This is a genomic window from Pseudomonas machongensis, from assembly GCF_034961125.1.
Taxonomy (GTDB): Bacteria; Pseudomonadota; Gammaproteobacteria; order Pseudomonadales; family Pseudomonadaceae; genus Aquipseudomonas; species Aquipseudomonas machongensis.
In genome coordinates, this window is sequence record NZ_JAYFUI010000190.1 from 115343 (window position 1) to 228105 (window position 112763).

106 protein-coding genes, 4 tRNA genes and 3 pseudogenes (2 of these 113 running past the window's edge) are annotated in these 112763 nt (G+C 63.7%); 55 read left to right on the forward strand and 58 right to left on the reverse strand.

All coding sequences use genetic code 11. The features are described 5' to 3' along the window. The 4 genes from rloB to VA602_RS22805 all read left to right on the forward strand — a co-directional run. Positions 1 to 1021, forward strand: partial view of an osmotic stress tolerance membrane protein RloB gene (rloB, locus tag VA602_RS22790; protein ID WP_054895450.1) — the 3' portion only. 515 nt of this gene lie to the left of the window's left edge; 1021 of the gene's 1536 nt are visible here — the last part of the coding sequence; the start codon falls outside the window, past its left edge; its stop codon occupies positions 1019 to 1021. Beyond that, complete coding sequence (locus tag VA602_RS22795; protein ID WP_063544141.1) at positions 1021 to 2001, forward strand: alpha-L-glutamate ligase-like protein; 981 nt, start codon at positions 1021 to 1023, stop codon at positions 1999 to 2001. The genes rloB and VA602_RS22795 overlap by 1 nt, the downstream gene beginning before the upstream one ends. Before the next feature lie 109 nt (positions 2002 to 2110). Continuing rightward, positions 2111 to 3454 carry an aminodeoxychorismate synthase component I gene (gene pabB / locus VA602_RS22800; RefSeq protein ID WP_323454429.1) on the forward strand — a complete coding sequence of 448 codons (1344 nt, stop codon included), beginning with the start codon at positions 2111 to 2113 and terminating at the stop codon, positions 3452 to 3454. Between the two features lie 117 nt (positions 3455 to 3571). Beyond that, positions 3572 to 4306 carry a phosphoadenylyl-sulfate reductase gene (locus VA602_RS22805; protein ID WP_054895447.1) on the forward strand — a complete coding sequence of 245 codons (735 nt, stop codon included), beginning with the start codon at positions 3572 to 3574 and terminating at the stop codon, positions 4304 to 4306. 93 nt (positions 4307 to 4399) lie between these two features. On the opposite strand, the gene cysB is transcribed toward VA602_RS22805, so the two are convergent. The 3 genes from cysB to VA602_RS22820 form a co-directional block, all read right to left on the reverse strand. Then, a complete protein-coding gene (cysB, locus tag VA602_RS22810; protein WP_054895446.1) occupies positions 4400 to 5374 on the reverse strand; it encodes an HTH-type transcriptional regulator CysB in 975 nt (324 codons plus the stop codon). 127 nt (positions 5375 to 5501) lie between these two features. Continuing rightward, on the reverse strand, positions 5502 to 5999 hold the full coding sequence (locus tag VA602_RS22815) for a universal stress protein (protein ID WP_054895445.1): 498 nt from the start codon (positions 5997 to 5999) through the stop codon (positions 5502 to 5504). Positions 6000 to 6096: 97 nt separating this feature from the next. Continuing rightward, positions 6097 to 7044 (reverse strand): putative 2-dehydropantoate 2-reductase, encoded by a 948-nt coding sequence (locus VA602_RS22820; protein WP_323454430.1) that lies wholly within the window; start codon positions 7042 to 7044, stop codon positions 6097 to 6099. 117 nt (positions 7045 to 7161) lie between these two features. Here VA602_RS22820 and VA602_RS22825 point away from each other — a divergent pair. After that, positions 7162 to 7572, forward strand: a pseudogene (locus tag VA602_RS22825) (PilZ domain-containing protein); the annotation flags it as partial. 243 nt (positions 7573 to 7815) lie between these two features. Further along, positions 7816 to 8892 carry a 3-deoxy-7-phosphoheptulonate synthase gene (locus VA602_RS22830; RefSeq protein ID WP_054895443.1) on the forward strand — a complete coding sequence of 359 codons (1077 nt, stop codon included), beginning with the start codon at positions 7816 to 7818 and terminating at the stop codon, positions 8890 to 8892. Between the two features lie 58 nt (positions 8893 to 8950). Here the strand turns inward: VA602_RS22830 and VA602_RS22835 are convergent, their stop codons facing one another. Continuing rightward, entirely contained in the window at positions 8951 to 9232 is a 282-nt protein-coding gene (locus tag VA602_RS22835; RefSeq protein WP_054895442.1) for a GNAT family N-acetyltransferase, read from the reverse strand. A gap of 502 nt (positions 9233 to 9734) precedes the next feature. Here VA602_RS22835 and oprI point away from each other — a divergent pair. Further along, a complete protein-coding gene (gene oprI, locus VA602_RS22840) occupies positions 9735 to 9986 on the forward strand; it encodes an outer membrane lipoprotei OprI (protein ID WP_003259780.1) in 252 nt (83 codons plus the stop codon). Positions 9987 to 10136: 150 nt separating this feature from the next. Here the strand turns inward: oprI and VA602_RS22845 are convergent, their stop codons facing one another. From VA602_RS22845 to VA602_RS22855, 3 genes are all read right to left on the reverse strand, one after another. Beyond that, positions 10137 to 11114: a L,D-transpeptidase family protein gene (locus tag VA602_RS22845; RefSeq protein ID WP_054895441.1), complete on the reverse strand. Its 978-nt coding sequence runs from the start codon at positions 11112 to 11114 to the stop codon at positions 10137 to 10139. Positions 11115 to 11224: 110 nt separating this feature from the next. Then, positions 11225 to 11506: a hypothetical protein gene (locus VA602_RS22850; protein WP_054895440.1), complete on the reverse strand. Its 282-nt coding sequence runs from the start codon at positions 11504 to 11506 to the stop codon at positions 11225 to 11227. Positions 11507 to 11564: 58 nt separating this feature from the next. Further along, on the reverse strand, positions 11565 to 12170 hold the full coding sequence (locus tag VA602_RS22855; protein WP_054895439.1) for an arylesterase: 606 nt from the start codon (positions 12168 to 12170) through the stop codon (positions 11565 to 11567). Between the two features lie 10 nt (positions 12171 to 12180). Between VA602_RS22855 and VA602_RS22860 the strand changes: the two genes are divergently transcribed. Continuing rightward, entirely contained in the window at positions 12181 to 12864 is a 684-nt protein-coding gene (locus VA602_RS22860) for an ABC transporter ATP-binding protein (RefSeq protein WP_063544135.1), read from the forward strand. Then, positions 12864 to 15371 (forward strand): ABC transporter permease, encoded by a 2508-nt coding sequence (locus VA602_RS22865; RefSeq protein ID WP_323454523.1) that lies wholly within the window; start codon positions 12864 to 12866, stop codon positions 15369 to 15371. Before VA602_RS22860 ends, VA602_RS22865 begins: the two co-directional genes overlap by 1 nt. Here the strand turns inward: VA602_RS22865 and VA602_RS22870 are convergent. Further along, positions 15334 to 16539, reverse strand: a complete 1206-nt coding sequence (locus tag VA602_RS22870) for an MFS transporter (RefSeq protein WP_323454431.1) — start codon at positions 16537 to 16539, stop codon at positions 15334 to 15336. The genes VA602_RS22865 and VA602_RS22870 overlap by 38 nt on opposite strands. A gap of 195 nt (positions 16540 to 16734) precedes the next feature. Between VA602_RS22870 and pdxR the strand changes: the two genes are divergently transcribed. Beyond that, on the forward strand, positions 16735 to 18195 hold the full coding sequence (gene pdxR / locus VA602_RS22875) for a MocR-like pyridoxine biosynthesis transcription factor PdxR (RefSeq protein WP_323454432.1): 1461 nt from the start codon (positions 16735 to 16737) through the stop codon (positions 18193 to 18195). Here the strand turns inward: pdxR and greB are convergent. The 4 genes from greB to VA602_RS22895 form a co-directional block, all read right to left on the reverse strand. Next, positions 18167 to 18643, reverse strand: coding sequence for a transcription elongation factor GreB (greB, locus tag VA602_RS22880; RefSeq protein WP_063544128.1), 477 nt, complete (start codon positions 18641 to 18643; stop codon positions 18167 to 18169). The genes pdxR and greB overlap by 29 nt on opposite strands. Positions 18644 to 18734: 91 nt before the next feature. Continuing rightward, positions 18735 to 19043 carry a hypothetical protein gene (locus tag VA602_RS22885; RefSeq protein ID WP_054892376.1) on the reverse strand — a complete coding sequence of 103 codons (309 nt, stop codon included), beginning with the start codon at positions 19041 to 19043 and terminating at the stop codon, positions 18735 to 18737. Between the two features lie 213 nt (positions 19044 to 19256). Beyond that, the gene (locus tag VA602_RS22890; protein ID WP_054892377.1) at positions 19257 to 19691 is read right to left on the reverse strand and encodes a DoxX family protein; all 435 of its coding nucleotides are present in this window, start codon (positions 19689 to 19691) and stop codon (positions 19257 to 19259) included. Positions 19692 to 19799: 108 nt separating this feature from the next. Continuing rightward, on the reverse strand, positions 19800 to 21206 hold the full coding sequence (locus tag VA602_RS22895; protein WP_323454433.1) for an MltF family protein: 1407 nt from the start codon (positions 21204 to 21206) through the stop codon (positions 19800 to 19802). A 155-nt stretch (positions 21207 to 21361) separates the two neighbouring features. Between VA602_RS22895 and VA602_RS22900 the strand changes: the two genes are divergently transcribed. The 3 genes from VA602_RS22900 (at position 21362) to VA602_RS22910 (ending at position 24169) form a co-directional block, all read left to right on the forward strand. Then, complete coding sequence (locus tag VA602_RS22900; protein ID WP_323454434.1) at positions 21362 to 22159, forward strand: TatD family hydrolase; 798 nt, start codon at positions 21362 to 21364, stop codon at positions 22157 to 22159. An 87-nt stretch (positions 22160 to 22246) separates the two neighbouring features. Next, on the forward strand, positions 22247 to 23725 hold the full coding sequence (locus VA602_RS22905) for a methyl-accepting chemotaxis protein (protein WP_125930338.1): 1479 nt from the start codon (positions 22247 to 22249) through the stop codon (positions 23723 to 23725). Positions 23726 to 23800: 75 nt separating this feature from the next. Further along, the gene (locus VA602_RS22910) at positions 23801 to 24169 is read left to right on the forward strand and encodes an Mpo1-like protein (protein ID WP_125930339.1); all 369 of its coding nucleotides are present in this window, start codon (positions 23801 to 23803) and stop codon (positions 24167 to 24169) included. 14 nt (positions 24170 to 24183) lie between these two features. On the opposite strand, the gene VA602_RS22915 is transcribed toward VA602_RS22910, so the two are convergent. From VA602_RS22915 to VA602_RS22925, 3 genes are all read right to left on the reverse strand, one after another. Next, on the reverse strand, positions 24184 to 24981 hold the full coding sequence (locus tag VA602_RS22915; protein WP_323454435.1) for an acyl-CoA thioesterase: 798 nt from the start codon (positions 24979 to 24981) through the stop codon (positions 24184 to 24186). Between the two features lie 93 nt (positions 24982 to 25074). Beyond that, positions 25075 to 25842 carry a CHAD domain-containing protein gene (locus VA602_RS22920; protein WP_054892383.1) on the reverse strand — a complete coding sequence of 256 codons (768 nt, stop codon included), beginning with the start codon at positions 25840 to 25842 and terminating at the stop codon, positions 25075 to 25077. 14 nt (positions 25843 to 25856) lie between these two features. Further along, complete coding sequence (locus VA602_RS22925; protein WP_323454436.1) at positions 25857 to 26135, reverse strand: hypothetical protein; 279 nt, start codon at positions 26133 to 26135, stop codon at positions 25857 to 25859. A 157-nt stretch (positions 26136 to 26292) separates the two neighbouring features. Between VA602_RS22925 and VA602_RS22930 the strand changes: the two genes are divergently transcribed. After that, positions 26293 to 27333, forward strand: coding sequence for a patatin-like phospholipase family protein (locus VA602_RS22930; RefSeq protein WP_112897885.1), 1041 nt, complete (start codon positions 26293 to 26295; stop codon positions 27331 to 27333). A 109-nt stretch (positions 27334 to 27442) separates the two neighbouring features. On the opposite strand, the gene VA602_RS22935 is transcribed toward VA602_RS22930, so the two are convergent. The 12 genes from VA602_RS22935 to VA602_RS22990 all read right to left on the reverse strand — a co-directional run bounded on the left by VA602_RS22935 (position 27443) and on the right by VA602_RS22990 (position 38769). Further along, entirely contained in the window at positions 27443 to 29314 is a 1872-nt protein-coding gene (locus VA602_RS22935) for a SurA N-terminal domain-containing protein (protein ID WP_112897884.1), read from the reverse strand. 184 nt (positions 29315 to 29498) lie between these two features. Further along, positions 29499 to 29771 (reverse strand): nucleoid-associated protein HU-beta, encoded by a 273-nt coding sequence (gene hupB / locus VA602_RS22940; protein WP_054892387.1) that lies wholly within the window; start codon positions 29769 to 29771, stop codon positions 29499 to 29501. Between the two features lie 153 nt (positions 29772 to 29924). Further along, positions 29925 to 32321 (reverse strand): endopeptidase La, encoded by a 2397-nt coding sequence (gene lon, locus VA602_RS22945; RefSeq protein ID WP_054892388.1) that lies wholly within the window; start codon positions 32319 to 32321, stop codon positions 29925 to 29927. Positions 32322 to 32476: 155 nt separating this feature from the next. Further along, entirely contained in the window at positions 32477 to 33760 is a 1284-nt protein-coding gene (gene clpX / locus VA602_RS22950) for an ATP-dependent Clp protease ATP-binding subunit ClpX (protein ID WP_054892389.1), read from the reverse strand. A 108-nt stretch (positions 33761 to 33868) separates the two neighbouring features. Then, on the reverse strand, positions 33869 to 34510 hold the full coding sequence (gene clpP / locus VA602_RS22955) for an ATP-dependent Clp endopeptidase proteolytic subunit ClpP (RefSeq protein ID WP_029613529.1): 642 nt from the start codon (positions 34508 to 34510) through the stop codon (positions 33869 to 33871). 91 nt (positions 34511 to 34601) lie between these two features. After that, positions 34602 to 35915 carry a trigger factor gene (gene tig / locus VA602_RS22960; RefSeq protein WP_054892390.1) on the reverse strand — a complete coding sequence of 438 codons (1314 nt, stop codon included), beginning with the start codon at positions 35913 to 35915 and terminating at the stop codon, positions 34602 to 34604. A gap of 243 nt (positions 35916 to 36158) precedes the next feature. Continuing rightward, positions 36159 to 36458 carry a DUF6388 family protein gene (locus VA602_RS22965; RefSeq protein WP_112897882.1) on the reverse strand — a complete coding sequence of 100 codons (300 nt, stop codon included), beginning with the start codon at positions 36456 to 36458 and terminating at the stop codon, positions 36159 to 36161. 88 nt (positions 36459 to 36546) lie between these two features. After that, on the reverse strand, positions 36547 to 37377 hold the full coding sequence (locus VA602_RS22970) for an alpha/beta hydrolase (RefSeq protein WP_323454437.1): 831 nt from the start codon (positions 37375 to 37377) through the stop codon (positions 36547 to 36549). A 5-nt stretch (positions 37378 to 37382) separates the two neighbouring features. Continuing rightward, positions 37383 to 38162 (reverse strand): class I SAM-dependent methyltransferase, encoded by a 780-nt coding sequence (locus VA602_RS22975; protein ID WP_323454438.1) that lies wholly within the window; start codon positions 38160 to 38162, stop codon positions 37383 to 37385. A gap of 266 nt (positions 38163 to 38428) precedes the next feature. Beyond that, positions 38429 to 38513: transfer RNA gene (locus tag VA602_RS22980), tRNA-Leu, on the reverse strand. 57 nt (positions 38514 to 38570) lie between these two features. Beyond that, positions 38571 to 38646 (reverse strand) — tRNA-His (locus tag VA602_RS22985). 46 nt (positions 38647 to 38692) lie between these two features. Then, positions 38693 to 38769: transfer RNA gene (locus tag VA602_RS22990), tRNA-Arg, on the reverse strand. Between the two features lie 288 nt (positions 38770 to 39057). Here VA602_RS22990 and folD point away from each other — a divergent pair. Further along, complete coding sequence (folD, locus tag VA602_RS22995; RefSeq protein ID WP_054892394.1) at positions 39058 to 39912, forward strand: bifunctional methylenetetrahydrofolate dehydrogenase/methenyltetrahydrofolate cyclohydrolase FolD; 855 nt, start codon at positions 39058 to 39060, stop codon at positions 39910 to 39912. A 129-nt stretch (positions 39913 to 40041) separates the two neighbouring features. On the opposite strand, the gene VA602_RS23000 is transcribed toward folD, so the two are convergent. From VA602_RS23000 to VA602_RS23025, 6 genes are read right to left on the reverse strand one after another with little or no spacing between them, the layout of a single operon-like run. Continuing rightward, positions 40042 to 41781 (reverse strand): ABC transporter substrate-binding protein, encoded by a 1740-nt coding sequence (locus VA602_RS23000; RefSeq protein WP_323454439.1) that lies wholly within the window; start codon positions 41779 to 41781, stop codon positions 40042 to 40044. A 36-nt stretch (positions 41782 to 41817) separates the two neighbouring features. Beyond that, a complete protein-coding gene (locus tag VA602_RS23005; RefSeq protein WP_054892396.1) occupies positions 41818 to 42090 on the reverse strand; it encodes a DUF2160 domain-containing protein in 273 nt (90 codons plus the stop codon). A gap of 12 nt (positions 42091 to 42102) precedes the next feature. Beyond that, complete coding sequence (locus VA602_RS23010) at positions 42103 to 42903, reverse strand: carbohydrate ABC transporter permease (protein WP_054892397.1); 801 nt, start codon at positions 42901 to 42903, stop codon at positions 42103 to 42105. Positions 42904 to 42906: 3 nt separating this feature from the next. Then, positions 42907 to 43770, reverse strand: coding sequence for a carbohydrate ABC transporter permease (locus VA602_RS23015; protein ID WP_054892398.1), 864 nt, complete (start codon positions 43768 to 43770; stop codon positions 42907 to 42909). Further along, complete coding sequence (locus VA602_RS23020; RefSeq protein ID WP_323454440.1) at positions 43767 to 44864, reverse strand: ABC transporter ATP-binding protein; 1098 nt, start codon at positions 44862 to 44864, stop codon at positions 43767 to 43769. The genes VA602_RS23015 and VA602_RS23020 overlap by 4 nt, the downstream gene beginning before the upstream one ends. After that, positions 44864 to 45958, reverse strand: a complete 1095-nt coding sequence (locus VA602_RS23025) for an ABC transporter ATP-binding protein (RefSeq protein WP_054892400.1) — start codon at positions 45956 to 45958, stop codon at positions 44864 to 44866. Before VA602_RS23025 ends, VA602_RS23020 begins: the two co-directional genes overlap by 1 nt. Before the next feature lie 223 nt (positions 45959 to 46181). On the opposite strand from VA602_RS23025, the gene VA602_RS23030 reads away from it, so the two are divergent. The 3 genes and pseudogenes from VA602_RS23030 to VA602_RS23040 all read left to right on the forward strand — a co-directional run bounded on the left by VA602_RS23030 (position 46182) and on the right by VA602_RS23040 (position 50065). Next, entirely contained in the window at positions 46182 to 47945 is a 1764-nt protein-coding gene (locus VA602_RS23030; RefSeq protein WP_323454441.1) for a sigma-54-dependent Fis family transcriptional regulator, read from the forward strand. A 137-nt stretch (positions 47946 to 48082) separates the two neighbouring features. After that, positions 48083 to 48994 (forward strand): annotated as a pseudogene (ctlX, locus tag VA602_RS23035) (citrulline utilization hydrolase CtlX); the annotation flags it as partial. Between the two features lie 24 nt (positions 48995 to 49018). Beyond that, a complete protein-coding gene (locus VA602_RS23040) occupies positions 49019 to 50065 on the forward strand; it encodes an ornithine cyclodeaminase (RefSeq protein WP_323454524.1) in 1047 nt (348 codons plus the stop codon). A gap of 40 nt (positions 50066 to 50105) precedes the next feature. Here VA602_RS23040 and VA602_RS23045 read toward each other — a convergent pair whose 3' ends face one another. The 5 genes from VA602_RS23045 to VA602_RS23065 form a co-directional block, all read right to left on the reverse strand. Beyond that, on the reverse strand, positions 50106 to 51506 hold the full coding sequence (locus VA602_RS23045) for an aspartate aminotransferase family protein (protein ID WP_323454442.1): 1401 nt from the start codon (positions 51504 to 51506) through the stop codon (positions 50106 to 50108). Between the two features lie 168 nt (positions 51507 to 51674). Next, positions 51675 to 53000: an ATP-binding protein gene (locus tag VA602_RS23050; RefSeq protein ID WP_323454443.1), complete on the reverse strand. Its 1326-nt coding sequence runs from the start codon at positions 52998 to 53000 to the stop codon at positions 51675 to 51677. Further along, the gene (locus VA602_RS23055) at positions 52997 to 53680 is read right to left on the reverse strand and encodes a response regulator (RefSeq protein ID WP_054892406.1); all 684 of its coding nucleotides are present in this window, start codon (positions 53678 to 53680) and stop codon (positions 52997 to 52999) included. Before VA602_RS23055 ends, VA602_RS23050 begins: the two co-directional genes overlap by 4 nt. A gap of 99 nt (positions 53681 to 53779) precedes the next feature. Then, a complete protein-coding gene (locus tag VA602_RS23060) occupies positions 53780 to 54583 on the reverse strand; it encodes an MOSC domain-containing protein (protein WP_323454444.1) in 804 nt (267 codons plus the stop codon). A gap of 63 nt (positions 54584 to 54646) precedes the next feature. Further along, positions 54647 to 55582 (reverse strand): chemotaxis protein CheV, encoded by a 936-nt coding sequence (locus VA602_RS23065; RefSeq protein ID WP_054892408.1) that lies wholly within the window; start codon positions 55580 to 55582, stop codon positions 54647 to 54649. 354 nt (positions 55583 to 55936) lie between these two features. On the opposite strand from VA602_RS23065, the gene VA602_RS23070 reads away from it, so the two are divergent. The 3 genes from VA602_RS23070 (at position 55937) to VA602_RS23080 (ending at position 58426) form a co-directional block, all read left to right on the forward strand. Beyond that, entirely contained in the window at positions 55937 to 56455 is a 519-nt protein-coding gene (locus VA602_RS23070; RefSeq protein WP_323454525.1) for a histidine kinase, read from the forward strand. A gap of 428 nt (positions 56456 to 56883) precedes the next feature. Continuing rightward, positions 56884 to 57777, forward strand: coding sequence for a sensor histidine kinase (locus VA602_RS23075; RefSeq protein WP_153772939.1), 894 nt, complete (start codon positions 56884 to 56886; stop codon positions 57775 to 57777). Next, positions 57770 to 58426: a response regulator gene (locus VA602_RS23080; protein ID WP_054892411.1), complete on the forward strand. Its 657-nt coding sequence runs from the start codon at positions 57770 to 57772 to the stop codon at positions 58424 to 58426. Before VA602_RS23075 ends, VA602_RS23080 begins: the two co-directional genes overlap by 8 nt. Here VA602_RS23080 and yegS read toward each other — a convergent pair. Then, the gene (gene yegS, locus VA602_RS23085) at positions 58410 to 59297 is read right to left on the reverse strand and encodes a lipid kinase YegS (RefSeq protein WP_323454445.1); all 888 of its coding nucleotides are present in this window, start codon (positions 59295 to 59297) and stop codon (positions 58410 to 58412) included. The genes VA602_RS23080 and yegS overlap by 17 nt on opposite strands. A 181-nt stretch (positions 59298 to 59478) precedes the next feature. Between yegS and VA602_RS23090 the strand changes: the two genes are divergently transcribed. Then, complete coding sequence (locus tag VA602_RS23090; RefSeq protein ID WP_153772937.1) at positions 59479 to 60714, forward strand: glycosyltransferase family 4 protein; 1236 nt, start codon at positions 59479 to 59481, stop codon at positions 60712 to 60714. Here VA602_RS23090 and VA602_RS23095 read toward each other — a convergent pair. Further along, on the reverse strand, positions 60703 to 61890 hold the full coding sequence (locus VA602_RS23095; RefSeq protein WP_323454526.1) for a molybdopterin molybdotransferase MoeA: 1188 nt from the start codon (positions 61888 to 61890) through the stop codon (positions 60703 to 60705). The two genes, VA602_RS23090 and VA602_RS23095, sit on opposite strands and share 12 nt — an antisense overlap. A gap of 22 nt (positions 61891 to 61912) precedes the next feature. Further along, positions 61913 to 62452 carry a molybdenum cofactor biosynthesis protein B gene (moaB, locus tag VA602_RS23100; protein ID WP_054892415.1) on the reverse strand — a complete coding sequence of 180 codons (540 nt, stop codon included), beginning with the start codon at positions 62450 to 62452 and terminating at the stop codon, positions 61913 to 61915. Between the two features lie 162 nt (positions 62453 to 62614). Between moaB and VA602_RS23105 the strand changes: the two genes are divergently transcribed. Continuing rightward, positions 62615 to 62836 carry a YgdI/YgdR family lipoprotein gene (locus VA602_RS23105; RefSeq protein WP_054892416.1) on the forward strand — a complete coding sequence of 74 codons (222 nt, stop codon included), beginning with the start codon at positions 62615 to 62617 and terminating at the stop codon, positions 62834 to 62836. A gap of 81 nt (positions 62837 to 62917) precedes the next feature. Then, positions 62918 to 62994 (forward strand) — tRNA-Pro (locus tag VA602_RS23110). Between the two features lie 56 nt (positions 62995 to 63050). On the opposite strand, the gene VA602_RS23115 is transcribed toward VA602_RS23110, so the two are convergent. Beyond that, positions 63051 to 64820 carry an ABC transporter transmembrane domain-containing protein gene (locus tag VA602_RS23115; RefSeq protein WP_323454446.1) on the reverse strand — a complete coding sequence of 590 codons (1770 nt, stop codon included), beginning with the start codon at positions 64818 to 64820 and terminating at the stop codon, positions 63051 to 63053. A 242-nt stretch (positions 64821 to 65062) separates the two neighbouring features. Here VA602_RS23115 and VA602_RS23120 point away from each other — a divergent pair, with 242 nt between their 5' ends. After that, positions 65063 to 65236 carry a PA1571 family protein gene (locus VA602_RS23120; RefSeq protein ID WP_176717846.1) on the forward strand — a complete coding sequence of 58 codons (174 nt, stop codon included), beginning with the start codon at positions 65063 to 65065 and terminating at the stop codon, positions 65234 to 65236. A gap of 216 nt (positions 65237 to 65452) precedes the next feature. Continuing rightward, entirely contained in the window at positions 65453 to 67393 is a 1941-nt protein-coding gene (locus VA602_RS23125; protein ID WP_323454447.1) for a methyl-accepting chemotaxis protein, read from the forward strand. Between the two features lie 55 nt (positions 67394 to 67448). Here the strand turns inward: VA602_RS23125 and VA602_RS23130 are convergent, their stop codons facing one another. The 3 genes from VA602_RS23130 to VA602_RS23140 all read right to left on the reverse strand — a co-directional run bounded on the left by VA602_RS23130 (position 67449) and on the right by VA602_RS23140 (position 69929). Further along, positions 67449 to 68759 (reverse strand): MFS transporter, encoded by a 1311-nt coding sequence (locus VA602_RS23130; RefSeq protein WP_151924087.1) that lies wholly within the window; start codon positions 68757 to 68759, stop codon positions 67449 to 67451. Positions 68760 to 68813: 54 nt separating this feature from the next. Next, positions 68814 to 69299: an ANTAR domain-containing protein gene (locus VA602_RS23135; protein ID WP_153772935.1), complete on the reverse strand. Its 486-nt coding sequence runs from the start codon at positions 69297 to 69299 to the stop codon at positions 68814 to 68816. A gap of 153 nt (positions 69300 to 69452) precedes the next feature. After that, on the reverse strand, positions 69453 to 69929 hold the full coding sequence (locus tag VA602_RS23140) for a sigma-70 family RNA polymerase sigma factor (protein ID WP_323454527.1): 477 nt from the start codon (positions 69927 to 69929) through the stop codon (positions 69453 to 69455). A gap of 211 nt (positions 69930 to 70140) precedes the next feature. Here VA602_RS23140 and VA602_RS23145 point away from each other — a divergent pair, with 211 nt between their 5' ends. The 3 genes from VA602_RS23145 to VA602_RS23155 are packed head-to-tail and all read left to right on the forward strand — an operon-like array spanning position 70141 to position 74682. After that, positions 70141 to 71319 (forward strand): efflux RND transporter periplasmic adaptor subunit, encoded by a 1179-nt coding sequence (locus tag VA602_RS23145; RefSeq protein WP_197890011.1) that lies wholly within the window; start codon positions 70141 to 70143, stop codon positions 71317 to 71319. After that, on the forward strand, positions 71320 to 73284 hold the full coding sequence (locus VA602_RS23150; protein ID WP_323454448.1) for a MacB family efflux pump subunit: 1965 nt from the start codon (positions 71320 to 71322) through the stop codon (positions 73282 to 73284). It abuts the gene before it with no gap. A 3-nt stretch (positions 73285 to 73287) separates the two neighbouring features. Next, entirely contained in the window at positions 73288 to 74682 is a 1395-nt protein-coding gene (locus VA602_RS23155; RefSeq protein WP_323454449.1) for an efflux transporter outer membrane subunit, read from the forward strand. 87 nt (positions 74683 to 74769) lie between these two features. Here VA602_RS23155 and pvdP read toward each other — a convergent pair whose 3' ends face one another. Further along, a complete protein-coding gene (pvdP, locus tag VA602_RS23160; RefSeq protein WP_323454450.1) occupies positions 74770 to 76392 on the reverse strand; it encodes a pyoverdine maturation tyrosinase PvdP in 1623 nt (540 codons plus the stop codon). Positions 76393 to 76530: 138 nt separating this feature from the next. Between pvdP and VA602_RS23165 the strand changes: the two genes are divergently transcribed. The 9 genes from VA602_RS23165 to VA602_RS23205 all read left to right on the forward strand — a co-directional run bounded on the left by VA602_RS23165 (position 76531) and on the right by VA602_RS23205 (position 84428). After that, a complete protein-coding gene (locus tag VA602_RS23165) occupies positions 76531 to 77460 on the forward strand; it encodes a siderophore-interacting protein (protein WP_323454451.1) in 930 nt (309 codons plus the stop codon). A gap of 256 nt (positions 77461 to 77716) precedes the next feature. Continuing rightward, positions 77717 to 78496, forward strand: a complete 780-nt coding sequence (locus VA602_RS23170; RefSeq protein ID WP_065861294.1) for an ABC transporter substrate-binding protein — start codon at positions 77717 to 77719, stop codon at positions 78494 to 78496. A gap of 94 nt (positions 78497 to 78590) precedes the next feature. Then, on the forward strand, positions 78591 to 79292 hold the full coding sequence (locus tag VA602_RS23175; RefSeq protein WP_151924094.1) for an ABC transporter permease: 702 nt from the start codon (positions 78591 to 78593) through the stop codon (positions 79290 to 79292). Further along, positions 79289 to 80002 (forward strand): ABC transporter permease, encoded by a 714-nt coding sequence (locus tag VA602_RS23180; RefSeq protein WP_054892428.1) that lies wholly within the window; start codon positions 79289 to 79291, stop codon positions 80000 to 80002. The genes VA602_RS23175 and VA602_RS23180 overlap by 4 nt, the downstream gene beginning before the upstream one ends. Positions 80003 to 80006: 4 nt before the next feature. Then, complete coding sequence (locus VA602_RS23185; RefSeq protein ID WP_232233559.1) at positions 80007 to 80822, forward strand: ABC transporter ATP-binding protein; 816 nt, start codon at positions 80007 to 80009, stop codon at positions 80820 to 80822. Positions 80823 to 80833: 11 nt separating this feature from the next. After that, on the forward strand, positions 80834 to 81328 hold the full coding sequence (locus VA602_RS23190; protein ID WP_054892429.1) for an Lrp/AsnC family transcriptional regulator: 495 nt from the start codon (positions 80834 to 80836) through the stop codon (positions 81326 to 81328). 299 nt (positions 81329 to 81627) lie between these two features. Then, entirely contained in the window at positions 81628 to 82938 is a 1311-nt protein-coding gene (locus VA602_RS23195) for a C4-dicarboxylate transporter DctA (protein ID WP_054892430.1), read from the forward strand. 70 nt (positions 82939 to 83008) lie between these two features. Then, complete coding sequence (locus tag VA602_RS23200; protein ID WP_323454452.1) at positions 83009 to 83716, forward strand: FadR/GntR family transcriptional regulator; 708 nt, start codon at positions 83009 to 83011, stop codon at positions 83714 to 83716. Positions 83717 to 83732: 16 nt separating this feature from the next. Continuing rightward, positions 83733 to 84428, forward strand: a complete 696-nt coding sequence (locus tag VA602_RS23205) for a GntR family transcriptional regulator (RefSeq protein WP_054892432.1) — start codon at positions 83733 to 83735, stop codon at positions 84426 to 84428. Here the strand turns inward: VA602_RS23205 and VA602_RS23210 are convergent. Next, positions 84410 to 85375 (reverse strand): GlxA family transcriptional regulator, encoded by a 966-nt coding sequence (locus VA602_RS23210; protein ID WP_054892433.1) that lies wholly within the window; start codon positions 85373 to 85375, stop codon positions 84410 to 84412. The two genes, VA602_RS23205 and VA602_RS23210, sit on opposite strands and share 19 nt — an antisense overlap. 177 nt (positions 85376 to 85552) lie before the next feature. Between VA602_RS23210 and VA602_RS23215 the strand changes: the two genes are divergently transcribed. The 3 genes from VA602_RS23215 to VA602_RS23225 all read left to right on the forward strand — a co-directional run bounded on the left by VA602_RS23215 (position 85553) and on the right by VA602_RS23225 (position 87802). Beyond that, on the forward strand, positions 85553 to 86194 hold the full coding sequence (locus tag VA602_RS23215) for an HD domain-containing protein (RefSeq protein ID WP_323454453.1): 642 nt from the start codon (positions 85553 to 85555) through the stop codon (positions 86192 to 86194). A 67-nt stretch (positions 86195 to 86261) separates the two neighbouring features. Continuing rightward, the gene (locus VA602_RS23220; protein ID WP_112897857.1) at positions 86262 to 86705 is read left to right on the forward strand and encodes a GNAT family N-acetyltransferase; all 444 of its coding nucleotides are present in this window, start codon (positions 86262 to 86264) and stop codon (positions 86703 to 86705) included. 98 nt (positions 86706 to 86803) lie between these two features. Beyond that, positions 86804 to 87802: a hypothetical protein gene (locus VA602_RS23225; RefSeq protein WP_323454454.1), complete on the forward strand. Its 999-nt coding sequence runs from the start codon at positions 86804 to 86806 to the stop codon at positions 87800 to 87802. Positions 87803 to 87806: 4 nt separating this feature from the next. Here the strand turns inward: VA602_RS23225 and VA602_RS23230 are convergent, their stop codons facing one another. Continuing rightward, on the reverse strand, positions 87807 to 88235 hold the full coding sequence (locus VA602_RS23230; RefSeq protein WP_323454455.1) for a PACE efflux transporter: 429 nt from the start codon (positions 88233 to 88235) through the stop codon (positions 87807 to 87809). Between the two features lie 101 nt (positions 88236 to 88336). Here VA602_RS23230 and VA602_RS23235 point away from each other — a divergent pair, with 101 nt between their 5' ends. The 4 genes and pseudogenes from VA602_RS23235 to VA602_RS23245 all read left to right on the forward strand — a co-directional run bounded on the left by VA602_RS23235 (position 88337) and on the right by VA602_RS23245 (position 92343). Beyond that, positions 88337 to 89215, forward strand: a complete 879-nt coding sequence (locus VA602_RS23235) for a LysR family transcriptional regulator (RefSeq protein ID WP_200603212.1) — start codon at positions 88337 to 88339, stop codon at positions 89213 to 89215. Positions 89216 to 89354: 139 nt separating this feature from the next. Further along, positions 89355 to 90386: pseudogene (locus VA602_RS26885) on the forward strand (HAMP domain-containing protein); the annotation flags it as partial. A 69-nt stretch (positions 90387 to 90455) separates the two neighbouring features. After that, positions 90456 to 91241: a methyl-accepting chemotaxis protein gene (locus VA602_RS26890; protein ID WP_371105616.1), complete on the forward strand. Its 786-nt coding sequence runs from the start codon at positions 90456 to 90458 to the stop codon at positions 91239 to 91241. A gap of 316 nt (positions 91242 to 91557) precedes the next feature. Next, the gene (locus VA602_RS23245; protein WP_054892440.1) at positions 91558 to 92343 is read left to right on the forward strand and encodes a sulfite exporter TauE/SafE family protein; all 786 of its coding nucleotides are present in this window, start codon (positions 91558 to 91560) and stop codon (positions 92341 to 92343) included. 9 nt (positions 92344 to 92352) lie between these two features. Here the strand turns inward: VA602_RS23245 and VA602_RS23250 are convergent, their stop codons facing one another. Next, positions 92353 to 92898 carry a histidine phosphatase family protein gene (locus VA602_RS23250; RefSeq protein ID WP_323454457.1) on the reverse strand — a complete coding sequence of 182 codons (546 nt, stop codon included), beginning with the start codon at positions 92896 to 92898 and terminating at the stop codon, positions 92353 to 92355. 97 nt (positions 92899 to 92995) lie between these two features. Between VA602_RS23250 and VA602_RS23255 the strand changes: the two genes are divergently transcribed. Continuing rightward, positions 92996 to 93601, forward strand: a complete 606-nt coding sequence (locus tag VA602_RS23255; RefSeq protein WP_323454458.1) for a biliverdin-producing heme oxygenase — start codon at positions 92996 to 92998, stop codon at positions 93599 to 93601. Positions 93602 to 93794: 193 nt separating this feature from the next. Here VA602_RS23255 and VA602_RS23260 read toward each other — a convergent pair whose 3' ends face one another. The 4 genes from VA602_RS23260 to rlmM form a co-directional block, all read right to left on the reverse strand. Next, positions 93795 to 95990 carry a TonB-dependent siderophore receptor gene (locus tag VA602_RS23260; protein WP_323454459.1) on the reverse strand — a complete coding sequence of 732 codons (2196 nt, stop codon included), beginning with the start codon at positions 95988 to 95990 and terminating at the stop codon, positions 93795 to 93797. Between the two features lie 195 nt (positions 95991 to 96185). Continuing rightward, entirely contained in the window at positions 96186 to 97328 is a 1143-nt protein-coding gene (gene pdxB, locus VA602_RS23265; RefSeq protein ID WP_323454460.1) for a 4-phosphoerythronate dehydrogenase PdxB, read from the reverse strand. A 56-nt stretch (positions 97329 to 97384) separates the two neighbouring features. Next, a complete protein-coding gene (gene tusA / locus VA602_RS23270) occupies positions 97385 to 97627 on the reverse strand; it encodes a sulfurtransferase TusA (RefSeq protein ID WP_054892445.1) in 243 nt (80 codons plus the stop codon). Between the two features lie 81 nt (positions 97628 to 97708). Beyond that, positions 97709 to 98773: a 23S rRNA (cytidine(2498)-2'-O)-methyltransferase RlmM gene (gene rlmM, locus VA602_RS23275; RefSeq protein ID WP_054892446.1), complete on the reverse strand. Its 1065-nt coding sequence runs from the start codon at positions 98771 to 98773 to the stop codon at positions 97709 to 97711. A 214-nt stretch (positions 98774 to 98987) separates the two neighbouring features. Here rlmM and acnA point away from each other — a divergent pair, with 214 nt between their 5' ends. The 3 genes from acnA to VA602_RS23290 all read left to right on the forward strand — a co-directional run bounded on the left by acnA (position 98988) and on the right by VA602_RS23290 (position 104374). Further along, entirely contained in the window at positions 98988 to 101729 is a 2742-nt protein-coding gene (acnA, locus tag VA602_RS23280) for an aconitate hydratase AcnA (protein WP_323454461.1), read from the forward strand. A gap of 103 nt (positions 101730 to 101832) precedes the next feature. Continuing rightward, positions 101833 to 102609: a CPBP family intramembrane glutamic endopeptidase gene (locus VA602_RS23285; RefSeq protein ID WP_323454462.1), complete on the forward strand. Its 777-nt coding sequence runs from the start codon at positions 101833 to 101835 to the stop codon at positions 102607 to 102609. Positions 102610 to 102808: 199 nt separating this feature from the next. Continuing rightward, on the forward strand, positions 102809 to 104374 hold the full coding sequence (locus VA602_RS23290; protein WP_323454463.1) for a methyl-accepting chemotaxis protein: 1566 nt from the start codon (positions 102809 to 102811) through the stop codon (positions 104372 to 104374). A gap of 37 nt (positions 104375 to 104411) precedes the next feature. Here the strand turns inward: VA602_RS23290 and VA602_RS23295 are convergent, their stop codons facing one another. The 5 genes from VA602_RS23295 to VA602_RS23315 all read right to left on the reverse strand — a co-directional run bounded on the left by VA602_RS23295 (position 104412) and on the right by VA602_RS23315 (position 107761). Continuing rightward, positions 104412 to 105296, reverse strand: coding sequence for a pseudouridine synthase (locus tag VA602_RS23295; RefSeq protein WP_323454464.1), 885 nt, complete (start codon positions 105294 to 105296; stop codon positions 104412 to 104414). 49 nt (positions 105297 to 105345) lie between these two features. After that, positions 105346 to 105654: a hypothetical protein gene (locus tag VA602_RS23300; protein ID WP_054892451.1), complete on the reverse strand. Its 309-nt coding sequence runs from the start codon at positions 105652 to 105654 to the stop codon at positions 105346 to 105348. Between the two features lie 71 nt (positions 105655 to 105725). Continuing rightward, complete coding sequence (locus VA602_RS23305; protein WP_153772916.1) at positions 105726 to 106157, reverse strand: D-Ala-D-Ala carboxypeptidase family metallohydrolase; 432 nt, start codon at positions 106155 to 106157, stop codon at positions 105726 to 105728. A 90-nt stretch (positions 106158 to 106247) separates the two neighbouring features. Further along, complete coding sequence (locus VA602_RS23310; protein ID WP_063544014.1) at positions 106248 to 106484, reverse strand: glutaredoxin family protein; 237 nt, start codon at positions 106482 to 106484, stop codon at positions 106248 to 106250. Between the two features lie 68 nt (positions 106485 to 106552). Next, positions 106553 to 107761, reverse strand: coding sequence for an ammonium transporter (locus VA602_RS23315; RefSeq protein WP_153772915.1), 1209 nt, complete (start codon positions 107759 to 107761; stop codon positions 106553 to 106555). Between the two features lie 312 nt (positions 107762 to 108073). Here VA602_RS23315 and VA602_RS23320 point away from each other — a divergent pair, with 312 nt between their 5' ends. The 6 genes from VA602_RS23320 to VA602_RS23345 form a co-directional block, all read left to right on the forward strand. After that, positions 108074 to 108388, forward strand: a complete 315-nt coding sequence (locus tag VA602_RS23320) for a DUF883 family protein (protein WP_054892453.1) — start codon at positions 108074 to 108076, stop codon at positions 108386 to 108388. Positions 108389 to 108397: 9 nt separating this feature from the next. Then, the gene (locus VA602_RS23325) at positions 108398 to 108772 is read left to right on the forward strand and encodes a phage holin family protein (RefSeq protein ID WP_063544010.1); all 375 of its coding nucleotides are present in this window, start codon (positions 108398 to 108400) and stop codon (positions 108770 to 108772) included. Further along, the gene (locus tag VA602_RS23330) at positions 108769 to 109098 is read left to right on the forward strand and encodes a hypothetical protein (protein ID WP_054892455.1); all 330 of its coding nucleotides are present in this window, start codon (positions 108769 to 108771) and stop codon (positions 109096 to 109098) included. The genes VA602_RS23325 and VA602_RS23330 overlap by 4 nt, the downstream gene beginning before the upstream one ends. Before the next feature lie 75 nt (positions 109099 to 109173). After that, positions 109174 to 110505: a deoxyguanosinetriphosphate triphosphohydrolase gene (locus VA602_RS23335; RefSeq protein ID WP_125930368.1), complete on the forward strand. Its 1332-nt coding sequence runs from the start codon at positions 109174 to 109176 to the stop codon at positions 110503 to 110505. Positions 110506 to 110782: 277 nt separating this feature from the next. Beyond that, positions 110783 to 111403 (forward strand): response regulator transcription factor, encoded by a 621-nt coding sequence (locus VA602_RS23340; protein ID WP_323454528.1) that lies wholly within the window; start codon positions 110783 to 110785, stop codon positions 111401 to 111403. Positions 111404 to 111411: 8 nt separating this feature from the next. Next, positions 111412 to 112763 carry the 5' portion of an ATP-binding protein gene (locus VA602_RS23345; RefSeq protein ID WP_323454465.1) on the forward strand. Its footprint extends 2248 nt past the window's final position, so the window shows 1352 of its 3600 coding nt (coding positions 1-1352); the start codon lies at positions 111412 to 111414; its stop codon lies beyond the right edge, outside the window.

Below are 112763 nucleotides of genomic sequence, written 5' to 3' on the forward strand. Positions count from 1 at the left end.
CAACCCCAACGATGACAACGCCAAGCTGCTGCTGGCCGGCGACAACTCCCCCATGAAGAAAGCCCAGGTCATCGACCTGCTGCTGTCGATCGCCCACGTGCCGATGGAAAAGGTCCACACCATCCGCCTGGTTGCCGACACCCCGCAAAGCCCTGAACTGTGGCTGCGCAGTTTCAACGGCAACGCCTGGCTGTACTTCAACCCGGAAACCGGCGAGCAGGGCCTGCCCAATGACCGCCTGCTGTGGTGGACCGGCGATGAAAACCTGATCACCGTCGATGGCGGCAAGAAGGCCACCGTCACCTTCAGCATGAACAACAGCGAGATGAACGCCATCCGCCTGGCCAAGCTGACCGACGAGAACACCGACGCCGACTTCCTCGAGTACTCCCTGTACGGCCTGCCGCTGCAAACCCAGCAGACCTTCATGATCATGGTGATGATCCCGATCGGCGTGTTGGTCATCCTCGTGCTGCGCAACCTGATCGGCATTCAGACCCTCGGCACCTTCACCCCGGTGCTGATTGCCCTGGCCTTCCGCGAAACGCAGCTAGGCTTCGGCATCGTGCTGTTCACGGTGATCACCGCCCTGGGCCTTTCGCTGCGCTCCTATCTTGAACACCTGAAGCTGCAGATGCTGCCGCGCCTGTCGGTGGTGCTGACCTTCGTCGTGGTGCTGATCGCCGCAATCAGCCTGTTCAGCCACAAGCTGGGCCTGGAGCGCGGGCTGTCGGTGGCACTGTTCCCGATGGTGATCCTGACCATGACCATCGAGCGCCTGTCGATCACCTGGGAAGAACGTGGCGGCGGCCATGCAATGAAAGTCGCCGTCGGCACCCTGTTCGCAGCCTCCTTGGCGCACCTGCTGATGACCGTGCCGGAAGCCGTGTACTTCGTCTTCACCTTCCCGGCCGTGCTGCTGATCCTGGTGGGCTTCATGCTGGCGATGGGTCGCTACCGCGGCTACCGCCTGACCGAGCTCGTTCGCTTCAAGGCATTCCTGAAGAAGGCTGACGCCTGATGTTCGGACTGATCAAGACGTGGAAAGCCCTGGAGGCCCGGGGCATCATGGGTATCAACCGGCGCAACGCGGACTATGTCCTGAAGTACAACAAGCGCCACCTGTACCCGATCGTCGACGACAAGATCATCACCAAGGAGCGCGCACTGGCGGCCGGCATCCATGTGCCGGAGATGTACGGCATCATCGAAACCGAAAAAGAGATCGAGAAGCTCGACGAGATCATCGGCGGGCGCAGCGACTTCGTCATCAAGCCGGCGCAAGGCGCTGGCGGCGATGGCATCCTGGTGGTCGCCGACCGCTTCGAGGACCGTTACCGCACGGTCTCGGGCAAGATCATCAGCCATGAGGAAATCGAGCACCAGATCTCGAGCATCCTCACCGGGCTGTATTCGCTGGGTGGGCACCGCGACCGCGCCCTGATCGAGTACCGCGTCACCCCGGACCAGATCTTCAAGAGCATCAGCTACGAAGGTGTACCCGACATCCGCATCATCGTACTGATGGGCTACCCGGTGATGGCCATGCTGCGCCTGCCGACCCGCCAGTCCGGCGGCAAGGCCAACCTGCACCAGGGCGCGATCGGGGTCGGCGTGGACCTCGCCACCGGCGTCACCCTGCGCGGCACCTGGCTGAACCGGATCATCAGCAAACACCCGGACACCACCAACGCGGTGGATGGCGTGCAGTTGCCGAACTGGGACGGTTTCATGAAGCTGGCTGCCAGCTGCTACGAGCTGTGCGGGCTGGGCTACATCGGCGTGGACATGGTGCTGGACCAGGACAAAGGCCCGCTGATCCTTGAGCTCAACGCCCGCCCCGGCCTTAACATCCAGATCGCCAATGACTGCGGCCTGACCCAGCGTACCCACGCCATCGAGGCGCATATCGAGGCGCTGGCCAAGGACGGCATCAGCGAAGATGCCGAGACCCGGGTGCGAGTGGCTCAGGGGCTGTTCGGGCACGTCGTCCAGCAGTGATGCCAGCACAGGCCGCCCCTGTTGGGGCGGCCTGCTCCAACTGGTGCTAGGCACTTTTCCTACAGCGGCCTACAATCCCCGTCCTTGATTTTCATCGCCGTCCATTCCGATGCCGACCTGTACGCTGCACCCCCTGCCCTACCAGCCCGACCCTGCGCACTACTTCAGCCGCTTGCGCCTGGCCCCCGGCGCCATCCTGCTCGACAGCGCCCGCCCGGTCGCCGAGCGCGGGCGCTTCGACCTGTTCAGTGCCTGGCCACTGCAACAACTGCAAGCGCAGGACGGCGAAAGCGGTGAACACTATCTGCAGCGGCTGCGCCAGGCCCTGGCAGGACTCGGCGAGGCTACACTGCCCGACGATAGCGAACTGCCGTTCGCCGGCGGACTGATCGGCTACCTGAGCTATGACTTCGGCAGGCGCCTGGAGCATCTACCGCAGCAGGCGACAGACGACCTCGGCCTGCCCGATGCGCAACTGGGCCTGTACGCCTGGGCCGCCATCACCGACCACCAACTGCGCACCAGCCAATTGGTGTTCCATCCCGCCTTGGCCGACAGCGAACGCCAGCGCCTGATCCGCCTGTTCGAGGAGGATGACGCGCCACTCAGCGGAACCTTCAAGCTGCTGTCTCCAATGCAGGGCGACCTTCGTGCCGAGCAGTACCACGCAGCCTTCGATCAGGTACAACGCTATATCCACGCCGGCGACTGCTACCAGATCAACCTCACGCAGCGCTTTCGCGCCCCCTGCCAGGGCGATCCGTGGCACGCCTACCAGGCGCTGCGCAGCGCCTGCCCGACGCCGTTCTCGGGCTTCCAGCAACTGAGCCCCGACAGCGCGCTGCTGAGCTTTTCGCCGGAGCGCTTCATCCGCGTCAGCCAGGGCGACGTCGAGACCCGCCCGATCAAGGGCACCCGACCACGCTCGACAGACCCGGAGCAAGACCTGCGCAACGCCCGCGAGCTGCAAGCCAGCACCAAGGACCGCTCGGAGAACCTGATGATCGTTGACCTGTTGCGCAACGACATCGGCCGTACCTGCGAGATCGGCTCGGTGAAGGTGCCGGAGCTGTTCAGCCTCGAGAGCTACCCCAACGTCCACCACCTGGTCAGCAGCGTCACCGGGCGCCTGGCCGCCGACAAGGATGCACTGGACCTGATCGCCGGCAGTTTTCCCGGCGGCTCGATCACCGGGGCTCCGAAGATCCGTGCCATGCAGATCATCGATGAACTTGAGCCGACACGCCGGGCCCTGTACTGCGGCTCGCTGCTATACCTCGACGTGCGCGGCGAGATGGACAGCTCGATCGCCATCCGCAGCCTGCTGGTCAAGGAGGGTCAGGTCAGTTGCTGGGGCGGTGGCGCGGTGGTGGCTGATTCGGCGTGGGAGGCCGAGTACGAGGAGTCGATCGCCAAGGTGCGGGTGTTGATGGAGAGCTTGCAGGAGCTATAGCCGATGATTCGCCCGCGAAGCGGGCGTCACCTATTCGAGCCCGTCTACCCCGCCATTTTTTGTTACCATCGACCCATTACGAGCGCACAGCGCCATACACACGATGGAAACCGCCTGATGAGCCAACCCTTCGACGTCGCCGCCCTGGCCGCGACCTATGCCAGCAAGTCCCCGCAGGACATTCTCAAGCTCGCCTTCGAACACTTCGGCGACGACCTGTGGATCTCCTTCAGCGGTGCCGAGGACGTGGTGCTGGTCGACATGGCCTGGAAGCTGAACAAGCAAGTCAAGGTGTTCAGTCTCGACACCGGTCGCCTGCACCCGGAAACCTACCGCTTCATCGACCAGGTTCGCGAGCAGTACAACCTGCCGATCGAGATCCTCAGTCCGGATCGCGCCAAGCTCGACCCATTCGTCAAGGAAAAGGGCCTGTTCAGCTTCTACAAGGATGGCCATGGCGAATGCTGTGGCATCCGCAAGATCGAGCCGCTGCGTCGCAAGCTGGCCACCGTCAGCGCCTGGGCAACCGGCCAGCGCCGCGATCAGAGCCCTGGCACCCGCAGCCAGGTTGCAGCACTGGAGATCGATTCGGCGTTCTCGACGCCCGAACGCACCCTGTACAAGTTCAACCCTCTGGCACAGATGAGCAGCGCGGAAGTCTGGGGTTATATCCGCATGCTCGAGCTGCCTTACAACAGCCTGCATGAGCGCGGCTTCATCAGCATCGGCTGCGAACCTTGCACGCGCCCGGTGCTGCCGAACCAGCACGAGCGCGAGGGGCGCTGGTGGTGGGAGGAGTCGACGCAGAAGGAATGCGGCTTGCACGCGGGCAACCTGATCAGCAAGGCCTGAAAACAAACGGGGCAAGCTCGCGCCTACACAAGACCTGTAGACGCGAGCTCGACCCGCGACGGGGCCGCAACGCGGCCCCTGCTTCATGCCAATTCAGTGCACGGGTAACTCAACCCCTTCAAACAGCTCTTCGAGCTCCTGCTTGTTGTGGCACTGGATGGCCTTGGCCATCACTTCGCGGGTCAGGTGCGGTGCGAACTTTTCAATGAAATCGCACATGAAGCCACGCAGGAAGGTGCCACGGCGGAAGCCGATCTTGGTGATGCTGGCTTCGAACAGCTCGCTCGCATCCAGGCACACCAGGTCGCTGTCGAGCTTCGGATCGACCGCCATCTTCGCGACGATACCCACGCCCAGACCGAGGCGCACGTACGTCTTGATCACGTCGGCGTCTGCGGCGGTGAACACCACCTTCGGCGTCAGGCCGCGATGGTTGAACGCTTCGTCGAGCTTGGAGCGGCCCGTGAAACCGAACACATAGGTGACGATCGGGTACTCGGCCACCGCTTCGAGGGTCAGCTTCGGCAGCTTGGTCAGCGGATGCCCCTGGGGCACCACCACGCAACGATTCCATTTGTAGCACGGCATCATGATCAGATCGCCGAACAGCTCCAGCGCCTCGGTAGCGATGGCGAAATCGACAGTGCCGTCAGCGGCCATCTCGGCGATCTGCATCGGCGAGCCCTGGTGCATGTGCAGGGATACTTCGGGGTACTGCTTGATGAAGTTGCTGATCACCGGAGGCAGGGCATAGCGGGCCTGGGTGTGAGTGGTCGCGATGGACAGCGTGCCCTTCTTCTCGTTGGAGAACTCCTGGGCGATCTGCTTGATGCTTTCGACCTTGCGCAGGATCTCGCCAGCGGTGGTGATGATGCGCTCGCCCGCCGGGGTGACGCGGGTCAGGTGCTTGCCGCTGCGGGCGAAGACTTCTACGCCCAGTTCGTCCTCGAGGAGACGGATCTGCTTGCTGATCCCGGGCTGAGACGTGTACAGGCTCTGCGCAGTCGCGGAGACGTTGAGGTCGTGGTGCGCTACTTCCCAGATATAGCGCAGTTGTTGAAGCTTCATAGATTCCCCTCGAATCAGCGGTAGGTCACCGGCTGCTGGCAGCAACGATTTATAACTATATTAGTGGTAAGAGAAATAAATCTAGAACTATTTTGTTACACCCCAAGGAAAAGACCTACCGCCAGCATCAGACTTTCCTACGCCCCAAATGCTGTGCCAACGGCACCATGTACACCGGCACCGGGGACAGCTGCAGCAGCCGCACCGCTGTGCGACCAATCGGTACATCGACACCCGCGCCCTCGGCATGACTGCCGAAGATCAACAGGTCGACCGCCAGGCGCTGGGCCTGCTCCAGAATCACTTGCGCCGGATCGCCCTGGCGCACTCGCACGGCCTTGATCACCGCCAGATCGGCCGCCTCGCCCAATTCCTCACGAAAATTTTCCAGCACCTGCTGCTCGATGTTGGCCATCACCGTATTGACCCCCTGCGAGTGCAGGCGGTCGAGGGTCTGCTCATCGAGATAGCTTTGCAGCAACGACTCGGCGAACTGGCCCATGGGTTCGACGGCGTGGATCACGTACAACTCTGCGTTGAAGGTCCGCGCCAAGGCCAGGGCGTGTTGCATGACGAAGGGCGCATACACGCCGAGATCGGTGGCGTACAGCATGGAACGGATCATTCGGCCTCCTCCACTGCCGCGGGGGCAGAGCAAGCTACAGCTTAGCAGTGCCGTGGAGAGCCGCTTCGCCGTCCGGCGCAGCGGCCAGCCATAGGCTTCAGCTCGCGCAGTTGCGCCGATCGATGAACGCCAGCGCCTGGTACAGCGCCTCCATCTTCGGCAAGTGGCAACCGGCCTCGCGAGCACGGGCCAGGGGCTCGCCGTAGATCACCTGCAACTCCAGCGGCCGCTGCTGAGCGTGATCGTGGTACATGCTCGGCCAGTAGTCAGGCATCTGCTCGGTGACCCGGAACAGGTGCTCGGCATAGCCCTCCGGCAGGATATGCCCGCAGGCCCGTGCGCCCTCGACCACTTCGGCCATCAGCCCGCGAACCAGCGCGCGGCTGTCGGGATCAGTCATCAGAGGCGTCGTGCTGGCCTGCAGCAACACTGACAGGCCGTTGTACGGCACATTCCACACCAGCTTCTGCCAGCGCGCTTGAGCGAGGTTGTCCATTGGCTGCGAGTCGACGCCCGCCGCGCGGAACAATTCGGCGCCCTCGGCGACGATGGCTGCGCCGCGGTCATCGCTGGGACCGCTGTGGTAACCCAGGTTGACCGCGCCAAGCGCCTGGTGGCGGATCACCCCAGGCGCTTCGCGGTTCACACAGATAAAGCACAGCCCCCCGAGCAGGTGCATGTCATCGCGCAACGCGCCACGCAACTGCTCCTCGACGCCCAGGCCATTCTGCAGCAACACCACCCTGGCACCGGGCGCAGCCGCCTGGACGATCAGCGGCGCCAATTCGGCGTTGCTGGTGGCCTTGGTGCCGATCAGCAACCAGTCGCACGGCGGCATGTCGCTGGCCGAGGCATAAGCCTGGACGTCCATCTGCAACTCCCCGTGCACAGCGCTGCGCAGCGTGAGCCCGTGCTCATGCACCACGCCATATTCGCTGCGCAGCAGAAAGTGCACGTCAAAACCGGCACGCGCCAGCATCAGCCCATAGAAGCCACCGATGGCACCGCTACCGATGATGCCGATGCGTTTGTTACGAGGATCCATACCGCTCTCCTGTCGAAGCGATGACTATCTGTCCGATTTTTTTCAGCGAATCAGCCGGTTTGCGATCCTTCACTATACTCAGGCGATGAAGGTCAAATAATCGACACGGAGTCGACGATGTGTGGATTTCTGCCTCACCCTGACGGGATTCCGCTCGAGCTGAATCTTCGCCCGTCTCCCAGCCTGTTCCGTCGGCACCTGCATACCCTGGGGCTTGGCGGCATCGCTTGCAACCACCCGCGTGCCTACCGTCGCGGCACTGCGGTGGAAGTGGTCATTCCGTCATTGGGCGCACAAGCGCGCTATGCCGGTTATGTTGCCTGGTGCCAGCAGCTGGATGCAGGCTACCGCGTGGGCATCGCCTTCACCGACGACCAGGCCCTGTTCGGCGCGCGCATGGGTGAGCAGGTTTGCCATATTCATCATTATTGCCAAGTGCACCAGCAACATGACCTGCACGGCGAACAGGCGCAGGTGCTGGCGCAGCAGTGGATCGCCCAGCATGGCGCAGAATTTTCCGAAGCAGCGCTGCTGGGCGAACACTCCCTGATGTCGCCCCCCTCGGCGAGCCCCCTGCGCGATCCTTGTATCGCGATCGGCCTGCAAGGCAGCTCGCGCACGGCCAGGGCACCTTTTCAGCGCTGACGGCCCCCTGCCCATTGTCGCGCCCGATGTAACGCGCTAAGGTTCGGCTCCCCGCTGCGAACAATCTGCTGCTGGGCCGCACGGGGTTTGCTGGCGGCCGGCACCCGTGACCTGACGAGTAACACGATGGCTGATTTACCGATCGATGACCTCAACGTTGCCTCCAACGAGACCCTGATCACCCCCGATCAGCTGAAGAAAGAGATTCCCCTCAGCGCCAAGGCCCTGCAGACCGTGACTGCCGGCCGTGAAGTGGTGCGCAACATCCTCGACGGCAAGGACCATCGCCTGTTCGTCGTGATCGGCCCCTGCTCGATCCACGACATCAAGGCCGCCCACGAGTACGCCGATCGCCTCAAGGTACTGGCCGAAGAAGTCTCCGATACCCTCTACCTGGTCATGCGTGTGTATTTCGAGAAGCCTCGTACCACCGTCGGCTGGAAAGGCTTGATCAACGATCCGTACCTGGATGACTCGTTCAAGATCCAGGACGGCCTGCACATTGGTCGCCAATTGCTGCTGGACCTGGCCGAGAAGGGTCTGCCGACCGCGACCGAAGCCCTCGACCCGATCTCCCCGCAATACCTGCAGGACCTGATCAGCTGGTCGGCCATCGGTGCCCGTACCACCGAATCGCAAACCCACCGTGAAATGGCCTCGGGCCTGTCTTCGGCGGTCGGCTTCAAGAACGGCACCGACGGCGGCCTGACCGTGGCGATCAATGCCCTGCAGTCGGTGTCCAAGCCCCACCGCTTCCTGGGCATCAACCAGGAAGGCGGCGTGTCGATCGTCACCACCAAAGGCAACGCCTACGGCCACGTGGTGCTGCGTGGCGGCAACGGCAAACCCAACTACGATTCGGTCAGCGTTGCCCTGTGCGAACAGGATCTGGCCAAGGCCAAGATCAAGGCCAACATCATGGTCGACTGCAGCCACGCCAACTCCAACAAGGATCCGGCCCTGCAACCGCTGGTGATGGAGAACGTCGCCAACCAGATTCTGGAAGGCAACCAGTCGATCATCGGCCTGATGGTCGAAAGCCACCTGAACTGGGGCTGCCAGGCCATCCCGAAAAACCTGGAAGACCTGCAATACGGTGTTTCGGTGACCGACGCCTGCATCGACTGGGCCGCCACCGAGAAGAGCCTGCGCAGCATGCACGCCAAGCTCAAGGACGTGCTGCCCAAGCGCCAGCGCGGCTGATACGCACCAACGAAAACGCCGGGCAGATGCCCGGCGTTTTTGTTGGGGCGGTGTCGATTCAGGCCTTGGTCGAATGGCGCTGCTGGCGCTCCATGTAACGCTCGACATAAGAGCATGATGGAATGACGGTGTAGCCCATCTGCTCTGCGTACTCCAGAGCCTTTTCGGTCAGGGCCGCGGCGATACCGCGACCGCGCAGGGCGTTGGGAACGAAGGTGCGATAGATATCCAGCGTCTGCTTGCCCAGGTCCATGTACGTCAGGTAGGCACGATGACCGTCCACATTGGTCTCGAACTGATGACCAGCCTGGTCATGGTGGATGGTCAGCGCTTCACTCATCACTACTCCTCGCAGGTCTTTTGGCAGACCTTTGCCTTGACCGATGGTTTATCCGGCGGAGGAACCTCAACGCCACTCATGCCCCTTGGACCGTGGTCCATCAGCAATCGTTCGACGCCCGGGACACCCAAATAGTAGGCGTGCAACGCGGGATTGCTCAAGGTGCACATGGCTAAAAATTCCATGAAAGCGGGTTGGGCCGCCGGCGCCGGTCGACACCAAACAGCCTGCCGGATGTTCTACGGGTTAAGACGTTTGAGGACCGTGAAAGTCACCCTTAGTTCAACAAAAAGTTTCCTTGGTACAACCGCTTGCGTCCGATTTGCATGGCCTTCACACTTTCTTTACAAACCCCGTCACACGCGGCCCCTGGCAACATTTTTTTTGCAGTTCTTGCGCTCTGTCAGTTTACTTACTACAAGTAATGGGTACTATGTACGCCGGCCAGTTTCTCTTTTCCGAGAGATGGCTATTTAATAGAAAGTCCTTGAAGGGGAACACGATGAACAACGTTCTGAAATTCTCTGCTCTGGCTCTGGCCGCAGTTCTGGCTACCGGTTGCAGCAGCGTATCCAAAGAAACCGAAGCTCGTCTGACTGCGACTGAAGACGCAGCAGCTCGCGCTCAAGCCCGTGCTGACGAAGCCTACCGTAAGGCTGACGACGCTCTGGCAGCCGCTCAGAAGGCTCAGCAGACCGCTGACGAAGCCAACGAGCGCGCTCTGCGTATGCTGGACAAAGCCAGCCGCAAGTAATAATCCTCACGGATTGTTATGGAGCCGGCCCACTTGTGGGTCGGCTTTTTTATTGCCCGAAGAACGCCCCTTCTCCACGCCGACTGCCGTCACCCGAAAAACAAAAAGGCCTGCACGATGGCAGGCCTTTCGGTTCACGCAGGCAAGGGCTTACTGTAGCTCTGGCGGGATGCTCGACACCATCGGTGCGGCACCCTGGCCATTCACCGGGACGGCGATTTCGACCGGCATGCCATCCTCGGCGGCCACCACGTCACGAACCATGTCCCAGTTCATGCGCAGGTTGTTGGCCAGGTCTTCACGCTTGAGCAGCGCATTGATGACGGCCGTATGTTTGTCGACCACCGACGGATTGCCGTGGTCGTCCAACGGCGTGTGAGCTTCGAGATAGACTTTGCCACCACTCACACCGAACTTGTAAGGCTCGTTGATGATCCGCACCGGGGTGCCCACCGGCACCATCTTGGAGAGTGCCACAACATTGTTGTTGAGCATGCGGAAGCAGCCATGGCTGGTGCGCATGCCGATGCCGAACTTCTTGTTCGAGCCGTGGATCAGGTAGCCCGGCAGGCCCAGGGTGAACTTGAACGGACCCAGCGGGTTATCCGGGCCAGCCGGCACGACGGCAGGCAGGATATCGCCGTCAGCGGCATGTTCGGCGCGAATCGAGGCCGGCGGCGTCCAGGTCGGGTTTGGTGTCTTGGCGGTGATCTTGGTGATCGCGATCGGCGAACCCCAGCCTTCACGACCGATCCCCAACGGGAAGGTGTGCACCACGTTCTCGCCTTTCGGATAGTAGTACAGGCGGTACTCGGCCAGGTTGATGACGATGCCCTCGCGTGGCCCAGGTGGCAGGACGTAACGGGTCGGCAGGATGATTTCGGTACCGGCGCCAGGCAACCAGGGATCGACGCCCGGGTTCGCGGCGATCATCTCCAGGTAACCCAGGTCGTTGGCGGTGCCGATGTCGGCGAAGGTGTCTTCGTACTTGGCCTTGATCGTCCGGACCTGGCCGACGACGTCTTCGCCGGGCGGTGGCAATGGCAGCTCCAGCGCGACGGCAGGGCCGGTCAGCAGCAAGGCGGCCAGGGACAGGCAACGGGTGACGGCGGGAAAGCGCGGCAACATCCGGTAAATCCTTCGAAAGAGGGTTCAAGACATTCGATTGTACACCCGCCCGGATTCAAGCGGGAGGCATCGGCAGGCGTTGCAAGGGTTACAAATGATGAAAGGTGAGCTCAGAGCTCCGGCCACACCGGACGCGTACCCCGCCGCTGGGCATCGAGAATGGCCCGGCATAGCGGGCACAGGCGTTCGTCGCGATAGACCGCGCGCTCGACCGACGACCAGCGCGGCTGCGCCGGCAGCAGCCCGCCACACAAAGTGCGGTCGACCGGAGCGCCCAGTTCGAGCTGGCGGGCGGCGAGATGGACACGGACTTCCTGGCAAGCGAACAGGTCGAGCTGCTCGTCGGGCTCGATCAATTGGTAGGCATACAGGGACCAGGCGGGGCGTGGCATCGGGGGCACTCGAAACGGGGGGCGCAACATTAGCCGAAAGCGGCCCCCGATAAAAGCGTCAGAGCAAGGGTTTTATCGTCGGCCAGGCATTATCGAGCAAGCGCTGCTGGGCGCCCTGGGCCGGATGGATGCCGTCGGCCTGCATCATCTCCGCCACCCCACCTATGCCCTCCAGAAAGAACGGCACCAAGGCCACTTTCTTTTCCTTCGCCAACTGCTCATAGACCTGGGCGAACGCGGTGGTGTAGCGCACGCCATAATTCGGTGGCAAGCGCATGCCGAGCAACACCACTTTGGCGCCGGCCTCACGGGAGCGATCGATCATCGAGGCAAGATTTTGTTGCAATTGTTGTGGCGGTTGCCCACGCAGCCCATCGTTCCCGCCCAACTCCAGCACCACCAGATCAGGCTTGTGCGCTGCAAGCAGCGCCGGCAGCCGCGCCTGGCCACCTGCGCTGGTGTCGCCACTGATCGAGGCATTGACCACACGGTCGGTGAAACCCTCGTCCTTCAGGCGTTGCTCCAGGAGCGCGACCCATCCCTGGCGGGTATCCAGGCCAAAACCGGCACTGATACTATCGCCGACAACCAGCAACGTTCCCGCCGCCGCGCCCTGGGCCAGGCAACACAGGGCCAGACCGGCACTCAACCACCACATTCGCATCGGATTCTCCATGGGCCCCAGCATTCTCGTTGCGCAGAACCTTAGCAAAGTGGTCCCCAGCGCGGAAGGCGACCTCACCATCCTCCACCCGCTTTCTCTCGACCTCGACCAGGGCGACAGCCTGGCCATCGTCGGTGCATCCGGCTCGGGCAAGTCGACCCTGCTCGGCCTGCTCGCAGGCCTTGACCGCCCCAGTGATGGCAGTGTCGTGCTCGCCGGCCACGACCTTGGCCCCCTGGACGAAGACCAGCGCGCACGGGTGCGTGCCGAACACGTCGGTTTCGTGTTCCAGTCGTTTCAGTTGCTCGACAGCCTCAATGCCCTGGAAAACGTCATGCTGCCCCTGGAGCTGGACGGTCGCCGCGACGCCCGCGAGCAGGCCCGCACCCTGCTCGAACGGGTCGGCCTGGGCCAGCGTCTGAGCCACACCCCACGCCAGTTGTCCGGCGGCGAGCAGCAACGGGTGGCGATTGCCCGTGCGTTCGCGGCGCACCCGGCAGTACTGTTCGCCGACGAGCCCACCGGCAATCTCGACAGCCATACCGGCGAGCGCATCAGCGACCTGCTGTTCGAGCTCAACAAGGAACGCGGCACCACCTTGGTGCTGGTGACCCATGACGAGCGGCTGGCCAAGCGCTGCCGTCGCCTGATCCGCCTGGACGCCGGACGCCTGGTGGCGCCCCTGGAGCCATGATGACCCGCCTGCCGTTCATGCGCCTGTGCGCCCTGGCCCTGCGCCAACTGCTGCGTGACGCCCGCGCCAGTGAAGTGCGAGTACTGTTCTTCGCGCTCCTGGTGGCCGTCGCCGCCAGCACCGCCATTGGTTACTTCGGCGCCCGCCTCAACGGTGCCATGCAATTGCGTGCCAGCGAATTCCTCGCTGCTGACCTTGTGCTGCAAGGGTCGTCCGCCGCCCAGCCGGCGCAGATCGATGCCGGTACTTCGCGTGGCCTGACCCACGCCCGCGTGGTGGAGTTCACCAGCGTGGTGGCCGCCGATGCCGGTATCCAGTTGTCGAGCATCAAGGCCATCGACCCGGCCTATCCACTGCGTGGCCAACTGCGCAGCGCCGCAACGCCCTATGGCAGCGAGACGCCCGGCGGCGGGCCGGCGGCCGGCGAAGCCTGGGTCGAGGCGCGCCTGTTGGCGGCACTGGGGCTGACGCTGGGCGACAGCATCGACGTCGGCATGAAGACCCTGCGCATGACCCGCGTGCTGACCTACGAACCGGATCGCGCCGGCAACTTCTACAGCCTCACACCACGCGTGCTGATGAACATCGCTGACCTGGACGCCACCGGTGTGATCCAGCCAGGAAGCCGTGTCACCTATCGCGACCTGTGGCGCGGCGAGCCGGACACCCTGGTGCAATATCGCCAGGCGGTGGAGAAGGATCTTGCCGCCAACCAGCGGCTGCTCGACACCCGTGACGGCAACCGCCAGATCGGCGGCGCCCTGGGTCGCGCCGAACGCTACCTGAACATGGCCAGCCTGGTCGCGGTGCTGCTGGCCGGTGTGGCCGTGGCGCTGTCGGCCAGTCGCTATGCCGCCCGCCGCCTGGACGCCAGCGCCCTGCTGCGCTGCCTGGGGCTGTCACGACACCAGGCGCTGGGCCTGTACTCGCTGCAACTGGCGATGCTGGGGCTGGTGGCGGCGCTCGCCGGCGCCCTGCTTGGCTGGCTCGCGCAACTGGGGCTGTTCGCCCTCCTGCAGGGACTGCTGCCCAGTACCGTTCCGCCGGGCGGCATCGCCCCGGCACTGGCGGGCATCGGCACCGGCCTGGTGGCGCTGGCCGGCTTCGCCCTGCCTCCGCTCGCCGCACTGGGCCGGGTACCGCCCTTGCGCGTACTGCGCCGTGACCTGCTGCCGGTGCCGCCCAGCAGTTGGCTGGTCTATGGCGCCGCATTGTTCGCCCTTGGCCTGATCATGTGGCGCCTGAGCCTGGACCTGCTGCTGACCTTCGCCCTGCTCGGCGGCGGCCTGATCGCCGCGCTGCTGCTTGGTGGCCTGCTACTGCTGGGCCTGCGCAGCCTACGCCGGTTGCTGGTCGGCTCGCCGCTGCCCTGGCGCCTGGGGCTGGGTCAGTTGTTGCGCCATCCGCTGGCTGCCGCCGGCCAGGCGTTGGCCTTCGGCTTGATCCTGCTGGCCATGGCCCTGGTCGCGCTACTGCGCGCCGAGCTGCTGGACAACTGGCAGGCGCAACTACCCAAGGATGCCCCCAACCACTTCGCGCTGAACATCCTGCCAGACGAGCGCGAACCCTTTGCCCAGCGCCTGCGCGAGGTCAATGCCACCTCGGCGCCGCTGTACCCGGTGATCCCCGGCCGCCTCACCCATATCAACGATCAGCCGGTACAGCAGCTGGTGAGCAAGGAATCTACCGGCGATCGTGCCGTGCAGCGCGACCTGAGCCTGACCTGGGCCGCCGAACTGCCCCAGGGCAATGCCTTGAGCGAAGGCGATTGGTGGCAGACGCCCCCGGCGACCGACGGGCCACCCGCGGTATCGGTAGAAGCCGAGCTGGCCGCAAGCCTCAAGCTCAAACTGGGTGACCTGCTGACCTTCGACATCGGCGGCGAGCACCGCCAGGCACGGGTCAGCAGCCTGCGTACGGTGCACTGGGACAGCTTCCAGCCGAACTTCTACATGATTTTCCAGCCCGGCACCTTGCAAGGCCTGCCCGCCACCTACCTGACCAGCTTCTACCTCGCATCCGGGCACGATACCGACGTGGTCGCCCTGTCGCGGGCGTTTCCGGCGGTGACCATCCTCCAGGTCGATGCGCTGCTTGGGCAACTGCGCAGCATCCTCGCCCAGGTCACCTTGGCGGTGGAGTACGTACTGCTGTTCGTGCTCGCGGCGGGCCTTGCGGTGTTGTTCGCCGGCCTGCAGGCAACCCTGGACGAGCGTATCCGCCAAGGCGCGCTACTGCGCGCCCTGGGCGCCGGCCGCGCGCTACTGGTCAAGGCCCGGCGCATCGAGTTCGGCCTGCTTGGCGCCGCCAGCGGCCTGCTCGCTGCCCTGGGCTGCGAACTGATCACCTGGGCCCTGTACCGCTTCGCCTTCGACCTGCACTGGGCGCCGCATCCGTGGCTGCTGGTACTGCCCGTGCTGGGCGCGGTCCTGGTCGGCGGGGCCGGTGTGTTCGGCACCCGGCGGGCACTCAATGCAACGCCACTGAGCGTTCTGCGCGAGACCTGAGCCGACGGCGCATGCTCGCCGTGCCTGTGAGCACGGTGAGCAGCACCATCGGCGCGCCCACCAGCCATGCCAACTGGCTCACATCCAAATGCGGCCAGTGGCTGGCAAGAAAGCCATACGCCGCACCGCTGACCATCTGCAGGAAGAAGAACTGACCGGTGGACAGCCCGATATCCCGCTGCACACAACGCAGCAGCCCTGCCTGGGTCGCCGGAATCACCATGCCAGTGCTCAACAGGATTGCCATCATCGGAGCCACGAACGCTCCCGCCACCGGCCCTGCCAGGTGAACGGCCAACCACAGGCCAACCCAGCCGACAGTACCGACAGCGGCCCCGACCGCCAGGATCAGCGCCAGGTCATGCTGGCGACTCAGGCGCCGGGCCAGAAAGCTGCCGGTGACATAACCCAGTGCACAGATGGCGATCAGCGCGCCGTATTCGAATGCGCTGAACCCCAGGACAACCTGGAAGGCGTAGGACGATGAAGACAGGAAGCCGAAGTAGCTCATCCAAACCAGGCTAATGCAGGCTGCATGAAAAACGAACGCAGCGTTGCCCAGGTTGCGTCCGTACACCCGCAGCACCAGGCCCGGAGTAACGCCCTGGCCTGTCCCCGGCAGGCTCGGCACCAGGCGCCAGAACACCAGCAGTACCAGCAGGTTGAATACTCCCACCAGCCCCAGAATTCCGCGCCAGCCAAACGGCGGTAGCAACGCGCCACCCAGCAACGGCGCCAGGCACGGGGTGATGGCGATGGCCGAAGCCAGCGTGGTGAGAATGCCCATGCGCTCGCGCTCGGTGAACACCTCGCGCACCACCATGCGGGTGGTCACCGTGCCGACGCAGCCGCCCAGTGCTTGCAGCAGGCGGCCGATCATGAAGGGCAGGAAGGACGTGGCGCTGGCCGCAAGCCCGGTACCGCACGCTGCCAGCAGCAGCCCGCCCAGTTGTACTGCCCGCGGGCCGTAACGATCACACAGCAGCCCGGCCAGCACCATCGACAGCGCATAGCCGACCATGTACATCACCAGTGTGCTCTGCACCTGGCCAAGGCCGACCTGCAACTGCTCGGCCAGTTGCGCCGAGGCCGGCACCATGATGCCCAGCCCGACCTGCGGCACTACCACTGCGGCCAGCAAGGCCACTGACAATCCGGGCCGGTTCATGGCTGCACCCGCAAGGCAAAAGACAATCGGACGGGCGAACGCAGCCCCACCGCAATACGCATGATTCGATGTTCCTTGAATGAAGGTCAGGAGGTCCTGCAGGTACGACGCAAAGGCTCTGCGTCACGCGATTGAGGTTAGGGGCGGCGCTGCATAAGATGAAGGCCCATTAGGCCTTCCCGAATATGGACCACTATGGCCAGAGGCAAACAAGCCATTGCCCTCGATCTCGCCCTGCCGTTCGAACTGTCTGCCGGCAGCGCCACCGGCAAGCACCAACTGCTGCATGGTTTTCTCCAGGAGCTGGTGGTCAGCGGCCATCTGCCACCCGGCACCCTGCTGCCCTCCACACGCACGTTGGCCCAGCGCTGGGGCGTAGCGCGTGGCACGCTGGAGGCGGTGTTCGAGCAGCTCAAGCTGGAAGGCTTCATCGAGCGGCGCCAGGGCGCAGGGTCGCAGGTCACCCTGCAACTGCCCGATACCCTGATCGCATCCGGCAATCCGGTCGGCCAGGCGTCGCTATCGCGGCCGATGCCCGACCCGCAGTCGGTGCAGGCGCAGGTGCAAGCGCGGGTCCCCTTCGTCGCCCGCCTGCCCGACCCGAACTTGCTGGAGCAGCCTCTTTTCCCGGCACACCTGGACGGCGCCGGTCTGCTTGAAAGCCTCCCTGCGCAGGGTGACCCACGCCTGCGCCAGGCCATCGCAGCGCACTTGAAGCTCTATCGGGGTATCGACTGCGAGGCGGATGACATCCTGGTCACCCACGGCATTCGTCACACCCTCGACCTGTTCAGCCGCGTACTGCCCAAGCACCGAGCGCTCGCCGTTGAGGACCCAGGCTATGCCTGGGCCAGGCGGATTTTCGAGCGTTCGGGGCACAGGCTGTTCAGCACGCCGCTCGACGAACAGGGCCTGCGCGTCGATGCCCTTGCCGACCATGAAACACTCGGGGCGGTACAGGTTACGCCCGCCCATCAAGCGCCACTGGGCATCTGCATGAGCGTCGAACGCCGCCAGGCCCTGCTCGACTGGGCGCAGGCGCAGGACGCGATAATCATCGAGGACGATTACGACAGCGAGTACAACTATGCGAGTGCACCGCTGCCGGCGATCAAGGCGATCGACCACCACGACCGGGTGCTGTTCTGCGGCAGTTTCAACAAGACCTTGTTCAGCAACCTGCGCCTGGGCTTCGCCGTGGTTCCCCGGCGCCTGCACGCTGAACTGCTGGACACGCTGACGATCTCCGGGCAGGCGCCTGGCGCCCTCGGCCAACGGGCGCTGGAGCAGATGCTCGGCAACGGCCAGTATGCACGCCACCTGCGCATTGCCCGGCAGACCTACCAGCAGCGCCGCGACCTGCTCATCGACAGGTTGCGCCGACACACCGACGTGCGGATTGCAGGCGAGCAGTCAGGACTGCATTTCATCCTCTGGCTACCCGAAGGCTGCAACGAACAGCAATTTTGCCAGCAAGCCCACGAGCAGGGCCTGATGCTTCAGCCGCTCGGACTGTTCACCCGTGAACATGCCTGGCCACCAGGCGTACTGGTGGGCTACGCCTCGTTGAGCGAGGCGCAGATTGCGGTGGCGGGGGACACATTGGGGCGGCTGTACCTGAATGCGCTCACTGGGCGCCGTAGTGGATGCGATTGATGTACCAGGTCGCTTCGCCCGTGGGCGTTTGCACCAGCACTTCATCGCCCTCTTCTTTTTTCAGCAGCGCACGGGCCATGGGCGAGTCGATGGAAATGTAGTCGTTACGGCCGTAGATCTCGTCGTAACCGACGATGCGAAACGTCAGGGTTTCGCCGTCGTCGTTCTCGATCTCGACCCAGGCACCGAAGAACACCTTGCCTTCCTGCTCCGGGGAATAGGCGACGACTTTCACATCCTCGAGGCGCTTGCGCAGGTAGCGGACTCGCCGATCGATCTCGCGCAGCAATTTCTTGTTGTACTGGTAATCGGCGTTTTCGCTGCGATCCCCCAGCGACGCAGCCCAGGTCACCTTCTGGGTGATCTCGGGGCGGTAGACGCGCCACAGGTGATCCAGCTCTTTCTTGAGGGCTTCATGACCTTCGGTGGTGATGATGTTGGTACTCAAACCGCTTGCTCTCCTCGGCACAGCCACAGCAGGCGCCTTGGGCCTGCCGGGTTACCGAGCTTAACCAAAAACAGGCGCCGCCACACCTCGCTCAGCGGCGGGTGATCAGGCCCTGGCGTGCAATGCGGGTCAACTGGCCGATGATCTCGCCGGCATCCTCACCGATCGGGGCTTGGATCACAGCGAGGTCAAAGCGGTCGTTGGCGTAATGGGCAAGGTTGCAAGCCGCCTCGGCGAACTGGATGAGGAAGGCACGGGCCTGGCCCTTGCGGCGCGAAAAGCCGTCGAGGTTACGCAGAAGTGTGGGTTGATGCTGGCCACCGAGCAGGATGCGCGGTGTGCGGGATGCCTGGTCAGCAGGCAGTGGGGTCAGGCAGACACTGGTACGTGGGCAACTCATGGTGGTATCTCTGCGCCTCGCGAATCCCGCTGGGCAGCGGTGGGAGGCGTCACCGAACCAGCGCTTTAGCGGTATTTCGGATTGCCCTGAGGCCTCTCCTGCGCCCCGCAAGTAGCTGTTTAAATCGGCGCAAGCGGTATCGTAGAGCGTCGAACGGCAAGCTGCAAGTGGGCGTTCACTTGCAGCTTGCCGCAGGCGGGTTGCAGCGAGATGTCAGCGGGCGATCAGGCGATCCAGCGACAGGCGCCCTGCCCCTTCGACCAGTACCGCCAGCGTGCCGCCCAACAGCGCCAGGGCGAACTCGTAGCCGTTGTTGGACATGAACAGGCCATTGCCGATGTGCACCGAGAAGATCGCGACCACCAGTGTCACGCTCAGCGCCAGCGCAGCCGGGCGGGCCAGCAGGCCGAGCAGCAGTGCCAGGCCGCCAAAGAATTCCGCGCTGCCCGAGAGCAGGGCCATCAGATAGCCAGGGGCCAGGCCAATGCTCTCCATCCATTGACCGGTGCCTTCCAGGCCATAGCCACCGAACAGGCCGAACAGCTTCTGTGAGCCATGCGCCATGAAGATGATGCCGACCAGGATGCGGATGATGCTGAGGCCGAAACCGGCACGGGTGACGAACAGGGCGTTGAGGGAGGGATTCATCGGGTGAGCTTCCTTGAAATGTCAGGTTGGAATGGCCGCCATCTTAATCAAACCAACGAATAAGAAAACCGCAAAAAACCTAACAAACAAATCGAAAAAGTCGATTTATCAGCGTTTCGCGACCCGCTCCAAGGCGCTGCGCTCCCGGTTGAATGCCAGGAAGTACTTGTTGACGCTGTTGACGAAGTTCACCGGCCCCATACCCACCTGCTCCATGGCGATGCGCTCGGTCTGGAAAAACCACTGGTTACCGTTGAGGCCACGGCGACGGGCCTCGGCGCGCATTGCCTGGACGCGTTCCGGGCCGAGGTTGTAGGCGGCAAGAATGAAGGCCATGCGCTCACGCTCATTGAGCTGCGGGCTGGAGAAGAACTTGCGTCGGATCAGCGCGAGGTAGCGCGCGCTGGCCTGAACATTTCCGTCGACCGTAGCCGTATTGCTCACGCCCACCCGTTGCGCGGCGGCCGGGGTGATCTGCATCAGCCCATGGGCGCCCCCTGTACCACGGGCCTTGGGATCGAATGTCGACTCCTTGAACGCCAGGGCCGCTAGGTTGAGCCAGTCGATCTGCTGCTCGGCGCCGTGCTTCTGCAACACCGCGCGCAGCGACTCCAGGCGCTGGCGGTCCTGGCGGGCCAGCGGATTGTGCACGCGGTACTGGCGTCGATAGATGCGCTCGAAGGCTGCATCCTGGTTGTCCGGCGCGCGGTAAACGGCAACGAAGCGGTCCACGCTGGCCAGCAACTGCTCGGCATCCTTGCGCACATACCAGCGCATGGCCTGAGGTTGGCTCAGACGCAACTGGGTGTCCAGGCGCAGCTTGGGCATCACCCGCGCCCAGCGCTGTGCGATGGGACGCTCCACCACGGTCAGGTGATAGATGCCGGCCTGGACCATCTCCAGTACATCCTCGACTGCCAAAGTCGGATCGACCCACTCGATCTTCACCAGCGGGCGCTTGCGCAGGGCCAGCTGCTGGTTGATCTGCTCGATCACCGCACCGGCAGCGCTGGCGGTGGTCAGGGCAATGGTGCGCCCGGACAGCTGCTCGACCCGGCTGAAGGCTCGCTCACCCTTGCGTCCGACCAGCATCAGCGACACCTGGTCAAGCACCGGCGCACTGACTCCGACGCCCTGCACCAGCCCCGCATCGAGCAATTCGCCAGGCGCGGCAAGGTCGCCTTCACCGCGCTGCAGGGCACCTATCAGTTGCTCCTTGGCGCGCGGGACGATCTGCAGCGTGATTTCCTGACCGTCCGCGACCCTCGCATTGAGAAAATGCTCCAGCGCGCGCAGGCGATAGTACTCGATACCCACAGGTTCGCCCTTGACCTCGCCTGAGCTGTTGCGGCTCTGGTTGACCAGCACCCGCAACACCTTGCTCGCTCGAATCTGCGCAAGGTCGCGACTTTGGCTCGCCGGTACATGCTGCAACGGGCCGGTTTCGCGGGCGATGGCAGGCGCTGCGGCGATCAGCCCGAGCAACAGCAAGGTCGTCAGCAGGGTTCGCAGCATGAAGAAGGGTTCAGAAGCGGTTGGCGAAACCATGCGCCGAGCGGTGCGCATGACAAATGACGGCAAGAGACCATGGCAAACGTTTGAAGTTCTTGGTTTTTCTGCGAACTTGCAGATTTTGCTATGCTGGCCGCCCCGCGGCACGAGGTAGCACCATGCAACTGATCGATATCGGCGTCAACCTGACCAACAGCAGCTTTCACGACCAGCAGGCGGCGATCGTCGAACGCGCCCTGGCCGCCGGCGTGGCGCAGATGGTTTTGACCGGCACCAGCCTTGCCGTCAGCGAAGAGGCCCTGCTGCTATGCCACCGCCTGGATGAAGCCGGCCAACACCTGTTCAGCACGGCCGGCGTCCACCCTCACGATGCCAGCCATTGGGAAGGCGCCAGCGAACGCACCCTGCGCGATCTGCTGGCTCAGCCGCGGGTGCTTGCCGTGGGTGAATGCGGGTTGGACTTCAACCGTGACTTCTCCCCCCGCCCACAGCAGGAAAAAGCCCTGGAAGCTCAACTGGCCCTGGCCGCCGAACTGCAGTTGCCGGTCTTCCTGCATGAACGCGATGCCAGCGAGCGGCTATTGGCAATCCTCAGGCACTACCGCGACCAGTTGCCAGCCGCCGTGGTGCATTGCTTCACCGGCGAGCGCCAGGCGCTGTTCGCCTACCTCGACCTGGACCTGCACATCGGCATCACCGGCTGGATCTGTGACGAGCGACGCGGGACGCACCTGCATCCACTGGTAGGCAATATTCCCGAAGGCCGACTAATGCTCGAAAGCGATGCGCCCTACCTGCTGCCGCGCACCCTGCGGCCGAAACCGAAGAGCGGACGCAACGAACCGGCGTTCCTGCCTGAAGTACTGCGTGAAGTCGCCTTGCACCGGGGTGAAAGCGTTGAGCACTGCGCCCAGCACACGACGGCCACGGCCAAGGATTTCTTCAAGCTCCCTTGACGCATGTCATGAAGGCTTCGCGCGCGAGCGGACACAATGATGGCACCTTGCCAATAATGTTTCCGCTCAACTCAGAGAAGACCTACCATGGGTGCCTGGCTTAGCAATATTTCCCTGAAGTACAAATTCTGGGCAGTCAATGCGGTGGCCTTCGTCACCACCTTGCTGCTGGTGCTCTACGCGGTCTACCTGGAGCAGCAGGCCCGCGCCGAATCGGCCCAGGCGCATGCCGTCGCCCAGGCCGAACTGCTGGCCACCTGGCCCGCTGCACAACCCTTCCCCCATCTGCCACAGATGATCACTTGGCAGGAGGGCCAGACCCCGAGCTTCAAAGGCGAGCCCGTCGAGGCACTGCGTGACGGCCAAGGCTGGGTCGCGTTGCCCGCCGCCTGGCTGTTTGGCGACGATCCGCTGCGCGGCGCCCAGGTGCTGCGCCAGGGCAACCAGCACATTGCCGTGCTGGCGCAATCGCCAAGCCTGCGCCAGGTATTCATCGACCGGTTCAGCAACTACGCGGTGTGCGTGCTGATTCTCATGCTGGCGATGCTCTGCGCTTCGCAACTGCTGATCCGTTTCCTGCTCAGCCAGCTCAACACCCTCAAGGATGTAATGCTGCACGTGGAAAAAACCGGCGACCTGTCGGCGCGCGTGCCGCTGGCCTGTGGCGACGAAGTGGGCCAGATGGCCGGGGCCTTCAATGCCATGCAGACGACCTACCACCGCGTGGTCAGCACCGTGGCCCACACTGCCGCGCAACTGGACTCAGGCGCCGCACGTCTGGCCACGAGCATGGACGAAGTACGCCACGGCATGATCGGCCAGCAGAGCGAGACCGACCAGGCCGCGACAGCGATCAACGAGATGTCCGCCACCGTGCATCACATCGCCCAGCACGCCGGCGCCACCCGCGACCTGTCGCAAAGCGCCGACAGCCTCGCCGGCAGCGGCCAGGAAGTGGTCAGCCGGGTACAGGATTCCATTGCCGGGCTGTCCAGTGGCGTGCAGCAGACTGCCGAGATGATTCGCCAACTGGCCGACGACAGCCAGAAGATCAACGGCGTGGTCAGCGTGATCCACAGCATCGCCGAGCAGACCAACCTGCTGGCCCTCAACGCCGCCATCGAAGCCGCACGCGCCGGCGACCTGGGCCGGGGCTTCGCGGTGGTGGCCGACGAAGTACGCAACCTGGCCAAGCGCGTGCAGAACTCCACCAACGAGATCACCACCATGGTGTCCGCGCTTCAGGACGGCACCCGTGATGCCGTGGAGTACATGCAAGAGAGCTCCTACAAGGCCGACGACTGCGTCAAGCAGGCCCGCGAAGCCGGCGATGCACTGGCCGAAATCACCCGCGCGGTGGCGCAGATGCGCGAGAGCAACACACAGATCGCCGTGGCCGCCGAGCAACAGAGCCAGGTCGCCGAGGAGATGAACCGGGCAGTGGTGAGCATCCGCGACGTCACCGAAGAAACCGTACAGCAGACCGTTGGATCGGCCACCACCAGCAATGCGTTGGCAACCCTCGCCGGCGAACTGAACAAAGCCATCGGCCAGCTCAAGCTATAGTCCCGATAAACAGCCTCGATTGGCTCCCTGCGGGGGGCCGCACTAAGCTTTGGACATGACCAAGGGGAATTGTCCATGAGCAAACGTCTGCCGAATCTGCCCGCCTGGCAATGGCGCGGCTACCACCATAATCACCGCCACCCGACCAACCTGGTGCTGCACTTGATTGCCGTACCGCTGTTCATCCTTGGTGCCCTGCTGGTGCTTTCAGGCCTGTTCTCGCTCGACATCACCCAGCTTGCGGTAGGCGTGATCGCGCTGATCGCAGGGCTTGCCATGCAGCGCCAGGGCCATCGCCTGGAGGCCGAGCAACCCGAGCCGTTCAGCGATCGCCAAGACGCCCTTAAACGTCTGTTGACCGAACAGTTCATCACCTTCCCACGTTTCGTCCTGAGCGGCGGCTGGTGGCGTGCTTGGCGCGAAAGACACAAGCATCGGCCCTGAACACGCGGCAAGGCTCAGGCAAACACCGTCACTGTCTGCCGGCTCAAGGCCAACAGGCGGCCGTCCGCCGACCACAAGCGGGCTGCGGCATGCCCATACCCATCACGGGCGTGCTCGGTCTCTACTCGGTACTGGTACCAGTCGTGCGTGCTGAGCTCCGGCAATGGCTGGACGAACTCAATGGTCCAGGTCAGGGTGCTGCCTGCGGCAGGTTGCTTGAGATAAGGCATCAGGCTCGGCGGCCAGGCATCGACCAGCGCCAGCAGGTGCGACACTTCGAGCGGCGCCTCCGGCAGGTCGCGCAGACGCACCCAACCGCCCATCTGGCGCGATGCGTTGCCGCTGAAGGGTAGCCCCCCGATCGCCCAGCGCAGCGCCACCTTGCGCATGAATTCAGGCATGACGCCCTTGATGTAGGGCAGCTCCGGCGCCGAATCCTCCAGTGCCTTGAACGGTGGCGGTGGCTCAGCCTGTACCTCCACCACCGACGGGCGTCCAGCACCGAAGTTGCCCTGCACCAGCGTCACCACCTGCCCATCCTGAATCGCACGCCCCAGCAGCGTGCTCACGGCCTTGCCCTCACGCAGCACCTCGGCCTCGAAGCGTATCGGCACATCCGGGGCCGCCGGGCCGACGAAACTGATGGCCAATGAGCGCACTGGCCGCCCATCGCTGATCTTCTGGCACATCGCCTCATAGACCAGCGCCGCCATCAACCCGCCAAACGAAGCGCGGCCCTGGGCCCAGTCTGCAGGGATACTGACCGACGCCGGGTGGCGGCGCACGGCCTCTAGCAGTTCATCGAAATTCATGGAAGTCCTTGGCCTCTATCGACAACGGGGTCAAGGCGCATGGTAACCAGCAGGCTGGCACAGGGCAGCCCGCATATCGGTCATTTACTGGGGTTATCGACGCGACAAGGCTTTGCGCAACGACGCCAAGGTGGCATCGCTGGCACGCTCGGTCTCATGCAACTCGGTTTCCCAAGCCGCCTCGCACGGCGCCAGCTCGGGATGCTCGCGCAACTGCAGCAGCCATTGAACACGATCATGCCAATCGCCCAGATCCCCTTGCGCCTGCTTGAGCAGCCTCTGAAGCTTCTTCCCTGCATGGCGCAACTGCGGGTAGGCCTCATCGCCGTAGCGCACCCGCTTGATCAACAGACGCAAGCGATGCCGGTCGTGGGCCGGATCGTCGATGGCCGCTTCCAGCTTGCGCCATTGCTTGCGCAGGCGTTTGTCGATGCGCGTGCCCAAGTCATTCGCCAGGCCTTCGCGTTGCGAAGCACGCAGGAACAGGGGGAATGAATCCAGTATCGCCAGCAGCCGGGTCAACTGCGGGCTGGCAGCGACGCTGGCGAAAGCTGCCGCCCTGCCCTGCAGGCGCCGCTGCCCGGCCTGCACGTACCCAGCAGAGATCAACTGATCGGCCAGCACCTCACGGTCGCGCAGAGGCGTGGTGAGCGTGCCCAGCGATTTCGCTGCATCCTCCAATTGTTCGACACCCGGCAGCGCGCGCAAGGGTCGCAGCAGACTGCGCAGGCGCCTGACACTGGTGCGCAGGTCGTGCAGGGCTTCGCTGTCGGTATCGGCAGCCAGGCGTTCCCGGCAGGCCAGTAGACGCACCTGCAGGGCCAGGACCTGAGCGACTACATGATCGAGCATCGCGGGCATATCAGCCTCCTCGGTCAACGGCCTGCACGGGACTCACGGATATAGAAACGTGCTCGCTCGGCTTTGCTGCTGCACCCCTCGAACGCCTCGAACTGCTGCTGGGTCTTGGCTCCAGTCAGCAATGACAGCGCCTTGGAGTAGCTCACGGTACCGGCAAATCCTTCGGCCTTGGCGAGGTCGAGCTCCTTCCAGGCCGCATCCAACTGAGTCGCGCAACTGTCGCGATAGGCCGTCTTGCCCGCACAGCCACCAAGGGCCAGGGCAATCAGGGGAAGGCAGATCCAGGCTTTCATCGGGCATTACCTCAAGAAGGACAAAACAGTCGCTGTTCGACGGCCGGCAACGTGAAAAGTGCCATGCTCAGCGTAGCCCAGCGCGCAACGACATTGAAGCACCGGCACCAATGGGTGCATTGTTGGAATACGCGCGAAATGCCTTGGGGGAAAAAGTATGAGCAAGCGTGTCGCACTGGTGCTCGGTTCGGGCGGTGCCCGGGGATATGCGCACATCGGCGTGATCGAGGAGATCGAGCGTCGCGGCTACGAAATCGCCTGCATTGCCGGTTGCTCGATGGGCGCGGTGATTGGTGGCATCTATGCCGCCGGCAAGCTCGACGAATACCGTCGCTGGATAGAAAGCCTGGACTACCTCGACGTGCTGCGCCTGGTGGATGTGAGCTTTCGCCTGGGCGCCATTCGTGGTGACAAGGTATTTGGACAAATCCGCAAGATCGTCGGCGAGATCAACATCGAACAACTGCGAATCCCCTATACCGCCGTCGCCACCGACCTGACCAACCAGCAGGAAATCTGGTTCCAGGAGGGCTGCCTGCACCAGGCCATGCGCGCCTCGGCGGCGATTCCCAGCCTGTTCACGCCCGTCATGCAGGGCAACCGCATGCTGGTCGATGGCGGTATTCTCAATCCACTGCCGATCGTGCCGGTGGTATCCAGCCACTGCGACCTGATCATCGCCGTCAACCTCAACGCCACCAATCAGAAGCAGTACCAGTTGCCAGTGATCGAACGCCCGGCGGCGTTCAGGATGCGTTTCGAATCGGTGATCAGTTCGCTGGGGTCGCGCATGCCGTTTCGCCGCAAGCCGGCCGAGCAGCTGATGCGCATCGAGCAGGAAATCGTCGCCGAACGCATGAGCCAGACAAACCCGTGGCTGAGCGACCCCGCCGACCCGGAAAGCCAGCAACCGGCAGCGGCCCCGGAACGCGAAGGCGCCCCCAAGTCGGCGACCGGTTCGTTCATCATCGATAACGTCGGACCTGCATCGCTACTCGACCTGATCAACCAGAGCTTCGAGGTGATGCAGACCTCGCTGGCACAGTACAAGATCGCCGGGTATCCGCCGGATGTACTGATCAACGTGCCGAAGCGGGTATGCCGGTTCTTCGAGTTCTACAAGGCGCCGGAGCTGATCGCACTGGGGCGTGAGATTGCGCGGGATACCCTGGACAGTCATGAGGGGGAGCAGCGCTAGGCAGGAATATCGGCGCTGACTTTTTCGCGGGCCTGTCCGCGAAAATACCTGGAGATGCCGAAAACGAAACAGGCCGCTTAAGCGGCCTGTTTCTTCACGACGACAGCACTCAGTAACGGGTGATGTCGGCGCTGGCTTCCAGTTGCTTGCGGAAAGCAGCGAAGTCCTGCTGGCCGGCGCGCGAAGCGAGGTAGCGACGAATCTGCACCTTCTCCTCGTCGGAAGCGGCAGCACCTTCGTTGACACCCTTGAGCTGCAGCACTACGAGGCTACCGTCACCCAGGACGACACTGCCGTAGACAGGCTTGTCCTTGGACTCAGGCTTGGCCATGCGGAACGCGGCCTGCAGTTCGGCTGGGTCGATGCCTTCCTGGTTGCGGGTCACCGCCTCCTGCACCTTCCACTTCTGCCCTTCCTGGTCGGCGCCCTTGGCGATCGAACCATCACGCAGGCCGGCAATCAGCTTGTCCGCCTTGGCCTTGAGCTCGGCGGTCGCCTTCTCCTTGGCCAGGTGTTCTCTGATGTTCTTCGACACGGCTTCCAGCGCCAGTTGCTCCGGCTTGCGGTGCTCTTTCACCCGCAGTACCACCACGGTCTCAGGGTCCAGCTCCAGGGCACTGCTGTTGGCGCCTTCGTCCATCACCTCTTCACTGAACGCAGCCTGGATCACCGAACGATTGGCAGTGATGCCCTCGCCGCCCTCACGTCCGAATGGTGCCGAGGTCTGTACCTTCAAGCCCAGTTCCTGCGCAGGCTGCGCCAGGTCGGAGGCTTCGAAGGCCGAGTCTTCCAGTTGCTTGGTGACTTCAACGAACTTCTGCTCGACCTGCTGGGTTTTCAGCTCGTGGGTCAGCTTGTCCTTCAGGCTGGCGAAGGTAGGCACTTCAGGCGCCTCGACGCCCAGCAGCTTGATCAGGTGGTAGCCGTACTCGGTGCGAACCGGTGCCGACACCTGGTCCTTGTTCAACTTGTACAGGGCATCCTCGAAGGCCGGGTCATAGACACCCGGACCTGCAAAGCCGAGGTCACCGCCATTGGCCGCCGAGCCCGGATCCTGGGAGAACTCCTTGGCCAACTTGGCGAAGTCTTCACCCTTGGACAGGCGCTGCTGAATCTCTTCGATGCGGGCCTTGGCCTGGGCATCATCGGTCTTGTCGTTGACTTCGACCAGGATGTGCGCAGCGCGGCGCTGTTCCGCGAGGTTGGCGATTTCCTTTTCGTACAGCGCCTTGAGCTCGTCTTCGTTGACCGAAACCTGGTCGAAGAACGCAGCTTTCTTCAGCTCGATATAATCGATGACCACCTGATCAGGGGTCATGAATTCCTTGGCGTGCTGATCGTAATGCGCCTTGATCTCTTCATCGCTCACCTTGACTGCGGCCGGGTTGGCCTTGAAGGTCAGCGAAGCGAAATCGCGGGTCTGGTTTTCCAGACGGGCGAAGGCGTCGACTTGTTTGTCGGTAACGAAGCTGCTGCCTGCCAGGCCGGTACGCAGCTGGCCGATGAGCATTTCCTGGGCGAGCATTTCGCGGAACTGCATGCGGCCGTAGCCCATCTGGCGGATGACGGCGTCAAAGCGCTCGGCGCTGAACTTGCCATCGACCTGGAACTCAGGCGTCTGCAGGATCAACTGATCCAGTGCCGCCTCGGAGAAAGAGAACTTGGCGTCTTCGGCACCCTGCAACAGCAGCTTGCGGTCGATCAGCCCCTTGAGTGCCGCCTCACGCAGCATCTTCTCGTCCAGCATCGCCGGATCGAAATCCTTGCCCAGCTGTTGCATCAGCTGGCGGCGCTGCATGTCGACGGCCTGGCTCAGCTCGTTCTGGCTGATGGTCTGGCCATTGACCTTGGCGGCATCCTGGCTGTGGCTGGCGGCCTGGAAGATGGCCTCGAAACCGGTCAGTGCCATCAGCACGACGATGAGGCCAATGATGGTCTTGGCAATCCAACCCTGTGAATTGTCCCTGATATTCTGCAGCATGCGTCCCCCAGAAACGGTCGTACCACTGCATCGACAACCGCGGAGAGTGGGTAGAATCCTGATAAAAGAAAGGCGCATCCGAGGATGCGCCTTTTCTTAGCAAACGTGGCAGGCGGGAACGTTTGCGGCCCCCGCCGCTACGTGCTCGGACCTGGCCAGGCCGGGTCCGGCTGAAAGAGACGACTTAGTTGACGGCGTCTTTCAGGCCTTTGCCAGCTTTGAAGCCTGGAACCTTGGCGGCAGCGATCTTGATCGCCTTGCCGGTTTGCGGGTTACGGCCGGTGCGCTCAGCGCGCTCCTTGACGGAGAAGGTACCAAAGCCAACCAGAACGACGTCGTCGCCTGCTTTCAGGGCACCGGTTACGGAGTCAATTACTGCGTCCAGCGCGCGGCCGGCTACAGCTTTCGGGATGTCAGCAGAAGCGGCGATAGCGTCAATCAGTTCCGACTTGTTCACTCTAAGTCCCCTTATATCTCTATTGAGTTTGTTTCTAAGTATGTAATGAAAAGCTTATGAAACGATCATTGGGTGGCCTGTTGACACTGGCGTGCCGCTTTATAGCAAGGGCCCGAAAAAGCTGTCAACCGAAGGCCCCCAATGAGATACGAACTAGTGCGTGCTAATTCTTTCCTTAGCATCGCTGTCGCGCTTCTCTTCTTTCGCGACAATCTCCGGAGCCACATCTGGCAAGGGCTCCGGGGCGTATTGCAGCGCAATTTGCAGGACCTCGTCAATCCATTTAACCGGTTTGATTTGCAGATCCTGTTTTATATTTTCAGGAATCTCCTTCAGGTCACGCACATTTTCCTCGGGAATGATGACTGTCTTGATCCCGCCGCGGTGCGCCGCAAGCAGTTTTTCCTTCAGCCCGCCGATGGCAAGCACCTGACCGCGCAGGGTGATTTCACCGGTCATCGCAACGTCGGCACGCACCGGAATCTGGGTCAGCGCCGAGACCAGTGCAGTGCACATGCCGATACCGGCACTCGGGCCATCCTTCGGCGTGGCGCCCTCAGGCATGTGGATGTGCACGTCGTGCTTCTCGTGGAAATCGGCAGCGATACCCAGGCTGCGGGCGCGGCTGCGTACCACGGTCTGTGCGGCAGTGATCGATTCGACCATGACATCGCCGAGCGAGCCGGTCTTGATCAACTGCCCCTTGCCAGGAATCACGACCGCCTCGATGGTCAGCAGCTCACCGCCGACCTGGGTCCAGGCAAGGCCTGTGACCTGGCCGATCTGGTCCTGGGTTTCGGCCAGACCATAACGGAACTTGCGCACACCCAGCAGGTGTTCGAGCTGGTCGCCGGTGACCTTGACCTTCACCTGCTTGTTGCCCGCATGCTCCTTGACCACCTTGCGGCAGACCTTGGCAATCTGGCGCTCCAGACCACGCACACCGGCTTCTCGAGTGTAGTAGCGGATGATGTCGCGGATCGCGGCGACGTCGACCTCCAGCTCTTCCTTCTTGAGGCCGTTGGCCTTGACCTGCTTGGGCACCAGGTACTTGACCGCAATGTTGACCTTCTCGTCCTCGGTGTAGCCCGGCAGACGAATGATCTCCATCCGGTCCAGCAACGCTGGCGGAATGTTCATCGAGTTGGAGGTGCACAGGAACATCACGTCCGAGAGGTCGTAGTCGACTTCCAGGTAGTGATCGTTGAAGTTGTGATTTTGCTCCGGGTCGAGCACCTCGAGCAGTGCCGAGGCCGGATCGCCGCGCATGTCGCTGCCCATCTTGTCGATCTCGTCGAGCAGGAACAGCGGGTTGCGCACCCCGACCTTGGTCATCTTCTGAATCAGGCGCCCCGGCATCGAGCCGATGTAGGTACGGCGGTGACCACGGATCTCGGCCTCGTCACGCACACCACCCAAGGCCATGCGCACGAACTTGCGATTGGTGGCAGCGGCGATCGACTCGGCCAGCGATGTCTTGCCCACGCCGGGCGGCCCGACGAGGCACAGGACGGGGCCACGGATCTTCTTCACGCGCTTCTGGACCGCGAGGTACTCGAGAATACGCTCCTTCACCTCTTCCAGGCCGTAGTGGTCCGAATCGAGGATCTCTTCGGCCTTGGCCAGATCCAGACGCACCTTGCTCTGGGCTTTCCAGGGCACCTGCACCAGCCAGTCGAGGTAAGAGCGCACCACAGTGGCCTCGGCGGACATCGGCGACATCTGCTTGAGCTTGTTCAGCTCGGCCTGGGCCTTGGTGAGGGCATCCTTGGGCAGGCCAGCAGCATCGATACGCTTTTTCAGCTCCTCGACTTCGTTGTGGCCTTCGTCGCCGTCGCCGAGCTCCTTCTGAATGGCCTTCATCTGCTCATTCAGGTAGTACTCGCGCTGGCTGCGCTCCATCTGCTTCTTGACCCGGCCACGGATGCGCTTCTCGACCTGCAGCAAGTCGATTTCGGCGTCCAGCAGCGCCAGTACGTGCTCGACACGGGCAGACAGGTCGATGATCTCGAGGATTTCCTGCTTCTGCTCGATCTTCAGCGCCATGTGCGCGGCCATGGTATCGACCAGGCGCCCCGGCTCTTCGATGCTGTTGAGCGAGGACAGCACTTCGGCAGGCACTTTCTTGCCCAGCTGAACGTACTGCTCGAACTGCGACAGCAGGCTGCGCACGAACACTTCGGACTCGCGCTCGGCCGCCTCGACCTCGTCGATCAGGCTGACTTCGGCGCGAACGTGGCCTTCGACCTCGGTGAAGCGCTCGACCGCACCGCGCTGCTCGCCTTCGACCAGCACCTTGACGGTGCCATCAGGCAGCTTGAGCAGTTGCAGGACGGTAGCGATGGTGCCGACGCGATACAGGGCATCTTCGCCCGGATCATCGTCGGCTGGATTCTTCTGGGCCAGCAGGAGGATCTGCTTTTCGCCCGTCATTGCGGCCTCTAGGGCTTCGATGGACTTCTCGCGTCCCACGAACAGCGGGATAACCATGTGCGGATAGACGACGACATCGCGCAATGGCAAAAGAGGCAAGTCGAGGGTGGTCTTCATGATTTCGCCTCTACAGCGGCCTTGGGGCCGGAAACCGGTGGAAATAGTGCTTGGAGCTAATGTGGGGGCAGGTCCGCAAAAATACAAGCGCTGGCGCCAGAAAAGCAGAAAGGGGCCCGCGGCCCCTTTCTGCTTCAACGTGTCAGGCGTGCGACTCAGGCGTCAGGCACGGCCTTGGCTTGCGGCTCGCTGTTCTCGTAGATCAGCAGCGGCTGCGAAGTGCCGTCGATGACGCTCTCGTCGATCACCACCTTGCTGACATCCTTCTGCGAAGGAATCTCGTACATGGTGTCGAGCAGCACGCCTTCGAGGATCGAACGCAGGCCACGGGCGCCGGTCTTGCGCTCCAGGGCCTTGCGAGCAACGGCCTTGAGCGCGTCGCTGCGGAACTCGAGGTCCACGCTTTCCATCTCGAACAGCCTGGCGTATTGCTTGGTCAGGGCGTTCTTCGGCTCGGTGAGAATCTGCATCAACGCCGCTTCGTCCAGCTCGTCGAGCGTGGCCAGAACCGGCAAGCGACCGACGAATTCCGGAATCAGGCCAAACTTGACCAGATCGTCCGGCTCGACTTCGCGCAGCGACTCACCCACCTTCTTGCCTTCCTGCTTGCTGCGCACTTCCGCGCCGAAACCGATACCACCTTTGGTGGAGCGGTTCTGGATGACCTTCTCGAGACCCGAGAATGCGCCACCGCAGATGAACAGGATGTTACGCGTGTCGACCTGCAGGAACTCCTGCTGCGGGTGCTTGCGGCCACCCTGGGGCGGCACGGAAGCCACGGTGCCCTCGATCAGCTTCAGCAATGCCTGCTGCACGCCCTCGCCCGAGACGTCACGGGTGATGGACGGGTTGTCCGACTTACGCGAGATCTTGTCGATCTCGTCGATGTAGACGATGCCCATCTGGGCCTTTTCCACATCGTAGTCGCACTTCTGCAACAGCTTCTGAATGATGTTCTCGACGTCCTCACCCACATAACCGGCTTCGGTCAGGGTGGTGGCGTCGGCGATGGTGAACGGCACGTTCAACAGGCGCGCGAGGGTTTCGGCGAGCAGGGTCTTGCCCGAGCCGGTAGGCCCGATCAGGAGGATGTTGCTCTTGCCGAGTTCGACCTCGTCGCCCTTCTTGTCACGCTGGTTCAGGCGCTTGTAGTGGTTGTACACCGCTACGGCAAGCACCTTCTTGGCGCGCTCCTGACCAATGACGTACTGGTCCAGGATACCGCTGATTTCTTTCGGCGAAGGTAATTTGTGCGCGTTGCTCTCGGCCTGGGCTTCCTGCACCTCCTCTCGGATGATGTCGTTGCACAGGTCGACGCACTCGTCGCAGATAAATACCGAGGGCCCGGCAATCAATTTGCGCACTTCGTGCTGGCTTTTGCCGCAGAAGGAGCAATAGAGCAATTTGCCGTTGTCCTCGCCGTTACGGGTGTCAGTCATTCGATCGATCCAATCCGGTAGGCTTGCAACACAAGATGAAGGCAATTGCGGGCTTTTTCAAGTCCGCAGGCGGGCCCTTTCGGCGCCCGCCCGCTCTGGCGCCTGGGCTCAGGATACCAGTTGCCGCTTGTCGTAGACCGAGTCGACCAGGCCGTACTCGGCCGCGCGCGAGGCGCTCATGAAGTTGTCACGCTCGGTGTCGCGCTTGATGGTCTCGAGGTCCTGGCCGGTGTGGAAGGCCAGCAGCTCGTTCAGGCGCGCCTTGATGCTGAGGATTTCCTGGGCATGGATCTCGATGTCGGTCGCCTGGCCCTGGAAGCCGCCCAGCGGCTGGTGAATCATCACGCGCGAGTTCGGCAGGCAGTGACGCTTGCCTGCCGCACCGGCTGCCAGCAGGAAGGCGCCCATGCTGCAGGCCTGGCCGATGCAGATGGTGGAGACGTCCGGCTTGATGAATTGCATGGTGTCGTAGATCGACATGCCTGCGGTGACCGAGCCACCCGGCGAGTTGATGTACAGATGGATATCCTTGTCCGGGTTTTCCGCTTCAAGGAACAGCAGCTGCGCCACAACCAGGTTGGCCATGTAGTCCTCTACAGGACCCACCAGGAAGATCACACGCTCCTTCAACAGGCGCGAGTAGATGTCGTAGGCACGTTCGCCACGGGCGGACTGCTCGATAACCATCGGGACCAGACCGCCTGCGGCCTGGATGTCAGAGCTCTGCTGAATATAAGAATTGCGGGACATGTCCTGCACTCACTCCCAAATAGTCATGGCTTTAATAACGCACAAGCCAGCCCGAAGGCTGGCTTGTGGGGTTTCCTACGAGAGTAGCAAATCACTCAGCTTCGGCAGGAGCCTGTGCTGGCTTGACAGCCTCTTCGTACGAGACCGACTTGTCGGTCACAGTCGCTTTCTGCAGGACAGTATCTACAACTTGCTCTTCCAGCACAACCGAACGGACTTCGTTCAGTTGCTGGTCGTTCTTGTAGTACCAGTTGATGACCTGCTCAGGCTCCTGGTAAGCGGAAGCCATTTCCTCGATCATCTCGCGAACCTTGGCATCGTCCGGCTTCAGCTCGAACTGCTTGACCACCTCGGCGACGATCAGGCCCAGGACCACACGGCGCTTGGCTTGCTCTTCGAACAGCTCGGCCGGCAGTTGCTCAGGCTTGATGTTGCCACCGAACTGCTGGACAGCCTGCACGCGCAGACGGTTGACTTCGTTTTCCAGCAGGGCTTTCGGCACGTCTACCGGGTTGGCGGCCAGCAGACCGTCCATGACCTGGTTCTTGACCTTGGCCTTGATGGCCTGGCGCAGTTCACGCTCCATGTTCTTGCGAACTTCGGTGCGGAAGCCTTCCAGGGTGGATTCCTTGATACCGAACTGGGCGAAGAAGGCTTCGTTCAGCTCTGGCAGCACAGGTGCGGAAACGCTGTTGACAGTGATGGTGAACTCGGCGGCCTTGTTGGCCAGATCCAGGTTCTGGTAGTCCTCGGGGAAGGTCACGTTGACGACGCGCTCTTCACCGGCCTTGGCGCCAACCAGGCCATCTTCGAAGCCCGGGATCATGCGGCCGGAACCCAGTACCAGCTGGGTGCCCTTGGCCGAACCACCGGCGAAGGCCTCACCGTCGATCTTGCCGACGAAGTCGATGTTGACCTGGTCGTCTTTCTCGGCAGCGCGCTCGACGGCTTCGAAACGGACGTTCTGCTTGCGCAGCACTTCCAGCATGTTGTCCAGGTCGGCGTCAGCGACGTCGGCGCTCAGGCGCTCGACGTTGATCGACTCGAAGCCGGCAACGGTGAATTCAGGGAAGACTTCGAAGACGGCGACGAACTCGAGGTCCTTGCCTTTCTCGAACGACTTAGGCTCGACAGCCGGGGCGCCAGCCGGGTTCAGCTTCTGCTCGACCACGGCTTCATAGAAGGAGGCCTGGACCAGGTCACCGAAGGCTTCCTGGCGGGCAGCGTCTTCGTAACGCTGACGGATAACGCTCATTGGCACCTTGCCTGGACGGAAGCCCGGGACCTTGGCGCGACGGGCAGTCTGTTGCAGACGCTTGTTGACTTCGTTCTCGACGCGCTCGGCCGGAACGGCGATGGTCATGCGGCGCTCGAGAGCGGAAGTGTTTTCAACAGAAACTTGCATGGATATTCCTCGTTGCACAGACGTTAGCCGGCGATAGCCCGACTCCAGAATCAAGGGCGAATATTCTAGTGACTCACGCACCAGAAGTCACCCCACTCGGGACGACGGACAACCACGCCGGTCGATTTCGTTTACAGGCCGGCGCAAAAACGCGCCAGGCCTCGTTACTCAAGGGCTGCGCGCCATCTTTGAGGCGCATGCCGAAAAAACCTGTCAAACAGTTACAACTGCAGAATCGGCCCGTTACTGCGGATCGATTTCATTGAACTGGCAATATTCTTCCCAAGACATGCCCAGCGCCTCGGCCACCTCGCGGTGAGTCTCCAGGCGCATGGCCTGCAATTGCTCCGGGTTTTCGGCGATCAACTGCAGGGCAAGCTCCCAGGGCTCGATACCCTGCTCCTGAGCCGCATCCTCGAACGCCCACTCGACCTGCTGGGCCTGCTCGCGCGCGTCAAGCTCGCGGATCTCCTCGAGCAATTGCGGGTTGGCTTCGCGAAAGCGCTGCAGCGCCAACGCCTGGCGCGCTTCTTTGGCAATCATCGGTATTTCCCCTGCCGGTCACCGACCGGTGTTTCAACCGGCTGAAATCTATCAGCTTTTATAGCGTTGTCACCAGAGGGCAAGCCCCTCAATCCTTCCGCTCGACAGGTGCACACGCCAGCGACCGCTGCCGCCAGCTCGGCCAGGCCTGTTGCCAACCCCGCTCATGCGTCACACCCGGCAGGGAAACCAGTTCTAGGCAACGCGCCTCGCCCAACTGCCGAGCATAAAACGCGGCAACGTCAGCAGGCACCTGGCGATCTTCGGCACCCAGCAGATGGCGCTGGGGAATACGCGCCAGGCGTTCCCGATACTGTAAAGGTTCGAGCGAACCTTCCAGCGGCGTCAGCTCAAGCATTCGCACCCATTCGGCCGGACTCAGATTGCCGGCCAGGGTCTGGACCTGCCACACATCCTCACGCCGCCCCGCCAGCAACAAGGCAAGCGCTCCGCCGCCGGAATAGCCCACCAGCTCGAAGCCTTGATTGCCATAACGCGACTTCACGTCGTCGAGCGCCCGACCAAGAGCGCCTAGCACTTCAGGGGAGAAACGCCGACTGGTCCATAGCGCCGGGGTACAACCGGACGCCTGAACAAACTGGCAAGGCCGCGCCATATATAAGGAAGGCGTCGGATCCTGCATCGCCAGGTCGACCACCAGAGTCTGCCGCGGCGTAGGATCCAGACTCGGCTGCGAGGGCGTGACCCAGGCATGGCCATCACCCTCCAGATAAACCCGCAGCACGTTGGCTGCGGGCATCCGCGCGGGCGCCACGATCAGCAGTGGAAAGCTTCCCAGCGCCAGCACCTGCACCTCACGACCGTACTCGGCAGCCCTGTGCTCCAGCGCTTCGCGCGGCGACTGGCACGCAGCGAGCACAAGAGCACCCACAACAGCCAGTACACCCCTGCCCCACATCGAAATCAGACGAAGCTGAGGTTGTGACGCTGCGCGCCATAGACCACGCGTGCAGCGGTGATCAGTTGGTGAGGGATCTCGACGTAAGGTACGTCGGAGTTGCTCAGCGCCATGTCGAACAGCTGCACCAGCACGGAATTGCGGCGCACCAGGATCACATCAGACCAATCGGTATTGGTCATCGCCACCGGAATGAAGTCCGAACGCTTCATGAAGCTGCCGAGCGCTTCGAGCACGCCCAGGTTCTGCTTGGTGCCATTGGCACTGAAGCAGCAGTCGTTGAGCATCATGATGCCGTCCGGACCAAGCATTTCCTGGTAATACATCATGTCGCGCAGGACGTACTCGTACTGATGGTTGGCATCCACGTAGACGAAATCGAACTGCTCGATGCCGGTCTGCTCGCGGATCCTGTCGATCGCACCGATGGTGTCGGAGCGAATCACCGTGACCTCGGGCATATCGAGGAACTTGGACACGCACTCTTCGTACAAGCGGTCCCAGGTCGCGTCATCGTGCAGCGAGCCACCATAGTAGTACTCGTAGTCCTCCACCGGAGAGACCCAGGGCGGCAACTGATCGAATGGACTGTAAGCCTTGTTCGACTCCTTGCTCCAGCTGTCGGCCAGCACCATACGTTCTGGCGTCAGGGCTGCGCGCAGCTTGAGGGCGTTCTCGCCGCGCAGCACACCGAGCTCGGCAACCACCGGGCGTTTTTCCAGCGCATTGAAAACCGCGCCGACCACGTAATACAGACTGTCCCTATGCGTGCTGCAGACTTTCATGTTCGTTCCTTTTATTCGCGGAATCGCATCAACGCCAAACGCCAAGCAAGAATCCGACCAGGCGCCAACACCGAGGCACAACCCGCATGAACACTAGGCTGGGAGGTGATGCCGAATGATGAACACAAAAAATCCCGCCAGCGAACTGACACGGATGCGCCAGAATTCCGCTGCCCTGGGAATTTGCTGCAGAAATGAAAAATGCCGCACAAGGCGGCATTTTCAGGAGGTTTTCATGCGCTTGAGCGTGCATTGAAAACAGAAGATGGTGCGGACGAAGAGACTCGAACTCTTACAGCTTGCGCCGCTGGAACCTAAATCCAGTGTGTCTACCAATTTCACCACGTCCGCGTGATGCGCTTAAAACAAAGGCGCCTGATTATACAATCAAGGCGCCTTCGAAGAATATGGGGTGGACGATGGGAATCGAACCCACGACAACTGGAATCACAATCCAGCGCTCTACCAACTGAGCTACGCCCACCATATTGCGGTGTTACGTTACCTACTTGCTTGCCTAAGCTGCCTTATGGCGCACCCGGCAGGACTCGAACCTGCGACCATCCGCTTAGAAGGCGGATGCTCTATCCAGCTGAGCTACGGGCGCATATTCAATCTGCTTTCCATTACGATTGCAAATCAATTTTCAGCCTTACCGAACGAGCTAGCAAATCCGCTCATTCTGCCTGACTTTGCTAACCAGTGCTAGGTTGTGCCCGACAAGTGCGACGAATGTTATAGACGAGCCGAAAGGTCGTCAACACTTTTTTCAAAAAAATTTAAATTATTTAAGGGGTTAGGGGATTTGCCCGACCACGCGCCTTTGCCCTCGGCCCGGCTCGTGCGAGAATGCGCCCTCTTTATTGTTCCCTTCTCGATGGTTAATCACGCGTCTATGACTGCACACCTTATAGATGGCAAGGCGATCGCCGCCAACCTGCGCAAGCAGATCGCCCAACGTGTCGCCGAGCGCCGCCAGCAAGGCCTGCGCACGCCAGGCCTGGCGGTGATCCTGGTCGGCACCGACCCGGCCTCCCAAGTCTACGTTTCGCACAAGCGCAAGGACTGTGAGGAAGTCGGCTTCATCTCCCAGGCGTTCGACCTGCCCAGCGACACCACGCAGCAAGCCCTGACCGAGCTGATCGACCGTCTCAACGACGACCCGGCCGTCGATGGCATCCTGCTGCAACTGCCGCTGCCAGCGCATCTGGACGCTTCGCTGCTGCTCGAGCGCATTCGTCCGGACAAGGACGTCGATGGTTTCCACCCCTACAACATCGGTCGCCTGGCCCAGCGCATCCCGCTGCTGCGCCCATGCACCCCGAAGGGCATCATCACCCTGCTGGAAAGCACCGGGCAAGACCTGTACGGCATGAACGCGGTGATCGTCGGCGCCTCCAACATCGTCGGTCGCCCGATGGCCATGGAACTGCTGCTGGCCGGTTGCACCGTCACCGTCTGTCACCGCTTCACCAAGGACCTGGCCGGCCACGTCGGCCGCGCCGACCTGCTGGTGGTAGCGGCCGGCAAACCGGGCCTGGTCAAGGGTGAGTGGGTCAAGGAAGGCGCCATCGTCATCGACGTGGGCATCAACCGCCAGGAAGACGGCAAGCTGGTGGGCGATGTGGTCTACGAGACCGCCCTGCCCCGCGCCGGCTGGATCACGCCGGTTCCCGGTGGCGTCGGGCCCATGACCCGCGCGTGCCTGCTGGAGAACACCTTGTATGCGGCTGAAGAGCTGCACAAGTAATCATTCTCGGCACACAGCAATGAAAAACGGCACCCCAAGGGTGCCGTTTTTCATCAAGCGATAAATCTACCGACGCTATCGCGGGAGCGCAGGGCTGACCGCGTAGAGGTCAGTACGCTCGGCAACTGATCACTTGCGCGCCTCCTCCCACGACTTGAGCAGCTCGTTGTAGCTGACCGTCTCGCCCTTGGGCTTTTCGTTGGCCAGCTTCGGTTTCGGCGCACCTGGCTGGTCGAACCAGTACTGCGCATCACGCTCTGGGTTGAGCTTCGGCGCACAGGTGGCCTGGGCATTGGAACGCTGCAGCCGCTCCATCATGCGGTCCTGGTCGCGGGCCAGGCCGTCGAGGGCCTCCTGCGGGGTCTTCTCGCCACTGGCCACCTCGGCGATATGACTCCACCACAGCTGCGCCAGGCGCGGATAGTCAGGCACGTTGGTGCCGGTCGGGGTCCACTGCACCCGTGCCGGGCTGCGGTAGAACTCCACCAGCCCACCCAGCTTGGGCGCCATCTCGGTCATGGCCTGGGAGTTGATGTCCGACTCGCGAATCGGCGTCAGACCGACGATGGTCTTCTTCAGCGACACGGTTTTCGAGGTCACGAACTGCGCGTACAGCCATGCCGCGAGACGCTGCTTTTCCGGGGTGGACTTGAAGAAGGTCCAGGAACCGGTGTCCTGGTAACCCAATTTCATGCCCTCCTCCCAATACGGCCCCTTCGGCGACGGCGCCATGCGCCACTTCGGCGTGCCATCGGCGTTGACCACCGGCAGCCCGGGCTTGACCATGTCGGCGGTGAAGGCGGTGTACCAGAAGATCTGCTGGGCGATATTGCCCTGGGCCGGCACCGGGCCTGACTCGGAGAAGGTCATGCCCTGCGCTTCCTTCGGCGCATAGGCGCGCATCCAGTCCACGTACTTCTGCGTCGCGAACACCGCTGCCGGGCCGTTGGTATCGCCACCACGGGTGACGCTGGAGCCAACGGGGTGGCAGTCCTCAACGCGAATGCCCCACTCGTCCACCGGCAAGCCATTGGGCAGGCCTTTGTCGCCGCCGCCGGCCATGGAGAACCAGGCATCGGTGAAACGCCAGCCGAGCGAGGGATCTTTCTTGCCGTAGTCCATATGGCCGTAGACGCGCTTGCCATCGATCTCCTTGACGTCCTCGGTGAAGAACTTGGCAATGTCTTCATAGGCCGACCAGTTCACTGGCACGCCCAGCTCGTAGCCGTACTTTTCCTTGAACTTGGCCGTCAGGTCAGGGCGTTCGAACCAGTCGGCGCGGAACCAGTAAAGGTTGGCGAACTGCTGGTCAGGCAACTGGTAGACCTTGCCGTCTGGCGCGGTGGTGAAGGAAATGCCGATAAAGTCTTTCAGGTCGAGCGTAGGCGAGGTGTAGTCCTTGCCTTCGTTGGCCATCAGGTCAGTGATCGACTGCACCTTGCCATAGCGAAAGTGCGTGCCGATCAGGTCGGAATCGTTGACCCAGCCGTCGTAGATGTTCTTGTCCGACTGCATCTGCGTCTGCAGCTTCTCCACCACATCGCCTTCCTGCAACAGATCGTGGGTGAGCTGGATGCCGGTGATCTCGCTGAATGCCTTGGCCAGGACCTTGGATTCATACTCATGGGTGGTGAGGGTTTCCGACACCACGTTGATCTTCATCCCACGAAACGGCTCGGCGGCCTTGATGAACCACTTGAGTTCCGCCATCTGCTGCTCGGCACTCAAGGTGGAGGGCTTGAACTCGCTGCCGATCCATTTTTTCGCCGCGTCCTCGTACTGATCGGCCCACGCCGTGCCCTGCAGGCCGCCGAGCAGCAGCGCCGCGGCCAGAGTCAAATGTCGCCGCTTGTTGTCGTTATCGAACATTGTGATCTCCCGATTGAAATGATCCGCCGCCCCGGGCTAACCCCAGCGCAGCACCACCACGAGCCAGGCCAGCGACAGCAGCGAGGCCACCCACAGCGGCCAGTCGCTGGCGCCGATCACCGCAAGGTGCAGGTAGGCACTGGCCAGCAGGCCGATGAACAACCGATCGCCACGGCTGGTGACGAGCGGCAGGAAACCGCGCCGCTCCACGCAGGGGCGACGCAGCTCGAACACTGTCATGCACGACAGCAGCACACCGACGGCGACAAAGAACAGCGCCGTGGGCAAGGTCCAGGCCATCCACTCCATCGTTGCGCCCTCCTATACCCGACCCAGGGCAAAGCCCTTGGCCACATGGTTGCGGACAAACCAGATCACCAGCATGCCAGGCAGGATGGTCAGCACCCCGGCCGCAGCCAACACCCCCCAGTCGATACCCGAGGCCGACACGGTACGGGTCATCACCGCCGCGATCGGCTTGGCGCTCACCGATGTCAGGGTGCGCGCCAGCAGCAGCTCGACCCACGAGAACATGAAGCAGAAGAAGGCCGTCACGCCGATCCCGGAGCCAATCAGCGGTATGAAGATCTTCACGAAGAAGCGCGGGAAGCTGTAACCATCGATGTAGGCGGTTTCATCGATCTCTTTCGGCACCCCCGACATGAAACCCTCCAGGATCCATACCGCCAGTGGCACGTTGAACAAGCAGTGGGCCAGGGCCACGGCAATGTGGGTGTCGAACAGGCCGATGGATGAATACAGCTGGAAGAACGGCAGCAGGAACACCGCCGGTGGCGCCATGCGGTTGGTCAGCAGCCAGAAGAACAGGTGGCGATCACCGAGAAAGCGATAGCGCGAGAAGGCATACGCGGCCGGCAAGGCCACCGCCAGTGAGATCACCGTATTCAGGCACACGTAGTACAGCGAGTTGAGGTAGCCGCTGTACCAGCTCGGGTCGGTGAAAATGACCCGATAGTTGTCAAAGGTGAACGCCTGCGGCCACAGGGTCAGCCCGCCCAGGATCTCGGTGTTGCTCTTGAACGACATGTTCAACAGCCAGTAGATCGGCACCAGCAGGAAGAAGAAGTACAGCAGCAGCGGCACCGCTTTGCGCAAGGTCATGGCCTAATCCTTGTCGGCGTGGGTCATGGCGGTATAGAACAGCCACGACACCAGCAGGATGATCAGGAAGTACACCAGCGAGAACGCCGCCGCCGGCCCCAGGTCGAACTGCCCTACCGCCATGCGCGTGAGGGTCTGGCTGAGGAACGTGGTGGCGTTGCCCGGCCCGCCACCGGTGAGCACGAAAGGCTCGGTATAGATCATGAAGCTGTCCATGAAGCGCAGCATCACCGCGATCAGCAGCACGCTCTTGAGCTTCGGCAGCTGGATATGGCGAAACACCGCCCAACCCGAGGCGCGGTCGATACGTGCAGCCTGGTAATACACATCGGGAATGGCGCGCAACCCCGAGTAGCACAGCAGTGCCACCAGCGAGGTCCAGTGCCAGACATCCATCACCAGCACGGTGACCCAGGCATCCAGCGGATCGCCCGCATAGTTGTAGCTGACCCCAAGCTTGGCCAGGGTGGCCCCGAGCAGGCCGATGTCGGCGCGGCCGAAGATCTGCCAGATGGTGCCGACCACGTTCCACGGGATCAGCAGCGGAATGGCCATGATGATCAGGCACACCGAGGCCATGCGCCCCTTGGTCGGCATGGTCAGGGCAATGGCGATGCCCAGCGGGATCTCGATCAGCAGCACGCAGCCCGAATAGATGAACTGACGCAGCAGCGCATCGTGCAACGCGGGGTCACGCAACACCTGGCGATACCAGTCGGCGCCAACGAAGTAGCGGTTGGAGGCGTCGAAGATGTCCTGCACCGAGTAATTGACCACCGTCATCATCGGCACCACGGCGCTGAAGGCCACCAGCAGGAACACCGGCAGCACCAGCCACCAGGCCTTGTTGTTCGGCACCTTGTTCATGGCGTGGCCTCCAGCAGCAGGTCATCGACATAGAGCATCAGCCATTGCGCTGGCAGGCTGACCCACGCGCGCCCTTCTGGCAGGGGACGGTCCTCACCCATGCGAGCCTTTAGGGTGACGCCAGCCAGCTCCAGGGTGAGGATGCGGTAGGTGCCCAGGTCTTCTATATCCAGGACCTGAGCCTCGAAGGCATCATCGATCGGACGGTCCCAGACCTGCACGAACTCCGGGCGAATCCCTACCTGCAAGCGCTCGCGCGGTTGCTCGGCGAGGCGCTCGCGCAGGCCATCCGGCAATGGCAGGTGCAGACCGCCGAAACTCACGCCATCGGCTTCGGCACGCACTTCGATCAGATTCATCCCGGGGCTGCCAATGAAGTAGCCCACGAAGGTATGGCGCGGGCGCTCGAACAATTCGCGCGGGGTGCCGAACTGGACAATGCGCCCACCGTGCATCACCGCGATCTTGTCAGCGAAGGTCGATGCCTCCAGTTGATCGTGGGTGACATAGATCATGGTGATGTTGAACTGCTCGTGAATCTGCTTGAGCTTGCGCCGCAGCTTCCACTTCAAGTGCGGGTCGATCACCGTCAGCGGCTCGTCGAAAAGGATCGCCGACACATCGTCGCGCACCAGGCCGCGGCCCATAGAAACCTTCTGCTTTTCGTCGGCGCTCAGGTTGCGCGCCTTTTTCTTCAGCACCGCCCCCAGGTCGAGCACCTCGGCGATCTCTTCGACGCGCGCCCTCACCCGCTGCTCATCCAGGCCCTGGTTACGCAGGGGGAAGGCCAGGTTGTCGAATACGCTCATGGTGTCGTACACCACCGGGAACTGGAACACCTGGGCAATGTTGCGCTGCTGCGGCGACAGCGCATTGACCGGCTGACCGTCGAACTGCACCTCGCCCTGGGACGGACTGAGCAGGCCGGAAATGATGTTGAGCAAGGTCGACTTGCCGCAGCCGGAAGGCCCGAGCAAGGCGTAGGCTCCGCCCTGCTCCCAGACATGCTCGAGCTCGTGCAAGGCATAGTCGGCAGCGCTGGAGGGCTGCCGGCTGTAGCTGTGGGCCAGTCGATGCAAGCGGATCTCGGCCATCAGCGGCGCCTCCCCTGACGCAGGCCGGGGGCCTGTACCAGTTGACCGGTGCTGTCGAAGACGAACAGCTTGTGGGTGGGGATGAAAACCGGGACCTGGGTGTCCACCTGATATTCGTGCACCCCCGGCAGGTGCAGGATCATCCGCCAGTGCTCGTTGCGCACATGCAGGAAGGTCTCCGAACCGCTGATTTCAGCCAGCTCGACCAGCACGGTCAGCTCGAGGTCGTCGTCATGGGAGGGCACCAGGGTGATGTGACTGGGGCGCACACCGAAGCGGTAGTCGCCATCGGCCAGGGCGCGCAGATCGTCGGTACGGGCGAAGTGCACGGCGCCGGCCAGGCTCACCTCGTTGCCCGCGACCCGCCCGCTGACCAGATTGATCGGCGGCTCCGAGAACAGCTCGGCAGCCAGCACGTTGCAAGGCTTGTGGTAGACCTCGGCGGTCGGGCCGCTCTGCAGCAGCCGCCCTTCGTGGAGGATGGTGGTGGTGCCACCCAGGGCCAAGGCTTCGTTCGGCTCGGTGGTGGCGTACACGGCGATGCAGTTGCGTTCGGCGAACAGCGCGCGCAGCTCCTGGCGCAGCCCTTCACGCAGCTTGTAGTCGAGGTTGACCAGCGGCTCGTCGAAGAGGATCAGCGAAGCGTCCTTGACCAGCGCGCGAGCCATTGCCGTGCGCTGCTGCTGGCCACCGGAGAGCTCCAGCGGCAAGCGCTGCAGGTAGGCTTCGATACGCAACATCTCGGCGGTCTGGCGCACCCGCTGGCGAATCTGCGCCTCTGGCAGGCGCGCCTGGCGCAGCGGTGAGGCGATGTTCTCGAACACGCTGAGGGTGGGGTAATTGATGAACTGCTGATAGACCATCGACACATTGCGTTCACGCACCGGGCGCCCGGTAACGTCCTCGCCGTCCATCAGCACCCGCCCGCTGTCCGGCCGATCCAGGCCGGCCATCAGGCGCATCAGGCTGGTCTTGCCAGACAAGGTACGGCCAAGCAACACATTGAACGAGCCCGGCTCGAAACGCAGACTGGCCTCGGCGATCCAGGCCTGGTTATCGACGTGGCGGCTGACCTGCTCCAGCACCAGGGTCATGGCGTAGCCTTCTTGTGATTGTTGTCCGCCGAACGGAGCCAGAACCGTGCCAGAAACCGCCGAACGCTCTGGCACCGGCTCCACGCAGCAGCGCCCTGTTCGCCTGCGAACACAAATGAACAGTTTCACTGGACAGTTGAACAACCACGGCATTGACAATGAACAGTTGTGAACGACACTCAAGGGCGGTCGTCGACAACAACAATCACACAGGGACAGGCCCATGGCCGCTGATACCCCGACCCACGCCCACCTGATCCAGGCCTCCTGGGCCCGCTGCCGCGAATACGGCCTGCAACCGCACAGCGCGCCGGATTTCGACTGCCTGACCGGCGCGCAACTGAGCGAACTGCTCGAGCACCGCCAGGCCCTGCTGCAACTGACCCGCGACGCCGTGCTGCCGCAGTACACGCACCTGCTGGGCAATTCCAGCTATCTGGTGATGCTCGCCGACGCCGGAGGCTGCCTGCTCGACGCCTGGGGCACGCGGCGCTTCGTCGAACCGCGCCAGCAGCATGGTTTCACACCGGGTGCACACTGGCAGGAGCGCGGCGTCGGCACCAACGCGCTGGGCACGGCATTGGCCTGCGGTGAGGCCATCCATGTCGGCCAGGACGAACATTTCCTGCGCCAGAACCGCTACATGGCCAGTGCCGCCGCGCCCCTGTTCGATGCCGAGCGCCGCCTGGTGGGTGTACTGGATGTCTCAAGCGATGGCTACCTGCCCGTCGCCCAGACCCTCGGCCTGGTGCGCATGATGGGCCAGAGCCTGGAGAACCGCCTGATCCTCGCCGCCCACGGCGACCGGCACGGGCAACTGGTGTTCAATACCGCACCCGACAACCTCGACAGCCCCTGGGCCGGCCTGCTGCTGTTCGACGAACGTGGCCGGGTGCTGGCAGCCAATCATCGCGCAGACAGCCTGCTGGGCCAGGATCCGCGGCAATGCACGCTCGAACAGCTGTTCCAGACCTCGCTCAAACAGATCCTCGCCCACCCGCAGGAGAGCGCCTTCGCCCTGCAAGTCGCCGGTCGACACCGTTTCCACTGCCAGTGGCGCGCACCGCATCAACCCATGCGCAGCACACCGCCCAGCAGCGACCCGCGCGTGAGCAAGGCGCTGGCCCAGGCCGGCCTGCTGCTGGAGAAGGATATTCCGGTGCTGATCCAGGGCGAGACGGGCGTTGGCAAGGAGGTCTTCGTCAATACCCTGCATCAGGCCAGCAGCCGCGTCGGCCAGCCGTTGATCGCGGTGAACTGCGCAGCGATCCCGGCAGAACTGGTGGAGTCGGAGCTGTTCGGCTACGAGAAAGGCGCCTTCACCGGTGCCCACCACAAAGGCAACACCGGGCTGATCCGCAAGGCTGACGGCGGCATCCTGTTTCTCGACGAAATTGGCGACATGCCCCTTCCAACCCAGGCCCGACTGCTGCGTGTGCTGCAGTCGCGCTGCATCCAGCCGCTGGGCAGTGGTGAGCCGGTGGCGGTGGACATTCGCGTGGTCTCGGCGAGCAACCTCGACCTGGCTGCCGAAGTCCGCGCCGGGCGATTTCGCCAGGACCTCTACTACCGCATCGCCGGGCTGGCACTGGTACTGCCCCCGTTGCGCGAGCGCAGCGATCGGCGGGCGCTGATCGAGCAGGTGCATGCACGTTACCGCGAACCCGGACAGGTACAACGCTTGTCGCCACGGATGCTGGCGCTGTTCGAGCAGCACCCCTGGCCGGGAAACCTGCGCGAGCTGGTGACCGTGATGCAGGTTGCCCTGGCGTTGGCGGGGCCTGATGCCATCAGCGAAGAGCACCTGCCAGCGGCGTTCCTGGTGGAAGCTTCGGCCCCCCTGCCTGCACCCGAACGGGCCGACACCGGGCAAGACCTCGATACGCTGCTGCGCGAAGCCAACGGTAATCTTTCCTCAGTGGCGCGGGCGCTGGGGATCAGCCGTACGACACTGTACAAGCGGCTGCGCTCGACAGCCGCAGGCTGAGCCAGGGCAGCGCAGCCGATTCCGCTGCAACGCCCACCATTTCAGCTGGAGCCGCTGCCCGTCACCTGCCGTTCAGCAGGCTTTTCCTACTTCCGCACCGGAAAATGGACACACAGCCACCTGTGGATGCGTGCCCAATGCAAACAACAAATACCGTCCTCATGATTCGCCCGGCGCGGTTCGCCTTCAACCCCGACACCGCCCTGACCAACCGCTTCCAGAGCGCACCGCTGGACCCTGACGCCGCCAGCAGCAAAGCCCTCGAGGAGTTCGACGGCTATGTGCAGACCCTGCGCCAACACGGCGTCGAGGTGTTGGTGGTGCAGGACACGCCCGAACCGCACACACCCGATTCGATCTTCCCCAACAACTGGTGGAGCAGCCATGCCGATGGCAGCCTGGTGCTCTACCCGATGGAAGGTCACAACCGTCGCCTGGAGCGCGAAAAGGGTGTGCTTCAGGTGATCGAGGAACGCTTCGCCATCGAACGCACCATCGACCTGAGCCCACTGGAACAGCAGAATCTGTTCCTCGAAGGCACTGGCAGCATGGTTCTGGATCGCGAGCACCGTATCAGCTACGCCTGCCATTCCGGCCGCACCCACGAACAGGCGCTGCGCCAGTTCGCCGAACGCCTCGGCTACCGCCTGTGCCTGTTCCACGCCCTCGATCGCCAGCAGGCACCGATCTACCACAGCAACGTGATGATGAACGTCGGCCGCACCTTGGCCGTGGCCTGTCTTGACGCCCTGCCCCACGCCGACGAACGCCGCACCCTCGAACGTTCCCTGCGCGACACCGGCAAGGAGGTGCTGGCACTGGGTTTCGACCAGCTGGAGGGCTTCGCCGGCAACATGCTCGAAGTGCACGACCGCAGCGGTCGCTCGCTGCTGGTGATGTCGCGCAACGCCTGGCGCTCGCTGGACGCTGGCCAACGCCGCCAGGTCGAGCGCCACAGTCATCCGCTGGTGGTCGATATCGACCACATCGAACGCATTGGCGGGGGCAGCGCACGCTGCATGCTCGCCGAAGTCCACCTTCCCTCGCGCCACTGCGCCCCAAAGGAGCACTCCATGACTCGCTATATCGACGTGCAAGACCTCGCCCGCCTGGTCAACCGCAAGGGCCTGCCCACCTGCCTGGCCGAGATGGCCGAATACATTCGTGACGACTACCTGCGCTGGCACGACTTCGAAAAGTGCCCGCGCCTGGCCAACCACTCGCCCGATGGCGTGATCGAACTGATGCCGGTGTCCGACGCCAGCCTGTACGCCTTCAAGTACGTCAACGGCCACCCGAAGAACACCCACAACGGGCTGCTCACCGTAATGGCGTTCGGTGCGCTGGGCGATGTCGACACCGGCGCCCCGGTGCTGCTCAGCGAAATGACCCTGACCACCGCTATTCGCACCGCCGCCACCTCGGCCCTGGCCGCAGGCTACCTGGCACGCAAGGGCAGCCGAAGCATGGCGCTGATCGGCAACGGTTCGCAAAGCGAGTTCCAGGCCATCGCCTTCCACACCCTGCTGGGCATCGAAGAGATCCGCCTGTTCGACATCGACCGCGCCGCCTCGCAGAAACTCGCGGCCAACCTGGCCGGCTACCCCAAGCTCAAGCTGATCATCGCAGCATCCGTGGCCGATGCGGTACGCGGTGCCGACATCGTCACCACGGTCACTGCCGACAAGGCCTATGCCACCATTCTCACCCCCGAAATGATCGAGCCGGGCATGCACCTCAACGCCGTGGGCGGCGACTGCCCGGGCAAGACCGAACTGCACCGCGAGATCGTCGAGCGCGCACGGGTGATCGTCGAGTACGAACCGCAGAGCCGCATCGAGGGTGAAATCCAGCAGATGCCGGCGGATTCGCCGACCACAGAATTCTGGCAGGTGGTCGAAGGGATCGCTGCCGGTCGCGAGAACGCCGCGCAGGTGACCCTGTTCGATTCGGTGGGCTTTGCCCTGGAGGACTACTCGGCGCTGCGCTATGTGCTGGATGTGGCCAAGGCGCTGGATATCGGCCACGACATTGCCCTGGTGCCCGAGCTCGAGAACCCGAAGGACCTGTTCGCCCTGCTGCAACCAAAAGCCGCGGCGCGCAAGGCCAGCGCAGCATAAAAAAGCGGGGGCTGTAGTGCACAGCCCCCGCAGGCCTGGATCAGTCGCCGGCCACTGCAGCCTGGACGGCACGGGCGAAGCGGTCGGCCACTTCGTCGATCTGCTCGGCGCTGATGATCAGCGGCGGCAGGAAACGCACTACCGCGCCATGCCGGCCGCCCAGTTCGAGAATCAGGCCGCGCTTGAGGCACTCGCGCTGAACCTTCGGTGCCAGGCTGCGTGAGGCCGCCGGGTGGCCGAGGGCATTCAGCGCACCATCCGGATCGATCAACTCGACCCCCAGCATCAAGCCTCGGCCGCGAATATCGCCCAGGTGCGGGTAGTCACGCTGCAGGTGCTGCAGATGGCCGCGCAGGCGCTGGCCCATGGCGGCGGCGTGTTCGTCCAGGCGATGCTCCACCAGGTAATTGATCACCGCCGACCCTGCGGCCATGGCCATCTGGTTGCCACGGAAGGTCCCGGCGTGAGCCCCAGGCGCCCAGGTGTCGAGCCAGTCACGGTAGACCACTACCGCCAGCGGCAGGCTGCCGCCAATGGCTTTGGACAGGGTCACCACGTCCGGCACGATGCCCGCGTGCTCGAAGGCGAACATACGCCCGGTGCGGGCGAAGCCGCTCTGGATCTCGTCGACGATCAGCGCCACCCCAGCCTGCTCGGTGATACGGCGCACACCGCGCAGCCACTCGATATCGGCCGGACTCACACCGCCCTCGCCCTGCACCACCTCAAGAATCACCGCCGCCGGCAGCTGTACCCCGGCCTCCGGGTCGAGCAGCAGGTTTTCCAGGTAATGCAGGTTGGCACGCACCCCCGCCTCGCCGCCCAAACCGAACGGGCAGCGGTAGTCATAGGGATAGGGCATGAACTGCACGCCGCTGTTGAGCAGTGCACCCAAGGGCTTTTTCGGCCCCAGGCTGCCCATCAGGCTCAGGGCGCCCTGGGTCATCCCGTGGTACGCCCCCTGGAAAGCCAGCACCGTGCTGCGCCCGGTGGCGGTACGCACCAGCTTCAACGCAGCTTCCACCGCATCGGTGCCCGTCGGCCCGCAGAACTGGATCTTCGCCTCGCGACGCAATGCCTCGGGCAGTACCGCAAACAGGTCCTGAACGAATCGATCCTTGACCGGCGTGGTCAGGTCGAGGGTGTGCAGCGGCAGCTCATCGGCCAGCACGCGCTGGATCGCTTCGACCACAACCGGGTGATTGTGCCCCAGCGCCAGGGTACCGGCACCGGCCAGGCAGTCGATGAACTGACGGCCTTCGACGTCCTCGACATGGATGCCCCGGGCGCGCTTGAGCGCCAGCGGAATGCGACGTGGGTAGCTGCGGGCGTTGGATTCCTGTTGCTGCTGGCGCAGCAGCAAGGCTGAATCCTCGAACTGGTACAGAGATTCCGGCGCAACAGCCGGCAGTGCCTGGGCAAGGCTGGAAGCGGTAGACATCGGCGAACCCTCGCAAGCAAGTAGGAATGCCCGCCACGTCCCTGTAACCGGATGTGTGTCGGGAAGTCATCGCTTGGGAGACGCTTGAGTAGGGTGTGGATTTAGCACATTTTGGGGCCAAGGTGGCTTTTCACAGACGCACCCGCGAAAAGCCACATGCACCGATGATCAGGCCCGAGCCTCCCGCGCAGGCACCTGCAGCCAGACCCGCAGCCCGTCACTGCGACTGTCGAAACGCAAGCTGCCCGCGCAGCGCTGGACGATCGCCTGGACAATCGCCAATCCCAGCCCACTGCCGACACTCTTGCTGTTGCGCCAGAAACGCTCGGTCAGGTGCTTGAGGTCCTCGTCGGGAATGCCCGGGCCATGATCGCGAACCAGGAAGCCCACCTGCCCATCGGCCATCTGCACTTCCAGCTCCACCGCCTCATTGCCACCATGGCGCAGGGCGTTGTCCAACAGGTTGCGCAGCGCCGCCACCGCCAAGGGCGCGGGCATGCCCAGGTAGATGCGGGTGGCCTCTTCGGGCAGGCGCAGGACGATCCGCCGGTTGTCGCCGCCACCAGCGTCCTGCACAGCTTGGCGCGCGACTTGCTCGGCACTGCACAGCACGCCATCTTCGAACGACAGGCTACCCTCGACCCGGGCCAGCATCAGCAGTTGCTCCAAGGTCCGGTGCATGCGGTCGGCACCCTGCTCGGCGTGCTCCAGGGCCTGCTCGCGCACGCTTCCATCGGTCATGCGCGCCACTTGCAGGTGGGTCTTGATGGCGGTCAGAGGGCTGCGCAGTTCGTGCGCGGCATCATCGGTCAGGCGTCGCTCGCGCTCGAGGGTCTGGGCGATCCGCAGGAACAGCTGGTTCTGGGTTTCCAGCAATGGCTGCAGCTCGCTGGGCATGCCCGCCACCTGCAAGGGTTCGACGCTGTCTGCGCGGCGCTTGCGCAGGGCATCGCGCATGCGGTTGAGCGGCTCCAGCCCCTTGCCCAGACCAATCCACAGCAGCCCCAGGCTGCCGAGCAAGGCCATCAGCACCGGTGCCGAAGCGGCCAGCAGGATCGACTGGTTGAGCGCCTCGCGTTCCTGATGGCGATCGGCCGTGGTGATCCGCACATCGCCGTGGTTGTAGGTGAAGGTGCGCCATGAACTGCCATCGATCGTCTGGTCACGGAAGCCGCTGCGCTGATCGTCCATGCTGCCATCGTGCTTGTGGTTGCTGGCCAGGATCTCGCCGCGCAGGGAACTGACCTGGCAGGCCATGCCGTCCGGCACACTGAACTGGTCGGCCGCAAAGTGCGCGTCCCGGCCCTTGGCCCCCAGCGGCTGCGGCAACTGGTCGACCAGGCCCGCCACCATCCGTGCCGAAGCCACCAGGCGCTGGTCGAGGGAGAACATCATCTGCTGGCGCAGGTCGCGCAACATCCAGGCCGCGGCCAGGATCCAGATCAGGATGAAGGCACTGCCCAGGATCAGCGACAGACGAACCCGCAGGCTCATGGCGCGGTCTCCTGCGGGGCCTGCGCTGCACCCAGGCGATAGCCCAGCCCGCGTACGGTCTCGACGATACTGTTTCCCAGCTTGCGCCGCAGGTGGTGGATGTGAACGTTCAGGGCATTGCTCTCGACTTCATCGCTGAAGCCATAGACGCAATCCTTGAGCTGTTCGCTGGACAGCACGCGCCCGGGATTCTGCAGCAAGGCCTGAAGCAAGGCCTGTTCGCGTCGGGACAGATCGACCGCACGACCGGCCAGGGTCGCCTCGCAACTGCTGGGGTTATAGACCAAGGGGCCGTGCTCGATGACATTCACGGCGCGCCCGGCCACGCGGCGCAGGAGCGTGTGCAGGCGCGCCGCCAGCTCGCGCAGGTCGAAAGGTTTGAGCAGGTAGTCGTCGGCGCCGGCCTGCAGGCCATCGACCCGGTCGGTGACCGCATCACGGGCCGTGAGCACCAGCACTGGCAGCACCTCGCCCTGCTGGCGCAGGCGCCGCAACAGCTTGAGGCCGTCTTCGTCGGGCAACCCCAGGTCGAGGATCATCACGTCGAACTGGGCCGCCTGGAGCAGTGCACGTGCCGCCGAGGCGCTGGCGACCCGATCGACGGTCAGGCCCTGGGCCGTGAGGCCGGCGCAGATGCCGCTGGCGATCAGGTCGTCGTCCTCGCAGAGCAGTACGTGCATGGGAAATCTCCGGGTAGGTGGATGCGCAGTGCAACAAAACGGGATTAAGCGCCGATTATGAACCTCACCCCGCGTTTCGTCGCCTGCGCCAGCCGGCGATTACTCCAGTACCTCGACCGGCATGCCGACTTCAAGTCGCCCGCAGCCATCGACCGCCAGGTTCTGCCCGAACAGTACGTCCCCTTCCCGCTCACGAAAGGTTTTGAGGGTGGTCAACGGCTCCCGGTCGCTACTGCGCTCACCTGTCTGTGGGTCGAGGGTGGTGAGGATGCAGCGCACACTGGGCTTGAGCACCCGCAGGGTCAGGTCGCCGATACGGATACGCTTCCAGCCGTCTTCGGCAAACGCCTCGGCGCCCTCGACCACCAGGTTGGGACGAAAACGCAGCATCTGCATCGGCCGGCCGATGCGCCGGTTGAGTTCATCGAGCGAGCCCTGGCCGATCAGTAATAAAGGAAAGCCGTCGGGGAAGGCCGCACGGTCACTGTTGAGCCCATAGCCGCTGGGCAGGTAGCGTGCTCGCTGCTGCGGACAGTGCACCAGACGTACCGCCTTGCCGAGCATCTGACTGAGCCACGCGGCGGCCTCGTCGCCGGCATCGGGCACGCGCAAGGTGTCGCGCCAGAGGGTCACCCCGCGCAGGTCGTCGTCGGCACCCGGCACCTTGACCGTCAGCGGCGCCTGCCCAGGGGTTTGCAGCAGCAGGCTTTCTTCATCGCCACCGGTGGCCGTGAGCCGTCCCAATTGTGGCCAGGCACGCTGGGTAAGGAAGCGCCCGGTGTCCTGCTCGACCACCATCCAGCGCCGGTCGCCCGACAGTCCCATGGCATCCACCGTAGACTCGCCCAGGCTCTGCGCCTGGCAAGACTTCACCGGATACCGATACAACGCACTCAGAAACATCCCCGCCCGCCTTGTGCCAGTCAAAAAGCCAAGCTTATACCCACCACGGGGCGTGTGCAGGTATCAGGCTGGCGCATGATCGAGCGACAGACGCTCGCGCACCACATCCACCAGGCGGTCCGGCTGGAACTTGGAGAGGAAGTTGTCGCAGCCGACCTTCTTCACCATCGACTCGTTGAAGCTGCCCGACAGCGACGTGTGCAGCACCACGTAAAGCCCGCGCAGACGCGGGTCATTGCGGATCTCGGTGGTCAGGCGGTAACCGTCCATCTCCGGCATTTCGGCATCGGTGAAGATCATCAGCAGTTTTTCGCAGACATCCTCTCCGGCATCGGCCCAGCCCTTGAGCATGCGCAGCGCCTTCAGGCCATCACTGGCGATGTGCAGCTTCACACCCAGTTGCGACAAGGTGTCACGCAGTTGGGCCAGGGCCACGCTGGAGTCATCCACCAGCAGCACTTCACGACCGCGGGCACGGGCGAGCACCGGGTCTTCGAGCTTGTCGCGCGACACCTTGGCGCTGTAGGGCACGATCTCGGCCAGCACCTTCTCCACGTCGATGATCTCCACCAGTTTCTCGTCGACCTTGGTGATCGCGGTCAGGTAATGCTGGCGGCCGGCACTGGTAGGCGGTGGCATGATGGCTTCCCAGTTCATGTTGACGATGCGGTCGACGCCGCCCACCAGGAACGCCTGTACCGAGCGATTGTACTCGGTGACGATGATGGTGCTGTCCGGCCCTGGCTGCAGCGGGCGCATGCCGATCGCCTGGGACAGGTCGATCACCGGCAGCGTCTGGCCGCGCAGGTTGACCACGCCACAGACGAAGGTGTGGCGCTGCGGCATCAGGGTCAGCTTGGGCAGTTGCAGTACCTCCTGCACCTTGAACACGTTGATCGCGAACAGCTGTCGCCCCGCCAGGCGGAACATGAGGATTTCCAGGCGGTTCTCGCCTACCAATTGCGTGCGTTGATCTACCGTGTCGAGAATGCCAGCCATTGCGCAACCCCCTGGCTCTGTGCCGGAAAAAGTGGATACATCCGCCCTGTATCGGCACAATCCGCCAGAGCTTGACCCCTGCAGAAAAATGCCTGAACGGCGATTGATATCACTTTACCATCATGCTTTACTGCTGCCACATCCCTCCTCATCCGCCGCGCTGCGGACGTACCACTGCCTCTGAGACCTCATCAGGGAAACCCCTAGGAGCAATCGGGAGCAACCTGATATTCGCAATATCCATTAGCCATTAATGTGACGCCATTCTCACTGCATGAACGGAGTCAGGCTCTTGTCAGCGAACATCTCGGTGTGGCCAACCCCTGCTCCAACCCCGCACGTTGGAGTTTCATGATGGAGCGGGCGCTCTCGAACACCGCGATCCTGCAGGACTTCCTGCTGGATGCGCAGGTCCTGCTGAACGAGTCCCAGGAGTGCCTGCAACACCTGGAGCTGATCAGCAATGACGCTGACGCCTGCCATTGCCTGAGCAAAGCCCTCGAGACACTCGCCCGTCGAGCAGACGCCTCGGGCGTACTCGAGATCGCCCACTACGCCTCGGCCCTGCACCGCCTACTGGCGCCTGGCTGCACCAGCCGCAACCTGCCGCAGGGCGCGCTGCCGGCACTGGCCGACTGCCTGACACTGCTGGCCTGGCAACTGGAACTGGTCGATGAACGCACCGGACACCTGAACCTGGACAGCAGCGAGCAGCACCTGCTGCTGGTCACCCTGGCGGGTGTGCTGGATCAACCACTCCCGCAGGCCTGTGCCCTGTGCGACGAAAACGAGCGCCACTGCGTACACCCCCAGTTGCTCAATATGCCCATTGAGCCCAAGCACGCCTACGGCACATCAACTCGCAAAGACTAGGGGTCTGTCTGAAATGTGCAGACACATTTCAGACAGACCCCTAGTGATGTGGCCCCGCGTAACTCGTGTGACTGGGCGGCGCCAAACACATGGCAACTTGGCAAGTTTGTACAAGTTCTGTCTAGTTCCGCAGCCTCGCCGCGTTAGTTGAGTTTGGAAGTTACTGCCTTCTCAAACGATAATGGCTTATTGCCACTTCTACAGGCATTGCACCCCACTGCCATGCCTCGGAAACACCTTGGTTTCAGGCAACTAACCAGCCGGGACCAAACCAACTCGAAGTGATACCATGCGCGCAAATGAACGAACGCCCAACGGATCTTCAGCGATTACAACAGGGCTCGTACCTGGTTGAAAGGCAGGACATTCACGATTCTTCAGAAAGATTGGCGACCTGCGCCAGCAATAATTCAGTGGCTTTCCTATCTATGCTTCCACGCTTGAAGATTTCCCTGCGTTGTCGCTCTCGCACCGCCTTGCTGCGTGCGGCAACCGCCGTGCTGTGCGTGGCATCGCTGGTCACCAACCTGGTGCTCTACAGCAGCGGGCAACCTGTATCGGCCGGTGCCCTGGCGCTGCAGTTGGCCGCCCTGCTCGGGGCCGGCTGGCACCTGCGCCGTGGCGCCCGATCGATCAACCTGCTGCCGGCGGAGCTGGCCGACCGCATGCTCAAGGTCCAGGAAAGCGAACGCCAGCACCTGAGCCGCGAGTTGCATGATGACATCGGCCAGTTGCTCACCGCCGCCAAGCTTCAGCTCGACTGGTTGCAACGTCGCGTGCCTGCACCGCTGCAGGCGCAGTGCGACACGCTGCGCAAGACCCTCGACGACACCCTGGGCAACGTGCGTGACGTCTCGGCGTTGCTCAACCCACGGCAACTGGCCAGCCTGGGCCTGGAGGCCAGCCTGCGCGCGCACCTGCTGCGTGCCCTCGAGAACAGCGAGGTGCACTGGAGCCTGGAATGCAAACAGCGCTTGGGCGGCATCTCCGAGGAAGTGACCATGGCCGCCTTTCGCATCACCCAGGAAGCGGTCACCAACGTGCTGCGCCATGCCCAGGCCCGCAACTTGCTGATCAGCCTGCAACGCACCCCCGCCGGGTTGCTGCTGACGATCCTCGATGACGGTGTGGGCTTCGTCCCGGCCAGCAAACCGGGCGAAGTCGGGCAACGTGGCATGGCCGGCATGCAAGAGCGGGCCACCGCCCTGCAGGGCAGCCTGAGCGTGACCAGCCAGCCCGGAGCGGGCACCCGAATCGAAGCGCTGTTCCCCTGGCCTGCACGCAGCCAGGAACGTGCCAGGACACCCGCCACCGATGATTAGACTGCTGTTGATCGACGACCATTCGCTGATTCGTGCGGGCGTGCGCGCACTGGTGTCCGATATTCCCGACTACACCGTGGTCGGTGAAGCCGACGACGGCCAGCACCTGCTGGAGATGGTCCAGCGCCTGAGCCCCGACATCGTCCTGCTGGACATCTCGATGCGCTCGACCAACGGCCTCGACGCTCTGACGCAATTGCGCGCAAACGGTTGCACCTGCAAGGTGCTGATCCTGTCGATGCACACCGACCCCGACCTGATCATGCGTGCCCTCGAAAGCGGCGCCCACGGCTACCTGCTCAAGGACACCACCGCCAACGAGCTGGAGCACGCTCTCGCCGCGTTGCGCAACGGCGAGCGCTACCTCAGCCCGGCCATCGCCCACACGGTGATCAACCAGGCCCTGCTGCGCGCACAGGCCAGCAAGCAGCCGAGCAGCGATCGCCACAACCTCACCGCCCGACAACTGGAAATCCTGCGCCTGATCGTGCGTGGCAAGTCCACCCGCGAGATCGCCGCAGGCTTGGGGCTGTCGATCAAGACCGTTGAAACCCACCGCTCGCAAATCATGAAACGTCTGCAGATCTACGATGTGGCGGGCCTGGTGCTGTTCGCGGTGCGCGAGAAAATCATCAGCCTGGACGACTGAACAGCGGCGAATCGGCGGGCAGGTGCACGCGCAGAGCGCCCGGCGCCGCCTCGAAACGCAGGCTGCCGGCCTGCAACGGCTCACCGTCCAGGTTGATATCCAGCCCCTCGGCCTGGCCGATCTCGACCCAGGGCAGGCGCGCACGCACGAACAGCTCCTCGCCCGTCAGCAAGTCACGCAGTGCGCCCACCATCGCCTCGGGTGCAGGTAGAATCGCGACCTCCAGCAAGCCATCATCGACCAGCGCCTCGGGGCACAGCACATGGCCGCCGCCGGCCTGGCGACCGTTGCCGATGGCCAAGGCCAGCAACTGCCCCTGCCAGTGGAAATCAGGCCCGTGCAGGGTCGCCGAAGCAGCCTGCAACTCACTGAAGCGCGACAGCCCGGTGAACAGGTACGCCGCCCCACCCAGTACCTTCTTCAAGTCTTCGGACGTATTGGCTGTCACCTGGCTGCCAAAGCCGCCGGTGGCCATGTTGAGGAACATCTGCTCACCCACCCGCCCCAGGTCGATGGGGCGGGCCGGTACGTCCAGCAAGGCCAGGGCGGCCGCCGGCTCCAAAGGCACACCGGCGGCGCGGGCAAAGTCGTTGGCAGTGCCCAGCGGCAGCAAGGCCAGGCTGGCGTCGGCCTGCAACTGAGCCATGGCCTCGGCGATATCGCGCAGGGTACCGTCGCCACCGCCGGCTACCACTTGCGTGTAACCGCCCGCCAGGGCTTCTTCGACCAAACGCCGGGCATCGCCCGCCTCCCAGGTCAGACGCACATCCAGTACCTGCCCGCGCTCGCGTCGCACGCCCACGGCGCTGCGCACCTCTTCGTTCATGGCCTGCTTGCCATGCAGGATCAACATCGCCTTGTGCCCGTGCATACGAGATTCTCCTTAGAACACGCCAACCTCAATCTCGACCACAGGCAACCGGCAATTGCTGCACGGCAACGCAAAATTCAACCCAGGCCATCACTCGACAAATAATTGGCTACGCTTAAGAGAGCCCCGCCACACAGTCATATTATTGACCCTTGTGCAGCCTCACCTGACAGGAGCGGTCATGCGTATTCTCTGGACATTGCCCTACCTGCCCTGGCCCACCACCAGCGGCAGCAAGACCCGCCAGTACCACTTGCTGCGCGAACTGGCACATCACGGCCACCGCATCACGTTGCTGGTGCAATCGAAGGTGCCGCTGTCCGATCCCGCGCGCCAAGCCCTCGAACCGCTGCTCGAACGCCTGATCGTGTTGCCACGGCGCCCCGTGCAGAGCCCGCTCAACCTGCTCGCCTCACCCATCATCGACTACCCCATGCGCGCCATCATCAATGGCTTGGCGCCCTGCCTTCGGCACCGCTTCGAGCAGTTGCTCGACGAGCCCTGGGATGTCATCCAGATCGAACACAGCTACGCCTTCCAGCCCTTCGAGAAGGCCCTGCAACGGCGCGGCCTGCCCTACCTGCTCAGCGAACACACCCTCGAGTCGGTGATGGGCGCGGCCTGCCATGATCGCCTGCCCTTGTGGTTGCGTCCGCTCAACGCGTTCGATCGCTGGCGCTACCGGCGCTGGGAGCAACGCGTGTTGCGCCAGCCCAACGAAGTCGTGGCGGTCAGCCCGCACGACGCCGAGCTGATCGGGCAGATCAGCGGGCGGACGGTGAACGTGGTGGTCAATGGCGTCGACTGCGATCACTACCAGCACGTGCAACCGGCCCTGCACAGTCAGCGCCTGTTGTTCGTGGGCAATTTCGAATACGGCGCGAACCTGGAAGCCATCGAGTGGGCACTGGAAGACATCCTGCCCCAGGTCTGGCAGAGCAATCCGGCAGTGCGCCTGGCCATCGCCGGGCACGCCCTGCCCGCGCACTGGAAGCTGCACTGGAACGACCCGCGCATCGAATGGCTTGGCTACCGCCCCGACCTTCGCGAAGTGCAACGGCGCTCGGCGCTATTCTTCGCGCCGCTGCGCTATGCCGGCGGGTCGAAGGTGAAAATTCTCGAAGCGATGGCCGCCGGGATGCCGGTGATCACCACCGGCAAGGGCGCTTCGGGCCTGGCAGTGAACAATGGCGAGCACTACCTGGGCAGTGACGACAGCAGCCAACTGGCGTTGCTGCTGACCCAGTTGCTCAACCAGCCCTGGCGCATGACCCAACTGGGGGAAGCCGGGCGACAGTTCGCCCGGCAGCGCCATGACTGGAGCGTTGCCGCCCAGCAACTGGAGAACGTGCACATGCGCCTGACCCAACTGGCACCGGCGCAGGCCGCGCCGCTCGGCGGAATGCTAGCCAAGTAGCTCGCTGAAGGGGATGAACGTCACGCTGTCGCCTGGGCTCACCGTCGTGCCCTCACGCACCTCGACCAGCCCCTCGGCCCAGGCTGCGCTGCGCAGTACACCCGAGCTCTGGTTCGAGTAGATGCGTACCTGCCCACCCTCGATCCGCGCACGCAGGTATTCGCGACGATTGCCCGGCTTGGGCCAGTCGAAACCTGCCGGCACATCGAAACGCAGCGGCGCGACCTGCTGGACGCCAAGGCGACGCAGCAAGTAGGGGCGTGTCAGCAAGGCGAAGGTAACCAAGGTGGACGCCGGATTCCCCGGCAGGCCGATCACCGGCACGCCACGGAAATGCCCGAAGGTCAGTGGCTTGCCCGGCTTGATCGCCAGCTTCCACAGCGCCAGCTCGCCAGCCTCGCGCAGGGCCATGCCCAGGTAGTCGGCCTCCCCTACCGACACACCGCCGGTAGAAAGAATCAGGTCGACGTCGCCCAGATTGGCCAGGCACTGGCGGGTCAGCGCCAGGTCATCGGCGAGGATGCCGGCATCGATGACCTCGCAGCCCATGCGCTGCAACCAGCTGACCAACAGACGACGGTTGCTGTTGTAGATCTGCCCCGGGCCCAGCGGCAGCCCCGGCTCGACCAGCTCGTCACCGGTCGACAACACCGCGACCCGCACCCGGCGCCGCACACGCAGGTGGCCGTGGCCCAGGGTGGCGGCAAGACCCAGTTCGATCGGGCCCAACAGCGTGCCGGCGTTCATCACCTGCTCGCCAGCGCGGGTTTCCTGGCCCTGGGGGCGCACATTCTGGTGCGGCGCCAAAGCTTCGACAAAGCGCACGCGGCCATCGTCGAGCACCTCGGCGTTTTCCTGCATTTCGACGCAGTCGGCACCTTCAGGCAGCGGCGCACCGGTGAAGATCCGCGCGCAGGTGCCAGGTTGCAGCGGTGCCGGAGCGTGACCGGCAAAGATGCGCTGGCTCACCGGCAGCGGTTCGCCGTGCCAGTCGGCAAGGCGCAGGGCATAGCCGTCCATGGCGCTGTTCGGCCAGGGCGGCAGGTCGACGCTGGCGAACAGGTCCTGCGCCAGTACACGGCCTTCGGCATCGGCCAGCTCGACCTCTTCGGTTTCACTGATCGGCGCCGCCTCGGCCAGCGCCAGCAGGCGCTCCAGCGCTTCTTCCACCGGCATCAACGGCCGGCTCGGCGCAGCCTCAGCCACGGCTGTCACAGGCCTGCGCCTGCTTCAGGTGCGCGACGAAATTGCACGGACGATGGCGGGCGTCGAGCTGCTCGGCGAGGATGCCGTCCCAGCCCGTGCGCACCGCATTGGTCGAGCCGGGCAGGCAGCACACCAGGGTGCCGTTGGCCAGGCCCGCAAGGGCGCGGGACTGTACGGTGGACGTGCCGATGTCCGGCACCGAGATCTGCCGGAACAGCTCGCCGAAGCCATCGACCTGCTTGTCCAGCAGGCAGGCGACGGCTTCGGGGGTGCTGTCGCGACCAGTGAAGCCGGTGCCGCCGGTGATCAGCACCACCTGTACCTGGTCGTCGGCGATCCAGGTGGCGACCTGGGCGCGGATCTTGTAAAGGTCATCCTTGAGCAGCACTCGTTCTGCAAGGCGGTGGCCTGCGGCGCTGAGGCGATCGACGAACATCTGTCCGGAGGTGTCGTTGTCGAAGGTACGGGTGTCGCTGACCGTCAGCACGGCAATGTTCAACGGCACGAAGGGGGTATCTGCCTTGGCTTTCATGAGGGTCCGTCGCAGGGGGAAAGAATGCGCCAGTTATATCACAGCGCAGCCTTGTTCTTGGTCAATGCCCGCTGATTGCCGCTATGCTCGACTATGCGAGGAACTTTGCAAGGACGCCTCGCGTCATAACGTCATCAAGCACCATCGCACTGGAGAAACACGATGATTCAACGGACAATTCCCGCCTTCATGCTCGCCCTGGGCCTGGCCACCCTCGCCGGTTGCGCTTCGCCAACCGTCATCACGTTGAACGACGGCCGCGAGATTCAGGCCGTGGACAAACCTTCCTATGACGAAGACTCCGGCTTCTACGAATTCGAACAACTCGATGGCAAGCGTACACGCATCAACAAGGATCAGATTCGCACCGTGAAAGAGCTCTGATCTGCACCTCGTTTTGAGCAAACGGCCTTTTAACAACAAGGGCTTGCGTTCAAAAATACGATGCAGTAGGATTTTCGAAATCGGAGTGTAGCGCAGCCAGGTAGCGCGTCTCGTTCGGGACGAGAAGGCCGCAGGTTCGAATCCTGTCTCTCCGACCAGATCCTTCGAAAAAGCCCGCCTAGTGCGGTCTTTTTCGTGCCTGGGTGATCGCCATTCAGGCGCTGCCTGCAGCGAATTGCAGCGCTGCCAACCTGGCATAGAGTGGGTTTTCCTCGACCAGTTGGCGATGACTGCCGACAGCAACCACCCTACCCTGGTCGATCACCGCAATGCGATCGGCATGCTGCACGGTCGCCAGCCTGTGGGCGATCACCAAAGTGGTACGCCCGGCCATCAACTGCGGCAAGGCCTGCTGGATCAGGTGCTCGCTCTGCGCGTCGAGCGCACTGGTGGCTTCATCGAGCAACAGCACCGGCGCATCCACCAACAGAGCCCGGGCAATCGCCAGGCGCTGGCGCTGACCACCCGACAGGCCAACCCCACCCTCGCCCAGCGGCGTCTGGTAGCCCTGGGGCAATTGCTGGATGAATTCGTGAGCATGGGCGCTACGCGCCGCCGCCTCGACCTGGGCAGCACTCGCCTGCGGCCTTCCGTAGCGGATATTGGCCTCGACCGTGCCGCGAAACAGCGCAGGGTTCTGCGCCACCAGGGCGAACTGGCGACGCAGGTCGTCGGGGTCTAGCGCTGCAATCGGCTGTCCATCGAGCAGAATGCTACCGGACTGTGGATCGTGAAAACGCAGCAGCAGGTCGAACAGCGTCGACTTGCCCGCCCCCGATGGCCCCACCAACGCCACGGTCTGCCCAGGTGCTATGACCAGGCTCAGGCCATCGATGGCAGCCACCGACGGGCGTGACGGATAAGCGAAGTGCACATCGCGCAACTCGATCTGCCCGCTGGCCCGAGCGCCGGGCAGTGTCGAGGGCTGCGACGGCGGTACGATCGCGCTGCTTGCCGCCAGCAACTCGGCAATACGCTCGGCGGCCCCGGCAGCCCGCTGCAACTCACCGATCACTTCGCTCAAGGTGCCCACGGCGCTGCCCACGATCAGGCTGTAGAACACGAACGCGGCCAGCTCGCCCCCGGAGATGCGCCCGGCAATCACATCCATGCCGCCGACCCAGAGCATCACGGCCACGGCGCCCAGGACCAGAACGATCACCACGGTGATCAACCACGCCCGCTGGGCAATGCGCCGGCGCGCCACATCGAAAGCCGCCTCGACGGTATCGGTGAACAACTGGCGATCATGGGCCTGGTGGTTGTAGGCCTGCACGGTCTTGATCTGCCCGAGCGTCTCGGCGACGTAGCTGCCGACGTCAGCGACCCTGTCCTGGCTCTGGCGTGACAGGCTGCGCACCCGGCGGCCGAACAGCAGGATCGGCGACAGCACCAGTGGCAGCGCCAGCACCACGATACTGGTCAACTTGGGATTGGTGACGAACAGCAACACCACCCCGCCCAGCACCATCAGCGCATTACGCAGGAACATCGACAGCGACGAGCCGATCACCGATTGCAGCAGCGTGGTATCAGCCGTCAGCCGCGACTGGATCTCCGAGCTGCGGTTATCCTCGAAGAACCCCGGATGCAGGCTGATCAAGTGATCGAACACCGCACGGCGGATGTCGGCGACGCAACGCTCGCCAATCCACGACACCAGGTAGAAGCGGCTGAAGGTTCCAACCGCCAAGGCCAGCACCAGCACCATGAACAGCGCAATCGTCTGGTTGAGCTGGTGCGCAGAACCGGTCATGAAACCCTGATCCACCAGCAGGCGAATACCCTGGCCCATGGACAGGGTGATGGCTGCCGTGACGATCAGCGCCAGCAAGGCCAGCATGGCCTGTCGGCGATAGGGACGCACGAATTGCCAGGCCAGCCCCAAGGCGCGGCGCTGGCGGGGGGAAAGCGGATCGGACATGGCGCGGACCGGTGAGCGGGAAACCTGCAGACTACCATTCATCTGCCCGAGTGGAACGTCTGCAACCGCCGCGGGGTCGCAGTTCGGTAGGGCAAGTGGCTATAGCTTATCGATCTAACCTGTCACTGGAGCTTTACTGCACTTTCTGTTGCACTGTGCCTGTCGTGATACCGAAGGAGCTGTCACAGGTCAGTCACGGCGAGTGGTTACCCTGAGCTTGCAACCTGATGAGGAGACAGGAAATGAGCTTGCAACATAGCAGCGACACCGTGAAAAACGCCCAGCCCCCGAAGCCGCAGGTGTGTGGCTCGATCATCGATGCCCAGGGCCGTGAGGTTCCGATCACCGAGCAGATGATCCAGAAGGCCTGCAAGGAGCTCGAGGAGAGCCGGGTGGAGAAAGTCCGCAAGGCTTGAGAGCCAATGAATCCCTTACAACCCGGCGCTTGCGCCGGGTTTTTCGTTTCTGCGCCCCGGGCAGGCCCGAGAACCCGGAACAATCATTTATTTTTTTGTACACGAAATATGCGCTAAAGATTTCACCGCGACGCGCCGAAACAGGATAAATAGCAGTTAGCCATCACGCATGCGAAATGGCCCCCTGCTTTTCACTCCCACGAATGGTTCGTCCCGATGAAGATAAAAAATAAGCTGGTGCTTGCGTTCGTATTGGTGGCTTTCATCCCGGTGACCCTGGTCGGTGTGATTTCCGTGGTAAACATCCGCGCGGAGGCGGTGGATCAGTTCCTCGACGGCAGCACCCGCGAAATTCGCCAGATCGACGGCAACATGCGGCAGTTCTTCGATGGTACGCTGCAGAACGTAGAACAAATGGCGACGGATCCTGTATACACATCAGTGGGTACACTCAAGGATTACACCTCTGCCGACGCTGCCAGCCACCCCCTGCCTGCAGCCACCCAACAGGTCATCGACGCCTTTGCCCGCTACGGCGCCACTCATCCTGCGGCCGCCATCATCTCCATCGGCCTCGAAGACGGCACCTACGCCAAATGGCCGGATGACCCGAAACTGGCCAGCTACGATCCACGCGCACGCCCCTGGTACAAGGCCGCCATGGCCACCCCAGGCAAGACCGTGCGCACCGCCGCCTACTACTACGACAAGGACGACGTCGCCCTGGTCGGCACCGCGCGTACGCTCAACGATGCCAGCGGCAAGCCCAAGGGGGTGTTCGTGGTCAGCGTGTCGCTGAAGAACCTCACCGAGCTGGTCAAGAGCATCAAGCTGGGCAAGAGCGGCTACGTGATGCTGATCGAGAACGGCACCGTACTAGTTGACCCACGCGATGCCAGCCATGGCTTCAAGCAACTGAAGGACCTTGGCGAGCCCTACGCACAACTGGCAGCCACCGAGCAGGGATCCACCGAGGTGGTGATCGATGGTGTGCGCTACATGGCCAATGTCTGGACCTCGCCTGACCTGGGCTGGCGCTTCGTCGGCCTGATCGAGTACAGCGAAGTGATGGGCGCTGCCACCCACATGACCTACCTCACCGCCGTCATCGTGCTGGTGCTGGCACTGGTCTTCGCCCTGGTTGCAGCCGCGTTCTCGCGGGTCATCGTCAAGCCTATCGGCCAGGTCAGCACGGGCTTGCAGCAGATCGCCCAGGGCGAAGGCGACCTGCGCCAGGACCTGGTCATCCAGGGCAAGGACGAAACCGCCGAGCTGGCCGGCTGGTTCAACAAGTTCCTCGCAGCGATCCGCCAACTCATCCAGCACATCGGCGCCGCCTCGGGCAACCTGCACGAGGCATCGCGGGCCAACAGCGAACTGGCCGGCAACATGAACGAAGCCGCAGGGCGCCAGCGTGAGGCCGTGGAACTGGTGTCCACCGCCTTCAACGAGATGGTCGCCACCGCCAACGAGGTCGCGCGGTCCTGCAGCAGCGCAGCAGACGCCGCAGAGAACGGCCATCACCGCGTCGCCGAGGGCAAGCAGCAGATCGAGTTGACCACCGACAACGTCAATCGCCTGGGTAGCCGCCTGAGCGAGTCGTCGCAGGCGATGGTCGAGCTCGAGGAAGGCAGCCGCAATATCAACCAGATCCTCGGCACCATCCGCGCCATCGCCGAGCAAACCAACCTGCTGGCACTGAACGCAGCGATCGAGGCCGCCCGTGCCGGTGACCAGGGCCGCGGTTTCGCCGTGGTCGCCGATGAAGTGCGGGCGCTGGCCAAGCGTACCGCCGACTCCACCGGCGAGATCGACCAATTGCTCAACACCCTGGGCAACAAGACCCAGGAGGTGTCGCAGAAGATGGAAAGCTGCCTGGACCTGTCGCGGGCCAGCGTGTCGTCGATCGCACGTGCGCGGGACAGCTTCGAGGGTATCCAGCTGTCGGTGAACGAGATCCGCGATCAGAACCTGCAGATCTCGGCGGCTGCCGAAGAGCAGCACAGCGTGGCCGAAGAGATCAACCGGCACATCCAGCAGATCTACGACGAGGCAAGGCTGGTGGAAGGCCTGGCCAGCTCAGCGCAATCGGACTCGGGCAGGCTGTCGCAGCTATCGGAAGAGTTGAACGGCCTGGTCGGGCGCTTCAAGTCCTGATCCTTCTTGTGGGGCGCCGGTTCGGCGCCCCGACGCGTGCCGCGCGCCTGCACACTCAACAACCGACCGCACGCTCCTCGGCACACAGGGGCGTGGCCTGGGCGTAGAAGACACTGGTCAAGGCCCCGACCACGCCCATGATCAGGCAGAACCCGACGCACACCCAGGGGCTCCACGGCATCAGCGCAATCAGCGCCAAGGGCGTGGTGCTCGCCCAAAGGGCATAGGCCAGGTTGTAAGTGAAGGAAATCCCCGACACCCGGATCTGCGCCGGGAACAGCCCAACCATCACCGATGGCACCACCCCCACCACGCCACATGACAACCCGGCTAACGCATAAGCCGCCCAGGTCCAGCCCCACTGCCCTACCAGGCTGGCATACAGCACGCCGATCCCCAGCGGCAGCAACAGGCTGTAGATCGTCACCGCGCGCCAGGCGCCGATGCGGTCGACCAGCAGCCCCGCCAGTACGCAACCGATATTGAGAAAGACGATACCCACACTGCTGAGCGCGAAGGTATGCCCGGCATCGATCCCGAAGCGCTGCTGCATGACCGTCGGGGTGATCACCACCAGCACCACCACCGCAGAGGTCAACACGCACGTCAGCAGCGCGGCCGGGATCAGCGAAGCGCGGTGGCCGGTGAGCACCGTGCGCAGCGGAAATGCCACGGGCGGGGCCTGCCGCTCACGCAAGGCAAGAAACACTGGCGTCTCGCTCAGCCAACGGCGCAGCCAGACACCGAACACGCCGAACACCCCACCGAGCAGGAAGGGATAGCGCCAGGCGAAGTCGAGGATTTCCTGTGGGGTGTAGAGCCGCGCCAGCAAGGTGGCGACCAGCGCGCCAAGCAGGTAACCGAAGGTCAGCCCCGCCTGCAGGAAGCCCAGGGCGTAGCCGCGACGCCCAGGCGGTGCGTGCTCGGCCACGAAGGTCCAGGCGCTGGGCACCTCGCCGCCGACCGCAGCACCCTGCAGGATACGCAGGGCCAGCAGCAGCAGAGGAGCGGCGTAGCCGATGTCGGCATAGGTCGGCATGACTCCGATCAGCAGGCACGGCAGGGCCATCATCAGGATGCTCAGGCTGAACACGCGCTTGCGCCCAAGATGGTCCGCGAAGTGCGCCATGAGGATGCCGCCCAGAGGGCGTGCCAGGTAGCCGGTGACGAAGATCCCGAAGCTCTGCAGCAGGCGCAGCCACTCCGGCATCTGTGGCGGGAAGAACAGCTGGCTCAGGGTCAGGGCGAAGAACACGAAGATGATGAAATCGTAGATCTCCAGCGCGCCGCCAAGGGCCGCAAGGCCCAGGGTACGGTGATCGCCGCGGCTGAAACGAGGCGCGCGGGCGGTATCGATGGCAGTCATTTCTGGGTTCCGCAGATCGGCAAAGGGCAAGAGGATAGCAAAAGCCGATGCGTCTCAGCTGGAACGGCTGAAGGCGGTGTGCGAGAAGTTCATCCGCCGCCAGGAGCAGCCTGCGCCGCCAGCCAGCGCCGACGGCAGCGCAACCTGCCCCAGCAACTGCGGGGTGTCGATGATCGCCATGAACGATTCCAGTGCCTCGCTATCGGGCACCTTGGGCAGGCTGACACTGACCGCCTGGCGTTCGCTCTGCGCGACGCTCGGCACTTTCAGATGCTGGGAGTGGTACAGCAGCACATGCTGGATCTGCGGACTGACGCGGCAGAAGCGGGCCAGATCGACGCCGGCATGGCTGCCCAGTTCGATATTGCCCACCAACAGCTGGAACGGGTGCAACGCGCTCTGCACCAGGCGCTGCAGGTCTTCGAAGTTTTCAACCGGGGCGATCCGGTAATAGCCCAGGCCATTGAGCATGCGTTCCAGCTGCAGGCGCTGAGCGGGATGCTCGTCGGCGATGAGGATACGCATGGACTTGTTCGGCATGGTCCGGACCCTGGCGGCAAGGTGGTCAGAGACACTGCCTGGCCTTGCTGCGCCTGTGCGGGCAATGACGGGTCTCTGTCTTGATAGTTGTCGGGAACCGACGATAAATCAAGGCGCTGCACAGGGATTTTTCACCCCTGTTTCACGCGCTTTTCACTGCTCCCACTGACGCATGCGCAAGCGACAGTGCTTCATGGCATTGACGATGTGCTTTTCCACCACGCTCTGCGAAACCCCGAGGCGCTCGGCGATCTGCGGATGCGACAGACCCTCGAGTTTGCGCAGTAGGAAACTCTCGCGGCACGGCGCACTCAACTCGTCCAGTGCGCGCCGAACCATCTCCAGGCGCTCATCGAGGTGCAGCAGTTGGGACGGTGCCGGACTGTGCCAGCGCTCGTCGCTGTCCAGCACTTCAAGCGGCTCGGACTGGCGCACCGACTGACGCCGGTGCCGGTCGATCACCAGGTTCAGTGCCGTGCGGTAAAGGAAGGAACGGGGTCGCTCGATCGGCGGATGACCGCCGCGCTCGAGCAGGCACAGGCAGGCGTCATGGGCAACATCTTCTGCCGCGTGCCGGCTGCCCAGCCGCGAGGAGAGGAAACTCACCAGTTCGCGATAGTAATGTTCCACCACGGCCCTTGCCTCTCCCGTTGGGCAACGTCAATGCGATTGAAAATACACATCAGTGATATCAGCGTGTCATCTTACAAATTACAACCATTCTCAGCAACACACCCTCTCACCTGCGGCTAAATCCGTTTCCCCAGCGTTCGTCTAACTGTGACCTCCGTGCGTGCCCTGAAAGGCGCGACACGCCCTTCATCCCTGGCTGGAAGTCTGCATGAGACGTACATCCACACTCCGTCGCCGCCTCGTTCTCGGCGGCCTGGGCCTGATCGCGCTGGGCAGCCTGCTGGCCTGGAAAGCCCTGCCGTTCGGCACTCTGCCGGTCAGCACCGTGCAGGTCACCCGCGGCGACATCGAAAGCAGCGTCACCGCCCTTGGCACCCTGCAGCCTCGTCGCTACGTGGATGTCGGCGCCCAGGCCTCCGGGCAGATCCGCAAACTGCACGTGGAAGCCGGCGATGAAGTGCGCAAGGGCCAACTGCTGGTGGAGATCGACCCCTCCACTCAACAGGCCCGCCTGGACGCCGGCCGCTACTCGATCGAGAACCTCAAGGCCCAGCTTGCCGAACAGCGTGCCCAGTACCTGCTGGCCCAACAGCAGTTTCAGCGCCAGCACGACCTGGCCAGGGCCGGCGCGACCCGCCAGGAGGATGTCCAGCAGGCCCAAGCACAGCTCAAGGTGACCCAGGCACGCATCGACATGTACCAGGCGCAGATCCGCCAGGCCCAGGCCAGTCTGCGCAGCGACGAGGCAGAACTCGGCTATACGCGGATCTACGCACCGATGGACGGCACCGTGGTGGCGGTGGACGCGCGCGAGGGCCAGACCCTCAACGCCCAGCAGCAGACCCCGCTGATCCTGCGCATTGCCCGCCTGTCGCCGATGACCGTCTGGGCCCAGGTTTCGGAGGCCGACATTGGCCAGGTCAAGCCTGGCATGACCGCCTACTTCACGACACTGGCCGGTGGCAAACGCCGCTGGACCAGCACCGTGCGCCAGATCCTGCCGATCCCACCCAAGCCGCTCGACCAGACCAGCCAGGGCGGCGGCAGCCCTGCCAGCGCCAGCAGCGGCACCACCGGCAGCAAGGTGGTGCAGTACACGGTACTGCTCGACGTGGAAAACCCTGACGGCGCCCTGATGGCCGAGATGACCACCCAGGTGTTCTTCGTCGCAGGCCAGGCCAGCCAGGTGCTCACCGCGCCGCTGGCGGCGCTGGACGACGCGCCCACCGAGGGCATGCGCCTGGCGCAGGTCCTGAACCGTAACGGCAAGGTCGAACAGCGCCAGGTACGCACCGGCCTGAGCGATCGCCTGCGGGTACAGATCCTCGACGGCCTGAGCGAAGGCGAGCAACTGGTCATCGGCGCACCACGCGCCAGCGGAGGCTGAATGAACGCACCGCTGATCGAGCTCGATGACATCCACAAGGTCTACGGCGGCATCGACTCGCCCGAGGTCCAGGTGCTGCGTGGTATCAGCCTGAGCATCCAGCCTGGCGAGTTCGTCGCCATCGTCGGCGCCTCCGGGTCCGGCAAATCCACCCTGATGAACATCCTGGGCTGCCTCGACCGCCCCTCCCGAGGCAGCTATCGCTTCGCTGGCCGTGACGTCGCCGAACTCGACAGCGACGAACTGGCCTGGCTGCGCCGCGAGGCCTTCGGTTTCGTGTTCCAGGGCTATCACCTGATTCCCTCAGGCTCGGCCCAGGAGAACGTCGAGATGCCGGCGATCTACGCCGGTACCCCTGCAGCCGAACGCCATGCGCGCGCCGCCACGCTGCTCGAACGCCTGGGCCTGGCCAGCCGCACCGGCAACCGCCCGCACCAGTTGTCCGGGGGCCAGCAGCAACGGGTATCGATCGCCCGGGCACTGATGAATGGCGGCCACATCATTCTCGCCGACGAACCCACCGGCGCCCTCGACAGCCACAGCGGCGCCGAGGTCATGACACTGCTGGACGAGCTGGCCAGCCAAGGTCACGTGATCATCCTCATCACCCACGACCGTGAGGTGGCGGCGCGGGCGCGGCGGATCATCGAGATCCGCGACGGCGCGATCGTCAGCGACTCGGCCGCCGATCGCTCCCCCGCTGCGCCCACACCTGGCTTGCAGGCCAATGATCTGCGCCAGCGTCTGGACCGCGGCGCCAGCCTGCGCGGCGCCTGGAAAGGCGAGTTGGTCGAATCGTTGCAGGCCGCCTGGCGGGTCATGTGGATCAACCGCTTCCGCACCGCCCTGACCCTGCTCGGCATCGTCATCGGCGTGGCCTCGGTGGTGGTGATGCTCGCCGTCGGCGAAGGCAGCAAGCGCCAGGTGATGGCGCAGATGGCCGCCTTCGGCTCCAACATCCTCTACCTGAGCGGCAAGCACGCCACCGCCCGCGAAGCGGCGGGCCTGGTCTCCCTCGACGACGTTGCCGCCATCGCCGGCCTGCCCCAGGTGCAGCGCATCATGCCGGTGATCGGCGGCGAGCTGATGGTTCGCCACGGCAACAACAACCAGTCGTTCTATGTGGGGGGCAACAACACCGAGTTCCCGCACATTCTCAACTGGCCGGTGGTCGAAGGCAGCCTGTTCACCGACGCCGACGAGCGCAGCGGCGCCGCCGTGGCGGTGATCGGCCAGAAGGTCAAGGAAAAGCTCCTGCCCCCCGGCAGCAATCCGCTGGGCCAGTACCTGCTGATCGAGAACGTGCCCTTCCAGATCGTCGGCGTGCTCGCGGCCAAAGGCGCAAGCTCTGGCAACCAGGACAGCGACGAGCGCATCGTGGTGCCCTACTCGGCCGCCTCCATGCGCCTGTTCGGCAAGCACGATCCCGAATACGTGATCATCACCGCTGCCGACTCCAGCCGGATCTCGGAGACCGAAGCGGCCATCGCCCACCTGATGCGCAAACGTCACCAGGGCAAGCAGGATTTCGACCTGACCAACGATGCGGCGCTGATCCAGGCCGAGGCGCGCACCCAGAACAGCCTGTCGCTGATGCTCGGCGCGATTGCCGCCATCTCGCTGTTGGTCGGCGGCATCGGGGTGATGAACATCATGCTCATGACCGTGCGTGAACGTACCCGCGAGATCGGTATCCGCATGGCCACCGGCGCTCGCCAGCGCGACATCCTGCGCCAGTTCCTCACCGAGGCGGTGATGCTGTCGATGGTCGGCGGCGTGACCGGCATCGCCCTGGCCTTGACCATCGGCGGTGCGCTGCTGCTGGCCGATATCGCCGTGGCCTTCGCCCTGCCCGCCATCCTCGGCGCCTTTGCCTGCGCCGTGATCACCGGTGTCGTGTTCGGCTTCATGCCGGCGCGCAAAGCCGCCCGACTCGACCCGGTCAAAGCCCTTACCAGCGTGTAGCCCATGACATTGCCAAGCCGCATCAGCCTGCTGACCCTGAGCCTCTGCCTCGCCGCCTGCAACAGCACACCGCCGCCGCAGGCCGACATCACGCCACCGCCCACCTGGCAAGGCACCACCGACACCCACCGGGCGCCGCCGGACAGCGCCTGGTGGCAGGCGTTCGCCAGCCGCGAACTGGATCGCCTGATCGAGCGCGCCCGCAGCAACAGCCACGACCTGGCGGCCGCTGCCGCACGGGTGCGCCAGGCCCAGGCGCGCGCCGTGATCGCCGGAGCGCCGTTGTTGCCCGAACTGCAGTTCGGGGTGGACGGCAGCCGCCAACGCCTGCTGCGCGGCGACGGTAACGACCAGCTCGACGCCACCAGCAGCGAACGCACCAGTACCGCCTTCGCCACGCGCCTGAGCGCCAGTTACGAAATCGATTTCTGGGGCGGCCTGCGCGCCGCCCGCGACAGTGCATTGCGCAACCTCGACGCCAGCCGATTCGACCGCCAGACGGTCGAGCTCACCTTGTTCAGCGCTGTCGCCGACAGCTACCTGCAAGGGCTGGCATTGCAAGAGCAGCGGCGTATCGCCCGGCTCAACCTGGACAACGCGCGCGATGTCCTGCGCCTGGTCGAAGCCCGTGAACGCTCGGGTTCGGCGACCCGCCTGGAACTGGCCCAGCAACGCGGCCTGGTCGCCGCCCAGGAGCGCCAGGTGCCGTTGCTGGAGCAACAGTGGCAGGACAACCGCGTCACACTCGCCACCCTGCTCGGTGATCCGGTGCAGAGCCTGGGCACCAGCCAGGAGTCGATCAGTGCACTGAACTGGCCAGGCATCGGCAGCGGCGTACCCAGCGCACTGCTCAGTCGCCGCCCGGACATCGCCGCCGCCGAGGCACGCCTGGCGGCGGCCAGCGCCGACGTGCAGGTCGCCAGGGCCGCCATGCTGCCGCGCGTGGTACTGGGCGCCGACCTGGGCAGTGGCGCCCGGACCTTCGCCAACGTGCTCGACAGCCCCTTCTATACCCTCACCACCGCCCTCACCGCACCCATCTTCGACCGTGGCCGACGCGGCGCCGAACGCGACCAGGCCAAGGCGCGCCAGGAAGAGTTGCTGGAAAATTATCGCGCCCAGATCGTGGCAGGCTTTGCCGATGTGGAGAAGGCGCTCAACGCGATCGACGGCGTCGACCGGCAACGCCAGTGGCAGGATCAGGAAGTGGAACAGGCGCGCATCGCCTTCAGCCTCGCCGAACAGCGCTATGCCTCCGGGGCCGAGACCTTGCTGACGGTACTGGAAACCCAGCGCACCCTGTACCTGGCTGAAGACCAGCAGGCGCAACTGCGCCTGGCCAGGTTGCAGGGGAGCGTGGCGCTGTACAAGGCGTTGGGCGGAGGGTGGAGGCTTTGAGAAGGCGCGGGTTGTCTTCTTCGCGGGCAAGTCGCAGCGGCGAACCGCCGCTGCGACTTGCCCGCGAAAAGCACGACTCGGTGTTACTCAGGAAAGAATATTTTTCATCGACAGGTTACGCGCGTACCAAGGCCGACGCGGCACCCGCCGCAGCAGGTCGGCGATGCCGTCCTCTTCGCCGAAGGTGATACGCAGCGCAAGCTTCATCACCTCGACATCCATCTCCACCGTCTTGCCCGGACGAATACCCGGCGTGGTGCTGCACCCATGCGTGTCCGGCCCCAGCCAAGGGTCTGCGACTTCCACCCAAGGGCCCGGCGCGAACCACTTCACGCCATTGACCTCCAGGCGCCGCACCTGGCCCGGGTGATAGCGCTCATGGGCGCGATACCAGTCTTCGATCCGGTCGTCGATCCAGCCGTGGAAACCCCAGAACACCGGGTGTACGTGAGAGGAAAACGGATCGCCCAGGAAGTCGTTCTCGCGGCCGAACCAGCGCCCGGCAAAATCCGACGGGTCGCGCGCAAAGGGCACCGGTGCACTGTTGGACGGGTCCCGGGGGACCGAGGCCCAGCACATGTGCAGCCAGTCGTGCAGGTTCATTTCCACTTCCGAACCGAAGGTACCCAGGCTCAGCTTCGACAGGTACTGCGGGTCCTGGTATTGCGATTCCCAGACCTGGAAATTGCTGCAGAAGGTCTCCCCGGCCTTGATCGCCGACACCCACTGGCCATACTCGTCGTCGCCCGGCGCTTGCCAGGGCGGCGGCACGCAGCAGCCGTCGTGGTTGTCGTAGTAGCGGGCAAAACCCTGCCGGTCGAACTCGACATTGGGCTGTGGCAGCGGAAAGCGCTGCCATGAGGGCAGGTCCTGCAGGGCTCGCGCGGCATCGAGCATGTGCCGGTGCATGAACAGAAAGTCCACGCCCGAGCCATTGCGGTGCTTGCGCGGGCCACGGGCATCGCGTTCGTGATCGCGCGGCCCTGGCTGCCAACCCAGGCCGCGCAACGCATTGCGCTTGTCTTCGGGAATCTTGTGCCACTGATCGCGGGTCGCATGCCAGAGCTGGTGGAACAGACGGTGCTCGGGGCTGATGACCCAGGCCTGCATGGCCGGGGTATAGGGCAGGCGCTCACGCGCCTCTGGGAACAGGCGCTTGACGGCAACGAAACGGCTGTCCGCCACCGGCAAGGTCAAGGGCCGATCCAGGCGCTGCAAGCGGCCGCTGAGGGTGCCGCTGCCGGCGTTGGCGAACTCGCCCCAGACCTCGTCGAGGCTGGCCACACACTCATAGCCCGGCCCGCCTTTCTCACTGAGCAGACGCCAGCGCACCTGGGCAGACGACGCGCCGACCAGATCGCCCAGCACTCGGTAGGCGGCGGGCCCATCAGCCCGCAGGCGCTCGCCGGTATCGACGAAACCGCGCAGGCCACGGCCTTTGGTGGCGACGTCGAAGAACACTTCGACCCCCTCACGCGGCAAGCCCTCGAGGCCACCATCGGCGCCTTCGAAACGGATATCCCAGACACCCCGCAAATGGTCGGCCAGCAGTTGCCCGGCAAGGTCGGCAAGCTCGACGCTGGCCTCGCCTGGGGTGACGATGTCGTCTTCAGGGTCGTGGGTCAGCTCCTTGTGCGCATAGTAGGCGGCGGTACCCGCGGCCCCCGCCACTGCCAGGCCTGCGATGAATCCTCGTCGGGAAATGGTCATTGCGCCTCTATCCGTTCCAGCCATGCTGCGGCTTCTATCCAAGCTAGAACGTACGCTGCCGGGCAAAATTTACCGGGGCTAATTCACCGCAGGTGGCACTCGTTCCTTCAGGAGACTCCTTGCCAGCAGAGGCTGCCGATGACCTCCTTCCTGTCGCGCCTGATACGCCCGAATCGCGCCAGCGCCTACCGGATCTTCGATGTCGAACTCAAGACCATCGTGCCTTTGAGCCCTTCGCTGTGTCGCTTCGTCTTCACCGGCGAAGACATCGGGCAGATGACCACCCTGGCGCCGGACCAGCGCATCAAGCTGTTCTTCCCCTCTCCTGACGGCCAGCCGCCACGACTCCCCCGGCACGAGAAATGGCAGCAGGCACGCCGCGACCTGCCACCGGAGCAAACGCCCCCCATGCGCACCTACACGCTGCGCGCCCTGCGACGCGCGCAGCGGGAGGTGGAGGTGGATTTCGTCCTGCATGGGATCAATGGCCCCGCCTCGGCCTGGGCGACCCATGCGCGTCCCGGTGATCGGCTGCAGATGGTTGCACCGAACCTCGCCTATGACGGCGACCCCGGCGGTTATGAGTGGAAGCCCCCACGCGAGGCACGGCAAATTCTGCTGGTAGGCGACGAGACCGCGTTGCCGGCGATCGCCGGGGCGCTCGAACAGTTGGCCGACAACCGCCCGCACCTGGCGGTCGAAGCCTTTATCGAGGTTCCCCTGGAACTCGACTGCCTTGATCTGCGCCATGGCCCGGCCACCCGGGTGCACTGGCTGCCGCGCGACGTGCTGGCCTGCGATCACGGCCAAGGCATGCTGCACGCGGTACACGAACTGGCCACGCTGCCGAACGCGACAGCGCCCCGCAACGCCGAGCTCGAGGAGGTCGACATCGACCAGCGCCTCTGGGAGCTGGCCAGCGACCAGGCCGCCGCCTTTCACGCCTGGATCGCCGGCGAGTCAGCGACGGTGATGGAGATCCGCCGCTACCTGATCAAAGAGCGTGGCCTGGCACGCGACAGCCTAACGCTGATGGGCTACTGGCGGGCCGGACGCACCCTGGAGTAGCGTCGACCGCTATCGCACCCGCTGTATTCCCGGGCCCCACCACCAAAACCGCTGTCGCACATCTGTAAATCGATGTCATGACAGCGGATTCCGCCGTCGCTCCGCCGTTAACGACCGAATCCGGTCTCCAGCACCCGCACAAACGACACAAAAAAACCCTCTGCCTCGCGCATCCTGACCCCGACTCCAGAGTCACGGACAGACCTACGCACTTGCGCCGCCCTACAACCAATAACAACACCCAGGGACCACACCTATGCTCTCCATGCGAAAACGCTTCGGCGTTCTGCTGTTCTCGCTGTGTGCCACTGCCGTCCAGGCCAAGGAATGGACCGAAATCCGCTTCGGCGTCTTCCCCGAATACCCACCCTTCGAATCCGTCGCCGCCGATGGCAGCCTGCAAGGCTTCGACATCGAGCTGGGCAATGCCATCTGCGCCAAGCTGCAGGTCAAGTGCACCTGGGTGCACAACGAGTTCGACGGCATGATCCCGGCGCTGCGTGCGCGCAAGTTCGACGCCATCATGTCATCGATGGCGGTCACTCCCGCGCGCCTGAAGCAGATCGACTTCACCGACCGCCTGTTCCTCAGCCCCACCTCGGTAGTGGCGCGCAAGTCCGCCACCTTCGGCGACACCCCCGAGTCGCTCAAGGGCAAGCAGGTTGGCGTGCTGCAGGGTTCGCTGCAGGAGGCCTATGCCCGCGCCGTGCTGACTCCGCTCGGCGCGCAGGTCAAGGCCTACCAGTCCCAGGACCAGAACTACGCCGACCTGCAGAACGGTCGTCTCGACGCTACCGTCACCGACCGCCTCGAAGCCCAGCTGAATTTCCTCTCCAAGCCTGAGGGCGCCGATTTCAAGAGCGGCCCGGCGATCAAGGACCCAAGCCTGCCGCTGGACATCGCCATGGGCCTGCGCAAGACAGACCCGGAGCTCAAGGCCCTGCTCGACAAGGGTATCGCGGCGATCCACGCCGATGGCACCTACGCCGAAATCCAGAAGAAGTACGTGGGCGACCTGGACATCTACAACGAGTGATCGTCGCTGCCAGCGCTGGCCCCGACTTGCCCGCGAAGCGGCCAGCGCCGACAGCTTCGATCCCCAAGCCATCCCGTCGCACGAGACCCCTCTCATGAACGACTTGCTTTCTCTGCAAGGCTTCGGCCCGTTGCTGGCCCAAGGCACCTGGATGACCCTGAAGCTGGCATTCCTGTCGTTGCTGCTCAGCCTGCTGCTCGGCCTGGTCGGCGCCAGCGCCAAGCTGTCGCACTCCAAGCTGCTGCGTATCCCGGCCACCCTCTACACCACACTGATCCGCAGCGTCCCGGACCTGGTGCTGATCCTGTTGCTGTTCTACAGCATGCAGATCTGGCTCAACGACCTCACCGAAGCACTGGGTTGGGACTACGTGGAGATCGACCCCTTCGGCGCCGGCGTGCTGACCCTGGGCTTCATCTACGGCGCCTACTTCACCGAGAACTTTCGCGGCGCGATCCTCAGCGTGCCAGCGGGTCAACTGGAGGCAGCCACCGCCTACGGCCTGAGCCGTGCCCAGCGCTTTCGCCTGGTGCTGTTCCCGCAACTGATGCGTTTCGCCCTGCCAGGCCTTGGCAACAACTGGCTGGTGTTGCTCAAGTCCACTGCACTGGTGTCGATCATCGGCCTGGCCGACCTGGTCAAGGCCGCGCAGAACGCCGGCAAGACCACCAATGACATGCTGTTCTTCCTGTGCGTGGCCGGGTTGGTCTACCTGCTGATCACCACCCTTTCCAATCGTCTGTTCAAGCACCTTGAGCGGCGCTACAACACCGGCGTGCGGGGACTGGCACGATGATCGAACTCCTTCAGCAATACGGCATCGCCTATCTGTACAACGATGGCAGTGGTCTGTCGGGCCTGGCCATGACCTTGTGGCTGTTCCTGGCGAGCATGGTCCTTGGTTTCGTCCTTTCGCTCCCCCTGGCACTGGCGCGGGTGTCGCGCCACAGCTGGCTGCGCGTGCCGGTGCAGGTGTACACCTTCGTGTTCCGCGGCACACCGCTCTATATCCAGTTGCTGATCTGCTACACAGGCCTCTACAGCCTGGAGGTGGTGCGCGAACACGCGCTGCTCGACCAGTTCTTGCGCAACGCACTCAACTGCACCCTGCTGGCGTTCGTGCTCAACACCTGCGCCTACACCGTGGAGATCTTCGCCGGGGCGATCCGCAACCTGCCCGCCGGCGAACTGGAGGCGGCCCAGGCCTATGGTCTGCGCGGCTGGAAGCTGAACCTGTTCCTGGTACTGCCGGCGGCCCTGCGCCGCTCGCTGCCGGCCTACAGCAACGAGCTGATCCTCATGCTGCATGCCACCTCGCTGGCCTTCACCGCCACCGTCGCCGACATCCTCAAGGTGGCGCGCGACGCCAACGCCGCGACCTTCCTGACCTTCCAGGCCTTCGGCGTGGCTGCGCTGCTGTACATGTTGCTGTCCTTCGCCCTGGTCGGCCTGTTCCGACTCGCCGAGCGCCGCTGGATGCGCTTCCTTGATCCCGTACGAGGCTGATTCCATGACCGCCACCGCACTGCCTTTGAACTTCGAACACGCGCCCTCCACCCAGGCCCATGCGAGCGCGATCAAGCTCAGCGTCGACGGCCTGCACAAGCACTACGGCGAGCACCAGGTGCTCAAGGGTGTATCGCTGCAGGCCCGCAAGGGCGACGTGATCAGCCTGATCGGCGCCAGTGGCTCGGGCAAGAGCACCTTCCTGCGCTGCATCAACTTCCTCGAACAGCCCGATGCCGGCAGCATCACCCTCGACGGCCAGACCCTGCAGATCCGCCCCGGCACCCGCACGCCGCCCCCTGCACAACTGCAGAACCTGCGCACGCGCCTGGCGATGGTATTCCAGCATTTCAACCTGTGGAGCCACCTGACCGTGCTGGAAAACATTTGCCTGGCGCCGCGCAAGGTACTGGGCATCAGTGCCGCCGAGGCCCAGGCGCGGGCGCGTACCTACCTGGACAAGGTCGGCCTGCCCGCGCGCGCCGCCGAGCAATACCCTGCATTCCTCTCCGGCGGCCAACAGCAGCGGGTGGCGATCGCCCGCGCACTGGCCATGGAGCCGGAGATCATCCTGTTCGACGAACCGACCTCGGCGCTCGACCCCGAGCTGGTCGGCGAAGTGCTCAAGGTGATACAGACGCTCGCCGAGGAAGGACGTACCATGCTCATGGTCACCCACGAGATGGGCTTTGCCCGCCAGGTGTCCAGCCAGGTGCTGTTCCTGCACCAGGGACTGGTGGAAGAGCACGGCAGTGCCGACATCCTGGACCACCCGCAGAGCGCGCGCCTGCAACAGTTTCTCTCAAACCGTTTGAAGTGAAGTCACGCCGTATGGATAGCAAGGCCACCCGCTCCCCCGCCAATCCGCCGCTGGACCGCATCGATGAAGCGATCATCGATGTGCTGCGCCACCACGGCAGGATCACCTACGAGAAGCTCTCGACCCTCGTGCACCTGACGCCCAGGCCTTGCCTTGAGCGGGTGCGCAAGCTGGAGCGACGAGGTGTGATCCGCGGCTACGGTGCGATCATCGACCTGCAGCAGGTATCGCCCGGCCTGTCGCTGCTGGTCCTGGTGGCCTTGTCCAACCAGAGCGGACGTTCCGCCCAGCGCGCCTTCGAGGCCACCGTGCGGGCCTGCCCGCAGGTCTATGAATGCCAACTGATCAGCGGCCATTTCGACTACAGCCTGCGCATGCGCTGCCGCGACATGGAGCACTACCGGGTGCTGACCGAAGCCTGGATGAACGACGACGAACTGCATATCGACAAGCTGGTCGCCCACCCGGAACTGGCGTCGGTCAAGAGCCTCGCACCACAAGCTTGACCCCTTCAAAATCCCCCATTCGCTGATATCGGGCCGCCCGTCGGCCCGGTATCCAGCGACGCCGCACCCGTCAAAATTTATTTTCCCCTCCAACACCCCGCGCAGAGCGCCTGCAGTGCACTCGCCGCAACTGGTCAGACCGGTAAGTCCAAAAGCCCTTGCCAAGCTCGGAAATTCGCGCTTACATTTACCCCGCACTGGACAAACCGGTAAGACCACAATAATTAAGTCCTGCGCTCTTTCGCCCGCCATCCCCTGGCGTGCATCGAAGCAGGGACACCGAATCAGAGATCCCTCCCATGCTCAAATGGTGCTCGCGTTCGATCTTCCTCCAAGTTGTCCTGGGCCTCGCCCTGGGCGTTATCTGCGGTCTCAGCTTTCCCGAAGTTTCCCTGCAGCTCAAACCCCTCGGTGACGGCTTCATCAAGCTGATCAAGATGCTCATCGGCATCATCGTGTTCTGCGTGGTGGTCAGCGGCATCTCCGGCGCGGGCGACCTGAAGAAGGTCGGACGCATCGGCCTGAAGTCGGTGATCTACTTCGAAATCCTCACCACCATCGCCCTGGTCATCGGCCTGGTGCTGGCCTTCTCCACCGGCATTGGTCAAGGTGCCAACATCCACCTCGATCAGCTCTCCAGCGCCGATGCCGGCGCCCTGGCCGATCGCGGTGCGCACATCCACGGCGCCACGGCGTTCTTCATGGAGCTGATCCCGACCTCGGTGATCGGTGCCTTCGCCGACAACAACATCCTCCAGGTCCTGCTGTTCGCCGTGCTGTTCGGCAGTGCACTGAACCTGGTCGGCGAGTCGGCCTCGGGCATCTCGCGCCTGATCAACGAACTCAGCCATGTGATCTTCCGCATCATGGGCATGATCGTGCGCCTGGCGCCGATCGGCGTGTTCGGCGCCATCGCCTTCACCACCAGCAAGTACGGCCTGGAATCGCTGCAGCACCTGGGCGGGCTGGTGGCGCTGTTCTACATCACCTGTGCAGGCTTCGTGCTGCTGATCCTGGGCACGGTAATGCGCGTGTCGGGCCTGAAGCTGATCCCGTTCATCAAGTACCTGCGCGAGGAACTGACCATCGTCCTCGGCACCGCCTCCTCCGACGCCGTACTGCCACAGGTGATGCGCAAGCTCGAACACCTGGGGATCGGCAGTTCCACCGTGGGACTGGTGATTCCAACCGGCTACTCGTTCAACCTGGACGGTTTCTCGATCTACCTCACCCTGGCCATCGTGTTCATCGCCAACGCCACCGGCACGCCGCTGGCCATGACCGACCTGCTGACCATCCTGCTGGTGTCGCTGGTCACCTCCAAGGGCGCCCACGGCATCCCGGGCTCGGCGCTGGTGATCCTGGCCGCCACCCTGACCGCCGTGCCGGCGATCCCGGTGGTCGGCCTGGTGCTGGTGCTGGCCGTGGACTGGTTCATGGGCATCGGCCGGGCACTGACCAACCTGATCGGCAACTGTGTCGCCACCGTGGCCATCGCCCGTTGGGAGAAGGACATCGACATGGAGCGCGCCAACAACGTGCTGGCCGGCAAGCCCGGCTTCGCACCGGTAGCGCGCAAACCGGGCCAGGCCCATCAGCAGGAATTCTGACCGTGCCAGGGCCGGCGTTCAGCGCCGGCCCACAGGCGCCAAGACTCAGGTTTCAATCAGGGAGCGAACCGTGATCAGCTCATCGACCGTCGTCAACTCCGTGGTGGAAAAGCTGCGCAAGGCCCTGGCCCGCGGCCAGTGGCGCAGCGGCGAAATGCTGCCAGGCCAGCGCGAGCTGGCCGAACAATTGGGCATCAGCCGCCCCAGCCTGCGTGAAGCGGTGACCGTACTGGAAACCCTCGGGCTGGTGCGTTCGATGCCTGGCAAAGGTGTATTGGTGCTGGAGGCCGACGCCACGCTGGTACAAAGCACCGATAGCGTCGGCGCTGCCAGCCTGGCCGATGTGCTGGAGCTGCGCTACACCCTCGAGCCCTTCATCGCCGGGCTGGTCGCGCAATCGGCGGGCAACCAGGACATCGGCCAGCTGCGCCTGACCCTGATGGACCTGCGCGAAGCCGTTGACGCCAGCGACAGCGAGGCAGGCGTAGCCGCCTACATCGCCTTCCACGAGGCGCTGTTCGCACTGACCACCAACCCGATCTTCCAGAGCGTGGTGCAGCAGACGAGCAACGCGCTCAAGCAGAGCGCGGCCATGCTGCGCGACTCCCCTGAACACCTGGCCGCACGGCTCGACGAGAACGAGGCAGTGGTGCGCGCCATCCGCGCACGCAACAGCGCCCAGGCCAGCGCCCAGATGCGCCGGCACATCCTCGCCGAGGGCCAGCGCATGGGCATCGAACTGAATATCCCGGACGACCATCCGGACCCGCATCTTTGACGTCAGGAGAGCGATCATGACCGCCTTCGCCCACGCCGACCCGTGCCTGCCCCAGTTGATCAAGACCGGCGAAGGCCGCCTGGGAGCCGAACAGATCTACCCGCGCCTGTTCGACGCCATCCTCGAACAGCGCCTGCCACCTGGCAGCGCCCTGCCCGAGCAAGCGCTGGGCAATGCCTTCGGCGTCAGCCGCACAGTGATCCGCCGGGTGCTCGGGCGCCTGGCCGACCAGCAGGTGGTGGTGCAGCGCCCCAGCCACACCGCACACCTGGCCGCGCCCGATCCACAGCAGGCGCGCCAGGTGCTCAGTGCACGGCGCCTGGCTGAAACCACACTGATCGGCCTGGCCACCCAGCGCGCGCGTCCGGGGCAGATCCGGCAACTGCGCCAACTGGTCGAGCGCGAGCGCCTGCACCACGAACGCGGCGAGCGCTGCACGGCCATCCGTCTGGGCGGCGAATTCCACCTCAAGCTTGCGCAGATGGCCAACAACGCACCCTTGGCGCGCTTTCTCAATGGCCTGGTGCCGATGACTTCGCTGATCATCGCCCGCTACGAGTCGCCCTGCTGCGAGCACTGCGCCTGGGAAGAGCACGCGGCAATCATCGACGCGGTGGAAGATGGCGACAGCACCGCGGCGCTGGCGTTGATGCACCAGCACCTGGACCGCCTCGAAGCCAAGCTCGACCTCGATCAGAGCGTGCGCGCGTAACGTTTGCGGTAGTCCGCCGGGGTGACCCCGACATGCCGCACGAAGGCGCGGCGCAGGGTGTCGACATTGGCGAAGCCACACAAGGCGGCCACCTGCTTGGGCGGCTCGCGTCCGCCCTCGAGGCGCTCACGGGCGGCATTGACCCGTGCCAGTTCCACCCAGGCCGCCGGGGTCATGCCCACATCGGCCTGGAACAGCCGGGCGAAGTGCCGCGGGCTGAGACCCGCCCGCTGCGCCAGGCTGGCGATGCTGTGATCCTCGGCCGGATTGGCGGCCACATAGCGCTGCAACCCCTGAAGCACCGAGCGCCCGACCGGCGACGAGGCGCCCTGGCGACTGAACTGCAATTGCCCGCCCGGACGCTTGAAGTACATCACCAACTGCCCTGCCACCTGCTTGGCGAGCTCTCGCCCCAGGTCCTCCTCCACCAGGCTCAACGCCAGGTCCAGCCCGGACGTCACCCCCGCCGCAGTGCGCACCTTGCCGTCATGGACCTGGATCGCATCGGCGTCCACCTGCACCTCGGGATAGCGCTCGGCCAAGGCCTCGGCGACCGCCCAGTGCGTGGTGATGCGTCGGCCATCGAGCAGGCCGGCAGCCGCCAGGGCGAAGGCGCCAGTACAGACGGATCCGTAGCGTCGACAACTGGCGGCGCGCCCCCGCAGCCAGTCGAGGATGCCGCTGCGCAGGTGCTGGCTGGCCGCCTGCGGCGTACCGGCGATCAGCAGGGTGTCGATGGGCTCGTGGGTATCGCCGATCCAGCCATCGGGCAGCAGGCGTGCGCCGGACGAACTGACCAGTGGGCCGGGTTCGCAGGCCAGCAGGCGCAGGCGATAGACCTCGCGACCGGCCTGGCGGTTGGCCTCGGCGAAGACATCGAGCGGGCCGCTGGCATCGAGCAACTGGACGCCGGGCATGGCAAGGATGGCGAGGGTCAGCGAGGGCATCTGGAGATCCTGTAGGCGCGCAAAAGGGTGGGTAGCGACAGCATAAAACCCCGGCCGAACCCGTGCGCAGGCCATGTCTGTCGCAGACCGACAATGGCAGGATATGACGCATAACGTCAATTGAGGACAATCACTCGCCCCGCCACACTGACTCCACCACCACACCAGGAGTCACCCATGTCCACCTCCATCGCCGGTATCCAGGTGCCTGACAGCGCCATGGCCCGTGAAATCACCGAACTGGTCCGCGGCACCGCCTCGCCGCTGCTGTTCCACCACTCCAGCCGGGTGTTCTACTTCGCCGCCCTGGCCGGCAAGCGCCTGGGTCTGAAGTTCGACAGCGAACTGCTGTACTGCGGCTGCATGTTCCACGATATGGGCCTGACCCATCAGCACAGCAGCGACTGCTGCCGCTTCGAGGTCGACGGTGCCAACGCCGCCCGCGACTTCCTCAAGGGCCATGGCATCGCCGAACGCGACATCGAGCGGGTCTGGACCGCCATCGCCCTGCACACCACACCGGGTATTCCCGAGTTCATGCACCCGCTGATCGCACTGGTGACCGCCGGTGTCGAGACCGACGTCCTCGGCCTGCACCACGAAGGGCTGAGCACTACCGAGCGCGACGCCGTGGTCCAGGCCCACCCTCGCGGCGAGCAGTTCAAGGAAGCGATCATCCAGGCCTTCTACGATGGCATCCGCCACAAGCCGCAGACCACCTTCGGCAACGTCAAGGGCGATGTCATCGCCGACAAGGAACCGGGTTTCCATCCCGGCAACTTCTGCAGCGTGATCCGCCAGTCCTGCTGGCCGAGCTGAGGCCTCGCTGGCCAAGGCTTGCCGGGCGCCTTACCATGCGCCCGGCAATTACACGCCAGGAGGTCTTATGCAACACACCATCGCGCCAGTCGGCGCAGAGCAGTTCGAGCGACTGACCGAACTGTGGGAAGCCTCGGTGCGGGCCACGCACGATTTTCTTCCCGAAGGCTACATCGAACGCCTGCGCCCGCTGGTACGCGACCAGTACCTGGGCTTCGTCCAGCTGCGCGCCGCGTACGATGAACAGGGGCAGATCCTCGGCTTCGCCGGGGTACACGAGGGCAAGCTGGAGATGCTCTTCGTCGATCCGATCTACCGCGGCCAGGGCATCGGCAAGACGCTGTTGGCTGACGTCGTCGCCGAACTGGGCGTGCGCGAGGTCGATGTCAACGAACAGAACCCGCAGGCCGTGGGTTTCTACCTCAGCCAGGGCTTCGTCCAGACCGGACGCAGCGAAGTCGATGGGCAGGGCGATCCGTATCCGCTGCTGCATCTGAAACGCGAGGGCTGAACATGGCTTTCGCACTGCAAAAAGGGGCCGCTCTGCGGCCCTTCCCGCTCCTATAATCAGAAGACCTCATCCAGCCTCTACCCAGGGAGGCTACCGGCGTGAATCCGCGCATTCCCCTCTTGCTGCTGTGCCTGCTGCTGGCCCTGGCTGGCTGTGCCGGCAAACGCACCTCACCCGCCCCGCCCCCGGCCACGCTCACCCCCGCCCTCTGGCAACAGATCGACCAGGACCTGATTGGCGCCTCGGTTGCCGCCACCGGCTCGGCCAGCGACTATGCCCGTCGCTCGATGCGGGTCTGGCGCGAACAGGTGCAGCAACGCACCGAAAGCGACTTCATCCCCTGGTTCACCGGCTACTGGACCCAGCAGTGGCTGACCCTCAAGGTTGCCTGGTACAAGATGAACAGCGGCAACGGCAGTGACCCGCCAGAAAAACGCCTGGCGCTGTACCTGCAGGCGCAGTACCACGAACGGGTGATCGAACCGGTCGCCGAGCAGATCAACCCCGAAGGCATCCGCGACCGCGCCAGCGCGCTGTACCTGGACCTGTTCGCCAAGCAGTTGCCGACAATCATCCAACGCTACAACGCCCCGCCCGATCAGGTCAGCCAGCGTCTGAATCACCTTGCGGCCATCGCCCTGGGCCCGCCCGCGGCCAGGGATGCGACGCTCTACCCACTGCTGCGCGCCCAGTCACTGGACCAGCAGCCGGCCTGGCAGGCGCTGCGCCAGCACCTGCACGACCAGGCTGCCAAGGCTCCCGGGCAAACCGAGGTGGGGCTGTCGTCGGTGGCCACCCGCGCCAGCGAAAAACTCGGCGCCACCCTGGCCCCGCGCGGCATCGCCAGCGCGGTGGCGGCCGCGGTAGGCAAGGCCGCCGGGGCGATGATCTCGGTGGCGGTGGCCGGTTTCGGCATGATGACCCATGACCGCGAACAGCCGCAGATGGTCGAGCAACTGCGGGTGATCCTCAACGTGGCGCTGAACGAGGAATGGCGCGAACTGATGGAAAACCGCCAGAGCGGCGCGCTCTCGGGGGTGTACTACCTGTCGGGGCAGATCGAGGATGGCCTGTTGTCGGGCGCAGGCCGGCCCTGACGCCTCAGGCCACTGCCATGGCCGAGGTCGGCAGGCCGAAGATGCGGTCGAACGCCCAGTTGTAGGCGAAGGTGTAGCACGGCACCAGCACGATGAACGCCAGGTCCACCACGAACGCCTCGACCAGGCTCATGTCCAGCCACCAGGCAATCAGCGGAATCAGGTACAGCACCAGCGTCAGCTGGAAGCCCACCGCGTGCGCCACACGACGTGCCAGGCTGCGCCCACGCTTGGCCTGACGGCTTTCCCAGTGTTCGAACAGGCTGTTGTAGACCAGGTTCCAGAACATGGCGATGGTGGTGATCATTACCGCCAGGGGGCCGGTGTGCGAGGCCGGGGTATTGGAGAGATAGGCCAGCCCCAGGGTCGACATGCCCAGGCCGATCAGTTCATAGAAGGTCACGTAGACCAGTTTGCGCTTGACGCCTTGCACCGTGGTTACCTCGGAATGCAGTGAATGAAGGCGACGAGATTGAATCAATATTCTTGACAGAAAAAGTCAGCACCTTTCAGATTGACTGAAAGGAGAACCGCATGAACTTTTCCAGCGACAACATCCAACTGTTCCTCGCCGTGCTCGACCGCGGCTCGTTTTCCGCTGCCGCACGGGTGCTGGGGCGAGTGCCATCGGCGGTGAGCATGGCCATCGGCAATCTCGAGGCCGAACTCGGCTACGCGCTGTTCGAGCGCGGAGCACGCGAGGTCCGCGCCACAGACCGCGCCCGCGCTCTGGAGCCGCACGCACGGCTGATCGCCGAGCAACTGGGGTTACTGCAAGTGCATGCGCTTGAACTGTCGCGAGGGCTCGAAAGCAGCCTGGCGATCGCCGTGGTGCCGGACATCGACCCGCGTCCGCTACTGGCCGCCATTGCGCGGCTGGGCGAACGCTATCCGCTGCTCGACATCGAACTGCTCAGCGCACCGCAGGAGGACGCCCTGCACCTGCTGGACAGCGGCCGCGTCGGGCTGTGCCTGGCCTTTGCCGGATTGCAGGTCGATCCGCAGCGCAGCTTCCAGCATCTGGGCAGCGAGTCGCTGGTGGCAGCCTTGTCGCCCAACCATCCAGCCCTGCGTCAGGGGCGCATCCGCGACCTCGAAGACCTGGTCAGCCTCCGTCAGATCCTGGTACACAGCCGCGACCTGCCGCTGCGCGACACCCGCTCGCTGATCGGCACCACGCACTGGCGCACCGACAGCGTCGATCTGGCCCTGCAGATGGTAGAAGCAGGCCTCGGCTGGGGCGACCTGCCGGCAACGCGGGTCGCCCCCTTGGTGGAAACCGGGCGGCTGGTGCGCCTGGCGTTTCGCAACACCCGCAACGAACTGCAGTTGCCGGTGCATGCGCTGTGGCTCAAGCAACAGCCCCTCGGGCAGGCCGCGCGGGCGCTGGTGGAGCTGCTGGCTGGCGGTTGATCCGCACATGGCCGCTCGTCGGGCAGAACAACGTCTAACTCAACCTTTTGACCGGCAGGCCGATAGTGATCCCGACAGGCGTCGCTACGCGCCAAAAGTGCATGGCGGCCTCCCCAGCATCGGCTCAAGGTCTCGAAACATGAACCTGAAGTTCCGCCACAAGATCCTCCTCAGCGCCTGCGGTGTCGTGGTATTGGCATTCGCATTGTTCACCCTCTACAACGACTACCTGCAGCGCAACACCATCCGCCAGAACATCGAATCCTCGGTCCAGCAGGCCGGCGCGCTCACCGCCAGCAGCGTGCAGAACTGGATGGGCGGACGCATCCTGATCCTGGAGAACCTCGCCCAGGACATCGCCCAGCAAGGTACCGGCAATCAGGTCGCCGGGCTGGTCGACCAACCCTCATACACCAGCAACTTCCAGTTCACCTACTTCGGCCAGAACACCGGGCTGTTCACCCAGCGCCCCGACGCACAGATGCCCGAAGGCTACGACCCGCGCAAACGCCCTTGGTACACCGCTGCGGTGAGCGCCAACCAGACCCTGCTGACACCGCCCTACCAGGCATCGGTGGGCGGCCTGGTGGTGACCATCGCCATACCGGTCAAGGCCCGCAACAATGGTGAGCTGCTCGGGGTTGTCGGTGGTGACCTGAGCCTGGACAGCCTGGTCGACATCATCAACGCGGTGGACTTCGGCGGTATCGGCCACGCCTTCCTGGTCGACCGTGAAGGCCAGGTAATCGTCAGCCCCGACAAGGACCAGCTGATGAAGAACCTCAAGGACATCTACCCCAGCAGCGGCCTGCGGGTCGAGCCGGGCATGCAGGACGTGACCCTCGGCGGCGAAGAGCGGATCGTCTCCTTCACCCAGGTCAAGGGGCTACCCTCGGCGCAGTGGTACATCGGCCTGTCCATCGACAAAGACAAGGCCTACGCCGCCCTCGGCCAGTTCCGCAGTTCGGCCATCATCGCCATGATCATTGCCGTGGCTGCCATCGCTGTCGTGCTCGGTCTGCTGATCCCCCTGCTGATGCGCCCGCTGACCACCATGGGCCGCGCCATGCACGATATCGCCGAAGGCGAAGGCGACCTCACCCGTCGCTTGCAGGTGCAGCACAAGGACGAGTTCGGCGAGCTGGCCATGGCCTTCAACCGCTTCGTCGAGCGTATCCATGCCTCGATCAGCGAAGTGGCCTCGGCCACGCGGCAGGTGCACGACCTGTCCGAACAGGTGATGAGTGCTTCCAACGCCTCGATCAACGGCTCTGAGGAACAAAGCCTGCGTACCAACAGCGTGGCGGCAGCGATCAATCAGCTCGGCGCCGCCACCCAGGAAATCGCACGCAATGCCGCCGATGCCTCGCAGCACGCCAGCGGCGCCAGCGATCAGGCCAACGACGGGCGCCAGGTGGTGGAGGATGCGATCAATGCCATGACCGCGCTGTCGCACAAGATCAGCGAGTCGTGCGAGCAGATCGAAACCCTCAACGCCAGCACCGACGAGATCGGCAAGATCCTCGACGTGATCAAGGGCATCTCCCAGCAGACCAACCTACTGGCGCTCAACGCCGCCATCGAAGCCGCGCGCGCCGGGGAAGCGGGCCGAGGCTTCGCCGTGGTCGCCGACGAGGTGCGCAACCTGGCACACCGCACCCAGGAGTCGGCCGAAGAGATCCACCGCATGATCACCAGCCTGCAGGTTGGCTCACGCGAGGCGGTGCACACCATGAACGCCAGCCAGGTCTCCAGCGAGCAGACCGTGCAGGTGGCCAACCAGGCGGGCGAGCGCCTGGCCAGCGTGACCCTGCGCATCGGCGAGATCGATGGCATGAACCAGTCGGTGGCCACGGCGACCGAGGAGCAGAGCGCGGTGGTCGAGAGCTTGAACCTGGATATCACCCAGATCAACGCACTCAACCAGCAAGGGGTGCAGAACCTCAACGAAACCCTGCGCCACTGCGATGCGCTGACCCAGCAGGCGGGACGCTTGAAGCAGTTGGTGGGCAGCTTCAGGATCTGAAACTGCTTCACTGCACGTGGAGGAGCAGCTGTCTTATTCAAAATCTGACAGCCAGCTCAATCCCTGTGGGAGTCACTGTCTTAGTCAAAATCTAAAGGTCAGCCCAATCCCCTGTGGGAGCGGGCTTGCCCCGCGATCACCGGCGCAGCCGGTGCCATGCTCCGCGGTGTTCTTTTCGCGGGCAAGCCCGCTCCTACAGGGGAACGGTGAAGCTGCCGCGTTATAACCTAATAACGAACAATTCTATTTGGCTATAAAGAACAATCTATATCCTGCTGCCATCCGACAACGGGCTAGCGGGCAGATTGAGTAGCGTATGGATGTAGGTTCTTTCGGTTTCACCATTGCCGGGCTGGTCGTGGGTTTCATCGTCGGCATGACCGGCGTCGGCGGCGGTTCGCTGATGACCCCGATCCTGCTGTGGTTCGGTATCAACCCCGCCACCGCCGTGGGCACCGACTTGCTCTACGCGGCAATCACCAAGGCCAGTGGCGTCTGGGTGCATGCACGCAACAAGAACATCGACTGGAAGATCACCGGCTGGCTGAGCCTGGGCAGCGTGCCCGCGGCAGCGCTGACCCTGTGGTTCCTCAGCACCCTGCATGCCGATACCTCGGCACTCAACGCCATCATCAAGCAGGGCCTGGCGGTGGTGCTGATCCTTACCGCCCTGGCGATCCTGTTCAAGTCGCGCCTGCAGGCCTTCGCCAGCAAGCATGCAGGCGATCACTACCATCTCAGCGACCGCAGCCTGAACCTCCTCACCGTGATCACCGGTGTAGTGCTCGGGGTCATGGTCACCCTGACCTCGATCGGTGCCGGCGCCCTGGGCACCGTGGCGCTGTTCCTGCTCTACCCGTTCCTGGTGACCCGGCGCCTGGTCGGCACCGAAATCGCCCACGCCGTGCCACTGACCCTGGTCGCGGGCCTGGGCCATGCCGGCATGGGCAACATGGACTGGTCGCTGCTCGGCTACCTGCTGCTCGGCTCGCTGCCGGGCATCTACCTGGGCAGCCACCTCACAGGCCGCATCTCCGATCGTGTGCTGCGTCCCTGCCTGGCGGGCATGCTGCTGCTGATCGGCTACAAGCTGGCCTTCTGATCCCGCCCCTCAGGCCGGGCCCAGGCGCATGCGCCAGACCTCGGTTCGGCTGAGTTCGAGCCGTGAGCACGGCGGGACATCGATACGCTGGTAGGCCCCGAGCGAACTGCCGAGCACTTCGACCATAGCGGCGCGCATCACCATCGGGTGCGTGACCGCCCACCAGTCGCCCGGCGTGTCGAATGCCTCCAGCCACTGCGCCACGCGCTTGTGCAGCGCGGCGAAGGACTCTCCACCATGGGGCGCCGCGTCCACGTCAACCTGCCACCACGCCAGGGCTTCGCTCTGCTCGCGCTGCAACTGCTTGAGCGCAACGCCCTGCCAATGCCCCATGTCACAGTCGGCCAGCGCCGTCTCGATACGCACCTCGGGGGCGAGCCAGGCGGCGGTTTCACGGGCGCGCAGTTCGGGTGCGCTGAGTACTTGCACTCCGTCGGGCACAGCCTTCAACAGCGGGGCATCGCCCAGTACGGGATCGTCGGCCAGCGCAAATCGCCCGGTTTTCTGGGCGTGGGTCAGGGCATGACAGATCAGGGTCAGACGGACGGCTTTCACCTTGGAGTTTCTCTGGCAAATGAGGATTAGGGCATCGAGGAACGCTGCGCTAGGATCGCCAGTCTAACCCAGGCAATTAGCCATCAGAGTCGATTCGATGATCATCACCTCCCGCCCTCCTCCCGGTCCTGTCCTGCTCGCTCTGCGTGAAGGTACGCAGGCCTGTCACAAGTCCCTGGAGGCGCGCCTGCCGTTTTTCAGCGAAGGTTTCGACCATGACGCCTATCGCCGCCTCATCGAGGCGTACTACGGCTTTCACGCACCGCTCGAAGCATTGCTGGCCACGCACCAGGGCAATGAGCGCAACAAGGCTGAGGCGCTGTGCCGCGACCTGCAGGCGCTCAAGCTGAGCGCCGAGCAGATAGACGCGCTGCCGCTGTGCCGGGACTTGCCAGCCATCACCGATGAGGCCAGCGCGCTGGGTGTGATGTACGTACTGGAGGGCTCCACACTCGGTGGCCAGGTGCTCAAGCGTGCCATGGCGCAGCGCCTGGGTATCGACGCCGACAGCGGCGGTGGTTTTCTCGATGTGTATGGCAGCGCCACCGCCAGCCACTGGCGCGGCTTTATCGAACGCCTGGATCGGCGCCCCCTGTCACCCGAAAACCAGGCCCGCGCCGTGGCTGCGGCGGTCGCGACCTTCACCTGCTTCGAGCGCTGGCTGGAGCAGCGCGCGGTGTTGTTGCACCCAACTGAGTGCTAAGCGCCACCGTTGATCAACCTGAAAAACGTCACATACCCTGTAGGAGCGGGCTCGTCCCGCGATCGGGCGCGAAGCGGCCGTAAAACCGGGCTTCGAGGTGTTTCAGGAATACCCCGGTTGCCTGATCTACGGCCGCTACGCGCCCGATCGCGGGACGAGCCCGCTCCTACAGGGGGGCGCCTGTGTTTTGATATCAGAACGAAATATTCAACGCCGCAAACAGCGCCCTGCCCGGCTGGTTGTAGGTGTTGGCACCGGCGCTGCTGGCGTTGCCGCCGCGCAGGATCTGCTTGTCGAACACGTTGTTCACCCCCACCCGCACATCGTAGTTGGCGTTGAACTTGTACCCGGCACTCACATCCACCAGCCCATAGGCTTCGACATCCTTCTGCGCCGACTCGTCATAGCGCTCCTGGGTGCGGTAGTTCCAGGTCGGCGACTTCTGCTTGCCGAACCAGGTACCGGCCAGCTGCAGCGACAACTTGTCGGTCGCGCGCCAGTCCAGGGTGGTGTTGACCGTGTACTCGGGGATCACCGACAGCGGCTCGCCGGTCTCGCGGTTGTCGTTGTCGAGCATCCAGGTCAGGTTGGTGTTCCAGTCCAGGCTCGGGGTGAGCTCGACGAACAGGTTGCCCTCGAGGCCCTCTACCCGTGCCTTGCCGGCGTTTTCCCACTGAGTCACACGACTGCCGCCATTGATCGCGTAGACCACGTCGGTGCCGCCAATGATCTTGTTCTGGTAGTCGTTGCGGAAATAGGTCGCACTGGTACGCCAGGTGCCGCGGTCATACAGCAGGCCGATCTCCTTGTTGACGCTGATCTCAGGCTTGAGATCGGCGTTGCCCTGCAGGTAGCAGCCGCCGGAGTTGGTCTGCTGCACGCTGCAGCCATTGCCGCGGCTGTAGAGCAGGTAGCTGGGGTTGGACTGGTACAGGTTCGGCGTCTTGTAGGCACGGGCGATGCCGCCCTTGAAGGTCAGTTCGTCGGTGATCTTGTGCGACAGGTTCAAGCTGGGGCTGAAGTTGTCGCCGAAGGTCTCGTGGTGATCGAAACGCAGACCCGGCGTGACGGTGGTCGCGCCAATGATGATGTTGTCCTCGACGAACAAGGCGTGGCTGCGCGCCTGCATCTTCGAATCGCTACGGTCGAAGCCTGCGATCACGTCGTTGCCAACGCCTGTCGGGTCGGAGCTTTGCGGACGGAACGAGCCCTGGTCGTTGAGGGTTTCATAGAGGTACTCGCCGCCAACGGTCAGCACGTGCTCCGTGGCGCCCACGGCGAACGGCAAGTTGACCTCGCTCGACAGGCGCGTGTTGCGCAAGCGCGAGAATGCCGCATCGTTGCCGTCGATCGCCCCTTCGGTACGCCCGGCCATGCCCTCGTTCAAGCGCCAGTTGCGCACGTACTCATAGGCCAGCACGGTCTTGCTGGTGCCCCAGGTGAAGTCGCCCAGGTGCGTCAGGTCGTAGGTGCTGCGCTGCATCACGTTGGTCTCGTGGCCATACAGGCTGGAGATCAGCTGCGCGTTGCCACCGCCGTTGCTGTTCATGGTGTCGCCAGCGTAGATATTGCCCTGGCGGCTGTAGCCTGCGCTCATCTCCAGGCGATGCTCGTCGTTGAGCTTCCAGCTCAGCAGGCCGTTGATATCCTTGTTGCGCACACCCTCGCGCCCGGCCACGGTCGAGCTGCCAGCGTGTGCGGCGTTGATGTCCAGGTCGTCGGCGTCGGTCTTGGCCAGGCCGCCGTAGAGACGGAACCCCAGGTTGTCGGTCAGGCCACCACCGAGGTTGAAGTTGGTCCGGTGGCTGGCGCCCTCGGCGCTGTCCTCCGGCATCAGGGTGTACAGGCTGACGCTGCCCTTGAGTGCTTCGCTGGGGCGCTTGGTGATGATGTTGACCACCCCGCCCATGGCGCCCGAGCCATAGCGCGCGGCTGCGGGGCCACGCAGGATTTCGATGCGCTCGACCGCTTCGGCCGGCACCCAGTTGGTCTCGCCGCGGGTATCGCGGTCGCCGTTCCAGCCATAGCGCACCGAGTTGCGTGCACTCGATGGCTTGCCATCGATCAGGATCAGGGTGTTTTCCGGGCCCATGCCGCGCAGGTCGATCTGCCGGTTGTTGCCACGGGCGCCGCTGGCACTGTTGCCGGTGAGGTTGACCCCCGGTTCGCGGCGGATGATGTCGGACAGGTCATTGGCCGGCGGACGGCGCTTGATGTCCTCTTCGGTGATGACCGACGATCCCAGCGCCTGGCGCGCCTCACGCTCGGCGGTCACCAGCGTGTCTTCGATGACCAGCGCCTGCTCGGCGAATGCTGAAGTCGTTGCCACGGGCGCGGCCAGGGTAACGATGGCCAGCGCCAGGCGGTGCGGGGAAGATCGGGTGTGCATCGGTACATCTCCTGAAATCGTGTGCGAGAAGCAAGCCGCGCCCCGGTCGGCAGGCCCCTCGCCCACCGGCCCGGCAAAAAGGCGGGTCCGTCAGGGATGGCGAATATAACGATTCTCAAATAGGTTTAAATCTTATTTACGAAATTTACAGATTGCCCGTAAACCCGCCTGGCAGACACCCGCACCCGAGGCGGGCTAGACCAGCACCGCGCCCAGAGCATTGATGGCCTGCACCAGCTGTGGTGCGTCACCCTGTACCCGTACCGCCAGCCCTTCGATCTCGCGACGGACCGGATACTGCTTGCGCAGCAGGTCAAATGCCGCACGTTGCTCGGTGGGATCCTCGCTCAGGCTGCGACGAAAATCCGCATCGTCGCGACGCGGGTCGTAGACCGCACGGCACAGGGTTGCCAGCGCCCAGGCCGGGTCGGCGCTGGCATCGAAGTCCAGGCGTGCCAGCGCTGGCGACGGCAGCAGGTCGGCCAGGTGCACCTGCTCCGGCAAACCTTGCGAACGGCAGAAGGCCTGGTAGATCTGCGCGGTCCCGCGCTGCTTGCCATCGAGGCTGTAGCCGGCGATATGCGGCGTGGCCAGGGTGCACAGGTCGGCCAGCGCCAGGTCGACCTGCGGCTCGCCCTCCCAGACATCCAGCACCGCGTGGACATCCTCGCGGTCCAGCAGCAGCTCGCGTAGGGCCTCATTGTCCACTACCGGCCCACGGCTGGCATTGATCAGCCAGGCCCCTGGGCGCAGGCGGGCCAGTTGCCGCGCACCGAGCAGATGCCAGGTCGGATGTTCGCCGCCGCGTTGCAGCGGGGTATGCAGGCTGATGGTGTCACACTGCTCAAGCAACGTGTCCAGGCTGACGAAGTCGCCCTCTTCGCTGGCTGCGCGCAGCGGATCGCACACCAGCACCTGCCAGCCCAAGCCCCGCAGTACACGGACCAGACGCCCGCCCACCTCACCGGCTCCAACCACGCCATACACCCGCTTGGGCAGCTCCACGCCATCGAGCTCGGCCAGGGTCAGCAGGCTGCCCAGCACGTAGTCCACCACGCCGCGGGCGTTGCAGCCAGGCGCGCTGCTCCAGTGGATGTCGGCCTGAGCGAAGTATTCGAGATCAAGGTGGTCGGTGCCGATGGTGCAGGTGCCGACGAAGCGCACCTTGCTGCCTTCGAGCAGTTGCCGGTCGACGCGGGTGACCGAGCGCACCAGCAGCAGATCGGCATCCCTGACGCAGGCTGCATCGATGGCCCGGCCAGGGTAACGGCGGATTTCGCCGAATCCGGCGAAGAAGGCATCGAGCAGCGGGATATTTTCGTCGGCAACGATCAGCATGGGCGCTCTCCTTTCAGGGGAGCGCAGTGTAGGCGCTGTGGCCTGTGCGATCCAGCTCAGTCGGCCTTCTTGCGAATCCAGTACAGGTAGGTGCCGGCGTCTTCCTGCTGTTGCACCAGCTCATGGCCGAGGAAGGTGCAGAACTTGGGGATGTCGCGGCGGGTCGAGGGGTCGGTGGCGATGACCTTTAGCAGGCCGCCAGCAGCGAGGTTGCGCACGTGCTGATGCAGCATCATCACCGGCTCCGGACAGTTCAGGCCGGTGGCGTCGAGGGTCGCGTCTGGAGTGAAGTCGGTCATGGTGGGCTCCGCAAAGTGTGGGGTATTGTCGCGCAAACCGCGTGCAGGTCAAACAGGGGCCGCAGCACGGCCCCGATCGTCTCAGCGCGGCTTGAGGTCGAGCCGGCGAAGGTGGCAAGTGACCTCTTCGCGGTCGTGGTACAGCTGCTTGCAGGCGATCGACACCTTGACCTTGCGCGCCTTGAACGAGGCCTCGATGCGATCGAGCAACTTGCGCACCTCGGCGTGACGCTGCTTCATCGGCAGCTTGAGATTGACCACGGCCTCGCGACACAACCCCTCGCCCAGCCAGGTTTCGATCAGCGAGGCCGTGCGGGCGGGCTTCTCGACGATGTCGCAGACCATCCAGTCAACGGTCTGCTTGGGCTTCCAGGTAAAGCCATCGGCCATCAGGTGCTGCACCAGCCCCGTATCCATCAGGCTTTCAGCCATCGGACCGTTGTCGATGGCGGTGACCAGCATGCCACGCTTGACCAGCTGGTAGGTCCAGCCGCCCGGTGAAGCGCCCAGGTCGACGCCGGTCATGTCGTCGTTCAGGCGTTGGTCCCATTGATCGCGGGGGATGAACTGGTGCCAGGCTTCCTCAAGCTTGAGGGTCGAGCGGCTCGGCGCCTCGCGCGGGAACTTCAGGCGCGGGATGCCCATCGGCCACAGCGCCGAATTGCCCGCTTCGGCCAGGCCGAGAAACACCCGTCGGCCACTGATGAACGTCAGCAGCAGGCGTGGCTTGCTGGCATCCTCGACCAGACGCCCGGCCTTCTCCAGCGCCTTGCGCAGCGGCACCTCGAATTTGCGGCAGAAGGTCGACAGCTCCTTGCCGTCGTTGCTGTCGAGCACCTCCAGCCACAGGCTGCCACACACCGGCAGGCCCGCCAGGTGCTCGAGCAGCACACTGATCCGGTCAGTTTCCGGCAGCTCAACGAAGTCGCCGCGCGCCCATTGGCGCGGGAAGATCAGCCGGTCGAAGCGCAGCTCACGCATCAGGCGTTCGGCACCGCCTTCGTCGAGGCAAACGAACTCGGCGCTGGCGCTCTGCGGCTTGCCCTTGGCATAGCCGGCCACGCCCAGGTGCGCGGCGTGTTCGCTGATTTCGGCGCAGACCTCGCCCTCGAAGCCGGGCCGGCAATGCATGAACAGGGTATTCATCTCTTACTCCACATCACTGGCGCAGACAGCGCCAGGGCGGCGAATGATAAAGGAAGTTCGGAACCTGCGACATGCCCCGCAGGTCCAGAACAACGTCAGGCCCGCCAAAGCGGTCTAACCTGATTGTTCAGCCTGGCCCGTGCCGTGCGGGCCGATACAGAGCGGTGATACCGGTAACCACGACTGCCGGGCACCGGAGCACAAGGAGTTGGCAATGCCCTCGCTCGATAGCCTGAAAACCCTCAAGACCCTCCAGGTGGCCGACCGCGCCTACCACTATTTCAGCCTCACCGAGGCCGCCAGCCAGTTGGGCGACCTGCAACGCCTGCCCATGTCGCTCAAGGTCCTGCTGGAAAACCTGCTGCGCTGGGAAGACGGTGAAACCGTCACCGGCGACGACTTGCGAGCCCTGGCCGGCTGGCTGCAAGAGCGACGCTCCGACCGCGAGATCCAGTATCGACCTGCGCGGGTACTGATGCAGGACTTCACCGGCGTGCCCGCCGTGGTCGACCTCGCCGCCATGCGCGCGGCCATGGCCAAGGCTGGCGGCGATCCCCAGCGGATCAACCCGCTGTCGCCGGTTGACCTGGTGATCGACCACTCGGTGATGGTCGACCGCTACGCCACCGCCGAAGCCTTCGAACAGAACGTCGACATCGAGATGCAGCGCAACGGCGAACGCTACGCCTTCCTGCGCTGGGGCCAGAGTGCCTTCGACAACTTCCGCGTGGTGCCACCGGGCACGGGGATCTGCCACCAGGTCAACCTGGAATACCTTGGCCGCACCGTGTGGACCCGCGAGGAAGACGGGCGCACCTACGCCTTCCCCGACACCCTGGTCGGCACCGACTCGCACACCACCATGATCAACGGCCTGGGCGTGCTCGGCTGGGGTGTCGGTGGCATCGAGGCGGAGGCGGCGATGCTCGGCCAGCCGGTGTCGATGCTGATCCCAGAGGTGATCGGTTTCAAGCTCACCGGCAAGCTGCGCGAAGGCATCACCGCCACCGACCTGGTGCTGACGGTCACGCAGATGCTGCGCAAGAAGGGCGTGGTCGGCAAGTTCGTCGAATTCTATGGCGACGGCCTGGCCGACCTGCCGCTGGCCGACCGCGCCACCATCGCCAACATGGCGCCGGAATATGGCGCCACCTGCGGCTTCTTCCCGGTCGATGACGTCACCCTCGACTACCTGCGCTTGTCCGGTCGTCCCGACGAGACCGTGCAACTGGTCGAAGCCTACTGCAAGGCCCAGGGCCTGTGGCGCCTGCCTGGCCAGGAACCGCTGTTCAGCGACAGCCTGGCGCTGGACATGCACGAGGTCGAAGCCAGCCTCGCCGGGCCCAAGCGCCCGCAGGACCGAGTGGCGCTGTCCAAGGTCAGCCAGGCCTTCGACGGCTTCATCGAACTGCAGCCCAAGCCCTTGGCCAAGGAGGTCGGACGCCTGGAAAGCGAAGGGGGTGGCGGTGTTGCCGTGGGTAACGCCGACCAGGCCGGCGAGATCGACTACACGCACAACGGCCAGACCCACAAGCTGCGCGACGGCGCCGTGGTGATCGCGGCCATCACCTCCTGCACCAACACCTCCAACCCCAGCGTGATGATGGCCGCCGGGCTGGTTGCCAAGAAAGCCATCGAGAAAGGCCTGGCCCGCAAACCCTGGGTCAAGAGCTCGCTGGCGCCAGGTTCGAAAGTAGTCACCGACTACTTCAAGGCGGCCGGCCTCACCCCCTACCTCGATCAGTTGGGCTTCGACCTGGTCGGCTATGGCTGCACCACCTGTATCGGCAACTCGGGCCCGTTGGACGAGGCCATCGAGAAGGCGATCGGCAGCGCCGACCTGACCGTGGCCTCGGTGCTGTCGGGTAACCGCAACTTCGAAGGCCGGGTGCACCCGCTGGTCAAGACCAACTGGCTGGCCTCGCCACCACTGGTGGTGGCCTATGCCCTGGCCGGCAGCGTGCGCGTGGACCTCACCCAGGATGCCTTGGGCACTGGCAAGGACGGCCAGCCGGTATACCTGCGCGATATCTGGCCCAGCCAACAGGAAATCGCCGACGCGGTGGCCAAGGTCGATACCGCCATGTTCCACAAGGAGTATGCCGAGGTGTTTGCCGGTGACGCCCAATGGCAGGCCATCGAAGTACCCCAGGCCGCTACCTATGTCTGGCAGGACGACTCCACCTACATCCAGCACCCGCCGTTCTTCGACCATATCGGCGGCCCGCTGCCGGAAATAGCCGACGTGCACGGGGCGCGCATTCTCGCGCTGCTCGGCGACTCGGTGACCACCGACCACATCTCTCCAGCCGGCAACATCAAGGCCGACAGCCCTGCCGGTCGCTACCTGCGCGACAAGGGCGTGGAGCCGCGCGACTTCAACTCCTACGGTTCACGTCGCGGCAACCACGAAGTGATGATGCGCGGCACCTTTGCCAACATCCGCATACGCAACGAAATGCTCGGCGGCGAGGAAGGCGGCAATACGCTGCATGTGCCCAGCGGCGAAAAACTGTCGATCTACGATGCCGCCATGCGCTACCAGGCGCAAGGCACGCCGCTGGTGGTGATCGCCGGGCAGGAATACGGCACCGGCTCCAGCCGCGACTGGGCCGCCAAGGGCACCAACCTGCTGGGGGTCAAGGCAGTGTTGGCCGAGAGCTTCGAGCGTATCCACCGCTCCAACCTGGTAGGCATGGGCGTTCTGCCCCTGCAGTTCAAGGCTGGCGACGATCGCAAGCGCCTGGGCCTGACCGGCAAGGAGCGCATCGATGTGCTGGGGCTCAGTGGCGCGCAGATCCGCCCAGGCATGAACCTGCAGTTGCGCATCCTGCGCGAGGATGGCCAGCAACAGGAGATCGAGGTGCTGTGCCGGATCGACACGCTCAATGAAGTCGAGTACTTCAAGTCGGGCGGGATTCTGCACTACGTGCTGCGACAACTGATCGCCGGTTGAAGGGAAGGCATCGCGGGTTCGCCCGCGATGCCTCTGCGACGTGTCCTGGCGCCTTCGGGGTGAGTCAAAGCATCATATCGATTTGCCACCTACCGGATTTCCGATGTCGCCTGCCCACTGGATCGCCCTCGCCCTGCTTGGTCTGGGCTATGCCCTCGCCCTGTTCCACGGCCACCTGGGGCTCGCCACCCTGCCCGCCTTGCTCGCCCTGTGTTGTACCGCACTGCTGGTGCGACGACCCGCAGGCTGGCAACGAGTGCTCGGGCACGGCTTGTTCATCGTCCTGGCCCTTGCCCTGGCGTTGCACTGGTTGCCCGGTTTCCAGGGGGCAAAGGTCATCGACAAGGTGGTGTTCAGCGAGGGCGCGCTGCCGTTCTCCATGTACCTGAACCTGGACAAGCCGCTGATCGGCTTCTGGATTCTGCTGGCTTGCCCCTGGATCCTGAGCCTGCGCGGGCGCGGTCTACTGCCAAGCCTCGGGCTGGTCTTGCCGCTGACATTGCTGGCTTGCCTGGGTGGCGCCTGGTCGCTTGGGATAGTGGGTTGGGCGCCGAAATGGCCGGAACAGACCTGGATCTGGGCCCTGAACAACCTGCTGCTGGTCAGCCTGACCGAAGAGCTGCTGTTCCGCGGTTATATCCAAGGTGGGCTGCAACGCCTGTTCAGGCACCAGGGGCTTGCATTGATCGTGGCCGCGCTGTTGTTCGGCCTGGCGCATCTGGGGAGCGGCTGGCAGTGGTTCTACCTGGCAAGCCTTGCGGGTATCGGCTACGGCCTGGCGTATCGACTCGGCGGCTTGAGCGCTGCGGTCGTGTGCCATTTCGCTGTCAACCTGACCCATTTCGCATTGTTTACTTATCCGATGCTGGCCCCAGGCTGAACAACGAGTCATGATCGGACCATAACGTCATAAATCGTTAAAAATGCTGACATCTTGAGTGCAAATGCAACCAACGAGCCGCTTCCCTAGCTGATGGCTCATGGCCACTTATTGCTCCAGATCAAGCAAGTTAAATATTCACTCAATAAAACCATGGGCTTGCCGATACCTGTCGAAAGCCTTGCGGATTGAACAGCCAATGCGTAACAACCAGCCGATTACCCAGAGAGAACGGACTTTCCCTGCCCAGCAGCGGTTGATTTCCACCACCAACGCCAAAGGCGTGATCACCTACTGCAACGATGCTTTCATCGAAATCAGCGGTTTCTCACGCGAAGAGCTCACGGGAGCGCCACACAATCTGGTACGCCACCCTGACGTGCCCCCAGCAGTGTTCGCCCACATGTGGCAGACCCTCAAGCAGGGCCTGCCGTGGATGGGGATCGTCAAGAACCGCTGCAAGTCGGGCGACCATTACTGGGTCAATGCCTACGTCACGCCGATCTTCGACAACAACCAGGTGGTCGGTTTCGAGTCGGTGCGGGTCAAGCCCACGGCCGAACAGATCCGTCGCGCCGAAGCGCTTTACCAGCGTCTGAACCAGGGCAAGCCGGCGGTGCCGCGTCGTGACAAGTGGTTGCCGGTACTGCAGGACTGGCTGCCGTTCATTCTCATCAGCCAGATCGGCTTCCTCATCGGCAACTGGCTCGGCCACTCCTGGGGCTTTGCCCTGGCTGCGGCCGTTTCCGTCCCCCTCGGCCTGCTTGGCCTCACCTGGCAGCAGCGCGGCCTCAAGCGCCTGTTGCGCCTGGCCGAACAGACCACTTCCGATCCGCTGATCGCGCAGATGTTCACCGACAGCCGTGGCGTGCAGGCACGCCTGGAAATGGCCATGCTCAGCCAGGAATCCCGCCTGAAAACCTGCCTCACCCGGCTGCAGGACAGTGCCGAGCACCTGAGCGAGCAGGCGCGCCAGTCCGATGTGCTGGCGCACAAGAGTTCTTCGGGGCTGGAACGCCAGCGCGTGGAGACCGAGCAAGTCGCCGCTGCCGTCAACCAGATGGCTGCTACCACGCAAGAAGTGGCCAACCACGTGCAGCGCACCGCCGATGCCACCCAGGAAGCCAATCGCCTGACCAGCCAAGGCCGTCAGATCGCCGGGGAAACCCGCGAAGCCATCGAACGCCTCTCCGCAGCGGTGGGTGAAACCGGCCAGACCGTCACCCAGTTGGCCAAGGACAGCGACGAGATCGGTGGTGTGGTCGATGTGATCAAGGGCATCGCCGACCAGACCAACCTGCTTGCGCTCAATGCTGCCATCGAAGCGGCCCGCGCCGGCGAAATGGGCCGGGGCTTCGCCGTGGTTGCCGACGAAGTGCGCCAGCTGGCGCAACGTACCGCCGAATCCACCGGACAGATCCACGGCCTGATTGCCAAGCTGCAGCAGACTGCCAGCAATGCCGTGCAAACCATGGAGACCGGCCACCGTCAGGCCGAGGAAGGCGTCGAGCGAGTGATGCAAGCCGACCAGGCGCTGGTAGGGATCAGCGAAGCGGTGGCCAACATCACCGACATGGCGACCCAGATCGCGGCTGCCACGGAAGAACAGACTGCAGTGGCGGACGAGATCAGCCGTAACATCAGCACCATAGCCAATCTGGCCGACCAGACGGCAGAGCAGGCGCAGCATTCGGCACTGCTCAGTGAAGAACTGACCAGTACGGCTGGAACGCAGTACTCGCTAGTGGAGCGGTTCAACCGCTGAGTGACAAAAAAGGGGCTGCGTGAGGCAGCCCCTTTTTTTACCAGTCCAGACTCAAACGGCTCTGGAAATACCGCTTTTCACCCGTCAGCGGATCGTCGAACCCTAGACTTTGCGCCAGCAGTTTCAATGGCCGCTCGTAGTCGTCCTCGCCCTCGAGCAATGTCGGATAGAACGGGTCGTTGTTGATCGCGGCGCCCAGTGCCGCCATGTGCACTCTCAACTGATGGGTCTTGCCGGTCACGGGCGAGAGCCCGTAACGCCACAGGTTACCGTTCTTCTCCAGGACTTCGGCCAGGGTCTCGCTGTTCGCCACCCCTTCGACCTCACGCATGCGAAAGAACGGCTCACCATGCTCCAGCCGACTACGGTGCACCAACGGAAACTCCCGCGTCGGCAGCGGTGCAGCGATGGCCTGGTAGCGCTTGTCGATGCGCCGCTCGGGAAACAGTCGCTGATAGGCGCTGCGCGACTGCGGATTGGACGAGAACAGTACCAACCCCGCCGTATGCCGGTCGATGCGGTGCAGCGGCACCAGGTGGGGATTGTCAAGACGACGGATCAGGCGTCGCAGCAGGGTGTGCTCGACATATTCGCCCGTGGGTGTGACTGGCAGGAAATGCGGCTTGTCCGCCACCACCAGGTGCTCATCGCAATGCAGGATCGTTTCCTCCACGGGAATGGGCCTTTCATTGGGGACTTCACGAAAGTAATGCAGACGCATGCCACGGCGGTAAGGCAGATCGGCCGCCACTGCCCTGCCCTCGGCATCGAGCACTCGCCCTCGACTGAAGCGATCGAGCCATTGGTCACGGCCAATGCCCTTGAAGTGATCGCACAGGCAATCGAGGACCGTGATCCAATCGCCAGGCGGCAAACAAACGGTACTGGCTTGCTGGTGAGCTGGGTCGAACGGCGTGGACATGGCAGGCTCTGTAATCAATGAGCGGGCATTATCGCCAATGCCCGCTCACTCAACCAGCCTCGCCAACTTGCTCACAACGCGACTTGAGCCAGCGCAACACCTGCACCGCCTCCCAGCGTCCGGCATCATAAAGGGCGTAGACCACCCCCTCGTAGCCAACGACATCCAGCGGGCGATGAAACCCTGCGCGCTGGAACAGTGCCTCGATCTCGGCAAAGCAGGTATTGAAATGGACCTTGCCGAACGGAGTACGGTCGTCGGTCACCAAGCCCTCCATGCGCAGCTCGAGCACCGCATCGCACACCGCTTCCGGGGGCATGCGGTTGACGCTGTACTTCAGTTGCTCGACATTGTGCATCGCCTCACCCCAAATACTGTATCTTTATACAGCATACGAATACCGTGGCCATTCCGTCAATTCGCAACAGCTCATTGCAAGCCTGGCAGGTGGCCGGTCCCCTTGCGAACAGTCATTACCTGGCGCCTGGGGTTGTCGCGTGAAATGGCCAGGTGAACCCAGGTGTCGAACTCCAGGATCAGTTGATCGAACACAATGCAACTGTCGCGAATGCATTCGGCCAGTTGCCGGGGCGTCATCGTTTTCACGCACATGTCGGCGGCCAGGCCGAGGCAATGCGCACTGTTGCGCACGCCGCCCACAAGCTGGTTGACGGTTTCATTGCGAAAACCGCTGGTGATCTGGATCGGGGAGTCGATCAAGGCTCGCACCTCTTCGAGCACCCCGCACAGCAAGCGCAGATTGGCCAAAGCCTCGGGATCGGGATCGTTGGGTATAGCGTTGTGCGCGGCGGCCAGCGAAAACGTCATCTCTTCGAGCGTGAAGTTCGGCGTAAGAAACATGATGTGTCCCCGGGTGATCGGCTGTATCGGGCCAGCATCATCGACCAGGACCACACCGGACGGGATGAAGGAAACGCTCCCCCCTACCTGTCACTTGAGGAACGCCGCCACCTGCTGCGCGTCGAACGGCCAGAGCAGTTCGGTGCCGCTGTCGCAGCGACGCAAGACAGGGATGATCAAGCCGTAACGCTCGAACATGGCTTCATCATCGGCGATATCAACCAATTCGACCCACAGCCCGTGCTCGACGAACGGCATCAACACAGCCTCGGCGACTTCACACAAATGGCACCCCAAGGTGCCGAACAATTGGCATTCAGGCAGCATTATCAGTTCCCGGGCCCAGTGAAGAGACGCTCATTCTAGGCCCGCCGGGAGCCGCCTGCATCTGCTGCTCAATCCTGACTGGTAGCGCCGATACGGTGCAGGGACAGGTCCGCCCCCTGGAACTCCTGCTCATGGCTCAAGCGCAAACCATGTACCGCCTTGACCAGCCCGTACACGGCAAAGCCACCAGCCAAGGCCACCAGTACGCCTGCCAGGCTGCCAAACAACTGGCTCGCCAGGCTGACACCGCCCAGCCCTCCGAGCGCCGACTGGCCGAAGATACCGCACGCCAAACCGCCCCAAACGCCGCATACACCATGTAGCGGCCATACGCCCAGCACATCGTCGACTTTCCAGCGATTCTGCGAGGCAGTGAAGCACCACACGAACAGTGCTCCCGCCACCAGCCCGGTCACCAGCGCGCCAACCGGGTGCATGAGATCGGAACCGGCACACACCGCCACCAATCCGGCCAGCGGGCCATTGTGCAGGAAGCCCGGGTCATTGCGCCCGACCAGTAAGGCCGACAGCGTGCCGCCGACCATCGCCATCAGCGAATTGATCGCCACCAGGCCGCTGACACCCTCCAGGGTTTGTGCACTCATGACGTTGAAGCCGAACCAGCCGATGATCAGGATCCACGACCCCAGCGCGAGGAACGGAATACTGGAAGGAGCGAAAGCCACCAGCCGTCCATCACGGTACCGTCCGCGACGGGCACCGAGCAGGATGACGGCAGCCAGCGCCAGCCAGCCGCCCATGGCATGCACCACCACCGAACCGGCAAAGTCATGGAACGGTGCGCCAAACCGGGCTTGCAACCAGGCCTGGACGCCCAGGTTGCCGTTCCACACTGCCCCTTCGAAGAAGGGGTAGACGAAGGCCACGATCAGCGCGGTGGCACATAACTGCGGGGCAAAACGTGCACGCTCGGCGATGCCTCCGGAAATGATTGCCGGAATCGCCGCAGCGAAGGTCAGCAGGAAGAAGCACTTGACCAAAGCATAGCCATGATCGCTGGCCAACTCCGCAGCCGGCTGGAAAAAGCTGACGCCGTAGGCGATCCAGTAGCCGATGAAGAAATACACCAGCGCCGAGACGGCGAAGTCGCTGAGAATCTTGCACAGGGCATTGACTTGGTTCTTGTGCCGCACGGTACCGACCTCGAGAAAGGCGAAACCCGCGTGCATGGCCAGGACCAGAATGGCCCCCATGAGGATGAACAGGGTGTTGGAGCCATGGACGAGTGAGTCCATCGCGCTATGCATGTTTTCCATGGAATGGGCAGACCTGCTGAAAAGTGCACCAGGACAGTTCAGAAACCTTGCTCGCGCACCTGATCGGTGCCTGCCGTGCGCCCCGTTTTGGGGGAGCGGCTACACAGGGAGTGGTTTTTTCTTGGGTTTGTCGTGGATTGGGTTAAGGTTTATCGGTGTCGGCCAGGGCCTTGCACGCAGACGGGGCAGCGCCCGGCATCAACGCCCCGCGACACGGCAGAACAAAGCAAACGCCGTACCAGCGACAAGTGGTGAACCTTCCGCCACACTCATCACTCGAAATAGCCACACACATCGACAGGGAGAGACCCCATGGCCAGCAAATCGGCAAAGACTGCACAAGAGATCTTGATGGCTGACTTCCAGGCACTGGTGCGCGACACCGAGAAATTGCTCGCCGACACCGCCAATCTGGCGGGCGACCAGGCCGACGAACTGCGTGGCCAGATCCACGACCGCCTGCAGCAGGCCCGCGAAAGCCTGCAACTGACCCAGGACTCGGTCCGCGAGCGCGGTCAGGCAGCGCTGGGCAGTGCCGAGGAGTACGTACAGGAAAACCCATGGCAGGCCATCGGCATCGCGGCCGGTGTCGGGCTGCTGGTCGGCCTGCTCGCCAGCCGCCGCTGAGGAGGACGCATGGACAACGATGCCATCGGCGCCGGCGTTTCCGGCAGACGCCTCGGCGCGGCCATCCTGGGGCTGCTGCACAGCCACATCGAACTGTTCGGCATCGAATTGCAGGAGCAGAAAGGCCGTACCCTTCGCCTACTGCTGTTCGCCGGCCTGGCACTGGTATTTGCCCTGCTCCTGCTGACCGCGCTGTCCGGGCTGATCCTGGTGCTGCTGTGGGACAGCTACCGATTGGCCGGCATCGTCGGCCTTTGCGTGTTCTACAGCGCCGCGGCACTCTTTTGCGGCCTGCGCCTGAAGGCCGCAGTGTTCGATGAATCTTCACCGTTCAACAGCACCCTCGAAGAACTCGCCAAGGACCGGGAGCGCCTGTTGCCATGAGCCTGCCTGAACTGCCTAATACCCGTAATCCCCGCGAACTGCGCAAGGCGCTGCTACGCCTGCGTCTGGAAATGCACCGCCAGGAGATCCGCCACGAGTCTCGTCAACTGCTCGAGCCGGTCCAGCGCCTGCGCGGCATGGGCGCATCGGTCCAGGACGGCCTCGGCATCAAGCACGCTCCGCTGTGGGGCCTGGGTGTCGTGGTCGCCATGGGCTTTCTGACCGGAAAGGGCGTGCGCAGCGGCAACCTGGCGCGCCTGGTGCGCCTGGGTGGCAGCCTGGCCCCTCTGGTGCGCCTGTTCCTGCAGAACGGCCGTCATCGCTGAAACGAGGCGCCCGCCGCTTGCGCGGGCGCCCGTGACACGGGAAGCTATGGCCACCATCTGACGGGAGATCGAGCCTTGGACTGGCATACCCTGCTCAACCGCGAACGCCTCGGCAAAGCCTTGTACAGCCCCGAAGAACTGGGGCGCAGCCCATTCCACAAGGACCATGACCGCATCATCTTCTCCGGCGCCTTCCGCCGCCTGGGGCGCAAGACCCAGGTCCACCCGGTGTCCAGCAACGACCACATCCACACCCGCCTCACCCACTCCCTCGAAGTCAGTTGTGTAGGCCGCTCGCTGGGCATGAGGGTCGGCGAGACCCTGCGCGCCAACCTGCCCGACTGGTGTGCACCAAGCGACCTGGGCATGATCGTGCAATCGGCCTGCCTGGCTCACGACATCGGCAACCCACCGTTCGGCCACTCCGGTGAAGACGCCATCCGCCACTGGTTTCAGCAGGCAGCGGGCCGTGGGTGGCTCGACGACATGAGCGACGACCAACGTGCCGACTTCCTCAACTTCGAAGGTAACGCCCAGGGTTTTCGCGTGCTCACCCAGCTGGAATACCACCAGTTCGACGGCGGCACCCGCCTGACCTACGCCACCCTCGGCACCTACCTCAAGTACCCATGGAGCGCCCGTCATGCCGACGCGCTGGGGTACAAGAAACACAAGTTCGGCTGCTACCAGAGCGAACTGCCGCTGCTGCAGCAGATCGCTCACAAGCTGGGCCTGCCACAGCTCGAGGAACAACGCTGGGCTCGTCACCCGCTGGTGTACCTGATGGAGGCCGCGGACGACATCTGCTACGCGCTGATCGACCTGGAGGACGGCCTGGAGATGGAGCTGCTGCAGTACGCCGAGGTCGAGGCGCTGCTGCTGGACCTGGTCGGTGACGACCTGCCCGACACCTATCGGCAACTGGGCCCGGCGGATTCTCGTCGGCGCAAACTGGCCATTCTGCGCGGCAAGGCCATCGAGCACTTGACCAACGCCGCCGCCGAGGCCTTCGTCGAACAGCAACAGGCACTGCTGGCCGGGCATCTGGCAGGGGACCTGGTCGAGCACATGCACGGACCGGCCAAGCACTGTGTGCTGCAGGCCAAGGATATCGCGCGCAAGAAGATCTTCCAGGACAAGCGCAAGACCCTGCACGAGATCGGCGCCTATACCACGCTGGAGATCCTCCTCAACGCCTTCTGCGGCGCAGCGCTGGAGCAACACGGTGGGCGCACGCCGTCATTCAAGAGTCGGCGTGTGCTGGACCTGATCGGCAACCACGCCCCCGATCCACACGGCACCCTGCACAACGCCTTCCTGCGCATGATCGACTTCATCGCTGGCATGACCGACAGCTACGCCAGTGAAATGGCTGGAGAAATGACAGGACGCTCCAGCCCTCATTGACCGACAACGAGGGACGGTCAGCCGCGGCTTGCCGTTCCTCTTGAGAGAAACTTCCTACGCAACCACCGCGCCATTAAATACTCAGAAGAATAATTTGAGATTTAGTGACTTTCTCGTCTTGACTCCTTACAAAACTCATAAAAATCCAAGCTGCGTGTAGTACTTGGACGTAGGTCTTTTCCCATATATGGCGTTACGCCTAGCCTCTCATGCGCGAAGGCGGTCAACTGCGATAAGGTTTTGTTTGCATCTGACAATCGCCGACTGGGAAGTTGATATGAGCTCCATATTTATTGTTGATGACCACCCCGTGATTCGCCTGGCCATTCGCATGTTGCTGGAAAATCAGAGCTACAAGGTCATTGGCGAGTCTGACAACGGCGTCGAGGCCATGCAGATGATCCGTGAGACCCAGCCTGACCTGGTGATCCTCGACATCAGCATCCCCAAGCTCGACGGTTTGGAAGTCCTGGCACGTTTTCAGAGCATGGGGCTGCCACCGAAAGTGCTGGTACTGACCGCGCAGTCGCCCGCGTTATTCGCGATCCGTTGCATGCACTCAGGCGCTGCCGGGTTCGTATGCAAGCAGGAAGATCTGAGTGAATTGCTCAGCGCAGTCAAGGCCGTACTTTCTGGTTACAACTACTTCCCCAGCCAGGCAATGAAACCCCATCAGGAAATATCCGCTCGTGACATGGATCTTTTCCGACAAGTTAACGACAGAGAGTTGATGGTTCTTCAACTTTTCGCACAGGGGCGCAGCAACAAGGAAATAGCCAAAGGCATGTTCCTCAGCAACAAGACTGTCAGCACCTACAAAAAACGCCTGATGCAGAAGTTAAGGGTCGATACCTTGGTCGACCTGATCGAAGTGGCCAAGCGCAACGCGCTGGTCTGAGGTGGATCATGCCGAGGTACATCGCCTGCGTGCTGCTGACCCTGCTCAGCCTGGGTTGCCAGGCTCAAACGAAGCAGGAGCCCGCCCCCAGGAAACTCAACCTGCTGGTCCGCTCCACCTCCGAAGCAACCGTGCCAGCTTTTTCGACCGCGCAGCAGCAATGGCTGCAATGCCGCACCAGCCTGACAATGGGAACCTCCGCGCCCAACAATCCGCCCTTCGACGTCACCAATGGCAGCGAATATCAAGGCTTGACAGCGGAGTATGCCGGCCTGATCGGCAGGGCACTGGGGCTGGAAATAAAGGTGCTGCGCTTTAATCATCGCCAGGACGCAGTGGAAGCACTCAAGGCCGGGCGCATCGATCTGCTTGGCAGTGCAAACGGCTATGAGGCCGCGGTCGACGGGGTGGCGCTGTCCAAACCCTACGCTGTAGATCGCCCCGTTCTGGTCACCCGCGAAGACGAAACACGCCCCCTCGACCTGGGGCTCGCCGACTTGCGCCTGAGCACGCTCTATCATTACCTGCCGCTCGAGGATATACATGCGCTTTACCCACAAGCCCAGCTGAAAACCTTCGGTTCCACCTCCGAAGCGCTGAACGCTGTCGCATTTGGCCAGGCCGACGTCTTTCTCGGCGATACCATTTCGACTCACTTCCAGCTTACCCGCGGTCATCTGCCACAACTGCGCATGAGCAATTTCGGCAAGCACGAAGCCGTGGGCTTCAGCTTTGCCGTGCGTGCCCAGGATCAGCTGTTGATGGGCCTGATCAACACCATCCTGGACAGCCAGCCGGCCAGCGTCAGGAATTCGATCTTCAAGCGCTGGAGCGCGGGCAGCGACCTGCTGCTTACCGATCGTCGGCTGCAACTGACGCCGCGCGAGCAGCAATGGCTACATGATCACCCGAGCATGCGCGTGGTGGTAAACGATACCTCGGCTCCCCTGTCATTCTTCGACGGCAACGGCCATTTCCGCGGTATCACTGCCGACCTGCTGGAGCTGGTTCGACTGCGCACCGGCTTGCGTTTCGAGATCCAACGCGCTACCGGGATAAAGGAAATGATCCAGTCACTCGCGCAGGGCAGTGCTGACCTGATTGCTGCACTTGCCATCGCATCGCCTGCCCGAACAGACCTGCAACTCAGTCGCCCGTATCTCGAGAGCCCCTATGTACTGGTTACCCGCAGCGGCCGACCGTACACGTCGCTGGAACATCTGAATGGCCGCCGGGTCGCCGTTACACGACATACCTCCCCCTCCGTCCTGCTGGCGACGGCACACCCGAAGATCCGACTGATCGAGACCGAAAGCACTTTCTACTCCATGGCCCTGTTGGGCAGCGGCGCCGTGGACGC

Excerpts from the sequence above, each read along its gene's own strand:
- VA602_RS22930 (WP_112897885.1), top strand. The coding sequence starts at position 26,293 with ATGAGCAAGCGTGTCGCACTGGTGCTCGGTTCGGGCGGTGCCCGGGGA.
- VA602_RS23290 (WP_323454463.1), top strand. The coding sequence starts at position 102,809 with ATGCGTAACAACCAGCCGATTACCCAGAGAGAACGGACTTTCCCTGCC.
- VA602_RS23150 (WP_323454448.1), top strand. The coding sequence starts at position 71,320 with ATGAACGCACCGCTGATCGAGCTCGATGACATCCACAAGGTCTACGGC.
- pabB (WP_323454429.1), top strand. The coding sequence starts at position 2,111 with ATGCCGACCTGTACGCTGCACCCCCTGCCCTACCAGCCCGACCCTGCG.
- yegS (WP_323454445.1), bottom strand. The coding sequence starts at position 59,297 with ATGCACGGGCACAAGGCGATGTTGATCCTGCATGGCAAGCAGGCCATG.
- VA602_RS22925 (WP_323454436.1), bottom strand. The coding sequence starts at position 26,135 with ATGAAAGCCTGGATCTGCCTTCCCCTGATTGCCCTGGCCCTTGGTGGC.
- VA602_RS22975 (WP_323454438.1), bottom strand. The coding sequence starts at position 38,162 with ATGAAAGTCTGCAGCACGCATAGGGACAGTCTGTATTACGTGGTCGGC.
- pvdP (WP_323454450.1), bottom strand. The coding sequence starts at position 76,392 with ATGACCATTTCCCGACGAGGATTCATCGCAGGCCTGGCAGTGGCGGGG.
- VA602_RS23155 (WP_323454449.1), top strand. The coding sequence starts at position 73,288 with ATGACATTGCCAAGCCGCATCAGCCTGCTGACCCTGAGCCTCTGCCTC.
- VA602_RS22900 (WP_323454434.1), top strand. The coding sequence starts at position 21,362 with ATGCAACTGATCGATATCGGCGTCAACCTGACCAACAGCAGCTTTCAC.
- cysB (WP_054895446.1), bottom strand. The coding sequence starts at position 5,374 with ATGAAGCTTCAACAACTGCGCTATATCTGGGAAGTAGCGCACCACGAC.
- VA602_RS23175 (WP_151924094.1), top strand. The coding sequence starts at position 78,591 with ATGAACGACTTGCTTTCTCTGCAAGGCTTCGGCCCGTTGCTGGCCCAA.
- VA602_RS22850 (WP_054895440.1), bottom strand. The coding sequence starts at position 11,506 with ATGCCACGCCCCGCCTGGTCCCTGTATGCCTACCAATTGATCGAGCCC.
- VA602_RS22830 (WP_054895443.1), top strand. The coding sequence starts at position 7,816 with ATGGCTGATTTACCGATCGATGACCTCAACGTTGCCTCCAACGAGACC.
- VA602_RS23045 (WP_323454442.1), bottom strand. The coding sequence starts at position 51,506 with ATGTCTACCGCTTCCAGCCTTGCCCAGGCACTGCCGGCTGTTGCGCCG.
- VA602_RS23235 (WP_200603212.1), top strand. The coding sequence starts at position 88,337 with ATGAACTTTTCCAGCGACAACATCCAACTGTTCCTCGCCGTGCTCGAC.
- VA602_RS23180 (WP_054892428.1), top strand. The coding sequence starts at position 79,289 with ATGATCGAACTCCTTCAGCAATACGGCATCGCCTATCTGTACAACGAT.
- VA602_RS23115 (WP_323454446.1), bottom strand. The coding sequence starts at position 64,820 with ATGTCCGATCCGCTTTCCCCCCGCCAGCGCCGCGCCTTGGGGCTGGCC.
- VA602_RS23050 (WP_323454443.1), bottom strand. The coding sequence starts at position 53,000 with ATGAGCCTGCGGGTTCGTCTGTCGCTGATCCTGGGCAGTGCCTTCATC.
- VA602_RS23325 (WP_063544010.1), top strand. The coding sequence starts at position 108,398 with ATGGACAACGATGCCATCGGCGCCGGCGTTTCCGGCAGACGCCTCGGC.
- VA602_RS23315 (WP_153772915.1), bottom strand. The coding sequence starts at position 107,761 with ATGGAAAACATGCATAGCGCGATGGACTCACTCGTCCATGGCTCCAAC.
- VA602_RS22935 (WP_112897884.1), bottom strand. The coding sequence starts at position 29,314 with ATGCTGCAGAATATCAGGGACAATTCACAGGGTTGGATTGCCAAGACC.
- VA602_RS23210 (WP_054892433.1), bottom strand. The coding sequence starts at position 85,375 with ATGCCCTCGCTGACCCTCGCCATCCTTGCCATGCCCGGCGTCCAGTTG.
- moaB (WP_054892415.1), bottom strand. The coding sequence starts at position 62,452 with ATGAAAGCCAAGGCAGATACCCCCTTCGTGCCGTTGAACATTGCCGTG.
- VA602_RS22845 (WP_054895441.1), bottom strand. The coding sequence starts at position 11,114 with ATGTTGCCGCGCTTTCCCGCCGTCACCCGTTGCCTGTCCCTGGCCGCC.
- VA602_RS23130 (WP_151924087.1), bottom strand. The coding sequence starts at position 68,759 with ATGACTGCCATCGATACCGCCCGCGCGCCTCGTTTCAGCCGCGGCGAT.
- pdxB (WP_323454460.1), bottom strand. The coding sequence starts at position 97,328 with ATGCTGATCGTTGCCGACGAAAATATCCCGCTGCTCGATGCCTTCTTC.
- VA602_RS23295 (WP_323454464.1), bottom strand. The coding sequence starts at position 105,296 with ATGTCCACGCCGTTCGACCCAGCTCACCAGCAAGCCAGTACCGTTTGT.
- VA602_RS22965 (WP_112897882.1), bottom strand. The coding sequence starts at position 36,458 with ATGATTGCCAAAGAAGCGCGCCAGGCGTTGGCGCTGCAGCGCTTTCGC.
- VA602_RS23220 (WP_112897857.1), top strand. The coding sequence starts at position 86,262 with ATGCAACACACCATCGCGCCAGTCGGCGCAGAGCAGTTCGAGCGACTG.
- VA602_RS23020 (WP_323454440.1), bottom strand. The coding sequence starts at position 44,864 with ATGGCCGAGATCCGCTTGCATCGACTGGCCCACAGCTACAGCCGGCAG.
- VA602_RS23015 (WP_054892398.1), bottom strand. The coding sequence starts at position 43,770 with ATGAACAAGGTGCCGAACAACAAGGCCTGGTGGCTGGTGCTGCCGGTG.
- VA602_RS23040 (WP_323454524.1), top strand. The coding sequence starts at position 49,019 with ATGACTCGCTATATCGACGTGCAAGACCTCGCCCGCCTGGTCAACCGC.
- VA602_RS23070 (WP_323454525.1), top strand. The coding sequence starts at position 55,937 with ATGGAGCGGGCGCTCTCGAACACCGCGATCCTGCAGGACTTCCTGCTG.
- VA602_RS23135 (WP_153772935.1), bottom strand. The coding sequence starts at position 69,299 with ATGCCGAACAAGTCCATGCGTATCCTCATCGCCGACGAGCATCCCGCT.
- VA602_RS23245 (WP_054892440.1), top strand. The coding sequence starts at position 91,558 with ATGGATGTAGGTTCTTTCGGTTTCACCATTGCCGGGCTGGTCGTGGGT.
- VA602_RS23120 (WP_176717846.1), top strand. The coding sequence starts at position 65,063 with ATGAGCTTGCAACATAGCAGCGACACCGTGAAAAACGCCCAGCCCCCG.
- VA602_RS23320 (WP_054892453.1), top strand. The coding sequence starts at position 108,074 with ATGGCCAGCAAATCGGCAAAGACTGCACAAGAGATCTTGATGGCTGAC.
- VA602_RS23090 (WP_153772937.1), top strand. The coding sequence starts at position 59,479 with ATGCGTATTCTCTGGACATTGCCCTACCTGCCCTGGCCCACCACCAGC.
- VA602_RS22865 (WP_323454523.1), top strand. The coding sequence starts at position 12,864 with ATGACCCGCCTGCCGTTCATGCGCCTGTGCGCCCTGGCCCTGCGCCAA.
- VA602_RS22820 (WP_323454430.1), bottom strand. The coding sequence starts at position 7,044 with ATGGATCCTCGTAACAAACGCATCGGCATCATCGGTAGCGGTGCCATC.
- VA602_RS23330 (WP_054892455.1), top strand. The coding sequence starts at position 108,769 with ATGAGCCTGCCTGAACTGCCTAATACCCGTAATCCCCGCGAACTGCGC.
- pdxR (WP_323454432.1), top strand. The coding sequence starts at position 16,735 with ATGGCCAGAGGCAAACAAGCCATTGCCCTCGATCTCGCCCTGCCGTTC.
- VA602_RS23305 (WP_153772916.1), bottom strand. The coding sequence starts at position 106,157 with ATGTTTCTTACGCCGAACTTCACGCTCGAAGAGATGACGTTTTCGCTG.
- VA602_RS23000 (WP_323454439.1), bottom strand. The coding sequence starts at position 41,781 with ATGTTCGATAACGACAACAAGCGGCGACATTTGACTCTGGCCGCGGCG.
- VA602_RS22870 (WP_323454431.1), bottom strand. The coding sequence starts at position 16,539 with ATGAACCGGCCCGGATTGTCAGTGGCCTTGCTGGCCGCAGTGGTAGTG.
- VA602_RS23340 (WP_323454528.1), top strand. The coding sequence starts at position 110,783 with ATGAGCTCCATATTTATTGTTGATGACCACCCCGTGATTCGCCTGGCC.
- tig (WP_054892390.1), bottom strand. The coding sequence starts at position 35,915 with ATGCAAGTTTCTGTTGAAAACACTTCCGCTCTCGAGCGCCGCATGACC.
- VA602_RS23260 (WP_323454459.1), bottom strand. The coding sequence starts at position 95,990 with ATGCACACCCGATCTTCCCCGCACCGCCTGGCGCTGGCCATCGTTACC.
- VA602_RS22795 (WP_063544141.1), top strand. The coding sequence starts at position 1,021 with ATGTTCGGACTGATCAAGACGTGGAAAGCCCTGGAGGCCCGGGGCATC.
- VA602_RS22970 (WP_323454437.1), bottom strand. The coding sequence starts at position 37,377 with ATGTGGGGCAGGGGTGTACTGGCTGTTGTGGGTGCTCTTGTGCTCGCT.
- VA602_RS23125 (WP_323454447.1), top strand. The coding sequence starts at position 65,453 with ATGAAGATAAAAAATAAGCTGGTGCTTGCGTTCGTATTGGTGGCTTTC.
- rlmM (WP_054892446.1), bottom strand. The coding sequence starts at position 98,773 with ATGAATACCCTGTTCATGCATTGCCGGCCCGGCTTCGAGGGCGAGGTC.
- VA602_RS23080 (WP_054892411.1), top strand. The coding sequence starts at position 57,770 with ATGATTAGACTGCTGTTGATCGACGACCATTCGCTGATTCGTGCGGGC.
- VA602_RS23075 (WP_153772939.1), top strand. The coding sequence starts at position 56,884 with ATGCTTCCACGCTTGAAGATTTCCCTGCGTTGTCGCTCTCGCACCGCC.
- VA602_RS23145 (WP_197890011.1), top strand. The coding sequence starts at position 70,141 with ATGAGACGTACATCCACACTCCGTCGCCGCCTCGTTCTCGGCGGCCTG.
- VA602_RS23165 (WP_323454451.1), top strand. The coding sequence starts at position 76,531 with ATGACCTCCTTCCTGTCGCGCCTGATACGCCCGAATCGCGCCAGCGCC.
- clpP (WP_029613529.1), bottom strand. The coding sequence starts at position 34,510 with ATGTCCCGCAATTCTTATATTCAGCAGAGCTCTGACATCCAGGCCGCA.
- VA602_RS23285 (WP_323454462.1), top strand. The coding sequence starts at position 101,833 with ATGTCGCCTGCCCACTGGATCGCCCTCGCCCTGCTTGGTCTGGGCTAT.
- VA602_RS23170 (WP_065861294.1), top strand. The coding sequence starts at position 77,717 with ATGCTCTCCATGCGAAAACGCTTCGGCGTTCTGCTGTTCTCGCTGTGT.
- VA602_RS22815 (WP_054895445.1), bottom strand. The coding sequence starts at position 5,999 with ATGATCCGTTCCATGCTGTACGCCACCGATCTCGGCGTGTATGCGCCC.
- VA602_RS26890 (WP_371105616.1), top strand. The coding sequence starts at position 90,456 with ATGAGTGCTTCCAACGCCTCGATCAACGGCTCTGAGGAACAAAGCCTG.
- folD (WP_054892394.1), top strand. The coding sequence starts at position 39,058 with ATGACTGCACACCTTATAGATGGCAAGGCGATCGCCGCCAACCTGCGC.
- VA602_RS22855 (WP_054895439.1), bottom strand. The coding sequence starts at position 12,170 with ATGCGAATGTGGTGGTTGAGTGCCGGTCTGGCCCTGTGTTGCCTGGCC.
- VA602_RS23030 (WP_323454441.1), top strand. The coding sequence starts at position 46,182 with ATGGCCGCTGATACCCCGACCCACGCCCACCTGATCCAGGCCTCCTGG.
- VA602_RS22860 (WP_063544135.1), top strand. The coding sequence starts at position 12,181 with ATGGGCCCCAGCATTCTCGTTGCGCAGAACCTTAGCAAAGTGGTCCCC.
- VA602_RS23205 (WP_054892432.1), top strand. The coding sequence starts at position 83,733 with ATGACCGCCTTCGCCCACGCCGACCCGTGCCTGCCCCAGTTGATCAAG.
- VA602_RS23300 (WP_054892451.1), bottom strand. The coding sequence starts at position 105,654 with ATGCACAATGTCGAGCAACTGAAGTACAGCGTCAACCGCATGCCCCCG.
- VA602_RS22920 (WP_054892383.1), bottom strand. The coding sequence starts at position 25,842 with ATGCCCGCGATGCTCGATCATGTAGTCGCTCAGGTCCTGGCCCTGCAG.
- VA602_RS23105 (WP_054892416.1), top strand. The coding sequence starts at position 62,615 with ATGATTCAACGGACAATTCCCGCCTTCATGCTCGCCCTGGGCCTGGCC.
- VA602_RS22805 (WP_054895447.1), top strand. The coding sequence starts at position 3,572 with ATGAGCCAACCCTTCGACGTCGCCGCCCTGGCCGCGACCTATGCCAGC.
- VA602_RS23255 (WP_323454458.1), top strand. The coding sequence starts at position 92,996 with ATGATCATCACCTCCCGCCCTCCTCCCGGTCCTGTCCTGCTCGCTCTG.
- VA602_RS22890 (WP_054892377.1), bottom strand. The coding sequence starts at position 19,691 with ATGAATCCCTCCCTCAACGCCCTGTTCGTCACCCGTGCCGGTTTCGGC.
- oprI (WP_003259780.1), top strand. The coding sequence starts at position 9,735 with ATGAACAACGTTCTGAAATTCTCTGCTCTGGCTCTGGCCGCAGTTCTG.
- VA602_RS22885 (WP_054892376.1), bottom strand. The coding sequence starts at position 19,043 with ATGAGTTGCCCACGTACCAGTGTCTGCCTGACCCCACTGCCTGCTGAC.
- VA602_RS22910 (WP_125930339.1), top strand. The coding sequence starts at position 23,801 with ATGAGCAAACGTCTGCCGAATCTGCCCGCCTGGCAATGGCGCGGCTAC.
- VA602_RS23095 (WP_323454526.1), bottom strand. The coding sequence starts at position 61,890 with ATGCCGGTGGAAGAAGCGCTGGAGCGCCTGCTGGCGCTGGCCGAGGCG.
- VA602_RS23195 (WP_054892430.1), top strand. The coding sequence starts at position 81,628 with ATGCTCAAATGGTGCTCGCGTTCGATCTTCCTCCAAGTTGTCCTGGGC.
- VA602_RS22835 (WP_054895442.1), bottom strand. The coding sequence starts at position 9,232 with ATGAGTGAAGCGCTGACCATCCACCATGACCAGGCTGGTCATCAGTTC.
- VA602_RS23025 (WP_054892400.1), bottom strand. The coding sequence starts at position 45,958 with ATGACCCTGGTGCTGGAGCAGGTCAGCCGCCACGTCGATAACCAGGCC.
- VA602_RS23215 (WP_323454453.1), top strand. The coding sequence starts at position 85,553 with ATGTCCACCTCCATCGCCGGTATCCAGGTGCCTGACAGCGCCATGGCC.
- clpX (WP_054892389.1), bottom strand. The coding sequence starts at position 33,760 with ATGACTGACACCCGTAACGGCGAGGACAACGGCAAATTGCTCTATTGC.
- VA602_RS23010 (WP_054892397.1), bottom strand. The coding sequence starts at position 42,903 with ATGACCTTGCGCAAAGCGGTGCCGCTGCTGCTGTACTTCTTCTTCCTG.
- lon (WP_054892388.1), bottom strand. The coding sequence starts at position 32,321 with ATGAAGACCACCCTCGACTTGCCTCTTTTGCCATTGCGCGATGTCGTC.
- VA602_RS23190 (WP_054892429.1), top strand. The coding sequence starts at position 80,834 with ATGGATAGCAAGGCCACCCGCTCCCCCGCCAATCCGCCGCTGGACCGC.
- VA602_RS23005 (WP_054892396.1), bottom strand. The coding sequence starts at position 42,090 with ATGGAGTGGATGGCCTGGACCTTGCCCACGGCGCTGTTCTTTGTCGCC.
- VA602_RS23310 (WP_063544014.1), bottom strand. The coding sequence starts at position 106,484 with ATGCTGCCTGAATGCCAATTGTTCGGCACCTTGGGGTGCCATTTGTGT.
- acnA (WP_323454461.1), top strand. The coding sequence starts at position 98,988 with ATGCCCTCGCTCGATAGCCTGAAAACCCTCAAGACCCTCCAGGTGGCC.
- VA602_RS23065 (WP_054892408.1), bottom strand. The coding sequence starts at position 55,582 with ATGGCTGGCATTCTCGACACGGTAGATCAACGCACGCAATTGGTAGGC.
- VA602_RS23055 (WP_054892406.1), bottom strand. The coding sequence starts at position 53,680 with ATGCACGTACTGCTCTGCGAGGACGACGACCTGATCGCCAGCGGCATC.
- VA602_RS22905 (WP_125930338.1), top strand. The coding sequence starts at position 22,247 with ATGGGTGCCTGGCTTAGCAATATTTCCCTGAAGTACAAATTCTGGGCA.
- VA602_RS22895 (WP_323454433.1), bottom strand. The coding sequence starts at position 21,206 with ATGCTGCGAACCCTGCTGACGACCTTGCTGTTGCTCGGGCTGATCGCC.
- tusA (WP_054892445.1), bottom strand. The coding sequence starts at position 97,627 with ATGACCGACTTCACTCCAGACGCGACCCTCGACGCCACCGGCCTGAAC.
- VA602_RS22915 (WP_323454435.1), bottom strand. The coding sequence starts at position 24,981 with ATGAATTTCGATGAACTGCTAGAGGCCGTGCGCCGCCACCCGGCGTCG.
- VA602_RS23185 (WP_232233559.1), top strand. The coding sequence starts at position 80,007 with ATGACCGCCACCGCACTGCCTTTGAACTTCGAACACGCGCCCTCCACC.
- VA602_RS23060 (WP_323454444.1), bottom strand. The coding sequence starts at position 54,583 with ATGTTTCTGAGTGCGTTGTATCGGTATCCGGTGAAGTCTTGCCAGGCG.